Origin of the sequence: Chitinophaga sp. H8, from assembly GCF_040567655.1 — a bacterium.
GTDB lineage: Bacteria > Bacteroidota > Bacteroidia > Chitinophagales > Chitinophagaceae > Chitinophaga > Chitinophaga defluvii.
The window spans coordinates 2364529-2479871 of the sequence record NZ_JBEXAC010000002.1 but is presented as its reverse complement, the minus strand read 5'-3'; the positions used below and the strand labels follow the sequence as shown (position 1 = coordinate 2479871).

General features: G+C 45.1%; 70 protein-coding genes (2 of these 70 only partly in view). 21 read left to right on the top strand and 49 right to left on the bottom strand.

All coding sequences use genetic code 11. The annotated features are described in order from the left end of the window. From ABR189_RS23745 to ABR189_RS23730, 4 genes are all read right to left on the bottom strand, one after another. Positions 1–425: the 5' end (the start) of a RagB/SusD family nutrient uptake outer membrane protein gene (locus tag ABR189_RS23745; protein WP_354662985.1), read on the bottom strand. It extends 1225 nt beyond the left edge of the window; the window shows 425 of its 1650 coding nt (coding positions 1–425); its start codon is at positions 423–425; its stop codon lies off the left edge, out of view. Between the two features lie 23 nt (positions 426–448). Beyond that, complete coding sequence (locus ABR189_RS23740; RefSeq protein WP_354662984.1) at positions 449–3742, bottom strand: SusC/RagA family TonB-linked outer membrane protein; 3294 nt, start codon at positions 3740–3742, stop codon at positions 449–451. A gap of 197 nt (positions 3743–3939) precedes the next feature. Then, positions 3940–4923: a FecR family protein gene (locus tag ABR189_RS23735; RefSeq protein ID WP_354662983.1), complete on the bottom strand. Its 984-nt coding sequence runs from the start codon at positions 4921–4923 to the stop codon at positions 3940–3942. Positions 4924–5005: 82 nt separating this feature from the next. Next, entirely contained in the window at positions 5006–5584 is a 579-nt protein-coding gene (locus ABR189_RS23730; protein ID WP_354662982.1) for an RNA polymerase sigma factor, read from the bottom strand. Between the two features lie 170 nt (positions 5585–5754). On the opposite strand from ABR189_RS23730, the gene ABR189_RS23725 reads away from it, so the two are divergent. The 5 genes from ABR189_RS23725 (at position 5755) to ABR189_RS23705 (ending at position 12540) form a co-directional block, all read left to right on the top strand. Beyond that, positions 5755–6630, top strand: coding sequence for a LytTR family DNA-binding domain-containing protein (locus ABR189_RS23725; RefSeq protein ID WP_354662981.1), 876 nt, complete (start codon positions 5755–5757; stop codon positions 6628–6630). A gap of 145 nt (positions 6631–6775) precedes the next feature. After that, positions 6776–9526 (top strand): carboxypeptidase-like regulatory domain-containing protein, encoded by a 2751-nt coding sequence (locus ABR189_RS23720; protein ID WP_354662980.1) that lies wholly within the window; start codon positions 6776–6778, stop codon positions 9524–9526. A 23-nt stretch (positions 9527–9549) separates the two neighbouring features. After that, positions 9550–10830: a parallel beta-helix domain-containing protein gene (locus tag ABR189_RS23715; protein ID WP_354662979.1), complete on the top strand. Its 1281-nt coding sequence runs from the start codon at positions 9550–9552 to the stop codon at positions 10828–10830. Positions 10831–10854: 24 nt separating this feature from the next. Further along, on the top strand, positions 10855–11919 hold the full coding sequence (locus ABR189_RS23710; RefSeq protein ID WP_354662978.1) for an SO2930 family diheme c-type cytochrome: 1065 nt from the start codon (positions 10855–10857) through the stop codon (positions 11917–11919). 156 nt (positions 11920–12075) lie between these two features. Beyond that, the gene (locus ABR189_RS23705; RefSeq protein ID WP_354662977.1) at positions 12076–12540 is read left to right on the top strand and encodes a winged helix-turn-helix transcriptional regulator; all 465 of its coding nucleotides are present in this window, start codon (positions 12076–12078) and stop codon (positions 12538–12540) included. A gap of 81 nt (positions 12541–12621) precedes the next feature. Here ABR189_RS23705 and ABR189_RS23700 read toward each other — a convergent pair whose 3' ends face one another. The 5 genes from ABR189_RS23700 to ABR189_RS23680 all read right to left on the bottom strand — a co-directional run bounded on the left by ABR189_RS23700 (position 12622) and on the right by ABR189_RS23680 (position 21022). Next, a complete protein-coding gene (locus ABR189_RS23700; RefSeq protein ID WP_354662976.1) occupies positions 12622–13734 on the bottom strand; it encodes a DUF4838 domain-containing protein in 1113 nt (370 codons plus the stop codon). A 34-nt stretch (positions 13735–13768) separates the two neighbouring features. Continuing rightward, positions 13769–15499: a RagB/SusD family nutrient uptake outer membrane protein gene (locus ABR189_RS23695; RefSeq protein WP_354662975.1), complete on the bottom strand. Its 1731-nt coding sequence runs from the start codon at positions 15497–15499 to the stop codon at positions 13769–13771. A 10-nt stretch (positions 15500–15509) separates the two neighbouring features. Beyond that, positions 15510–18887, bottom strand: coding sequence for a TonB-dependent receptor (locus ABR189_RS23690; RefSeq protein WP_354662974.1), 3378 nt, complete (start codon positions 18885–18887; stop codon positions 15510–15512). Between the two features lie 209 nt (positions 18888–19096). Further along, positions 19097–20341, bottom strand: a complete 1245-nt coding sequence (locus tag ABR189_RS23685; RefSeq protein ID WP_354662973.1) for a FecR family protein — start codon at positions 20339–20341, stop codon at positions 19097–19099. A gap of 87 nt (positions 20342–20428) precedes the next feature. Further along, the gene (locus tag ABR189_RS23680; RefSeq protein WP_354662972.1) at positions 20429–21022 is read right to left on the bottom strand and encodes an RNA polymerase sigma-70 factor; all 594 of its coding nucleotides are present in this window, start codon (positions 21020–21022) and stop codon (positions 20429–20431) included. A gap of 295 nt (positions 21023–21317) precedes the next feature. Here ABR189_RS23680 and ABR189_RS23675 point away from each other — a divergent pair, with 295 nt between their 5' ends. From ABR189_RS23675 to ABR189_RS23655, 5 genes are all read left to right on the top strand, one after another. Beyond that, complete coding sequence (locus tag ABR189_RS23675) at positions 21318–24242, top strand: FAD-binding and (Fe-S)-binding domain-containing protein (RefSeq protein WP_354662971.1); 2925 nt, start codon at positions 21318–21320, stop codon at positions 24240–24242. 56 nt (positions 24243–24298) lie between these two features. After that, positions 24299–25153: a sugar phosphate isomerase/epimerase family protein gene (locus ABR189_RS23670; protein ID WP_354662970.1), complete on the top strand. Its 855-nt coding sequence runs from the start codon at positions 24299–24301 to the stop codon at positions 25151–25153. Positions 25154–25160: 7 nt separating this feature from the next. Beyond that, positions 25161–28022, top strand: a complete 2862-nt coding sequence (locus ABR189_RS23665; RefSeq protein WP_354662969.1) for a PVC-type heme-binding CxxCH protein — start codon at positions 25161–25163, stop codon at positions 28020–28022. 160 nt (positions 28023–28182) lie between these two features. Beyond that, a complete protein-coding gene (locus tag ABR189_RS23660; protein ID WP_354662968.1) occupies positions 28183–28959 on the top strand; it encodes a hypothetical protein in 777 nt (258 codons plus the stop codon). A gap of 98 nt (positions 28960–29057) precedes the next feature. Then, positions 29058–29963: a DMT family transporter gene (locus ABR189_RS23655; protein WP_354662967.1), complete on the top strand. Its 906-nt coding sequence runs from the start codon at positions 29058–29060 to the stop codon at positions 29961–29963. Positions 29964–29967: 4 nt separating this feature from the next. Here ABR189_RS23655 and ABR189_RS23650 read toward each other — a convergent pair whose 3' ends face one another. The 7 genes from ABR189_RS23650 to ABR189_RS23620 form a co-directional block, all read right to left on the bottom strand. Further along, positions 29968–31878: a glycoside hydrolase family 127 protein gene (locus ABR189_RS23650; RefSeq protein WP_354662966.1), complete on the bottom strand. Its 1911-nt coding sequence runs from the start codon at positions 31876–31878 to the stop codon at positions 29968–29970. Between the two features lie 23 nt (positions 31879–31901). Continuing rightward, on the bottom strand, positions 31902–33215 hold the full coding sequence (locus ABR189_RS23645; RefSeq protein WP_354662965.1) for a hypothetical protein: 1314 nt from the start codon (positions 33213–33215) through the stop codon (positions 31902–31904). Between the two features lie 36 nt (positions 33216–33251). Further along, positions 33252–34568: a hypothetical protein gene (locus ABR189_RS23640; RefSeq protein ID WP_354662964.1), complete on the bottom strand. Its 1317-nt coding sequence runs from the start codon at positions 34566–34568 to the stop codon at positions 33252–33254. A 73-nt stretch (positions 34569–34641) separates the two neighbouring features. Further along, the gene (locus ABR189_RS23635; RefSeq protein WP_354662963.1) at positions 34642–36387 is read right to left on the bottom strand and encodes a RagB/SusD family nutrient uptake outer membrane protein; all 1746 of its coding nucleotides are present in this window, start codon (positions 36385–36387) and stop codon (positions 34642–34644) included. Between the two features lie 20 nt (positions 36388–36407). Beyond that, a complete protein-coding gene (locus ABR189_RS23630) occupies positions 36408–39722 on the bottom strand; it encodes a TonB-dependent receptor (RefSeq protein WP_354662962.1) in 3315 nt (1104 codons plus the stop codon). A gap of 262 nt (positions 39723–39984) precedes the next feature. Further along, positions 39985–41190, bottom strand: coding sequence for a FecR domain-containing protein (locus ABR189_RS23625; RefSeq protein WP_354662961.1), 1206 nt, complete (start codon positions 41188–41190; stop codon positions 39985–39987). 96 nt (positions 41191–41286) lie between these two features. After that, complete coding sequence (locus ABR189_RS23620) at positions 41287–41883, bottom strand: RNA polymerase sigma factor (RefSeq protein ID WP_354662960.1); 597 nt, start codon at positions 41881–41883, stop codon at positions 41287–41289. A gap of 246 nt (positions 41884–42129) precedes the next feature. On the opposite strand from ABR189_RS23620, the gene ABR189_RS23615 reads away from it, so the two are divergent. Then, the gene (locus tag ABR189_RS23615; RefSeq protein WP_354662959.1) at positions 42130–44502 is read left to right on the top strand and encodes an ABC transporter permease; all 2373 of its coding nucleotides are present in this window, start codon (positions 42130–42132) and stop codon (positions 44500–44502) included. A gap of 81 nt (positions 44503–44583) precedes the next feature. On the opposite strand, the gene ABR189_RS23610 is transcribed toward ABR189_RS23615, so the two are convergent. From ABR189_RS23610 to ABR189_RS23580, 7 genes are all read right to left on the bottom strand, one after another. After that, entirely contained in the window at positions 44584–46749 is a 2166-nt protein-coding gene (locus ABR189_RS23610) for an alpha-galactosidase (protein ID WP_354662958.1), read from the bottom strand. 340 nt (positions 46750–47089) lie between these two features. Then, positions 47090–48217 (bottom strand): metallophosphoesterase family protein, encoded by a 1128-nt coding sequence (locus ABR189_RS23605; RefSeq protein ID WP_354662957.1) that lies wholly within the window; start codon positions 48215–48217, stop codon positions 47090–47092. A 19-nt stretch (positions 48218–48236) separates the two neighbouring features. Then, on the bottom strand, positions 48237–49292 hold the full coding sequence (locus ABR189_RS23600) for a glycoside hydrolase family 99-like domain-containing protein (RefSeq protein ID WP_354662956.1): 1056 nt from the start codon (positions 49290–49292) through the stop codon (positions 48237–48239). A gap of 20 nt (positions 49293–49312) precedes the next feature. Then, positions 49313–50914, bottom strand: coding sequence for a SusD/RagB family nutrient-binding outer membrane lipoprotein (locus ABR189_RS23595; RefSeq protein ID WP_354662955.1), 1602 nt, complete (start codon positions 50912–50914; stop codon positions 49313–49315). Positions 50915–50927: 13 nt separating this feature from the next. Continuing rightward, entirely contained in the window at positions 50928–54299 is a 3372-nt protein-coding gene (locus tag ABR189_RS23590) for a SusC/RagA family TonB-linked outer membrane protein (RefSeq protein ID WP_354662954.1), read from the bottom strand. Positions 54300–54457: 158 nt separating this feature from the next. Continuing rightward, on the bottom strand, positions 54458–55480 hold the full coding sequence (locus tag ABR189_RS23585) for a FecR family protein (protein WP_354662953.1): 1023 nt from the start codon (positions 55478–55480) through the stop codon (positions 54458–54460). 129 nt (positions 55481–55609) lie between these two features. Beyond that, complete coding sequence (locus ABR189_RS23580; protein WP_354662952.1) at positions 55610–56191, bottom strand: RNA polymerase sigma factor; 582 nt, start codon at positions 56189–56191, stop codon at positions 55610–55612. Between the two features lie 206 nt (positions 56192–56397). Between ABR189_RS23580 and ABR189_RS23575 the strand changes: the two genes are divergently transcribed. Continuing rightward, on the top strand, positions 56398–61281 hold the full coding sequence (locus ABR189_RS23575) for a translocation/assembly module TamB domain-containing protein (protein ID WP_354662951.1): 4884 nt from the start codon (positions 56398–56400) through the stop codon (positions 61279–61281). An 8-nt stretch (positions 61282–61289) separates the two neighbouring features. Then, entirely contained in the window at positions 61290–63665 is a 2376-nt protein-coding gene (gene tamL, locus ABR189_RS23570; protein ID WP_354662950.1) for a translocation and assembly module lipoprotein TamL, read from the top strand. A 6-nt stretch (positions 63666–63671) separates the two neighbouring features. Here the strand turns inward: tamL and ABR189_RS23565 are convergent, their stop codons facing one another. After that, entirely contained in the window at positions 63672–64094 is a 423-nt protein-coding gene (locus tag ABR189_RS23565) for a secondary thiamine-phosphate synthase enzyme YjbQ (RefSeq protein ID WP_435575333.1), read from the bottom strand. Between the two features lie 351 nt (positions 64095–64445). On the opposite strand from ABR189_RS23565, the gene ABR189_RS23560 reads away from it, so the two are divergent. The 5 genes from ABR189_RS23560 (at position 64446) to ABR189_RS23540 (ending at position 70977) form a co-directional block, all read left to right on the top strand. Continuing rightward, positions 64446–66842: a TonB-dependent receptor gene (locus ABR189_RS23560; RefSeq protein ID WP_354662949.1), complete on the top strand. Its 2397-nt coding sequence runs from the start codon at positions 64446–64448 to the stop codon at positions 66840–66842. A 41-nt stretch (positions 66843–66883) separates the two neighbouring features. Next, positions 66884–68131, top strand: coding sequence for a DUF4374 domain-containing protein (locus ABR189_RS23555; protein ID WP_354662948.1), 1248 nt, complete (start codon positions 66884–66886; stop codon positions 68129–68131). Positions 68132–68262: 131 nt separating this feature from the next. Beyond that, positions 68263–68628 carry a GntR family transcriptional regulator gene (locus tag ABR189_RS23550; protein WP_354662947.1) on the top strand — a complete coding sequence of 122 codons (366 nt, stop codon included), beginning with the start codon at positions 68263–68265 and terminating at the stop codon, positions 68626–68628. A gap of 4 nt (positions 68629–68632) precedes the next feature. After that, positions 68633–69562 carry a slipin family protein gene (locus ABR189_RS23545; RefSeq protein WP_354662946.1) on the top strand — a complete coding sequence of 310 codons (930 nt, stop codon included), beginning with the start codon at positions 68633–68635 and terminating at the stop codon, positions 69560–69562. Between the two features lie 113 nt (positions 69563–69675). Continuing rightward, positions 69676–70977 (top strand): carboxylesterase family protein, encoded by a 1302-nt coding sequence (locus tag ABR189_RS23540; protein ID WP_354662945.1) that lies wholly within the window; start codon positions 69676–69678, stop codon positions 70975–70977. A gap of 30 nt (positions 70978–71007) precedes the next feature. Here the strand turns inward: ABR189_RS23540 and ABR189_RS23535 are convergent, their stop codons facing one another. Genes ABR189_RS23535 through ABR189_RS23525 form a run of 3 tightly spaced genes read right to left on the bottom strand, consistent with a single transcriptional unit; the run spans position 71008 to position 74761 of the window. Continuing rightward, positions 71008–71805, bottom strand: a complete 798-nt coding sequence (locus ABR189_RS23535) for a penicillin-binding transpeptidase domain-containing protein (protein ID WP_354662944.1) — start codon at positions 71803–71805, stop codon at positions 71008–71010. 57 nt (positions 71806–71862) lie between these two features. Further along, a complete protein-coding gene (locus ABR189_RS23530; protein WP_354662943.1) occupies positions 71863–73386 on the bottom strand; it encodes a glycoside hydrolase family 32 protein in 1524 nt (507 codons plus the stop codon). A 28-nt stretch (positions 73387–73414) separates the two neighbouring features. Then, complete coding sequence (locus ABR189_RS23525) at positions 73415–74761, bottom strand: sugar porter family MFS transporter (protein ID WP_354662942.1); 1347 nt, start codon at positions 74759–74761, stop codon at positions 73415–73417. Positions 74762–75074: 313 nt separating this feature from the next. On the opposite strand from ABR189_RS23525, the gene ABR189_RS23520 reads away from it, so the two are divergent. Both ABR189_RS23520 and ABR189_RS23515 read left to right on the top strand, forming a co-directional pair. Further along, positions 75075–77852, top strand: a complete 2778-nt coding sequence (locus ABR189_RS23520) for a substrate-binding domain-containing protein (protein WP_354662941.1) — start codon at positions 75075–75077, stop codon at positions 77850–77852. 119 nt (positions 77853–77971) lie between these two features. Further along, the gene (locus tag ABR189_RS23515; protein WP_354662940.1) at positions 77972–78604 is read left to right on the top strand and encodes a hypothetical protein; all 633 of its coding nucleotides are present in this window, start codon (positions 77972–77974) and stop codon (positions 78602–78604) included. Positions 78605–78644: 40 nt separating this feature from the next. Here the strand turns inward: ABR189_RS23515 and ABR189_RS23510 are convergent, their stop codons facing one another. The 7 genes from ABR189_RS23510 to ABR189_RS23480 all read right to left on the bottom strand — a co-directional run bounded on the left by ABR189_RS23510 (position 78645) and on the right by ABR189_RS23480 (position 90036). Continuing rightward, a complete protein-coding gene (locus ABR189_RS23510) occupies positions 78645–79811 on the bottom strand; it encodes a DUF4855 domain-containing protein (RefSeq protein ID WP_354662939.1) in 1167 nt (388 codons plus the stop codon). Between the two features lie 56 nt (positions 79812–79867). Continuing rightward, positions 79868–81001 (bottom strand): DUF4855 domain-containing protein, encoded by a 1134-nt coding sequence (locus tag ABR189_RS23505; protein WP_354662938.1) that lies wholly within the window; start codon positions 80999–81001, stop codon positions 79868–79870. Between the two features lie 34 nt (positions 81002–81035). After that, complete coding sequence (locus tag ABR189_RS23500) at positions 81036–82754, bottom strand: DUF5018 domain-containing protein (RefSeq protein WP_354662937.1); 1719 nt, start codon at positions 82752–82754, stop codon at positions 81036–81038. A 31-nt stretch (positions 82755–82785) separates the two neighbouring features. Beyond that, positions 82786–84420 (bottom strand): RagB/SusD family nutrient uptake outer membrane protein, encoded by a 1635-nt coding sequence (locus ABR189_RS23495; RefSeq protein ID WP_354662936.1) that lies wholly within the window; start codon positions 84418–84420, stop codon positions 82786–82788. A gap of 11 nt (positions 84421–84431) precedes the next feature. Further along, positions 84432–87809, bottom strand: coding sequence for a SusC/RagA family TonB-linked outer membrane protein (locus ABR189_RS23490; RefSeq protein WP_354662935.1), 3378 nt, complete (start codon positions 87807–87809; stop codon positions 84432–84434). Between the two features lie 343 nt (positions 87810–88152). Then, a complete protein-coding gene (locus ABR189_RS23485) occupies positions 88153–89349 on the bottom strand; it encodes a FecR family protein (RefSeq protein ID WP_354662934.1) in 1197 nt (398 codons plus the stop codon). Positions 89350–89427: 78 nt separating this feature from the next. Further along, positions 89428–90036: an RNA polymerase sigma factor gene (locus tag ABR189_RS23480; protein ID WP_354662933.1), complete on the bottom strand. Its 609-nt coding sequence runs from the start codon at positions 90034–90036 to the stop codon at positions 89428–89430. Between the two features lie 131 nt (positions 90037–90167). Here ABR189_RS23480 and ABR189_RS23475 point away from each other — a divergent pair, with 131 nt between their 5' ends. After that, positions 90168–90380, top strand: coding sequence for a YwbE family protein (locus ABR189_RS23475; protein WP_354662932.1), 213 nt, complete (start codon positions 90168–90170; stop codon positions 90378–90380). Positions 90381–90541: 161 nt separating this feature from the next. Here the strand turns inward: ABR189_RS23475 and ABR189_RS23470 are convergent, their stop codons facing one another. The 15 genes from ABR189_RS23470 to ABR189_RS23400 form a co-directional block, all read right to left on the bottom strand. Next, positions 90542–91765 (bottom strand): glycosyltransferase WbsX family protein, encoded by a 1224-nt coding sequence (locus tag ABR189_RS23470; protein WP_354662931.1) that lies wholly within the window; start codon positions 91763–91765, stop codon positions 90542–90544. A gap of 45 nt (positions 91766–91810) precedes the next feature. Further along, positions 91811–93574, bottom strand: a complete 1764-nt coding sequence (locus ABR189_RS23465) for a RagB/SusD family nutrient uptake outer membrane protein (RefSeq protein WP_354662930.1) — start codon at positions 93572–93574, stop codon at positions 91811–91813. Positions 93575–93601: 27 nt separating this feature from the next. Continuing rightward, on the bottom strand, positions 93602–96976 hold the full coding sequence (locus tag ABR189_RS23460) for a TonB-dependent receptor (protein ID WP_354662929.1): 3375 nt from the start codon (positions 96974–96976) through the stop codon (positions 93602–93604). Positions 96977–97159: 183 nt separating this feature from the next. Then, positions 97160–98323 (bottom strand): FecR domain-containing protein, encoded by a 1164-nt coding sequence (locus ABR189_RS23455; protein WP_354662928.1) that lies wholly within the window; start codon positions 98321–98323, stop codon positions 97160–97162. Positions 98324–98376: 53 nt separating this feature from the next. Further along, positions 98377–98973 (bottom strand): RNA polymerase sigma factor, encoded by a 597-nt coding sequence (locus ABR189_RS23450; RefSeq protein ID WP_354662927.1) that lies wholly within the window; start codon positions 98971–98973, stop codon positions 98377–98379. Between the two features lie 237 nt (positions 98974–99210). Beyond that, positions 99211–100386 (bottom strand): redoxin domain-containing protein, encoded by a 1176-nt coding sequence (locus ABR189_RS23445; RefSeq protein WP_354662926.1) that lies wholly within the window; start codon positions 100384–100386, stop codon positions 99211–99213. A gap of 42 nt (positions 100387–100428) precedes the next feature. Then, positions 100429–101784, bottom strand: a complete 1356-nt coding sequence (locus ABR189_RS23440) for a RagB/SusD family nutrient uptake outer membrane protein (protein ID WP_354662925.1) — start codon at positions 101782–101784, stop codon at positions 100429–100431. 10 nt (positions 101785–101794) lie between these two features. Further along, on the bottom strand, positions 101795–105286 hold the full coding sequence (locus ABR189_RS23435; protein ID WP_354662924.1) for a SusC/RagA family TonB-linked outer membrane protein: 3492 nt from the start codon (positions 105284–105286) through the stop codon (positions 101795–101797). A 330-nt stretch (positions 105287–105616) separates the two neighbouring features. Next, positions 105617–106816 carry a FecR family protein gene (locus ABR189_RS23430; RefSeq protein ID WP_354662923.1) on the bottom strand — a complete coding sequence of 400 codons (1200 nt, stop codon included), beginning with the start codon at positions 106814–106816 and terminating at the stop codon, positions 105617–105619. 55 nt (positions 106817–106871) lie between these two features. Continuing rightward, positions 106872–107492 carry an RNA polymerase sigma factor gene (locus tag ABR189_RS23425; RefSeq protein ID WP_354662922.1) on the bottom strand — a complete coding sequence of 207 codons (621 nt, stop codon included), beginning with the start codon at positions 107490–107492 and terminating at the stop codon, positions 106872–106874. Between the two features lie 156 nt (positions 107493–107648). After that, on the bottom strand, positions 107649–108974 hold the full coding sequence (locus ABR189_RS23420; RefSeq protein WP_354662921.1) for a TlpA family protein disulfide reductase: 1326 nt from the start codon (positions 108972–108974) through the stop codon (positions 107649–107651). 47 nt (positions 108975–109021) lie between these two features. Then, positions 109022–110422, bottom strand: coding sequence for a RagB/SusD family nutrient uptake outer membrane protein (locus ABR189_RS23415; RefSeq protein WP_354662920.1), 1401 nt, complete (start codon positions 110420–110422; stop codon positions 109022–109024). 30 nt (positions 110423–110452) lie between these two features. After that, positions 110453–113665, bottom strand: a complete 3213-nt coding sequence (locus ABR189_RS23410; protein WP_354662919.1) for a SusC/RagA family TonB-linked outer membrane protein — start codon at positions 113663–113665, stop codon at positions 110453–110455. A 216-nt stretch (positions 113666–113881) separates the two neighbouring features. Next, positions 113882–115156 (bottom strand): FecR family protein, encoded by a 1275-nt coding sequence (locus ABR189_RS23405; protein ID WP_354662918.1) that lies wholly within the window; start codon positions 115154–115156, stop codon positions 113882–113884. 98 nt (positions 115157–115254) lie between these two features. After that, on the bottom strand, positions 115255–115343 hold the end of the coding sequence (locus tag ABR189_RS23400) for an RNA polymerase sigma factor (protein ID WP_354662917.1). 505 nt of this gene lie beyond the right edge of the window; 89 of the gene's 594 nt are visible here — the last part of the coding sequence; its start codon lies off the right edge, out of view — the gene reads right to left on this strand; the stop codon is at positions 115255–115257.

Here is a 115343-nt window from a genome sequence, read left to right as displayed (position 1 = left end):
TTTTTCCTGTTTCCTACACCCGTACCTACTTCTTCCGGTATCAGATCAAAATTTTTCAGGAAGATATTAATACGGCGGATCGCGCTGTAACAATCCGTGTATACGTTCTGTAAGGGGAAATTAGCCGGGTTCCAGTTGCCGGAATTAAAATCCCGGGCTGTTCTGGCATGAAACCACTGGTGCACCATTTCATCTGTACCTGCCCCAATATTATAATTACCACCATCGCTGGGATACAGCCAATCGGGCAATGCATTATATGCATTGTTGAGGAAAGCCTGTGCATTTTCTATATTACGGAACACCTCTTCTTCACTGATATAATCGCTGGGTGTTCTTTCCAGATAATCTTTCTTACAGCCAGACAGCCATAAAGCTGCCAGCGTCAGGACCATATAAACCGGATAAATAAATTGCTTCTTCATAACTGTTAGTTTATCAGCGCAGATCAGAATCTTAAGCTGGCGCCCACGTTCATAATTCTTTGTAATGGATAAGTTAAGCTTGCCGCTGTTTCGGGATCCCTGTCTTTCAACAGCAGTTTATCCCATACGGCCAGGTTCTGTCCATTTACATAGATCCGTAAATATTTCACCCTTACAGGCGCTAATATTTTTGCCGGAAATTCATAGCCTATTTCAGTATTACGCAGTTTGAGATAATCCGTTTTTTGCACCAGCAGGTCAGATAGTATACCGTTGTTGTCAGAACGGTGGGCTACCGGTATCCGAGTATTGGTGTTTTCAGGTGTCCAGCGTTGCAACTGCAACAGGCTGCCACTGTAATGCCAGAACGAGCTGGTACCACCCAATGCACCATTGAACAGCATACTGATATCAAGCCCTTTGTACGAAGCACCCAAAGAAAGCCCGCCCATATAGCGCGGAATATTCTGGATCTGGATGGGTACCCTATCAAATGCATTGATCACGCCATCATTATTCACGTCCAGGTATTTTACATCTCCCGGTATCAGCTTACTGCTGAAGTTTTGTTTAGCGCTGTTTTTGATTTCATCTTCACTCTGGAAAAGCCCCAGTGCCTTATATCCCAGCTGGTATCCCACTTCATATCCTTTCAGGTCCTGGTAGGGGAAAGCGGGCCGGGGCTGATCATTTTCCAGTACTTTGTTCCGGGCGTAGGTAAGTTGAACATTGGTGAAGACCCTGACCTTTCCGATGAGCTTATTAAAGCGCAGTTCAGTTTCAAAACCCTGGTTGTTGACAACACCACTGTTTCTGGGGGCCATATTAGTGATGGCCACAAAGCCCGGCACATCGCCCGGAGAGGTGAGGATGTTGGTACGCCTTTCCCGGAAAATGTCGAAGGTGAATTGAATGGCTTCATTTCTAAACAGGGAAACGTCGATCCCTATATTACTTTTGGCAGCACGTTCCCAGGTAACATACATATTCCCCACCTTGTTCTCATTATATCCACCTACCCCTGACGGTGATACGCCAAACTGGTATCCGCCACCCGGTGCATAGTCTGTAATAAACACCCATCTGGCATTGGTAAAGCTTTTATCATTTCCGGCAATACCGTGGGAGCCGCGGAGTTTCAGGTATTTTAGCCAGTCTGTCCCTTTCAGGAAGTTTTCTTCAGAGAGCACCCATCCTGCGGAGAAAGCCGGGAAAATACCATAGCGCCTTCCTTTCGCAAAATTTTCAGAACCATTATATCCGATGTTCACTTCCGCGAAGTAGCGTTGGTTGTAAGCGTAGGTAGCACGTCCGCTCACACCCTGATAGGCAAAGGGCAGTTCATCATTGATGGCACGCAAAGTCCTGTTGCCCAGTACTTGTGCAGTCACCGCACTTTTGCCCCAGTTACGGGTATAATTGATCCTGAAATCGAGATAATTATATCTTTCAATATTACTGGACCCTGAGGTGGAGAGCCTGGAAGCCACAGTATGTGGCTGATAGATAGGATCACCATCTTCGTCCAGCCCGCGGTACCAGTAAGAATCAAAATTCTGGGAACGGGAAGTAGACCTGTTGTTATTATTTTCAAAGCTGAAGAAGAGCTGCGCACTTAATCCCGGAGTAATAAAATCCAGTGTATGCCTGGCCGATAAGGTACCATACATTACATTGGTGTAGTTGGAATAATACCCGCTTTTGGTGATCATGCCGTAGGGGTTCTGGCGGTAAGGCAGTTCGGTAGCACTACCCGCCCCCAGAGTACCATCGGGATTAAATACGGGCTGTGCCATCTGGGATCTGCCGGCAATATCTTCAAAGATATAGGAGAATCCCGGGCCGGGGCCGGTCCTTTCCTCCAGGCGTCCGGCAAGGTCTACCTGTACTTTGAGCATAGAGGTAACATCCATATCCACATTAGACCTGAAGTTATATCTGCCGAATTTGCTTTTCACCCCATAGTTATCAAAGAACTGGTCCTGGTGCTGGAGCAATGTACCCTGGTTAATAAAACTTCCGGATACAAAATACCGGATCGCATTAGACCCGCCGGAGATATTCAGGTTATACTGGCTTTGGCTGGAATAATCTTTCAGGATGGTTTTAAACCAGTTAACGTTGGGATAGGCGTAAGGGTTACTCCCTTCTTTGATCACCTCCAATGCTTCCGGGCTAAACCGGGGTTGCAGATTGGAGTTGGCATCAAACTCATTATAGTAGAGCGCCTGATCGTAGGTTTCCATCATCTTAGGCAGCCGGATAGGTTGCTGTACCGCCTGCTGAACGGTAAAACTGATACTGGGTTTCTGGTTAGCATTACCGCGGCGGGTAGTCACAACGATTACGCCGTTGGCCCCCTGAATACCATATAATGCGGAGGAGGAAGCATCTTTCAGGATGGTCACGGATTCAATTTCATTAGCATCCAGCTGACTAAAGTTGGCCGCTGACCTGGGCAAGCCATCGATCACCACCAGCGGAGAGGAATTACCATAGGTACCGATCCCCCGGATATAGAGGCTCGCAGCATCCTGTCCGGGTTCACCGGTAGTTTGCACGGTAATCAATCCGGGCAGGCGGCCGGCCAGCGCATTGCTCAGGTTGGCCACCGGACTTTGTTTCAGCTCTTTGGTTTGTATGGTAGCAATGGCACCTGTAACTGATCTTTTGGATTGTTTATTATTCATCCCCACCACGATCACCTCATTGAGGGAGCTGGAAGCACCTTTGAGCTGTACATCAATCACCAGTTTATTATCAACAGGTATTTCCTGTGTAGTAAAACCGATCATGCTGAATACCAGTGTTCCTTTAGCATCGGGCACGCGCAGGGTATAGGTCCCTTTTTCATCCGTGATGGTAGCAGTGGTGGAGCCTTTGAGCAGTACTGTTACCCCAGGTACCGGCTGTTCATTTTCATCCTTTACCTTTCCCGTAATGGTCACCAGCTGCTGTACTGTTGACACAGGCTCCGTTGTACGTGGGCCGGGAGCAGCATCCGCCGTAACCAGGATAAAATTATCCTTTAACTGGTACCGGTATTTATTCCGGCCCAGTATATCATTCAGCACCAGCTGCAGCGTTTTTTGATTAGCGGTGTATGTTACAGGCAGCTGCCCGTTGATCTGGTCAGAATTGTACATAAACCTGAAAACAGACTGTGACTCAATAGCTGTAAAAGCGGCCTTCAAAGTGGCCCCTTCCAGCCGGAGCGTCACTTTTGTTTCGGCCAGCGACTGGCTGTGAACATGCCTGGCCTGCAAGCAGCATATGGAAGCAAACATGAGACCCAGCGTAAGCCCTGAAAGTTTCATAAAAAAACTGGTTTGGAATAGGTAAGCATACCGGGCACGGCCCAGTAAAAGGCATAGTTGCCTCATTACATAGAAATGCATAAATTTGGTTGAGTTTAATTTATTAACACTTACCGTCCTGCGGTAGCCGATGGATCAGATCAGCTATATTGGCAGGGCGGTTTTTTTTGATTGATAACAGGTTACCTGGTTTTTTATTAGTGGCACTCTTCTCCTGATAATATCACGCTATTGCCATCCTTTATTTCATAACGCACATGACTAATGGTACTGAATAGTTCTAACAGTTTTTCTAATGTTATATCATTGGGAAAATGTCCGGTGTAGTTGCAATATTTTAGTTGTGGATTTTTAAATTCAAACGTAACCCCGTACCAGCGTGACAATGCTGCTGTAATATTTTCCAGGGATTCTTCTTCAAAGCTGAGTTTACCTGCTACCCAGGGCATACCATCCATTGCCGGCACAGTTACCGGCTGCATCTTTTGAGTAGTGGTATTATATTTTATACCGCTGCCGGCTGTAAGTACAGCAGTACCCGCCTGCTCATTCCCTACTTTTACTTTGCCACTCAGCACTACTACCGACATGTCTGTTTCCTGCTGATAGGCTTTCATATTAAAAGAGGTGCCCAGCACTTCTGTCTGCAGTTTTCCTGCCAGCACACGGAATCCTGCATGTTCCTGTTTTGCAATATCAAAGAAGGCCTCCCCTGTCAGCTCCACCTGGCGTTGCTTACTGTCAAAAGTTGCAGGGTAGTGTAATTCACTCATCGCATTGAGCCATACCCGGGAACCATCCGGCAGCTGTACCGTTTTAATTTCCCCTTTCCCTGTTTTCACCACCACCATTTCAACCGCCTGGTAGAAAGTGGTGTACCATAATATGCCCAGTAAACTCACCAATACCAATACGGCCGCAGCAACTGCTATCCGTTTCCATACAGGTCTGGCATTAACAGGCACTACAGGTACTGTCCGGTCTTCCCCCAGCATGTGCTCCAGCCGGAGGCGCAGGCGTTCTTCCAGTTTGCCGGCCGCATCCGGCATATCCGCCGCTATTGTTACCTCCTCATCATTAAAAGCGTGGTACCATGCTTCCACCAAACGGGATTGTTCGGGAGTGGCAGTGCCATCCAGGTAGTTTGCTACCGCCTTTTTAAATTCATCTGAGAACGTCATACGGGTGATGTATATATAAGTAAGTGTCTTCACCTTCCCCTGGCACCTACGCCGTGGCAAAAAAAATTAAATAAAAGGGAACTTATGGTTGAAAGAACAGGAGCAGCAGGAGGAGGAACAGGCTTCTGAAAGAGGATTTGAGGTGGCGGAGCGCCTTATTCAGCTGGTTTTCCACTGTTTTGCCGGAGATATTGAACTTTTCAGCGATTTCTGCAGTAGTGAGTCCCTGTTCGCGGCTATCTTTAAATATCAGGCGGCATTTCTCCGGTAATTTTTCCACTTCTTCCCTTACCATCTGGAGAATACGTTTATGATGCAGTACCACATCGGGGTGAGGAGTGGTGGTTATTTCAGCAGTACTTTGCAGGATGTAATTGCGGGCAGACATTTTTTTTCTGAGATGTGCCAGGACGGAAAACTTTACCGCAGCTGCCAGGTATGCCGGGAGATTGTCCGGCGCCAGCTCCAACCGTTTCTGCCATACCAGCGTCAGCACATCATGTACAATATCTTCTGCGGTAGCCATATCTTTCAGACGGTTATAAGCGATCCCAAAAAGCATTTTCCAATACCTGGAATAGATTTCAGTAAAGGCTACTTCATCGTGCTCTCTTAACCTGCACATCAGTTCTTTTTCATCAAGTGCACTGTATCTTAACATAATAGAAAGTAATAGCCTTTTGAAAGATGGCAACGATGTTTAAAACTACAAATTAATTTCGTTTTGCCAAACCGGCAACCTACCCTGTCCTTTATTCCATAGGAGCACCAGCTCCGGCTATCAGATTCCGGCTTTTTTACTTATCTTAACTAATGAAAATCATCCACGACATGAAAAGCTTCCATACTTTCCCCATCATAAAGTATGCTGCCAGGTATCCCCGTTTTACGCTACTGGACCCCGTGGCCAACAGGATTACCCTGATCATTTTCTGCAGCGTGTTCAGCTTCCTGTTTATGTATATTTTTCTGCCCTTTAATATCAATATGTGGTATGAAGGGGAGCAATTTCCGCTGGCAGGTCTGTTTCTTATTTTTACTTTATGCGGAGTGGTGGTATTGACTATTACCCAGTTTCTGCTCATGCGGTTTAAATGGCGGCGCCGGCTCACCAATGCCACCTACCTGTTCTGGCTGATAGGAGAAATACTCCTGGTATCCCTGCTGGTTACCGTAGTAAATGTATCCATTACCACTACTTTCTATTTTACGTGGACAGAGTTCATCAATACCCTGCATTATACCGGGCTGATTTTACCCCTGCCTTATTTTATTGCCCTTTTATGGTTTTATACCCGGGAAAAATGTGCCCGGTTGAACAGCCTGGAAAAAGGGCAGGAAATAAAGGAGGTAACCGGTTGTTTATTGATCCGGGACGAACATGACAAACCTGTTTTAACCCTGCATGCCGGAAAATTGCTGATGATGAAGGCAGAGGATAACTATGTACATGTTTTTTATATTTCCGGCAACACCATCTGTAAGGAACTGGTCAGAACTTCCCTGAAGAAACTGGAAAGTTATCTGGCGCCGGACAGTTTTGTACGATCGCACCGATCGTATCTGATCAATATTACCAAAGTGGTACTTTTTAAGAAAAATACAAAAGGTCATTACCTGCAATTGGAAGGATTGGATGACATGAATATTCCGGTATCGGCCTCGTGCCTCCCCACCTTTCAGGAACGATTCGTCCCCGTGAGCTGAATTTTACCCCTAATAGCCCTTATTTCACCCCAAAGTGCCACCCCGCCGCACTTGCGCTACACGTATTTTAGTAATATCGCTGTATCACACAACCATTTGATAACCGTATAAGCACTATCAACCAAACCCACAAATTTCCTTGCCGATGTTAAGATCTATTATTTTAGGCATGGCTTGCCTGTTCCTGTTGGTCAGTAGTGCCCAGGCACAAAATGTAATAACGGGAAACATCCGTAACAGCAGTACCAAAGAAGTGATCCCTGCCGTGTCCGTTTCTATGCGGGAAGCCCCGAACGGAGACTATACCAATGACCAGGGCAATTTCAGATTCTCTACCCGTAAAAGCTATCCTATCGTCCTTATATTTTCCTCCGTTGGCTACGAAACAAAAGAAATCACCGTTTCCGGTCCTGGTGCACAGCGCATAGAACTTACGCCTGTATCCGTATTAGGAAAGGAAGTGGTGGTTTCGGCCAGCCTTTTTGTACAGAAAAAGATCGAGTCTCCCGTTACGATTGAAAGAATCAGCACCAAAGACATCATCAACTCTCCGCAGCCCAGTTATTACAATATCCTCCAGGGGCTGAAAGGGGTGGATGTCACCACTTCCAGTATGCTATTTACCACCGTTACCACCCGTGGTTTCAATACCAGTGGTAATACCAATTTCACGCAGATCGTAGACGGGATGGATAATCAGGCACCCGGCCTTAACTTTCCTTTGGGTGCCATTATCGGGTTAACAGAGCTGGATGTGGATAACCTGGAAGTACTTTCCGGAGCGTCTTCCGCATTATATGGCTCCCGGGGGCTGAATGGCACGCTGGTGATGACCGGCAAAGATCCATTCAAGTATCAGGGCTTAAGTGCCCAGATCACCCAGGGTGTGAACCATATTAAAAAAGGGAAGTCCAACGATCCTTTAGGCCCTTCCCCTTATTACGATTGGGTAGTGCGCTGGGGTAAAAAGGTGAACGACAAATTTGCTTTTAAAATGAATGTACAGTATACCCAGGCCAAAGAGTGGATCGCTTCAGACACCACCGATGCCAATGGCATTGGGGGGCCGCTGATCAACCCCAACTATAAAGGCGTGAACATGTATGGCGCCAGCACCAGCCTGGACCTCAACCAGTTCCTGGAAGGTGCTTTGGCAATGGAACCTGCGCTGGCCCCCATTATCAATCCTTTGCTGGAAAGTGGCAGCCACTACGTAGCCCGTACCGGGTATCCTGAATATGGGTACCTGAGCAGTGATGCCAAATTATTCAAAGCCAATGTAGAATTGCGGTACAAGATAAAGCCCAAGCTGGTAGCCATTCTTTCCGGCACTTACGGGCAGGGTAATGCAGTATATAGCAACGACACCCGTTATGCACTCACGGGGTTTCATCTGGGGCAATACCGGGCAGAGCTGAAAGCCGAGCATTGGTTTTTGCGGGCTTATACCAGCCGGGAAAACTCCGGCAATACCATTATTGCCATGCCTACTGCCCAGCTGATCAACGAAGCCTGGAAACCCAGTTATGATGGCAATACCGGTGATGGCTGGTATCCCCAATATACCGGCGCCCTGTTACAGGCCATGATGGAAGGTAAAAACTACCAGGAAGCCAGTGTAATAGCCAGGGCATTTGCCGATCAGGGTATGCCGGCTGCTGGTAGTCCGCAGTTCCTGCACCTGAAAGACAGTATTTCGAGTAAGCCCACTTCGCAGGGAGGCACTAAATTTACCGACAGGAGCAGGTTGTTCAATGCAGAAGCCCAGTACAATTTTTCCCACCTGGTAAAATTTGCGGAGCTGATTGCGGGACTGAACTACCGCCTGTACCGCCTGGATTCCAAAGGCACCCTTTTCCCGGATACAGAAGGTCCGATAGATGTAGCTGAATACAGTGCCTATGCGCACCTGACCAAAAAAGTAATCCATGACAAGCTGAGCCTGGCCGCCGCTTTCCGCTATGATAAGAATACCCTCTTTGCCAAACCCCGTATCACTACCCGGGCATCCGCAGTAATAGAGGTGAACAAAGAAAGCTTTATCCGCTTCTCCTATCAGAATGCCTATAGTTTTCCGTCCAATATACAGTCTCTCCAAAGCACCCCGGTGGACTATAACAGTTTTGCTTCCGGGGGCTCCGACCGCCTGCTCAACGGGGTATACCAGTTTGATAAATATCCCGCCTACACGTTGCAGAGCGTGGATTCTTTCCGGAAAACAAAAAACCCTGCTGATCTGAAAGAATTTGCCCTGAACGATATCAAGCCGCAGTCGGTAGATGCCTTTGAGCTGGGTTATTCTTCGCTGATCGCCAACTGTGTGCTGATCGATGTGCTGGGGTACTACTCTACCTGGAAAAACTTCATCGGTTATGTGAATGTGGCCAATACACCTGGTATCAATGATCCGGAAGCATTCCTGGACCGCAGCAAGTATATCCAGTATAACATTGCCTATAATGGCGCAGAAAAAGTAAATACCTATGGTTATGCTGCCAGTGTAAGTGTGGACCTGTCCCGTCATTTTCTGGCCAAGGTTAATTTCTCTTCCGATTTCCTGAAAAACCGGAATAACAGCCAGGTAAACAATTTTAATACCCCTAATTACCGTTTTAATATAGACTTTGGCAATACCGGCTTTGGCAAGAAGGAGCGATTCTCCTTTAACACCACTTTCCGTTATCGTCCGGCATATTTCTACCAGATAGGATTTGGCAGTGGTACCGTGCCAGCCTCCGCCGTGATAGATGCGCAGGTGAGCTATCGTTTACTGCAGGCACACTCCACGATCAAGCTGGGAGGGATTAACCTGACCAATGAGTATTACAGGAACGGATTTGGCAGCCCTGCCATTGGCGGGATGTACTACGTGAGCTTTGCGTACAATGTTTTCTAAACTATTAAAAAAACTATCAACATATGAAACGATCGCATTTTCATTTTCTCTTTGCAGCCCTGTTCCTCTCGCTCGCAGCTTGCCAGCCGATGGAGCAAAAAAAAGCTACCGGGTATAGTACGGAGCTGACTTTTGGGCCTGGCGAAGAAACAAAAATAGCAACCGCTTTCCTTTCTCTTAAAGATAGCAGCAGTATACAGTTAAAAGAAGGGGTGTATAAATTTGACAACCTGAGTATTGCACAGGCAAAACATATCCGGATACAGGGTGCCGGTGCAGACAAAACCATCCTTGATTTCTCTGCCCAAAGCCAGGGAGGAGAGGGTATCCGTGTCACAGATGTAATAGGTTTTACCATCGATGGTATGACCTTACGTGATTCCAAAGGTGACCTGATCAAGATCAACAAAAGCGAAAATGTGGTGATCACCAACCTGCATGCCATCTGGTCGGTAGCAGATTCTACCAGTGGCGGATATGCGATCTACCCGGTGCTATGTAAAAACGTGCTGGTAGAAAACTGTTATGCAGAAGGCGCATCTGACGCAGGCATTTATATTGGTCAGACAGACAGTGCCATTGTGCGCAAATGCAAGGCTTACAAAAACGTGGCCGGTTGTGAAATAGAAAACACTTCCCATGCGGAGGTATATGATAATGAATTTTATGGCAATACGGCTGGCTTCCTCATTTTTGACCTGCCGGATCTTTCCAAACGCGGTGGTTTTGTAAAGGCGTATAACAATTACCTGCATGATAACAATGAGCGGAACTTTGCCAAATCCGGCAGTTTCGGATCCACCTGGGGGGTGGGCAATGCTGCCCCTGGCAGTGGTATTGTGATCCTCGCAGCTTCAGATATTGAGCTGTATAATAACCGGATCATCAATAATAATTCCAGTGCGATCTCTGTTGTATCCGGTTTTTTTATTGATGAAAATGCCGGCGCTAAAATTAATGCCAACTATTTCCCTATACCTAAAAATGTGCATATCCACGACAATATCATGGAAGTGGGTAGTGCTTTTCCCTCAGCAGCCTACGAGCACCGTACCGGTAAAATGCTGGTGGGTATTGAGCAAAAGTTAAATGCACAAGACCCATCGCGTAAGAATGCCCGTTTACCTTTCATAACCTATGACGGCATCAGCACCAATCTGCTGACCAAGGGCACTGCTGCGAATCCGGATTCCATCTGTATTCAACAGCAGGGCCCTAATTTATTTGTCAACGTGGATGCGTTGCATATGGCCTCCCCCAACTGGCGGCCCAATACGGACATTACGCCCTTTGTTTGTAAATAAGTATGGATTAAATTTTTTCTGGAGATGCGGAAGCTTTGTTTAATTATTGTGAGTTTCATTTTATGGCTGGCCCTGGTACAGAGCTGCAAGCAAAAAACAGCCCCTGCCAGTGCTGCCGGTATATTTGAATTTAAAGATAAACTGTCGGGATATGGTTTCTTTACGGGTACACTAAAAGACCTGGTACCACGCAAAGGGGTGTTAAACTATGATTTAACCACCCCTTTGTTTACAGACTATTCGGTAAAAGACCGCTTTATTGTATTGCCGGAAGGAAAGACCATGCAGTATACCGAACATGGTGCACTGGATTTTCCTGACTCTACCTTTATCGTCAAAAACTTTGCCTACACCAATACCTCCCATCAGAAGATCATGCTGGAAACGCGGTTGTTGTTTAAAGATCCGGCAGATAAACAATGGAAGGTGATGAATTACCTGTGGGATCAGGGGCAGCAGGATGCAGACAAGTGGATTCTGGGAAAAAAGATCCCGATCACTTTCCTGGATGATCATCAGCAGGAGCGGTCTACCGTATATCAGATGCCTAATACCAATGATTGCAAGCGTTGTCATATTAACAATAGTGTGCTAACCCCTATTGGGCCCAAGGCGCGCAACCTGAATTTTACCCGGCAAGGGCAGGCACAGAACCAGCTGGCCCAGTGGGCCGCAGGCGGATATCTGAAAGGCTTTACTTCTCCTGAAGCAACACCCCGGCTACCTGACTGGAAAGACAGTGTGCACTTCACCGTTAGTGAGCGTGCCCGTGCTTACCTGGATGTAAACTGTGCACATTGTCATACCCGTGGCGGCGATGCTTTTAATACCGGTATGTTCCTGGAGTATGAGCAAACCAGTCCGGACCATCTCGGCATTATGAAATCGCCGGTTTCTGCCGGCGGTGGTGCAGGTGGGCTGGACTATGATATTATCCCCGGCGACGCGCAACATTCTATCCTGGCTTACCGGATGAATAGTGTGGAACCTGGCACCGCTATGCCGGAGCTGGCACGTACGGTAATCCATGAGGAAGGTGTGGCACTGATACGGCGATGGATCAATGAGATGAAAAAACCTGTCAGATGAGGTAAGCATCCATTGTTTGCCACGGCCCCTGTTTCCCCTATCCTTTTCCAACTCACTTGTCCCTCAGTAGCCCCTGGAGTTCCCTGCTGGCTTGATTTTAGAAATAAATCAATAATTTTGCCTATTTTAGAATAAATTCTAAACCACAGGACTCTGATGAGCCACAATTTAAATATCGACAAATTAGACATACAGATCATGTCTGAGATGTCCCGCAATGCAGGTATATCCTATGCTGAACTGGGGAAAAAGCTGTTTATTTCCGGGGGCACCATCCACGTCAGGATGAAAAAGCTGCAGAACATGGGGATTATCAAAGGCACTAAGTTAAGTGTGGACCTGCGGATGCTGGGCTATGAAATAACTGCCTTCATTGGCATTTTTACAGAGAAGAACAGTGTATATGAACATATTGTGAAGCAGTTATTAAAAATTCCGGGCGTAGTGCGCCTGAATAGTACTACCGGTGTATATAGTATGATCGCAGAACTTGTTTGCAAAAACAATACTGCATTGCGGGATATTCTGCATGCCGTACAACAGGTAAAAGGCATTGACAGAACGGATACCCTGATTTCGCTGGATGAGAGTTTTTCCCGTTCTATAGAACTGGAACTCTAAGCCACTTCCTGCCATTATCCGCTCATTCAAAGAATTAAAAAGGGTTGCCCATTGGCAACCCTTTTATGGCATGTCTATCCCTTACTTTTTCTTCGTCCCGTAAGTTTTCAGGATCTGACCATACTCCTTTACAAAACTGAGATCCTTATAACTTTCCTTATAGGCCCCATCTATATACACCGCAAAGGTGGTGATATGTTTTATACCAGCATCTGCGTAGGTCTGCACATCGCTGCTGCATACCTCCGGGTACCAGGCTACTTTCGTTGCCGGCTTTTTCCAGTGGCTTTGCAGGGATACATCCAGCCAGTATTCCAGTACCTGAGAAGTATCTGCCGGGAACACTTCCAGGTTTTCCTTCAGCAGTTGCATCGTTTGACCGTGGGTGAGCCTGCCACCCGCCCCCTGTTTGGCAGCAACAATTCCCGCAGCACTATCCGACAACGGTTTATCCCACTCCCGGTAGATAGGCGCAAATTCCAGGAAAATACCAGGCTCAGGTTTTACCTTTTTGGGTGGCGGCATGGTATTCACATATGCCAGGTGCGCCAGTGAAGCATTCGGATCTTTTTTGCGCAGGGCTTTTATCATCGCATTTTCAATGATCAGCGCCTGGTCGGAATCAGAAAAGTCTTTGCACAAAGGACATTTACACATCGGCACGGCATCATCAATCCAGTAAAAGTATCTGCCGGTAGTGGGCGTTAGGATGGCCGCATATTTCACTGCATTTTCCGCGATGATATCCAGTGCATCCTTTGAACTTACACAGCAATTATAATCCGGCACTCTCTCTCCATTTTCGTTCATCCGGAACATTTCCGGTTTTTGCTTAAACAGTTCCCGTGGTAATAAATCGTGCATGGAATGCAGTTCGTGTTCTACCTCGATCTTATACTTTTTACAATCCTCGAGGAAACGTTGTCCTTTGGGAGATTGAATAAAAGCAGACACCTGTGAAGGGGTGATATGAGTACCGATGGTGGTAAGTCCTGCCTGCTGTGCCAGCAGGGGCCAATCCAGTGTTTCCAGGTCTTCTACGGCCAACACTACGCCCCTTGTTTTTAGTCCCTGGGCTGCAGGGCTGCATGCAAAGATATTATTCAATAAACCCGGAATAAACAATGCCCCCAATGCCGGTGCCGTCCTGTTAAAAAATGCCCTTCTGTTCATAATATTTTTGTGGCTACTCATTACTGATTGTTTTAAGAATTGAATAGAATTACTTTTATTTTCTTGGCCAGCCAGGATTCTGGGCCAGCTTTTCATTAAGCGATAGTTCATAGGCAGGCAGCGGATTGAGATAATCCCTTTCCGGCTTAAAACCGTAGCCATTTGTCAGTGCCTGTTGATAAGGATCTATATAACCGCTGCCATCCAGTGGAATATCTGTATTGGGCGGGTAATCTCCTTTAATAAATTTTGCTCCCCTGGGGCGTTGATTGACGATCAGGTGATGTGCCCTCCAGCGCAACAGGTCGTTCAACCGGAATCCTTCACAGGCCAGTTCCACCCTTCTTTCCCGACGCACCTCATTGATGAGCCCGGATACTCCCGGAAATTCCCAGTTGGGATCATTTACAATACCAGCGATCACCAATGGCGGCATACCCGCTCTGCTCCGCAACAAATTAATACTCAGATCTACATCCGTTTGCGACAGTTCTCCCATTTCTGCTTTGGCCTCTGCGTAGTTCAGCAATACTTCGCCCAAACGGAAGATGATAGGCGCGGTAGTGGACATGAAGTCGCCCTGCTGCAATGTTTTATCCGGGTACGATCCTTTCCTGATCTGGTAGCCGGTCACATCCCTGGAATCTCCACCGAGATTTACCGCCGCCCGTACAAATTTCGACAACGTATCCCCCCCACCGTTATAGTCAATAGTAATGGGATCCCCAGGCACAAAGATGAGCTGGCGTAATCTGGCGTCACGGTTTTTCACTACGTTCAGCAAACCATTATCTCCCTGATACTTATCGCTCACTGCTATGGGCTTTCCATCCGTACAGAGATAACTCTGGATAAGCGCTTTGGAGATGCCTGTATTACCTGCCAGGATAGAGAGATACCGTTGTCCGTTGTGTGAAGCCACTCCCAGTTTATATTTCCGCCAGAAAATCACTTCACTGTTGCCCGAAAGATCTGACTGATTAAACAGCAACGAATAGTCCTTTTCCGGATGTCCTTCATTAAAGATGGCATACTTCTTTTCATCCATCAACATTTTAGCAGCGCTGGCAGCTTGTTTCAGGTATTTGGCCGGATCAGCCCCGGTGACTCCGAAAACAGTTCCCTGGTGGTATTTTTCCCAGGTTCCTTCATACAGGGCTACCCGTGATTTTAAAGCCAAAGCCACAGACCGGTTGATTCTGAAAAGCGGCGCACTTTCTTTATCCTTTAATTGGGCAATAGCCTGGTCCAGGTCTTTCAGGATATTATCTGCGATTACACTTCTTGACACCCGCTGATTATACAGCTCCGGCGAATTAGTAGCCAGGGGCTTATCGATCCAGGGCAAGTCGCCAAACTGCTGTAACAGATCAAAATAAAACCAGGCCCTGAAAAAATAGCCTTCGCCCAGGTAGTGGTCTTTTTCCGGGCCGCCATTTACTGCAGGAGCCTTTTCGAGAAACAGGTTGACCGACCTGATATTCCCCCAGTTCCACCCTCCACCGGTAACCGGCAAGGTGGCTAATCCCGCCAGGCGCATATTGTACAGGCCCGGCACCATATTATCGCTGTTATTATCCTTCCAGAAAGGCCCGGCATCATGCGATCCCCATTCCGGCAGCGCCGCATAAAAATTGTTCAGGTAGATTTCCAGATCGCTGGTAGTTTTCCAGAATTCCGGTTCGGAGATCTGGTTGAGCGGGCGTTTATCCAGGAAGCCTTTCTTGCAGGATGAAACCAGCAATACGGCGATGAAAAGTATATGATAAGTAAGTCTCAGTTTCATGACAGGCATTTTAGAGGTTAATGTTTACACCAAAAGACACGATGGTAGAAAGCGGATAAATTTTACCCTGGCCATAGGTACCGAAGATGCCTTCCGGATCAAACATGCCTTTGATCTTTGTAAAGGTGAGCAGATTTTCTCCGGTGAAGTATACCCTTGCCTTTTTCATGGAAATGGTACGGAGAAAACGTTCTGGTATATTGTATCCCAGCTGCAGGGATTTCAGCCGCAGGAATGCAGCATTCTGCAGGTACAGAGAAGATACTTCCCGGTTCTTGGCCCCTTCATTACTAAAGTAGGGACGTGGATAATAACCATTCGGATTGGTTTCGCTCCAGTAGTCAAGGTGTTCCTTGAAAGTACTGTTCTGCCATACATCGCCTAATTGTCCCCAGAATACATTTCCGTTGAACCACACATCTCTTTTGCCTACGCCCATCCAGAACATAGAGAGGTCTAAATTTTTCCAGGATAGTCCCATAAATACGGCGTAGGAATACCGGGGCAGTGAATTACCAATGATCTTCATATCGCCGTGATCATCCAGTGTTCTGTTGCCGTAATTGATCACCCCGTCATGATTCAGGTCTTCATACTTTACATCCCCCGGATGCCAGTTGGCATAAAAGAGGGATTGTTTAGCATGTTTGGACACCTCATCTTCCGATTGAAACAATCCGTTGGATTCCAGCCCCCAGATATCGCCCTCATACTGTCCTTCATAGTTGCTGGACAATGTTTTATTCGGGTTATTCCATTTGGTGATTTTCACCCGGTAGTCTGACAGGGTAAGACGTACATTATATTTTACTTCTCCAATACGATCGTTCCAGGCAATGGAAGTTTCCCATCCCGTATTTACTTTTTCCGCGTTGTTTTCCAGCGGTACTGTTGTTCCTAATACAGCAGGCAGCGGATAGGAAGTACCCAGCATATTAAACACCTTTCTTTTAAAATAGTCGAAGGTCACTTCCATGCGATTATTGAAGAGCGCACCATCGAATCCCACATCCAGTGTTTGCACGGTTTCCCAGGTAAGCCCTGCACTCACCAGTCCCGGCGCCCCTACCCCAATAGGGCGGGTTTCGCCTGCCACCCAGTTTACCTGTTGTGTAACCGGCATGATAGGCAGGTAGAGGTAATTAGCCACATTCTGGTTACCCAGTGAGCCATAAGAAGCACGCAGCTTAAAGTAATCGATCGTATTTTTTAGCGGTGTCCAGAAAGGTTCACTGGAAATGCGGTATCCCGCAGATACGGAAGGGAAAAAACCTTCCCGTTTCCCATCTTCAAACCTGGAAGTACCATTTTGGCGGGCGTTCAGTTCCAGCAGGTATTTTTCCTTATAGTCGTAGTTGATACGAAAGAAAGTACCATCGGTAGACCAGTGGTAGATATTATCCCGTACGTTCATATCTCCGGTAGCAGTGGTGAGAGAAGGCACATTGTCGGTGATCAGGCGGTTCCTTAATCCATAGAGACTGTTAAAATGCTGGTACTCGCGCTGAAAACCCAGGAGCGCCTTCACGTTATGATTGTTAAATTTCTTTTCGTAAGAAGTAGAGATATTATAGGTCCAGTAGTTGTCCGCATCACTTGTTTGTGCGTAATCATTAGGTGTTCTTGTATCAAAAGCCACATATTTTCCCCCATCAGGTCCGGTAGCTGTTACCAGTGCATGGTGGGCGGTGTTGGTCATGTTGGCATTTTTCCAGGAGTAATCCCCTTTGATCAGCCAGTTTTTAACAGGTTCCAGTTCTCCTTCCAGTCTTAGCCATAATTCATTGTTGAGGTAAATATCACGGCCACCATTTTCGTATACATTTACGCGTGACATTTCGCTATATTCCCCATTCGGATATTTAAGCGGATCGGTAGCATATCTGCGGGTAAGGTCGTGCCACATCACACTGCGCACCAATCCGTACCCATCATTCGGATAATCCGATTCCCCCCTGGCATATTTGGTCAGGAAGTTGACCTGCATCCATTTGGTGATTTTGGTATTGATCTTGGCATCAATGTTATAGCGTTTGTAGCTTTCATTACCGTACTTCATTTGTCCGCCGTGGTCATATAAACCTGCGGAGAGATAATAGGTAAGTCCGTCTTTACCACCATCTACGGTAAGATTATGTTTTTGTCTGAACGACCATTTTTTTACCAGTTCTTTGTACCAGTTGGTGCTGGCATTCGCATATTCATGTTTTCCCCATTTGCCAGGGTCCAGCGGGTCGGGCGCTGTACCAGGCGTATTTTTGGGGTCATTCATATACTGTTTGATCTTTTCAATGATTTCATTGGAGAAGAAAGGCGCCATGCCGGAGTTTTTGGTAGCATCATTCCAGGCGTTGGCAAACTCCAGACCGTTGGCCGGGTTGGGTAATAAAGTAGGCGTAGCCCATTCCATATTCGCGTTATAGCTCAGGTTGGGCCTGCCATCCGTAGAGCCACCTTTTTTGGTGGTCACCAGGATCACGCCATATGGCGCATAGGCCCCATAGATCGCAGCGGAAGAAGCATCTTTCAATACAGAGATGGATTCAATATCGCTGGGATTGAGCTGGTTGATATTCATGGGCATACCATCCACCAGTACAAAAGGAGATCCCATACCACGGATATTGAAGTTCATAGAAGCATCCGGTTCACCGCCGGTGTTATTAGTGGTGATATTAAGGCCGGGAGATACCCCTTGGAGCAGCTGGCCTACGTTGCCTTGGGGGCGGGCAGCAATTACCTTGCTGCTGATCGCTTCCACCGCACCGGTCAGGTTGGCTTTTTTCTGGGTAGCATATCCTGTTACCACCACATCATTCAAAGACACGTTTGCCTGGATGAGCACGATAGCACCCATATCTTTATTGGTACCAGCCGGTAGTTCGCGCGATTCGAAGCCCACAGAGGAAAATACGATGATGGATTTTCCATCGGGTACCTTCAGGGTAAAGCGACCCTGTGCATTGGTAGCAGTACCCTGGGAAGTACCTTTTATGGTCACGCTCACATTAGGCAGGGGTGTATTTTTTTCATCTGTCACAATCCCTGATATCTCCTGCGGAGGCCGGGGTGTATCTTCCTTTTCCGGAGGCGCTGTTCTTTGTTTGATCACTACGGTACGGCCTACGATGGCATACGTAAGCGACTGGTTGCTGAAACAGATATCCAGTGTTTTTTCCAACGTTTCGTTTTTGACATCCACCGTTACCTTACGGGCTTGTTGTAGCCAGGATTCATCAAAAAAGAAGGACATGCCCGTTTGTTTTTTAATGATGCTGAACACCTTTTGCAGGGAAACATCTTTTTCGGACATGGTGACTTTCTGTGCACTTACTTTTGCATGTACCTGCAGGCATAATGCAAGTAGCAGAAGGGCTGTTAACTTCATAACCAACAGCATTTTGGTTGACGCCCTACGGTTAAAATAGCAGGGCTTACAATAAAAAATTTGCATACTTTTACAGACATTTTGGGTGAATAAAACAGTTCCTAACAGCAATTGTAAACAGCCCAAATACCGCTATAAGCGGGTCCGCTCCGACTCTCACCCCGGAGCGGTTTTATTTTAGCTATTCCAATATTTTAAAGTGATATCACTTACGGTAATACAATTATTTTTCTTCCTTCTATTCTGAAGCGTACCCCGGTTTCTTCCATAATTTTCAGCACCTGGGAAGCGTTGTTGTCGCGTGAAATTTCCCCGCCAAATTTCCGTACAGGGATGGCTCCTTCATAGGAGATATCCACATCATACCAACGGCCTATCTGGCGCATCAGTGTAGCCAGGTCGGTTTGATCAAAAGAGAAGTAGCCATTTTTCCAGGCCATAACAGCGTCCGTATTTACTGCCTTCATAACGTGGATGGCCCCATTTTGTGCTACAGCAGATTGTTGCCCGGGCTGCAGCACAGCAGAATGCCCTGCCATCGTGCTCACTTTTACACTACCTTCCAGTAAGGTTGTTTTTACCGCAGGCTCATCATGGTAGGCATTGATATTAAAGTGGGTGCCCAGCACTTCTATTTCTTCCCCATGGCCTGCCGCATTGCTGACCTTTACAATAAAAGGCATCCGTGTTTCTCCGGCGCCATTGGCACGGTTGTTTTTCAATGTCTGGTGTGCTACTTCAAAATACACTTCTCCCGTTATCTCCACCTCGCGTTTGTTGCCGGTAAAGAGGGTAGGATACCGGATAGAGGAAGCCGCATTGAGCCATACTTTACTGCCATCCGCAAGGATGAGCTGGTATTGTCTTCCCTTAGGTGTGGTGATCGTGTTATATACTGCTTCAGTTTGGTTGCTGGCAGTTTCATCGTAGAAAATCTGGTTGTTGCGGCGAATAATTTTGGTGTTTCCCTGTATCGCCAGTACTCCGTTGTTTGCACTATCCAATACTATTTCCTGGCCATTGCTCAGTTTCAGGATAGCCCCCGGTGTGCCTGGTTTCAGGTCTGCCAGCTCGGTGGCAGGTGATGATATGGCAGGCGCTGGTGGTGCCGTTTTATTCCGTTCAGAGAAGTACCAGGTCCCCATGGCCACCAGCAGTAATACTGCTGCGGCGTAACGGAGCAGGCGTTTGCCTGTTGTCATCACCCGTTTTAATGGCGGATTATTCCGTTTCTCCTCCGCCATCATAGCCGCAAATTTTTCATTCCATGCGCGGGTGTCCGTTTGCCCCTGTTCCCTGGACACCTCCCAATGCCGGCGGAGCGCATCTGTAAATGATTCCGGCACCTCTCCTTCTTCTATTTTATGCAGCAGCAGCTCCATTTCTTCCGGAGAAATAGTGTTGTTGATGTACCGGTCTAAAAGAGATTGCCAGGCATGTTGATGCTGTTCCATAACATATGATTACAGGTGGCCAATATAACGGCGTCTATATATAAGACGATGGAAAAAACCGGAATAACTATTCCCTGCAAAAAAAACTTACACTATTTTAAAAAGTACGAGGAGTACAGCCAGGTCGGCGTGTTGGGAAAGGTAATGGCGGACAAAGCGCTGGGCTTCTCCGATATGGTTGTTGACAGTGGATCTGGATATTTGCAGCCGTTGGGCAATCTGTTCATGGGACAATTCTTCTTCCCGGCTCAGCAGGTATACTTCCCTCCTTTTGGGTGGTAATAATGCGATAGCTTCCCGGATCTTTTGTTCATATTCCAGCAGTAAAAGCCCGCTATCCGCCGGCACTTCTTCCGCCGTTTCCAGGCGATGGCAGAGGAGTGTTTTCAGGCGCTGATCTCTGGCAGCCGCGCGGAGAAAATCGACCGACTTATTATGCGCAATGCGGAACAGGAAAGCATCCAGGTCCCGGATCTGTGTGATCATCTCCCGGCCTACCCATAGCTTCATAAATACATCCATGACCAGCTCTTCCGCTACCTGGTCTGATTTTATAAAACCAGCGATATAGTGAAAAAGTCTTGCGTGGTAAATACTGAATAATTCCTTCATAGCCTTTTCGCTACCGCCGGAAATTTCCTCCAATAATGCATGCTCATTGTATGAATCAAGGCTTGCCAAAGATTTCGGTTTTGATGTTCACTGGGATTTAAAGGTAATAAAATTTATTACCTCCGGTAATACTAATTTCATGCAATTAATGGTCAATATCGTGTTATAAATTCCCGTGGCCATTTGTTATGTTACTCCCCGGAAAGTTAGTACAGTTCTTATTTTTCCATCATTCAAGTATACCATTCATTCTTCATAAAGAGTAAATTCTTTGATTATCTTTGTTTATCAGGGAAGTGAATGCAGTGACCGGAAAGCCAGATGTGACTGTACAACTCCTATTCTCTAAACACAAGAATGTTTTATGCAAAGCGATCTGTCTCTGCTCGCGGAAAAAATGGGTGGGCCTTTATATTATAATTCATCCCCTGAACATAACACGCAATTATTAGCGTATTCCACAGATGCGTCTGTTTACCAGGAAAAGCCGCTGGCAGTGGCCATACCTGAAAACACTGATGATATCAAGTTGCTGATCGGCTTTGCCCGGCAGCACCAAGTAACCCTGATTCCAAGAGCTGCGGGTACTTCCCTGGCAGGTCAGGTAGTAGGCAATGGTATCGTTGTAGATATTTCCCGTCATTTTAATGAGGTCATTGAAATCAATACAGCAGAGAAATGGGTAAGGGTACAACCGGGAGTAATCCGGGACGACCTGAACCGGAAGCTGGCCCCTCACGGACTGATGTTCGGTCCGGAAACCTCTACCGCCAACAGGGCCATGATAGGTGGCATGGTGGGCAACAATTCCTGTGGCTTGCACAGTATTGTATGGGGTGCCGTGCGGGATCACCTGCTGGAGGTAACTGCTATACTGAGTGATGGGTCTGATGCTGTTTTCAAAGAAGAGCCGGTGGATGCCAACCATTATACCGGATTGAAGAAAGACATCTATGCCGGCATTCAGCAGCTCCTGCGTGACGAAGCCCGACAGGCGCTGATCAAAAAACAGTTTCCCAAAGCGGCTGTAGTCAGGAGAAACACCGGTTATGCCCTGGACAGCATGGTATACAGGCAGCCTTTTACGGCTGGCGGAGCGCCTTTCAATCTTTGTCAGCTGATAGCCGGATCAGAAGGCACGCTATTGTTTATTACCGAAGTGAAGCTGCAATTGCTGGATCTGCCTCCCAAGGAAACAGCCCTGGTGTGTGTGCATTGTAATTCTCTGCAGGATTCACTGCGGGCCAATATTATCGCCCTGCAGCACCAACCGATGGCCTCTGAGCTGGTAGACCGGTACATCATGAATTTTACACGGGAGCATCCTGAATACCGGAAAAACTGCTTTTTTGTGGAGGGAGATCCCGCAGCCATCCTGATGGTTGAGTTTATGGCGGATAGTAAGGCCACCGTAACCCGGCAGGCGGAGCAACTGATTACCGATTTAAAGCAGCAGGGACATGGCTACGCCTATCCTGTTTTATATAATGAGGATACTAAATACGCCTGGGATGTGCGGAAAGCAGGCTTAGGCCTACTGCGTAATCTGCCCGGAGATACCCAGCCGGTAAACCTGATAGAAGATTGCGCTGTTTCCCCGCAGGAATTGCCGGAGTATGTTCACGACTTACAGGAAATGCTGCAAAAGCACCAGGTAAACGCCTCCTATTATGCGCATGCAGGCGCCGGAGAGCTGCACGTGGAGCCTATGATCAATTTAAAAACCAAAGAAGGGTTGGCATTATTCAGGAATATCCTGGCAGACACCGTGGTGATCGTAAAAAAATACAATGGTTCCCTTTCCGGTGAGCATGGCGATGGCAGGTTGCGCGGAGAATATATAGCCACTATCATAGGGCAGGAAACCTACGAGCTGTTTAAGCAGGTAAAACAGTTATTTGACCCGCACGCTATTTTTAACCGCGGGAAGATCACCGATACCCCGCCCATGGACAGTCATCTTAGGGTGCAGGTGAATCAACCCGCCTCTACGCTGGCCACCCACTTTGATTTTTCGGCACAGGGCAGTATGCTGCGGCTGGCAGAAAAATGTTCCGGCTCAGGAGATTGCCGGCGCAGTGAAATGGCCGGTGGTACCATGTGCCCCAGTTATATGGCCACCCGGAATGAAAAAGATACTACCCGCGCCAGGGCCAATGTATTAAGACAATTCCTCAGCAATACCGCAGATGCGGAGCCACTGAATCATAAAGAGATCAAAGAAGTGATGGACCTGTGCCTGAGTTGTAAAGGCTGCAAGTCGGATTGCCCGTCGGGGGTAGATATCACCAAGATGAAAGCTGAGTTTTTACAACAGTATTATGATAAAAACGGCGTTCCCTTCCGGTCAAAACTGATCGGCAATTTTGCAGCACAAATGAAGCTTGCCTCAATATTCCGGTGGGGATATAATCTCATATTCGGCACGCCCTTCCTTCGCAGGATAGCCAACCGTGCCGTAGGATTTCATCCGGAAAGGAGCATGCCATTATTGCCCGGCACTACCTTAAGGACCTGGTTTAACAGGCGGGTACCCACCCAACAAGGTGGTGATAAAGAAGTGATTTTCTTTTGCGATGAATTTACCAACTACTACGATGTGGAAATAGGTCAACGTGCGATCCTCCTGCTGGAAGCATTAGGCTACCGTGTGCGCATCCCTGCTCACCTGGAAAGCGGGCGCAGTTTCCTGTCGAAAGGCCTCGTAAAGAAAGCAGCGCTTATTGCCAATGAAAACATTTCCCGCTTGTCCGGGTTGGTATCTGAAGATATACCGGTAGTAGGACTGGAGCCATCCGCCATTCTAACGTTAAGGGACGAATATATTGATCTGGCCCGTCCGGAAAATAAAACCAACGCTTTACATCTGGCAAAGCATACTTATACCATTGAAGAATTTATTGCAGCAGCAGCGGAGAAAGGCCATATCTCCAAAGCAGCTTTTACCACAGAAAAACGTGCGATAGCCGTACATGGTCATTGTTATCAGAAAGTACTATCCTCCCAGCATGCCATCAGCACTATGCTGAGCTTACCGGAACATTATTCCGTGCAGGTGATCCCTTCCGGCTGTTGTGGCATGGCCGGATCCTTTGGTTATGAAGCGGAGCATTATGCCGTATCACAGCAGGTAGGTGAACTGATCCTGTTCCCTACGATCCGGAAGATGCAGCCGGATACGATCATCGCCGCCTCCGGTACTTCCTGCAGGCACCAGATCAAAGATGGTACCCACAAACATGCGAAGCATCCGGTGGAGATATTATGGGAAGCATTGATAAAAAATTGACGGGGAAATTTCTTATATTTCTATTCATTACTGCGTTTAAGCCCTAAAGCCACGTTATGATGCATAGAAGAGCAGTTATTAAAACCTTGTCTGTTCTGGCGGGTAGTTATTGTATCCCACTCCCCGCCTACGCCATGTTAAAAAAGCGTTTCAGGATAGGCGCCTGCGACTGGTCCATCGGCCGGGCCAATCAACCTGCTGCCATGCAAACGGCCAGGGAAATAGGGCTGGATGGCGTACAGGTAAGCCTGGGCAGCGCCGCCAACAATATGCATTTACGGGAACCTGCCGTACAAGCCCTTTATCAGCAGGCAGCCGCTGCCGCCGGCGTCAGCATTGCCGGACTGGCTATTGGCGAGTTGAACAATATTCCTTACAAATCTGATCCCCGCACGGAGCAATGGGTAAGCGACAGCATAGACGTTGCCAGCACCCTGGGGTGTAAAGTAGTGTTACTGGCTTTTTTTGGTAATGGTGACCTTAAAAATGATGCAGCCGGACAGCAGGAAGTAATCCATCGTTTACGGCAGGTAGCCCCTAAAGCAGAAAAGGCTGGGATCTACCTGGGTATTGAATCCTGGCTGAGTGCAGCGGAACATATGACCATCCTGGATGCAGTAGGCTCTTCGCATGTAAAAGTATATTACGATGTAGCTAATGCCCACAAAATGGGCTACGACATCTACCAAGAGATCCGCTGGCTGGGTAAAAACATCTGCGAGTTTCATGCAAAAGAATATGGGCAGTTACTGGGTAAAGGCCCGATCGACTTCCGGCAGGTACATCAGGCGATGGAGGACATTGGTTATAGAGGATGGCTGCAGATAGAAGATGCTGTACCTCCGGGCGCCACGATGCTGGAAAGTTATCAAGCCAACCAGGCCTTTTTAAGAACTGTATTTCCTGAATAACTACGCTATGAACAATAGTATGATATGCATGCTGTTATTGGCAGCAGCATCCCTTTCCCTCGACACCGGCCATCTGCCTGAAACAGCCCCGGCACTACCATCAGATACCCTGCACCTCCCGGAAGGGCTGGAAGCCACGGTATGGGCAGCATCGCCTATGCTCTTTAACCCTACCAATATGGACATTGATCATAAAGGCCGGATATGGGTAACAGAAGCCGTTAACTATCGCGATTTCAACAATCATGCAGCAGGTAAGCTGCGTCATCCGGCAGGCGACAGGATCATGATCCTGGAAGATACGGACCATGATGGCAAGGCAGACCGCTCGAAAGTTTTTGTAGAGGACACTTTATTACGTTCTCCATTAGGCATTGCCGTTATTGGCAACAAGGTGATTGTTTCCTGCTCACCCTCTGTTATTGTTTATACCGATGAAGACGGAGATGACCGGCCAGATAAGAGAGAAATATTCCTCACCGGCTTCGGGGGCCTGGATCATGATCACGGGTTACATGCCTTTACAGCCGGACCGGATGGCAGGTTTTACTTCAACACCGGCAATGCTGGTCCTCATAAGGTAACAGATAAAGCAGGCTGGCATTTACGGTCCGGCAGTCTGTATACCGGTGGCACGCCTTACAATACCACGAATGAGCCCGGATTAAAAAGCGATGATGGCCGGGTATGGACCGGGGGGCTTGCCTTACGCATACGCCCCGATGGCACGAGCTTGTCGGTAGTAGGACATAATTTCCGCAATGCATATGAGCTGGCGTTGGACTCTTATGGTAATATGTGGCAGAATGACAATGATGACCAGGTGGTTACCTGTCGTACTACCTGGCTGATGGAAGGCGGCAATGCCGGTTATTTCAGTAATGATGGTAGCCGTTTCTGGCAGGCAGACCATCGTCCCGGACAAAGTAACTTCACGGCACACTGGCACCAGGAAGATCCCGGTGTAATTCCCGCAGGAGATAATACCGGCGCCGGTGCCCCCACAGGTATTGTGGTATATGAATCGGATGCCCTGGGCCCGCAATTTGCAGGCATGCTCCTCAGCGCTGATGCAGGAAGGAATGTTATTTTTGGCTATCACACGACCCCACAGGGCGCCGGATATGCCATGTCCCGTTTTAATTTTGCCACCTCCGTCACCGCCTCTACGGAGGATTATAAATGGGATGCCCAGGAAACAGATGAGCGGAAATGGTTCCGGCCCAGCGATGTGGCAGTAGGTCCCGATGGCGCCATTTACATTGCCGACTGGTATGATCCTATTGTGGGGGGGCATGCCATGCATGACAGTACCGGCATAGGCCGCATTTACCGTATTGCCCCCAAAGATCACCCGCTAACGGTACCGGCTATAGATTTTCAGCATACAGCAGGGCAGATACAGGCCTTGTTAAGTCCTGCAGTAAATGTACGCTACAGCGGTTTTGCATTGCTGCAGGCAAAAGGTGCGGCGGTGCTTCCTGAAGTGACTGCCTTGCTGGATAGTCCCCATCCTTATCATCGTGCCAGGGCAATATGGTTGCTGGCACAGCTGGGGAATCAGGGAATACAAAAAACAGCCACGCTGCTGACCCATCCTGATAATATCGTACGTATTACCGCTTTCCGGGCACTGAAAGCAGTATCGGCAGATATACTGCCGTATGCCAGGCAGCTGGTCAATGACACTGCCGCCGCCGTGCGCAGGGAAGTAGCTATTGCCTTGCGGGATGTTCCGTTTGCACAAAGCAAACCACTTATCCTGACGCTGATAGCAGGTTATGACGGCCAGGACCGCTGGTATCTGGAAGCGCTGGGGATGGCGGCAGACGGAAAAGCGGCGCAAATATATCCTTTACTGTTAGCTAAATATGGGTACAATCCTTTGTTGTGGGACAACCGGATGGCCAACCTCGTATGGCGCCTGCATCCACCAGCAGCAGTAGCAGCATTAGAAAAGAGAGCTGGTAGCCGGCAGTTGAAGCCGGACCAGCAAAAAGCAGCTATGACCGCACTTGCCTTTATCACCAGTAAACGTGCTAATCAGGCCATGACCCGGCTCACCCTGCAAAAAGACACCGTAATAAAAGCCACTGCCACCTGGTGGTTGCAATTCCGTCAGAGTAACGATTGGGCTGCCTATAAGCCGGTTAAGGACACTCTGCAAAACGACAGTCAACTGGCATCTAAGATAAAAGCGCTGCGTGATAAAATGTTGAATAACACCCTTTCCGTAGCCAGCCGTCAGGCCGCCGCCACTTCCCTGGCCAAAGACAGCAGTGGTGGAAAGATGCTGATACAAATGGCGATCAGCAAACAATTACCTGAGTCACTTATTCCCACTATAGGCAATAGCATTTTTTCCAATCCGGACCAGTCTGTCCGGGTACTGGCAGGTGACTATTTTAAAAAACCTGGTGTTGCCAAAACCTATGCTATTTCACAGCTCAGCAAAATGAAGGGATATGCAGACAATGGCAAAAAAGTATTTACAGCAGTATGCGCTTCCTGTCATAAAGCAGCCGCACAAGGCAATGACGTAGGCCCGGAGCTTACCAGGATCAGGACAAAATTTGATAAGAACGGGTTGCTGGACGCCATCGTAAATCCTAATGCTGCCATCGTATTTGGATATGAACCCTGGCTCATCACTACCCGCCAGGGAAATACCGTATATGGTTTTCTTCAATCGGATGGTAAAAATGTGGTACTGAAAGATATAGCAGGCAAACGCATTATCATTCCCGCCGCGGATATTACCAGCCGGAAAAAAACCGGTACGCTGATGCCGGATCCCGCTACCCTTCATCTGACCGAGCAACAGCTTACGGACGTCACTGCTTATCTGATGTCGTTGAACGAAGAATAAGAAAGGATGTCCGTAAATGTTTTGAGGCATTTGCGAACATCCCGGGTACAAGTGTATCCGTATTAGTAAGCAGCTGTCAATCGGTTCGTTTCTCCATGGGAGTTACTGATCTGTATGCTACTCATTTCATATCTTTAATTTTTTACAACCCACAACTTTTATGAAAAGAATATTCTTAACCCATCTTTCTTTGTTACTATTCTTCTGCATAGCTTATGCACAAGAACCTGAAACACTTGGAACAGTAAGTAACAGAGGAAATATTGCCACCACTTCATTGATTATTGACCCACTTGCAGATGCTTTTCGCTCATTTATTGTAAAAAGACTGAATAGTACAACAACAACAACAAGCCAGGTCGCCATAGCCAATAATAAAACATATGGAGCCATTACCTGGCACCCTGATCTTTCCACTATCACGACTCAATACGCTCTAAACATTGGAGCCAATGTTCTTAATTACTATAACAATGGTACTACAGAAACGGTATGGCGCAGTGGTAATTTCAACCCTAGCAGTTATCTTGCATTAACAGGAGGAAACATTACAGGAGACATCACAATAGGTACTACTGCTCTACAAAAACAACTTAACGTAAATGGCAATATTAAGGCCAGAAAAGTAAAGGTAACCGTTACAGAATGGCCAGATTATGTATTTGAAACCAGCTATCCATTACCCCCATTGTCTTTTGTGGCCCAATTTATACAACAAAACAAACACCTTCCCGGTATGCCTGCCGCAACTACTGTAGCTAAAGAAGGAATTGACCTGGGCAGTAATCAGGTAGTTTTACTTAAGAAAATTGAAGAGCTGACCCTCTACATTATAGCGCAGGATAAAAAGCAGGAAATATTGGATAAAAAAAATATTGCTTTAGAAAACAGACTAGCGGAAATAGAAAACATCCTGGGAACACAGATTAACAGATAACCATCGGATAAATGGCTTTTAACATTGTTTAACCACTTTCATCAATTCCCATACAGGGCCTATATGGGAATTGTTTTTTTTGCCGTAGCTTTCGCCGCGTGAATAGGATTATCGCCAATAATAAATGGCTCACCGTTATTATGGCAGGTCTGTTATTTGCCATACTATGGGCATCTGCAGCTACTGCCACCAAAATAGGATTAAAGGCAGCGCAGCCTTTTGTGATCTGCATTTTCAGGTTTCTGATTTCCGGTGTAGTTATGCTGGTGATCTCTCATCTTTTTCTGCGTAATAAACTCCCGGAGAAACAACAATGGAAACAGCTGACTATATATGGCCTGCTGAACATTACAATTTACCTGGGCCTATATGTGCTGGCCATGCAAAATGTTTCTGCCGGACTGGGTGCGCTGGCCGTTTCTTCCAACCCGGTTTTCATCACGATCATTGCAGTGATATTCTTGAAGCAGCCAGTTTCCTTCCGCATGGTGCTTAGCCTGTTATTATGCACCGCAGGCGTGATCCTGGCTGCATTTCCCTCTATGGATAACAGTACGACTACCATTGGCGGTATCATCGTAATGTTTGCAAGTATGCTCTCCTATTCTGCCGGTGCCGTTTATTTCTCTGCCAGAAAATGGGATGGCCTTAATATTCTGACCATTAATGCCTGGCAAACAATCATAGGAGGATTGCTTTTGTTACCACTCACAATTGCTGTTTATCAACCAGCGCTCAATCTTTATAACAGTGACTTCTGGTGGTCTGTTACCTGGCTGGCCATACCTGTATCTATCATAGGCGTATTGTGCTGGCTGTTCCTGCTAAAAGAAAATCCGGTAAAAGCATCCTACTGGCTATTTCTATGTCCTATAGCAGGCTTTATTATTGCCAAACTCATGATGCAGGAACCCTTAAACAGCTTTACCGTTTATGGTATCTTACTGGTATTAACAGGATTGTTCCTGGTACTGAAAGATAAACCAGCTCCCAAGCCGGAGTAACTCATTACCCTCCCCAATCAGCACCTATCAGCTGAGGGAACCAGACTCTATAACGGGAAGCGGGTGAAAAGGTGCTCCCAGCAGAGGAGAAATCGCAGAAGGTCAGATTTACTGGTACTCCTTCCTCACCCAATCTCCAGGAGCCTACCATACAAGGAATGGTAACAGCTATCCAGGTATTGCTCTGCGTACCCTGTTTTATTATCTCCATAGGCACCGTACCATCACTTGCCAGGACAGGCGTAATTGTTTCATCCACATCTACATTACCTGCCAATCTCAGGTCTCTGGCAAGCACTATCGGTCCCCGCATAATAGCCAGGTTTAATGGCTGCTCTCCCACTTTTTCTATTCTTCCTCTCATATCCAGCACCAGTTCAATATTGTCTCCCGATGCCCATTTCCGGTTAACAGACACATATTCTCCTGCCTTCGCAACTGTTACCGGCTGACCATTGACCATTAAAGTAGTTTGTATGCTCCATGCAGGAATACGGACCTTGATGGCAAACTCTTGTGCAGCCGCCATCTTCAGCTGCAGGTTTACTTTCCCGCTTACCGGATAGTCAGTGTGTTGTATTATTTCCACCATTTGCTGACCAGGCGCTTTTACTTCATAATGCCCTTCCGCAAAAAAGTTAACTGCAATGCCGTTTTCTCCACTCATCACTGCTAAAGGTAACATGGCATACAAGCCTCTGGGACCATTGGCAACACAGCAATTAAGCCCCATATTGCATTGATTGCTCCCCAATGACCGGATCCCCATAGCAGGTGTGTACATGCCCCAGTTGGCCCCATCAGGAGTCATGGCCCCTAACAGTGCATTGTAATAGGTTTGCTCTATCGCATCGGCATATTTTGTTTCACCGGTCAGTTTTAGTAATTGTTCACTCAGCATTAACCAGGTTACGGTGACACAGGTTTCATTCGCATGTTTGGTTACAAACTGCTGCAGTTTTTTTCCATCATACCAGCATTCAGATGCAGCACCTGAGCCCAGTATATTAATTTCAGTATCCCGGATATTCTCCCAGGTTTTTTCAACGGCCGCTTTATATGCTTTGTTTCCTGTAATACGGTAAAGATCCAATAGGCCATCATAGCAGGACATCATCTCATAAGCCTTTTGTCCCTGTTTCACCCATTCCGCCTGTGCAGGAAAGGGCCAGCGTTTGCCCACATCTATACCTGCTTTTGTGATCAGTTGCGGGCCTACCGGTAATTCCCACTGCCTTACGATCTCTTCAGCAAAGTCGAGATATTTCTTTTCATTTGTTCTTGCATACAGCATGGTAACCGGCTTCAGTACAGAAGTGGTAGCCATCCCAAAATAGTTCCCCTGCTGAACAATTGATTTTTTACGTACCGCCAGTTCATTGATCAGGTAGTCTGCCATTTTACGCGCCGCCATCAGCGAGGCTTTATCTTGTGTTAAATCATAATACGCCAGCAAGCCCCACAGCGTATATTTCTGTCCCCAGATATCCCATTGCTCCAGGCGGCTTTTATCTGCATAGTTGCCTATGTATCCATCCGCCGTCTGGGTTTTTAATAACAGGGGCACGCTATTATCCAGCACCTTTTTTAACCGCGGTTCCGGGAGATAGTTGTATGCCAGCACCGCAGAAGTAAACCACTTTCCCCAGAACTCTGTTTGCCAGAGATGATCTTCTGTTCTGTTCCGGAAAGGGGTGATCAGACGGTCGTCATCCTGAGACAGGATACGGTTTTGGTAAGCCGCATCCAGTTTCATGCCCAGGTGTCCGCTGATATGGTCAGGTTGTCCTGCATGCAGCTGATCCTTCACTACAGGTTTTACCTTTACCTGCCCAAAAGCTGGCAAAATAAGTATGAGGTTGATCAAAAGAAGAAAGGCCGGAAATCTTATATTTTTGCTGTGATTGCTATACATAATCATTACACTTTGTACGAAGACTATTTTTTAATAACATAAAGTGCTCCCATTCCTGGTGCAAGCTTTACAGGAATTGAAACGGTATTGCGGGCTATTATACGGAAGGTACGTTGTGACTGGTCCAGTTCTGATACGCTGGCAGGCTTCCTTAGTTTCACCTCACCTGCTACCTCAGCCGAATGGCTTTTGTTGGTGATCAACACATACTTAGCATTACTACCATCACCAAAAACACCAATGACCAGGTTATCAGGCGCTGCTGCCAGCAGATCAGAAGTTTCTAAACTGTCCAGAAAGTACAGGGCTTTATTCTCTTGTCTGACACCTGTCTGATACAGCTTTTCGGAGCGCTTATTCAATAAAAAATCGCCCAGGTACCTGATGTCTGTGTTCAATGTTTTCAGCTCCTCATACATGGCTGTTTTGCCACCCTTTTCATCCAGCAGGGAGCCTGCCGAATTAAAATAGCTCAACCCTTTAACACCATATGCCAGGGCCGCATACATCTGTGCACGTATCCTGCTCACATCCATGATACTCTGCTGGTCTTTTTGCAGGGATACCGCCTGAAAATAAAACCACAGCGGTTTATTATGTTCCAGCGCCTTTTTGCGGATATAGCCAAAGTCCATCCAGATGTCATTGTTGATCAAATCGGTTGCTGCCTTATTATCGCGGAAAGGATAATAGTCGAAAGAAAAAATTTCCGGGTCTACTGTTTTCAGATAATTATCTACGTATCTGGGGTAGGAATTATCTGCCCATTCGTAGCTCCCCTTTTCCCAGGTATATACACCATAGCTGGGAAAAATAACAGAAAATGCTAACCGGTTGCCATCATACTTTTTCACCAGGTCGTGTAGTTCCCGTGTTTTGGAAAAATCTTTTTCATGTGGTTCATCCCATATATAATACCCTTCCAGCATTTTAAAACCTTTCAGCTGTTGTATCGTATTGCGGACCGTTTCCTCCTGAAAAGCAGGAAATTTATCCCCAACACCACTGATCGTGGACATATCTTCTGCCAGCACTTTCACCCCTACTTCCTCTGCTGCCCGCATACCTGCCATCACTTTATCGGGGCTCAAGAAAGTGAGTTCCACCAGGTTGATGCCACTTTCTTTGGTAGCTGTCAATACCTTTTTATAGATAGTAGTATCCCCTCCCACTGCATGGAAGGTGGACAGTATAAATTCCCGTTGCTGCCACCCCTGCTGTTTCGTATTGCCCTGTGTGGCGGCCTTCCGGCTGCAGCCACTGGTAAATAATGCAGCCAGCACCATGAAGTTTAACAACATGGTGCCGGAGCTATTCTGAAAATATTTTCCTTTCATCTGATCCTGTTTTGTTTAAAAAGCGTCGTGCTTTACTTATTCAATGATATATAATGCGGCTTCTCCCGGAGGGATTGAAATAGTAATGCTGGTAGTACTGGTAGACAATACCGAAGTAGTATTCGCGCTTTTATTAAACTCACTTACCTTCTTCGCGCTTTTAAGTGTGATAGTACCACTTTTGGCTGTTGAAAAATCCTTATTGGTGATCATCAGGTATTTCGTGGTACCCGCATCACCGAATACGCCAATGATCAGGTCATTGGGGGCTGTATTTATCAGCGCAGACGAACTCAGATTATCCAGGTAGTATCTGGTGCGGTTTGTGCTGGACACGCCCGTGTGATAAAGTTGTTCCGCCTGTTTACCAAATAAGTAATTTCCCACATTTTTCACGGCGGTATTCAGCGCTTTCAGATCGTTGAACATAGGCGTTTTATCATAGGTTCCATCTTCTATCAAAGCCTGGTGACTGGTATAATAACTTAATCCCTTTACCCCGTAGCTAAGCGCCGCATACATCTGTACCCGTATCCTTTCCAGGTTCATGATACTTATCTGTCCTGGCTGCATGCCTACCGCCTGAAAATAGAACCAGAGCGGTTTACTTGCCTGCAATGCCTTTTTACGAATATAACCAAAATCTTTCCAGAGATCATTGGTGATCAGTGTAGTGGAGGTCAGGTTTTCGCGGAAGGGGTAATAATCAAACGATACTACCTCCGGATCGATGGTGGATACATAACTATCCACGTATCTGGGGAAAGTACTATCTGACCATATGTATGGCCCATAGCTGGGCAGCATCACAGAAAAGGCCAGGCGGCTGGGGTCATGTGCTTTGAAATAATCACGCAGCGTTTTTGCCTGGGTAAGGGTGGTGGTAAAAGGTTCATCCCATACATAATAGCCTTCCAGCATATTGTAATTGTTTAGCCAGCTGACATTGTTAATCACGGTATCCTCTGTAAAAGAAGGTACAGTTGTCTGGAATCCGCTGAAGGAAGCCAGATCCTGTGCCAGTGTTTTAACACCTTGTGCCTCTGCCACATCCAGGGCCGGAATCAGGGCCAGCCTGCTCAGGAAGGTAAGCTCTACCAGGTTGATCCCCGCCTCTTTTGTTTGTGTGAGTATTTTCCTGTAGACAGCAGTATCTCCGCTACCTGGCAGCGCAAAAAAAGTAGAGAGCACAAATTCGCTTTGTGCCCAGACGGCATTACGTGCCTTAGGTGTATCTGTTTTATGAGGCGCAATAGGTTTCTCTGTCCGGAGGGGCAGTTCTTTTTTTTCACAGCCAGCAAATGTAATAGCAGCGGCAGTGAGGGCAATAAGCATCCTGTTATATGCACGCATATATTTACTTTTTAAGGTGAATAAATAAAAGTGAAAATGAGATAACGGGCCTGGACAGACCCGTTACCTGTTATTACCAACCGGGGTTTTGTGTAAACGCCGGCAATCTGTTCAGTTCATTTAAAGGGATGGGGAAGATCAGGTATTTATCCGCCCAGGCTACCCGTCTGCCAACTACGATACGCTGTCTGGTAAAAGAGCCATCCGGTTGTTTGGTCCAGGCCATGCCTGTAGTGAGGCGATCCGTTTTATCCAGGATTTTCCATCTGCGCACGTCCCAGAAACGATGTTCTTCGAACACCAGTTCCACGCGTCTTTCCCGACGTATCCTTTCTCTCATAGCCTCTTTAGATAAATCCTCCGGCAAATCAGGCATATGTACTCTTCTCCGCACCGTATTCACTGCTTCATATACTGCAGGCGTAGCACCAGAAGCTTCATTTTCAGCTTCTGCATAGTTCAGGTAAATTTCTGCCAACCGGAATTTTTTCCAGAGCGCATTACCTACATTACCGATCCTTAAATCCGGGTCATTGAATTTTCTCAGGTAGTATCCGTTATGCGTACGCTGCCGTAACTGTGCCAGGCCATCCTCTCCTCCCAGATAAGATGCCACGTAATGTTGTTTTCCATTGATCACACCATAGTATGCCTGGTTGTACCAGATACTCGCATAAAAGCGGGGGTCACGGTCTTTGTATGGCTGGTTATCATCATAACCAGCAGCGGTATTAATGACAGGTTTTAAATGATCTGCATCATTATACCCGGTAATAGGAATTTCACCATTGGCCATATCATAGCCATCCACTAATTCCTGGGAAGGAGCTGCACCGGCTAAAGCTGCTCCCACTGTAGGGATCCCATTAATAAAGAAAAGGATACCACCAAACGTTGCTTCTGCATTCTTGATCTCGAATATTGTTTCACGATCGTTGGTATTGCTGGAGTTACCCTGGAAGTATTTTTCATAATCCGCGTTCAGCACAAACCCATTCTGCACCAGCGCCTCTTTGGCTTCTTTTCCTGCGGCGGCCGCCAGTTGCCATTTGCCTGCATCATTGCCAGGGTTCCATAATGGGCTGGCGTTGTATAACAGTACCTGAGATTTGATTGCATAGGCCACTGACTTTGTAAAGCGGCCCCGCTCTCCCTCAATAGCGGTCCTGTATGGCAGATTAGGTTCTTTGATCGCATAGTCGCAGTCACTCACAATAAATGCCGCACACTCTTCAAAAGAATTCCGTTTTAATTCTTTGTAATCAAAATTGTCCGGGAATTGTTTATCCACAATAGGCAGTCCACCATACATCTTAATCAGTTCCAGGTAGAAAAAGGCCCTCAGCAATCTGACTTCGGCAGTAAGCCTGGCTTGTTTGTTGCGGTCTGCCATACTCACATTACCTATCCTTGAAAGAAAGATATTGGCTTTCCTGATCGCATCCCAGCCATCTTCATAATACTGGCCGTTCCACTTAATCCCTCCTTCCCGGTTGGTACCGGCATCCAGCGGATTGTAAGAGGGTGTCAGCATTCCACCATACCATTGCGAAACATTGGACCAGCTATCCTGCGGATCATCGCTGCCATGAGATTCATCAGAAAAAACAGACAGCATTACATTGGGGTAATAACGGGAACCGTATAACCGGATATAATTGTACACCGAGTTGGCATAAGCTTCGATCAGGATTTCATCTTTAAACACATCCTCAATGGTTATTCTACCATCCGGCGTAATATCCAGAGGATCTTTTTTGCAACCGGGAGCGATTACCAGGTGAAACAATACTAAAAATATTATAAGAAACTTCCTCATATCAAACGTAGTTGAATAAATTAAAAGGTGATATTAATACCGGAATTAAACACACGGTAAACGGGATAGGTATAAGAGTTGGATATCTCCGGATCGTAATCCTTTGTTTTCATTTTATCCCAGGTGAACAGGTTTACCCCATTTACATAAATGCGCACTAACTGTGCACCAATCTTACCGGAGATATTTTCAGGTAATGTATATCCGATCTCCACGTTTTTCAGGCGTACAAAGCTGGTATTTTCCAGGTAAAAGGTATTGACCAGGTTGCTGGCAGACAGGCCCGTGCTTAATGCAGGGTAAAGGATCTCCTCTCCTGCCGCAGCACGTTCCGGTGTCCAGGCATGTAACATACGCTCCCGGAAATCATAGGTTTCAAACACACCAATGTCAGATAAGAATTTAGAAACCCCTGCTACTCCCTGGAATAATGCAGAAACACTAATTCCCTTATAGTTGATCCCAAATGCTGCACCATACGTATATTGGGGCACTGCAGCATTGCCTACCGGAGCAATGTCACGCTCATCTATTATTTTATCGCCATTTACATCCTTGTATTTAAAATCTCCCGGGCGGGGTATCCTTCCGATATTATAGGCAGGATATCCGTTAATCTCTTCCTGATCTTTAAAATAGCCATCTACGATATAACCGAAGTTCTGTCCGATCATATAGCCTGTTTGGCGGTAACGGGCAGCAAAGTCGGCTGTTTTCTCAGCTTCATCCACAAACACTACTTTGTTCCTGGCATAGTTAAAGTTCAAATTAGAGAAGATGGTAAAGTCCTTTGCCACGCGCTTATTGTAATTCAGTTCAATTTCATAGCCCTGATTTTTTACAATACCAATATTGGCAGGAGGCCGTGCACCAGCAGATACCCCATTCAGCATCGGTACAGAACCACGGGCTATCAGGATATTATCGCGGCTTTCCTTAAACACATCCACTGTGATCTTCAGTTCATTGAACAATCCTATTTCCAGGCCAACGTTTGTTTTTTTGGCAATCTCCCACTGGATATCCGGGTTACCGATATAAGATTCACTGATGGTACCTCCTCTGCCTAAACTGGGACTGTATCCCCCGCCTGCACGTTGTATATCATCCAGGTACAGGAACCGTTTTCCTCCCAGCCTGTCATTACCTACACTTCCATAGGAAGCCCTCAGCTTCAGGAAATCCAGCAAAGTAACATTACTCATAAAAGGTTCGCTGCTGATCACCCATGCTCCTGAAACGGAGGGAAAGAAACCATAACGTTTTCCTTTAGCAAACTGTTCAGAACCATTAAATCCGGCATCAAACTCTGCATAATACTTATTCTTATAGCCGTAGGTGATACGGGATGAAAAACCTCTCAGGTTGTATGGTAGTGGATCACCGGGGCGGATTCTTTGTTCCTGTTGTCCCATTAACAGTCCTGTTACGGTATGTTTATTAGCGAAGGTGCGGTTATAATTTACCAGGAACTGGAAGTTGGTAAAAGACTCAAAAGAGGCACCGCTGGAAAGGCTCAGGGGAGTATTATCTCCACCGTTCTTTGTATAATACACACTATCTCTACCATCTACTGCTTTTAAATTCGGATCCATAATCTGCGTCCAGATCTCATAATTCCTGTTGGCTGCCAGGCGGTAAGCTGTTTTGGTATCAAAAGAAGCCATGAATTTTGCAGAGAGCCCTTCCGTAATAAAATGCAGGTCTTGCTGCAATCCCCAGGAAGCCGTAATATTATTGTTCGTACCCTGGGTATAGCCACTACGGTTAATCATAGCATAAGGGGAATTATTATATAGCCCTGAGCCAACGATCACTTCTCCATCTGGTGTCAGTGGACCCGGCAGGATACTTGGATGTTCGTTATTGATATAGCGGAATATTTCATTCTGGTAGGGCGAGTTGGTTTTTTCCAGGTAGCCGGCTACATTCAGGAATGTTTTGAGTGTTTTAGTTTTATTCAGAAAAGCATCAATATTTGACCGGAAGTTATACCGCTTCAGATAGGTAGATGGATCATAGTCTTTCTGCTCTACCTTCCACTGCCCAGCCTGGTTTAAATAACCCACATTTACAAAATACTGTACTTTATCACCTCCTCCTGAAATGCTCAGGTTATATCTTGTTTGTGGTACTACTTTGTACATCAGCATATCCCGCCAGTTATTATCTGGGTAACGAAGCGGGTCGTCCTGCAAACGATAACGCTCCAGCGCATAGTCTGAATAAGGTGGCCGGTTCACCGGATTATTGGGATCTGCATCCGGATTATTATTGTGCCAGGCTTCATTCTTTAATCTTGCCCAATCGTATGCCCCAAGAATGGAATTCCTTCTGGTAAAATCCTGGATACCTGTTTCAGCCGTAAAGCTGATCTGGGATTTTCCTTTTTCACCTCTTCTGGTGGTTACGAGAATCACCCCATTGGCACCACGTACACCAAACATAGCAGTAGAGGAAGCATCTTTCAGAATGGTTACACTTTCTACCTCGTTGGGATCGATATAAGACAATTCGCGTTCTACCCCATCCACCAGAATAACCGGGTTCTGACCATTGAGGGTACCCTGTCCGCGTAAATATAATGCGGTAGCATCCTTTCCGGGTTCACCACTACTTTGAATCACCGTTAATCCTGGTAATCTTCCCGCTAAGGTAACCGCCAGATTTGCAGCAGGACTTTGTTTGATTTCCTTGGTTTGTATAGAAGCAATTGCACCCGTAATGCTGGCTTTCTTCTGTTCACCATAAGCCACTACCACCACTTCATTCAGCCCGCCGGCACTTGCTTCCAGCGCAATCTGTATGCTGGTCTGATTATTTACCGCTACCACCTGGCGTTGATAGCCGATGTAGGTTATCTCCAGGGAATCTATAGGTTCTGCCTGTAAGGTAAACACGCCATTTTCATTTGTAATGGCTCCTGTTTCCTTTCCCACCACCCTTACTGTAACCCCTATCAATGGGCTACCCAGCTTATCCTTTACCACACCGGTAATCTTTATCGGCACAGGAACATTTGCTACAGGCGTGGCAGGCGGCGCTTTTCTTTTTACGATGATGGCTTTTTCCTTCATCATGTAAGTAAATGGCTGGCCTTTAAAACAGACATCCAGCACCTCATTGATAGGTGCATTTTCGATATCGATACTTATTTTCTTTGCCTGCTGCAACAAATTATCTGCATATACGAACTGGTACCCGGTTTGCTTATAGATTGCATTAAATACTTTCTCCAGGGAAGCATTCGTTTCTTTCAGCGTAATATGCTGAGCGTATGTATTCGCCCTTATTTGCAGGCAGGTAACGGTTAAAAGCAGGACCGTTAGTTTCATAACGAGGAAGCTTCTTTGGTTGATAAGACCTTTCCACCGAAAGGTTTTTCCATAATGGTTTAATTGCATAAATTGCAGTACTGTTTGGATTTTAAAAGAATCAGTTACCTGTAAGACGGAATATTGTTTCATGACAATCCATACACATCCACCAGGGGCGCGTCAACGTTCCTGGTTTTTTTATTTAGATCGCCGATTGTGGAATCAGGTATCGTTGTAATGCATAAAATGTTGTTTTTGGTGATAAATGGAATTTCTATTTTCAGGGCATTACCAGCACCTGACGGCCTTCTACCTTAAAATGAACCTCTCCGGTGGCTTCCAGCATATTAAGCACCTGGGATATATTATTATTCCGGCTGATGATGGCGCCAAATGAATAAGGTTTCAGGCCTTTTTCATAACGTACCTCCACATCATACCATCGGGATAATTGTTGCATGATACTTTGTATATCGGTTTTAACGAAGCGGAAATAGCCGTTCTTCCAGGCCACCGCCTGTTCTATATCAGCATCTGCCAGCAGATTCAGCCTTCCTCCTTCCTCCAGCTGCGCCTGCTGTCCTGGTTGCAACATCAACGTTTCACTGTTGCTGTTGAGCTTCACCTTGCCATTTATCAATGTAGTGGTTACTTTTGACTCATCAGGATAGGCCTGTACGTTAAATGCCGTGCCCAATACTTCTACCGTCATGTTATTCACCTTTACCCGGAAAGGCACCTTCTTGTTGCCTCCTGCCGCTAAAGCATTTGACAGCGGGCGTATCTCAAAATAGGCTTCCCCGGTCAGCTCCACCAAACGGCCGGTATCTGAAAATGCAGTAGGATATTTTAAAGTAGAGGCAGCGTTCAGCCATACCGTGCTCCCATCTGGCAAGCGCAGTTGGTACTGCCCTCCCCGGGGAGTAGTGAGCATATTAAGGCTGACAGCACCGGCACCATTTCCTGTTTCATACTGCAATTGCCCATGCCGCTGGTAGATCGCGGTACTTCCCTGGTGAATCACCTGATTGCCGGCGCTATCCAATGCTACCGTTGACCCATCCCCCAATGTCAGCATCGCCTTGCTCCCGCCAGGCAGTACATCCTGCGCCGGAACCACCACTACATTTATCACCGGCCGTTGTTGCCACCACAGGTAGCTCCCCAGCGCAATGACACCTAGTATCGCAGCAGCAGCCACCCAACGATACCGGCGAAGGACTGGTATTTTCCGTTCCACAGGCTTTCTTACAGTTTCCATTTTATCAGCAGCCAGTATGTTATTGGCAACCGTCATCCACTTTTCACGATCATACGGCTCCGGGTAGGCTGCAGGATCCTGTTGCAGCAATTGTTCTATTGCAGCAATAGCATGATCCGTATTATCCTTGCCTGCCAGATCAGCCAGCTCCGCTAATTCCTCATCAGTAGCGGTGTGTGCTACCAATTGCTCCAATAAATATTGTAAACGGGTTTGTTGTTCCACCGGACAGCATGATTTTGGTTTACAGGAAGGATCATCCCCCCATACTAAAGCAGACAATCTAATAAACCGATGGTACCGAAAAAAGACAATCTTTTTTTAGAGAAAAGTGCCAAAAAGCAATAATAAGTAGGTGTAGCCTGCTTTTTCAAGGTGTTGGCGGATATGTTTCAGGGCCATTACCAGGAGATTTTTAACGGTGCTGACTGCCAGGCCCATTTGCCCGGCAATGGCTGCTATAGAAAGCCCTTGTTCCCGGCTCAGCAGATAAGCCTGCTGTTGTTTTTCCGGTAATTGTCTGACAGCTTCACCTACCAGCAGGATCATCTGCCGGAACTCAGTAGCTTCCCCTGACGGATTTCCAGGCGCCTCCTGGTGTTGATGATAATCGATGTGTGCGATTACCTTGCTGTGGATATTCAGGCGGCGAACATGATTAAGTGCAAGAAAAAAGCCGATTTTGATGATCCAGGAATCCGGTTTGCTCACCAGCTCCAGCTGGTCTCTTGCTATCCATACCTTTAACAATGTTTCCTGGACCAGATCATCCGTTACCGTTGCCGACTTAGTAATACGATAAATTACGGCCTGCAGCCTGGGCACATATAAGTCAAAGAGATCCCGGAACGCCCCTTCATCTCCCGCCGCTACCCTGTCATAGCGTACCTCGCCGGTATGTAAAACATTGTTCGACAATATGCTGTCTTTAGATTGGTTAGTCAACACAATAATAACAATTCTAAAATTAGAAAGCAGGAGACATTTGAAGAAGTGCGCATGAGCCGCTTTTTCAGAGGAGCAGCCAGTTGTCCATAACTGGACGGCATTTGTGCTAAAAGCGGACAAAGTATTGAATCTTATTTGTATAATTAGTTATTAATAAAGCGATTATTAAATGGCATAATGTTTTCTGCACACGGTTGCCCAAATTGCTTCAGCCTTATGTTTTTCAACTATTTCAAAATAGCCTGGCGTAATCTTATCCGTAACAAAACCTTTTCAGCCATCAACATATCAGGGTTAACTGTGGGGCTGGCTTGCAGCCTGTTGATATTATTATGGGTACAGGATGAACGGAGTGTAGATAATTTTCATGCACAGGGTAACCAGCTTTACCTGGTGTACGAACGTCAGTATGCAGACAATAAGATATATGCCTGGTACAAAACGCCCGGCATGCTGGCAGCAGAGATGAAGCGTACCGTTCCTGAAATAGCCTATGCTTCCAACTTTGCCTGGATAGATGACAGTCCTGACCGGCTTACTTTTGAAGGAGCTGATAAGATCATCAAATTTGATGCATGTTATGCAGAGGTGGATTATTTTAAGATGATGAGTTATCCTTTACTGAAGGGCAATCCAGCCACTGCACTCAGTAACCCCGGAAGCCTTTGTATCTCAGAGAAAATGGCCAAAGCATTTTTTGGCAGTGCAGATGCCGCCATTGGTCAATCACTCCGCTATGATAACAGGAAGGACTTAACGATTACCGGGGTATTTAAAGATTTGCCTGAAAATATTTCCGCCAGGTTTGATTGCCTGATCGACTGGTCTACCTTCCTTACAGAAAATAACTGGGCCAAGGATTGGGGAAATGTAGGACCTAATACCCTGATCCTGTTGCGCAAAGATGCGGATCCACAGCTAGTGGCTACCAAGATCAAACATTTGCTGGCTAAGTATGATACGCCCACTCATCGCACAGAGCTGGATATACAACGTTTCGGCGACAGCTACCTGCATGGTAATTTTACCGCTGGGCATATTTCCGGTGGGCGCATCGCCTATGTTAAGCTCTTCAGTGTGGTAGCTATTTTCATTTTGTTGATTGCCTGTATCAATTTCATGAATCTCACGACAGCCCGTTCTACCAAGCGGGCCAAGGAAATTGGTATCCGTAAAGTAGCGGGAGCTGCGCGGCCAACACTCCTGTGGCAGTTTTTAAGCGAGGCTATGCTGATCACGGTATTGTCTGTTTCATTAGCATTGATACTGGTTTATGCGCTGCTGCCCCTTTTCAATCAGCTGAGCGGCAAACACATTATGTTCCCATATGCGAATATCTACTTCTGGATCAGCCTGCTCTGCCTGACGATGATCACGGGACTGGCTGCCGGGAGTTATCCAGCCATTTTACTCTCCTCTTTTCAACCAATAAAGATTTTAAAAGGATCATTGAAATCGGGTCACAACACCGTGAGATTGCGAAAGGGCTTGGTGGTTTTTCAGTTTGTGCTTTCTATCCTCTTCATTACCGGGACGATTGTTGTTTCCAGACAGGTCAATTACATTCAGCAAACCCATCTTGGTTATGACAGGGAAAACCTGATTTATGTACCGCTGGAGGGTAATCTTGCAGAAAAATACAGTGTATTTAAACAGGAAGCGATGAATACACCTGGCATTCAAATGGTATCCCGTATAGGAGAAACCCCTACGGCAATAGGCAGTAGCACCTATGGTGTGGAATGGGATAATAAAGTTCCCAACACCAGCCCTATGTTTACACAAACTGCTACCGGGTATGATTTTGTAAAAACGATGCATTTAAAGCTTGTAGCAGGGAGGGACCTTTCCCCCGCCTTTGCCTCAGACTCTTTCGGTTACCTGGTAAATGAGGCCGCCCTGAAAGTAATAGGTTATCAGGATCCTATCGGCAAATCTTTGACCGTATGGGGGAAAAAAGGGACGATCGTAGGTGTGCTCAAAGATTTTCATTTTTCTTCTTTACACCACCCTATCTTACCCCTTATCCTGAGAAATGGTGAAACAGAACAGTATGGACATATCCTTATCCGTACAGCAGCCGGCAAAACCCAACAAGCTGTGGCCAGTCTGGAAAAAATATGTAAAACATTAAACCCTAAATTTCCATTCACCTATTCTTTTTCTGATGACGCCTATCATAAATTATATCGAAGTGAAGCCATTGTAAGCAAGCTATCTGCCTGCTTTTCCGCGCTGGCCATATTCATATCCTGCCTGGGATTACTGGGCCTGGCCATGTTTACAGCAGAGCAGCGGACCAAAGAGATTGGCATACGGAAGGTATTGGGCGCAGGCATGCTCTCCTTGTTTTCACTATTATCCAGGGAGGTGGTTATGCTTGCCCTCATTGCTTTCCTTATCGCATCCCCGGTAGCCTGGTGGGCTATGAACGCCTGGCTGGAACAATTTGCTTACCGGATTGATATGGCATGGTGGATGTTACTGCTCGCTGTTTTGCTGATCATTTGCATCACAATGCTGACCATCAGCTACCAGAGTATTAAAGCTATACTGGTAAATCCAATAAAGAGCCTGAAAGGAGAATAAGGCATTGATACGCTATCCCGCAATAAAAAATCCGCAAACACTTTAGTAAAAGTATTTGCGGATTCTTTATTTATGCATTTCCTATTCAATCACCCACCAGTTATAACTTTCCGGCGCCAGTGTCACCGTCATCGTAATTTCGAAGCCACGGTTCAGCGGATAGGTTTTTATTGTTTTACCCTGTTCTTTTACTTTAGCCGTTGCAGTAAGCCCTGTGTAGTACAGCGGTACTGTAATAGTTCTGGTAATACTTGTTTTCAGGGGATTGTAAAGGATGAGGAATCCTTTTTCCTTCAGTTGGGAGTTGGCATGCAGGATACCATCCCAGTCGCGGCCATCTGCTCTGCGTAAGTGGATCACATCAGCATTCAGAATATCCCGGTATTGTTTATACCAGCTGATCATATCAGCCACTACTTTTTTCGTTGCTTCTGAATCATATAAACGTGGCCCCCGGTAGCAGGCCTGTATACCAGCCCCATAGTATTGAAACATCAGTTGTTTATAATCATCCAGGTGATCTTTTAATGGTTCCAGAATTGCTTCTGGTCCACCACCCTGGTAACGGGTAAGCGGTACAAATCCCCATCCCATAGAAGGTGTTTTTTCCCAGGTACCGTCAAAGATGTTCTGCCTGTTCAGTATTTTCTGTTGGTCGCGGGATAAAGAAAAATTCACCTCTTTGTAGCCAAGGCCAATTTTATGCGTGCCGTCCAGAAAATACCAGTCGGGCGCATTAATATATACCCCCTGTTCATTAAGCCATCTGTATAATTCTTTTTGTATTTCCATTTGGCGCCATTGGGAGTCTTCCAGTCCTTTGTGGCCAGGATGTGTAGTAGAAGCACAAACATCACCAGGATAAGGACCGTCATTTTCCCAGATATCAAAACCAGTACTTTTGATAAAGTATTTGATCTTATCGCGATAAGCCAATCCCCATTCACTGCCGAAGCAAGGCGCATTGCCGAAAAAGGCACCACCGGGCTTACCGGTTTCCGGGCTGATCACATCATCCTTATCACTGATACGGCGGGAACTGAATAAGGAATATCCTCCTATCATAATCCCCTTGCTGTGTGCATAGGCCGCATTTTTCTTCCAGCGTGCAATATTTGCTGCTGAAGTGTCTTCCATATCCACATGGCTTCCAAAGCTCAGGATCAGTGCTTCATAACCAGTGGCAGCACATTGGTCTATTGCTTCTTTTACCTGCTCATCATTTTTGCTTACCAGGTGCATGAAGATAGGGTTACCTGTAGTCCAGGGAGCAATCATCCTGTACATCTTTCTCACCGCAAGGCCCCTGCGCTCGCGGTCATAACTGTCCATCAGCAATTCATTGGTGCCTACAGAAGTAAATCCTTCTCCGGCTTTCAATATCACATCCGTTACTTTGGCCGGATATACTTCCAGCAAGCAAGGCGTAGTATTATTAAAATTTACCTGGGAGGTATAGGCTGAGTCCATTTTCCAATGTGTAGTCTGATCACTCACATTATATTGCATGGCATTATTAAACGCAAAGTTGGTTTCAAAATAAATGCCCTGTGGTTTCTTCAGTTGTTCAGGTGTACCAATAACTGCACTTTCTTCTTCTACCAGGGCCAGTGTTTCATTTACCACCCGGTTCACCGCAATTGCTTTGCCCGTATTGTTTTCAATAGTGAGCCATTTGGTGATCAATGGCATGCCATCATATATCGCGTAGTGCACCTTTACTGTAACTCCTTGTACGTCACCAGCACCCGCCTTGTAAAAGAAGGTAAGATGCTTTCCCGTAGCCTGCTTTTTATTTGCAGCCCAATAGGTAGCTTTCCATTTAATCCGGGGAGTGATGTCTGTAATTTCATGTTTATAGTACTGGAAATCATTACTGCCAGCAGTAAAGTTTTCCAGCCATGCAGGCAGGAGGTAGGCATTTTCTTTTTGTCCGTAAAGGCCGCCAACATTATACTCCTTTCCGTTCAGTCCCACTATTGCTTCTGGTTTTACTGCACGCAGTAACTGCTGGCCATTGCTCAGATTCTGGTAATCAAAACAGGCTACATTGGGCGAAATGCGGAAGGATCTTTTTACCAGACCATTAGATAAAGTAATATCCTTTCCATTGGCAGTGACCAGTACCGTAGCTTTGTCCTTAACCGGTGTAACCAGCCAGTCTTTTTTACCCTGTTGTTCACCCTGTGCAAAAGCCAGTTGTGTACTAAGGATTATTCCCAGCAACAGTTGCCATCTTTTATTCATACTGTATAATTTGTTTTATGTATCAGTTTAGGATTCTTCTTAACTCCTGATTGTGAGATTGCGGTCGCTTCACCCTCTTGTAAACATGCAGAAGCAACGCTACATCCCGATTTCCGGGCATTTCTTTTACTGTCTGATTTTTGGTACGTGGCACTCCGGGCAAAATACGGGCATTCTGAGGAAAAAAAAAGTTGAGCAGGGGAAGGATCCCCTAAAAACGGCTATATTTTAATTTCACATCATAAAAAAGCAAAATTGTATTGGCAGGAAAATAGGTGAACGCAAAAAGGGGCTGACCAAAAAATAATGGCCAACCCCATATATCACCTTTGCCGGGTTTTTAAGTCAATGCTGATAAGTGTATGGTATTCCATGGTGTTGTGTCCACGTTAGCGTACACAGCCATTGTCACCTCTTTCTCTTCCGTGACCCCAATGGTGGCATATCCACAAAAATCAGCGTATTCATAGTATTTTATAAATGGTTGCTCGTTTGTAAGATTGGTTCTTCTTTCCTCCAGGGAAGCAGGCGCAAAAGCCGGTTCCAGATTTACCAGGCCGGCATTATAAAACTCCACCCCTTTCAGATGATCTTTAATTTTAGCATCTGGTGCAGGAATGACACTTCCCAGGCATACCTGTACAAAATCACCTGCTGGTGTACTTCTTTTCAGGATGCATGTTTTATGCAAGTGCCCACAAAGTACAATTGCATGGTGTTTTCCAAGCAGCTGTAATAATTCCTCCCGTTGCGGCTGTTCAGATGGCTTTGCAAACACATGCCAGTTGGCCCGGGCATTGAATGGCACCACCGGCATATGGATACAAAAAAACAACAGGGATTCCTTATGTGTAGCCAGCACTTTTTTAAGCCACTGCAGGCTTTCATCTGGCGTATAACCATCAAACAGGATAAACCGGACACCTTTATGTACAAACGTAGCATTGGCAGTTGTATTTTTTTGTTTCAACACATTTGCCTGCCATGGCAAAACCGTTTTTACATATGTCTGCGGAGCCCCTTCCCCCGTTATATCATGATTTCCTTTTATAACAAAAAAAGGGCGGTCCAGTTGTTGCGCAGCTATAAAATCAATGAACTCTTTCGTTTGCTGTTGTGCCAATGCCTCCGTACCGCAAAGCCCCTCCACAAAGTCGCCCAGCTGCAGATAAAACGCAGCATTATCCCTGTTTCCCTGCTGTTTAATCACATTCATCAATAAGGGCAGGTTTTCACGGGTGATACGGGAATAATTCCTGATCTGGTTCCAATCTCCCGCATATTTAGCATTCACATACCCGGTATCGTGATGTTCCAGCTTATCAAAATGGAGGTCGCCCAGCAATACAAAATGAAACCCTTTACCACGGGAAGGCGTAAAGTTCAATGCAGCAGCCCCCAGTGGCAACATCGCTGCTAGCATTCCAAGAGAGGTTGCAAACTTTCTTCTGTTCATAGTATGACTCATCGTAATTCAGCTTTTACCGTTATAATACTTTTACTTTAAACTGGGCTTTGGTAACTCCCAGGTAGGTAGTTCCATATTCTTTTGCAGGCTCCAGACTGGTGCCTGCCTGGAAATTATTCCAGGAATTAATCAGTACGATTCTTTTACTGCCCATATTGTGTTTAGCCACGTTACAATAAGTTTCATAAAATGCAGCATTGCCACCAATGTTATACAATTTACTGGCAGGGGACATTGTTTTATCGTTGAAGCCGGGGAAAATGCATGGTACATAATCTACGTTCCAGTTTGTGGTAGAATCTTTCCAGTTTTTCCAATTAATGTCACTAAAAGCATTAAAGAATACAGACCTGTCGTATACATCGGTAGACCAATTACTAAGGCCTACTGCATCCATCGCCTTGATTGCCGGTGCATAACGGATGGGGGGTAACCATCCGGAAGTAATTTCTCCAATCACGTACAAGTCGATTCCTTCCTTTGACATTGCTTCTTTCAATACAGGCAATACAGCAGCATAGTCTATACTTGCCGCAGCATTCGCAGATAAATTAAGCGGAGAGATCAGTATCACGGGCCTGCCATCTATCTTATAATAATACGCCTGATTAAAATGTGCAGTTGCCAGTGTTTTAAACTCGTTCAGAAAAGTATTGAGTTTAGCTCCTGTTAATGGTGAATTATTCGTTGCCGACAGATGTGCCATATTAAAGTTGATCACCATCTTCACCTGGTTGTTTCTGCCGGTAATAAAACTTTTTAAAAGCGGATCACCTGTTGCCGCACCATTCCAGTTGAATATAAAGAAATCTACGCCTCCTTCATCTGCCCATTGACGATGTTGGGCCATTACAGCGGGATCCAGCGCGGAATATTCTCCTGCTACAGGAGTATTAGAATACTTCTTCGCCCAATCTGCAGCCGAGTAGTTATAATAATAAGCTCCCACGTTCACATTTTCCGTAATTGGTACGGGAGTTATTTCATGATTAAAATCTGGAGGAAGATTTGTTGCCTCCTTTTTACAGGACATCATCAAAAAACATACAACCGCTATATATAGTACTGTTCTCATCACTGGTAGTTTAAATGAAATTAGTAAGGTAAAAAAGGGTTTTTCTTATTAGGAAGCGCGAACCATAGTTTTGTAAAAAGGTCGTCTGCCCCTTCCAGCCAGGGAATAGCTTTTTGTACTTCCGCGGCATTAATCTGCAGTTCGGTAGACGGATATAAAAGCCTGTTGGGCAGATAAGCATACTCACCTTCATAGGTAGCAAACTGGGGTTGAAACTCCAGTACCCTGGTACGTCTGATGAGTGCCCAGGCATCAATTCCCTGTCCTGGCATGGCCAGCCATTGCTGCATTATTATCTGGCGGAGATGATCTCCGGCAGGTATAACACTGCTGCAAATCTGCAACCAGTCCTGAAAATCGGCCCCATGCCCTGTAGTATCCGAAGCGCTGCCCCATTGAATACCTGGTGTATTTTTATAGGCAGTAGCCTGGGCTGCTGACAGCCCATAACGGTTAAAAGAAGCATCTATACCATCATAATAAAGTTGCGAAGGCGTGCTGCCCCACCAGCCTTTTAGAGCCGCTTCCGCTTTCAGAAAACAAGCCTCTGCATAAGAAAGGAATACATATTCTGCATCCATTTTCAGGAAACGTTCTCCTATATAGGAATAATCGTCCTGCTTCAATCCAGTGTGAGGATTTACCAGGCCGGCGCCTGCATAAGCACCACCTCCTCCGTAAGAAATATTCTGGCCAAAATAGTTCCCTTTCTGTGGGCCCTGTTTGGCCGGTTGTGCGTATATACTCAATCGTGGATCATTATAAGGGGCCATATGATAAATGAGTGATTCATTTATTACGGGAATGGTGGCTTTATTGGCAGTGTAATTATAGATCACACGGTCGTACAATGGGCTCCAGGTATCGCTGGTAGTACCCCATTTAGCCGCCGCAGTTTCCTCCTGTGCTGTCATGGTGAAAGCCGCCTGCTCATATATCTCTGTTACCACTTTCTTTGCCAGTACGGGATCACCATTAGGAGCAGCATTAGAGATGCGCATGGCTATACGCAACCGTAAGGTGTTGGCAAACTTTTTCCATTTAAGCAGATCTCCACCGAATACCTTATCTGCATTGGCACTATATTTATCACCCGACAGATCAATACCATCTGCCAGTATTTTCAGGTCTTCCAGCAGTTTACGGTATACTTCCTGCTCCTTTGTATATGGTACTGCGGCTGTGCCTTCCAGGGCACCTGCCATAGGTATGCTTCCCCAGATAGATACGGTATTGGAATAAATAAAGCTTTTCCAGATACGCGCAATCAATACCCTGTTGGCATAAGCAGGATTGTTCGCATACTTTATTTCAATCTGGTTCACTGGTTGCAAACAATTAATGTAAGTTGTTTTCCAGTAAGTGTTATTATCATTTGCACTATAGGTATACCGTTGAAATTCTCCCTGGAAGCCTGAGTAATAATGGGTATAATTAAAAAACACGACCCTGTTCATGGCGCCGCCATAGAGGTTCATCGTTTCAAAAATGGCAGTTGTCAGTAAAAAGTCCGGCTCCACGATATCTGGATTGTTAGGATTTTTGTTGATAGTTCCTAAATCTTTCGTGCAGGCAGCAAAGCTTAAAATAAGTATGAATAAAAATCCGGTAATTGCTTTCATCTGTTGTAAGGCATTAAAGCGTAAGTTTAAAATTGAACCCGTAGATGGCATTGGGAGGCAGTGACCCATTTTCTATTCCTTGCCCATTACCCGCTGTAGAAGCCGCCTCCGGGTCAATTCCTTTCGGTGTTTTGCGATATAGTATAGCCAGATTACGGCCGGCAAGTGACAGCCTGGCTCCTTTTACGGGTGTGCCGGTGAACATTTTCTCCGGGAAATTATATCCCAGTGTTACCTCTCTGAGTTTGATAAACGAAGCATCATAAATGACGAACTCTGCATAATTGGGTCTGGCATATTCATAATTCTGAGGAGTAACAAATTTGGTATTAGGTGTACCATCTGCAAAGTAAGCATCCCATCTTGCGCCTCCACTCAGCTCATTATTGTTTTCGCCAAAAATAACGGAGTGTTTATAAAAGTCGTCCCGGCCATATAGCGTTTCTGCACTCACCCCATTCGTCAGCATCCGGGACATGGTACCGGAATACAGCACGCCTCCCATTTTGATATCGAATAAGCAACTGAAATCAAAGCGGTTCAGTTTAAAAGTATTGCTTATTCCCCCCAGCCAATCCGGTGAAGCGGTACCAAAAGCCATATCATTATCCTTTACCAGCAGGGAACCACCATTTTCAATCAGCATACGTCCTGCTTCATCCCTGGCCACCCCAAGCCCTCGCAGGTAACCATAAGGCTTACCCACCTGCGCATATACATAGAGATAACTGGAATTATTATTTAGCTGGAAGCGGTCTACACCTGCTATCAGTTCTTCTACCCGAGAGTTATTCCTTGCAAAGTTGAGCGCCACATCCCATTTAAACTTTTTCCGATCCATCACTTTTGCTGAAGCCATTGCTTCATATCCCCAGTTCCTGATTTTACCCGCATTATATATTCTCTGCTGATAACCGCTGGAGGCTGGTAGCTGGGCAGTAATGATCTGATTGGAGGTACCTGAATTATAGTAGGTAGCATCCAGGGATATCCTGTTATTAAATAATCTAGCATTTATGCCCCATTCATAAGAACTTGTCTTTTCCGGCTTCAGATCAGGATTATTCATTGTAGTAGATAAAGAGGCCAGTGTAGCCCCATCCAGGAAGCCATTAAATGAATAAGTCTGATCAAGGCGGTAAGGATCCGTATCACTTCCTACCAATGCAATAGAACCTCTTACTTTAAGAAAGCTCAATGCGTTGCTGCGAATACCCAGCAGATCGCTCACAATCAGGGAGCTTCCCACAGAAGGGTAGAAATAGGAATTATTGCCTTTGGGCAGCGTAGAAGACCAGTCATTCCGGCCAGTGATATCCAGAAATGCCAGGTTGCGGTAGCCGAGAGAAACGGATCCAAATAGTGCATTAATCTCCTTTCTTCTGATAAATTGCGTAGCAGTGGGGTATTCTTTTGCATTAGACAAGTTGATCAACCCTGGTTGCAACAGGGAATTAACCCTTTGTTCCCTTCTTTCAAAGCCTGATGTATAAATATTACCCCCAAAATTAGCCAGTATCGAGAACCGGTTTATATTTTTGTTGAAAGAAAACAGTCCCTCCAGGTTCATGTTCTGTTGCCGGGAGTTGAAAGTGCGCATAAAACCATTGGGGTTGCTGGCAACCACGGAACCAATATTGTTAAACTCAAAACCTTCCCACCAGAACACATCTGCACCAAAGCGGCCATTGAACTTTAACCATGGGGTAAACTTTACCGTTGAATTAAAAGAAGCAATCACCCGGTCCTTTACATCCTTATTAGGATTTTCATTGATCACCCAGTATGGATTACTGAAATTACGGTGTGTACCAATTTCCATCCCTGTAGCTTCATCCTTATAATCATACAGTTCAGATAAATCGGTACTCCTTGCCATATGGGTATAAAGGTTGGTAGGATTACGTCCATTACTATTGGAGTATTGACGGTTATTTACAATGTCCCGTATGTAGTTAATCTTTGAATCGAGGGATAACCATTTGGTAAAATTGTTTGCTAACCGGAAGTCAATGGAATGCTTCATCATATTATTGAATCCTTCCACTACACTGGTACCATTGTAATTGGTGTAGGCCAGCCGGTATATATTGGCTGCATTCCCTCCTTCTACAGATACTGAATTGGTAAATAACCGTGAGGTAGAATAAAAATTCTTCACATTGTCAGGATGAGGTAAATACGCTTTCTCTGTTCCATCCAGGGCAATATAGGGTTGCCCCATCATAGGTGATCCCCAGCTTCTGTAGTTCACATTTGCCTTAGGAATCCTGTTGGTATTATCAATCGCAAAAGAGGTTCCAACCCCATAAGCATTCTGGTATTCAGGGAACTCTGTCAGTTTCTGGAACATCATGCTGGAGGTAACAGTTACCTTAAACTTTGTGGAACCGGCTTTGGTGGTAATCAGGATCACCCCATTTGCCGCCCTTGATCCATACAATGCAGAAGCATTGGGGCCTTTTAATACCTGAATGCTCTCTATATCGTCGGAGTTGATATCAGCAGCATTACTTCCATAATCCAGGCTGCCGGCATCTCCGGGTTCATTGTCTATTGGCATTCCATCCACGACAAACAAAGGCTGATTATTGCCAGTGAGGGAATTATTGCCACGGATGATCACCCTGGTAGATCCTGTATTAAAACCTGAAGGTATCACTTGCAAACCTGCTACTTTTCCGGAAAGGGAATTGATCAGGTTCGTGCTTTTGGTTTCATTCAGGGCATCTACATCCACACCTTGTGTAGTATAGCTCAATGCTTTCACTTCTCTTTTGATTCCCAGCGCTGTTACCACTACCTGCCCTAGTTCCACATTCTTTCTGGCCAGCTGAACATCTATTATATTCCTGCCTCCAATCTGTTCCGTCAGCGGCTGAATACCCATATAACGGAATGTTATCTCCGTAGCATCTTCCGGCACTACAACAAAATAATTCCCCCTTTCATCCGAACTTGTATGAATAAGTTCACCGGCACCTGATTTAACAGTCACCCTTGCCCCGATGAGCAACTCACCGTTACTATCTTTTATATTTCCAGTAAGGGTATCCAGGCTACCCGTTTTCGATTGTTGGCGCGGTGTGGCAATGATCAGAATACTTTTCCCTTTTTGCAGGTAAGTAGTACCAGTACCAGCTAATAGTTTTTTGAGTACACTGCTGATTGTTTCATCAGCTGCAATAATACTGATATGCTTGTGCTGATCTAATACTTCATGGCGGAACCCGATGGTAAGCCCGGATTGTTTTTCAATTTCACGGAAAGCCTCTTTAATCGGGCGATCGTTCAAATGCAAAGTCACTTTTGTAATTTTCATATCCTGGGCAAGTAACTCCCTGGATGTAGCCAGGATACAAAATACCGTTAGTAATACACTCAAGATCCCGGGCATTTTTTTTCGAAACCTCACAAAAACTTTCTTGTTTCCTGCGATTGGTTGCATAAATTTGTTTTGCTTTTAGTCATTAATGATATTGATGGCTTATTCAGCCGTTCTGCTCCTAACAGGACGGCTTTTTCTTTATTTCCAGTTGTTGGCTAATGTTTATCCCGGAGTACGACAATACTGTCTTTTCGTTGAAATGTTAATGCTCCCAGCAGCCGAAGCTGGTCCAGTGATTCATCCAGTGTAAGCTGGTCAAATGTCAGGGAGTATTTATGCTGCCATACAACAGGGGTGGTAGTGGTAAATTTTACATTATAGTTCCTGGCAAGTGTATTACATATCTCTTCCAACGTTGCTTCCTCAAATACCAGTTTATTATCTTTCCAGCCAACCATCGCTGCAGCATCCACCTTACTCACCCGGAACAACGTATCCCTTGTCTGGTATCCCACATGCATTCCCTTTGTTAATATCACTGGTGTCAACTGCTTTTCATCCTTTCCTGTCTGCGCCACTTTCACTTTTCCATTTATCACTGTGATGTCAATACTTTTATCTTCCGGATAAGCTTTTACATTAAATGCCGTTCCCAATACGGTAGTTCTCACCAGATCAGACAGTACAATGAAAGGCTTGCGGGGGTCATGCTTTACTTCAAAATAGGCCTCGCCGGTAAGCTTTACACAACGTTCATTCCCCGCAAAATCTGTCTGAAAAGCCACCTGGCTACCAGCATTCAACAATACCTTTGAACTATCCGGGAGCATCATAGTACGCCGTTCCCCTTTGGCAGCTGCAAAGACAATCCATGTTTTATTTCCCGGTTTACTTTGCTTCCGGAACAAGCCCCAGCCCGCCAGTATTAACACAAACACCACCGCCACACGGGAAAGCCAATAGCTCATTTTTATGGTCCTGCCAGCTCTTGTTTTGTCCAGTCCTTCTCCTGTGACAGGCGTCTGCTTAAGTACGCTGGTAAGTATACGTTCCCTTACCCCCTCCGGCAATCTGTTGTCCTCAGTACCTGCCCATTCTCCATAAGGCAATAACAGGTCATCCATATCATGGCGCTCCTGTTCCAAATAGTTCAGCAACTGTTCACTCTCATCAGCTGTTGCAGTCCCTTTTAAAACTTTTCTAAAAAGTATTTTTATTTGTTCCGGTTCAAGTTTCATTATACTACAGGGTTATAGGATGAAATATTTATCTCCTGTTAGTATATACACAAAAAGAAATGGTACCACGTAGCGTGGTATGTTAACTTAATATTAACCCTTGGGGAGCGTGGAAAGAAAAATAGAAATTCAACGGAATATAAAAAGGAAGAGTATCAGGCAGGCATCCTTTAATTCTCCCCGTAGCACAGATAATGCATTGGATACATGTGTTTCTACTGTACGCACAGATATCCCCATTTTCTGTGCAATTTCTTTATTGGACAACTGGTGTTCCCGGCTTAGCACAAATACTTCCCGGCTTTTGGGGCCCAATTTTTCAAGAACATGGCGGTATTGCTGATATACCTGTTTATAATTTATCTTTTGGTGCACTTCTGCCATCACTGGTATATTTTCCTCCATTTCTGCCACTGTAGATACGGCAATAGCTGCTTTTTTTCTGGCGAAATTCAATATATGATTACGGGTTACCGTAAAAAGAAAAGCCTCAAAATTGGCTGCAACATCTATCTGTTGGCGGAATTGCCAGACCTTCAAAAAAACATCCTGCAGTAATTCTTCCGCATCTTCAGGATTCCCCACCATCTTCCGGCAATAATTAAATACCTTCTTCCCAAACAGATCGAAGACATCCTTCAGCGCCTGTTCAGACCCATTACACAGATCAGGTATTAATGATGGTGGAATATTAATTTGCTGATAACTCATGACCCCTAATATGGCCCTAAAAGTAATCTTCCAACATTAATTGAAAGTTAAACTTCAATATTTGCTGTCCATGTAACCAGGTAAGTGGCAATCTTAGCCTCCCAACTGAAGGTGCAACCTCAGCACCCAATTTAGGAGAGAAATTACGTCAATAAAAAGATATAAACTATATTCACAGCGATACCCCGCATCGCCAGGGGATAAATATGATCAGGAAGTGGACGAAGCGCATATTTAAATCGCTGGCAATAATAATACTGATCTTATTAGTATTGCTGGTAGTACTGCACATCAGATGGACCCAGAGTGCACTGACTCACTATGCAACCAAATACCTTCACCACAAATGGGGCACCCAGGTCAGCATAGGCCATATCCGGTTTACCCTTCCTTACCGGTTTGAAATAAATGATATTTACCTTGCTGACCAGCACCAGGATACATTACTATATGCGAAACAGCTACTGGTTTATCTGGATATGAAGTCTCTCTTCAATAAACAGGTGTGCATTAATACTGTACAGTTGAAAGCTGCCCGCGTCCATCTCTACCGGGATAGCACCGCAAAAGTGTTCAATTACGACTATATACTACCGGTTTCCTCGCCGGAAGCTGCGGGAAGCGTTAGCAAGCCACTCCGGTTAAAGGAACTATTACTGGAAAACGTACGTTTTGATTACCGAGATGATATCGCAGGTACCAGTGTCAGCATACAAAGTGGACATCTTTCGGCCACTTTATCCGATGCTGACTTGTTTAAATACAAGCTCCGCTTTGCTACCAGCAACTGGGAAAATACGAGTGTGTTGGTAAAATCCTACCGGGCAGCTACTTCTGCTTCCTTCAATAAAACGGTTGGTCCGGAAGATACGCTGGATATTATTCCAGGACATATCCATGTGCAGAACAGCCATGTTGAATTCAGAGATGAGGTTACCCGTTCCGGTACCAACGTACAGATAGGAACAGCCAAAGTGAATGCGGATGTATTCTCCCTGGATCAGGAGAGGATCTCTGCTGATTCGCTGTGGGCAGATAATGTACAGGTGCGGGTACACCTCGATGAACAATCCGCTGCTATTACCACACAGGACGACCCGGGATGGAAAATAAACATCGCACATGGACAAATCTCCAATAGCAGGTATAAAATGGATGATCCTTTAAGTACGCCGGTATTAAGAGGAATGGACTACAGACACCCCGATTTACAGCAGGTACAAATACTAATGGACAACTTCATATGGAGTGATACTTTGTCAGCGGCAGATATCCACCATCTCTCTTTTAAAGACAAAAGCGGCTTTCAACTGGATTCCCTTCAAACAGACCTGGCCTACCTCTCCACCACAGGAATAAAATTCTCCCATCTCTTGTTGAAAACCCCGCAAACCTATCTCTATGGTACTAGCCATGGGGTTAATACTGCAATTCGTCATTCGTATCTTAGTATACACGATCTGCTCCTGCTATTTCCAGTGTTGGAAAACTACCGGATTATCCAGCAATATCGCCGTACAGGATTATCGGTATCCGCTAACCTTGAAAACAGGCAAGGCCATTTCTATTTTACGTCCTGCAACCTGACAGGCCTGCACGGCTCCCTGATAAACATGCACGGCGATATACAAGGGTTGAGCAACGCAGATAATATCCGGTATCAATTACATATTACCGATGCACGTATTCCTGAAAAAGACCTGGCCATATTATTACCTGCTGCTTCATTAAAACAGTTACGCCTCCCCGCCTATGTCAGGATAAATGGATCATTCAGTGGTTCCGTTAATGAAGTGCGTACCAATTGCACAGCATTGACTAATAAAGGAAACATGACTCTATCCGGAAGTCTGAAGTTTCAGGATTTAAATGCTATTTCCTATAATGTATCTGCCAATACTACCGCATTGCAACTAGGCTACTTCCTCAAAAAAGATTCGCTGATAGGAGCAATCACCGGTACCCTTCATGCAGCAGGCAGTGGCTTTTCCCTTGAAAAAACGAATAGTATAATAGAAGGCTCTTTTAAAGAGGCCATTGTAAATAATTATGCCTATCAGGACATTCAACTTCACACAAATATCCACCATGGTACCCTGCACGGTGAATGGCAAATCAATGATCCCAACCTGAAGGTACAAGGCAACGCCATCCTGCAGGCGGATAATCGGCTTACCATCCGGATGAATGCCGATTCCGTGAGCCCGGCTGCATTACATATCTATAAGGATATCACAGGCGTAAAAGGAAAACTGGAGATGGAAATGGAGAATGTAAAAATGGCACGCCCACCTGGGTACTTTAGCCTGAATGATCTCACTGTAACTATGGATACTTCAAACTTTCATCTTGATAATATATCCGGTCATACTTCTTTACAGGGCAACCAAAGAAGTACCCGGTTCCAAAGTGACTTTGCTGCAATAACGGTTAATGGAAAAGATGATCATTTAAAAACAGCTAAACACTTCCTGACCCAATTGCAGGCTTATGTACACGATTCCATTACAACGGTAAAAGCGGCTCCTTTTACCTTGAAAGCCGTCATCCGGGAACATCCCCTGCTGACTAAATTATTTCCGGAGTATACGCTGTCCGATTCACTCCAGGTATCACTGGTATATGACTCGTCAACAGTAACGCCACTTCAGGGCAGTATCCTTGCATCCAGAATAAGCGCAGGAGCCCTGAAAATGGACAGTGTGAAAGTATGGTTGAATGGTACTGCTGATCAGCTTCAGTTTACCAGCGAGGCCAGACAGGTCATGTTTGGACAACAGCCACTCTATCAGGTCAATGCACAATTAAAAGCCGGACACAATCAGGCTGCATTAATCCTGGACAACAAACAACCAGGCCAGCAACAACCCTGGTTTCAAATAGGACTGACAGCAAGTGCGGAAAAAGGCAGGTATCGTTTTCACCTTACACCAAACAAACTCATCACAAATTACCTGCCTCTCACCATCAATGAAGATCATGCTATCTGGTATTCACCCAAAGGGCTTCAGGTAAATCATCTTCAGCTATCAAGTGATACAACGTCTGTTTACATCAACAGCGCTATACCTCAGGGAAATGCACCTTTACAGATAACCATCAGCCAGCTCCAACTGGCTACCTTAATGAAACATCTTGGCCAGGATACTGTTTTGGAGGGAACAATAAACGGACAAACGATCATCGATGGGCTCCAGGACAGCATCATTCATTACAAGGGCAACATTGCTATAAAAGATATACGCTTGCGGCAACAGCCTGTGGGTGATCTCCAACTTACAGTTGCAGCAGGGGAAGCCCATCAGCTGGATATCAAAGGCGCACTCACAGGTAATGGCACCAATATCAATGTTAAGGGTACCTATTCCTTAAACAACGCTACACACCCTCTTCAACTGGATGGCTCCCTCGACCCACTCCCCATGCGCTTATTGGAAACTTTCAGTAATGGTATGCTGGATAGTACCGGTGGGCAACTAACGGGAAAAATAGCGGTAAACGGCACCCTTATGCAACCTTTAGTGCAGGGGAAACTGGATTTTGATAAGGTTGCATTCAGAATTCCTGCCTCCAATATGCATTACCATATTGAGCAGCAAACACTGACTTTCGAAGATCAGCAAGCCAGCTTTCATGATTTCGAACTCAGAGATCCCAGGAATAAAACATTATACCTTAGCGGAACAGCCGGATTTCAAAACGGTCTGCTTCAGCCACAGTTAAACCTCCATGTTAAGGCAGATGATTTTCAATTGCTGGATGCCCCTGCTATTAATAATCCACTTGTTTTTGGAACAGCCTATGTCAATACAGCACTAAAAATAACCGGGAATGCCCGCAAACCTGTTATAAAAGGTGATATCCGTTTGAACAAAGATAGCAGGATCACTTACGTAAACCGGAAAGATACCCAGCTGGAAGATGAAACCAAACGTCTGGTCACCTTTAGGGATTTACGTGACCCTGTGGAAAAAACACGTATCCTAGCCGCCTTACGGCAAACACTTCCGCCGGATTCCCTCCAGCAGGAAACAGCCGGGGGCAGCAGTTATTTCTCAGAGATTGATATGAACATCACTACCGACTCCACTGCTGCCGTTACCATTGTGTTGGATGAAATATATGGTGACCAGCTTAGTCTGAAAGGAGATGCCCGCCTGCATACCAGCGTCCTGCCCAGCGGAAAGCTCAGGATGAGTGGAGTGTATTATGTAGGAGATGGTACTTATGATCTTACTTACCAGCAGATACTCCGGCGAAAATTTACGATAGACAAAGGCAGTACAATTACCTGGGCCGGAGATCCTTACAGGCCACAATTCGGTATACGTGCCAGATACGAAGTAAAAGCGCCTCCTCTTGGGCTGGTAGAAACATTGGTCACAGATGCGACTTCACTGGAAGCATACCGGCAACCACTCCCTTTTAATGTGCTACTCAAAATCGATGGTAACTTCTCCCGTCTTAATATTGGTTTCGATATTCAGGTGAAAGAAAGTGATGAACCCGTATCCAAAGAAGTACTTTCCAATGTAAATGCACAACTATCCCAGTTTCGCAGTGATACTTCTGTGATGACTAAACAGGCATTTGCGTTATTGCTGCTGAATCAGTTTATTTCTAATCGGGGACAAAACATGTTTGCTACCGTGCGCCCTGCCAATGCTGTACTTGGCAGCGTGAGCCAGCTATTGGCAGAAGAGTTGAACCTGCTGGCTGCCGGCGTACTCAAGCGTGCAAATATTTCTCTCAAAGTTAATCCCTATGCAAGCTATCTCTCTACCAGCGACAAACTACTGGCAGGCGTAAATGTGGCCCTGACCAAAAAGATGATCCAGGACAGACTGGAGATCAGCCTGGCTAAAAACTTTGATTTATCGGGTTATGCATCATCTTCGTCACAAATGCTGGATAACATAAATGCCAGCTACAAACTTACCAACGATGGCCGTTTCCGTATTAAGGTATATCGTAAAAATGCACAACAGGTGATGCTGGAAGGCCTTGTTGTTGAAACCGGTGTCAGCTTTATTATTACCATGGATTATCAGCGGTTCAGAGAACTGTTCCGCTCCTCAAAAAGCCAATAACATTTTTAATGAGCATAAGAATCATTACATATAGTTTACTGTTACTGCTGCTTTACAGCTGCAACATCTCCCGGCATATGCCAGCCGGAGAGAAACTCTATGGTGGTAATGAGATCATTATAGATAAAGCCGCCAGCGCCACTGCCCAGGAGGCTGTCTATGCAGAAAAGAAAGCTATTGCAGCCGTGGCGCAAAAAGAGAATAAAGCTACCCTCGGCTTCCCCTTTCCGGCTTACCTGTATTACAAACTTGGTGACCCTCTGAAAGATAAAGGGTTTCGCAAGTGGATGCGCAGGAGGTTCGCAGCCACCCCTATTACAGATAAAACCATTCATACTGCCTTAAGCGCCCAAATGCTGCAAAGCACCATGCAACAGGAAGGTTATTTTCAGACTACCGTTTCGGCAGATACTATCCACAAAAAATATAAAGCCATTGCGCGCTACACCATCCACCTGAAACCAAGATATTACCTTGACACGATCCACTTCAACACCGATAGCACCCAGCTTCGCCAGGAAGCAGCAAGGATATTAAAAATGCCGGAGTCCAATCTGCAAACGGGTGCTCCGTACCGCCTGGATGACTTTAAAGCAGAACGGGAACGTATCTCCTATAAAATGAAGCAGCAAGGGTATTTCTACCTGGATGCCGAACAATTTACTTCTATTGCAGATACCTTCTCCACCAAACATGGCGTAAACCTGGTGGTAGACCTGGCACAGCCACTGCAGGAAAAAGCCCGCCAACAATATTACATCCGCGACATCCGTATCTATCCCAATTATACGCTGAATAATCTGGAGAAAAATGATACTACCGCTGCCCAGCTATCTCCGGGCGGATTACAGATATTTGATAACAAGCACACATTTAAACTGGATATGTTCGATGACCTGATCACTTATCAGCCAGGAACATTATATAACATACAGGAAATGGAACGTACTTTCAACCGCCTGTACGGAGCAGGTGTATTCAGGTTTGTAACTTCCGCACCTGAGGCAGTTAACAAACCGGATACCCCCTTGCTGAACATCAGTTATTACCTGACTCCCTTGTCCCGGAAGGCAATACAGTTTGAAACAGGCGGCAATACAAAATCCAACAATTCCTATGGTGTTCAATTGGCTTTAAGCTGGAGCAACCGCAATACCTTTAAAAGAGGAGAACTTTTATATGTTCGCCTGAATGGCGGTGCAGATCTGCAATTCCTTGGCAGAGAGGCCAAAAGTTATAATTACAAGGGCGGTATTGAAACGGGTATCTCATTCCCTAAATTCCTGATCCCTTTTTTCCAGGGTAATTTCTCCAAAGCCTACAATATGAGGACCATTTTCAGTACAGGCTATGACATGCTGATACGTTCTTCCTTATATAATATCCATGCCTATAAACTTAATTACAGTTATGCCTGGAAGACTAATGTGAATACAGACTTAACACTTACACCTCTTAGCATCAACTACCTGCAGCATTACAATATCAAAGAAGCAGATCTTCTCGACCCTGCCAATGCAAGCTACAAAAACATCTTAAACACCTACCTTAGCAATGAATTGATCATTGGCTCCCAGTTCAATTATACCTATACCAATCATTCCGAAATTACACAGCGTAATTATTTTGCTTTCAGCGGCAACCTGGAATTGGCTGGCAACCTCCTGGGGTTAATTAAAAGGGCTGGCATGGATGGGGACTCCCTCCGCAAATTGATATTGAAAGTACCATTTGCCCAATATACAAAGGCGGATCTGGACTTTCGTTATTATCACAAGGTTTCTTCCCATGTGCAATGGGCCAACAGATTATTCCTCGGTATTGGTCTTCCTTATGGCAACAGTGGTTTTCTCCCATTAGTAAAACAATATTTTGCCGGCGGAAGTAACGGGTTAAGAGCTTTCCGTCCGCAAACCATTGGGCCGGGCGCATTTCATATACCCGACACATTAGATACGGAGATGCAGAATTTCTTCCGGAATACGCCCCAAAGCGGAGATATTAAAGTGGAACTGAGTACCGAACTAAGATTTCCCGTTTTGGGTAATCTGCAGGGAGCACTGTTTATAGACGCAGGCAATGTATGGGTAAAAAAAGTTAGTTTCTTCTATGACCTTGCAGAACAAGTGATTGATTCTACCCGTACTTCTTTTTCCAACAAAACCTTTTCCAGTACTTTTTATAAGGAACTGGGCGTTGGCGGAGGGCTGGGTCTACGGCTAAACTTTCCGTTCCTGATCATACGCGCTGATCTGGCCATGCCTTTCCGCAAGCCCTGGTTGCCGGAAGGGCAACGTTGGGTCTTTGATCAGATTGCGCTCTTTAGCCCTGAGTGGAGAAAAGAAAACCTGGTCCTGAATTTCGGAATTGGTTACCCTTTTTAGCAGTGCCTATATCCCCCAGGCAGTAATCACCACTTCCCTTTCGCCACCTGCATCCCGGTGCTCGCACAAATAAATACCCTGCCAGGTACCTAATGCAAGTTTCCCGTTATGCACCGGAATCAACACTGCACTACCCAACAGGGAAGATTTAAGATGTGCAGGCATATCGTCCGGCCCTTCATCATTATGCTCGTAATCCGGATCATTTTCGGGTACGATCTTGTTAAAGTAAGTTTCAAAATCCATTCTCACCGTTGGATCTGCATTTTCATTGATGGTGAGTGCAGCAGAAGTATGCCGGATAAATACCTGGCACATACCTGTTTTCAGCTCACTGAGCTCTGGTAATGCCCGGGTTATTTCGGTCGTAATCAGATGGAATCCCCGGCTCCTTTGCTTGAGGCGTAATGCCTGCTGATACATTTTCATTCGCCAATACTTTACTGTAAAAGTACACAATGATATGGCAGCAGCCTATTTCAAAAATTTTCCCATATTCGAAAACAATTTCTCCTGCACAACACGATCTTTGTGGTCTTATTTTAAATACAAATAAGGCTGCAGCAGTGGTTGCACATAGTGTAAGTAACAACCAGGACATTGTGTTTACCTTAAAAAAGTAGACGCAACGACAAATGAATGGGAGTAATTTTTCCCTTTTTGATCAATGAAACAGGATATACCTTCATCATTCGTATAATAAAAAAAGCCACACAGTTCTCACCTGTGTGGCTACCCTCCTTATGAGAGGGGCTTAAAACGTGGTAAACATTAAAAGCAATGCAAAATAAGCAAATTTTGTTGACGATAATGCTATGCCTTTTCTTTGGCCTGGCTAAGTCTCAATCTCCTGTAACCTATCAACTGGAAGGCGTTTTACAAGATGATCATAACGACGCAATTCAAGGTGTAATATTATTAGTACAAACAGGCAAGGGAACCAATACCTCAGAAAATGGCAGTTTCAGATTTCCCGGTCTTGCCGCAGGAAAATATACATTGGAAATCCGTGCCATGGGTTTCAAAAAAATAATAAAACAAGTACAACTACCTGCTGATAACGCCAGACCGTTAATCATAAAATTAAAGAAAGACAACCAGGGACTGTCAGCGGTAACCGTATGGGGCAAAACAGCGGCAGAAGCAGTACGCCAGCAGTCTTACAATGTAGTAGCAGTTGATGCAAAGAAACTATATAATACTACCATGGACGTGGGACAGGTGCTCAACCGTGTATCCGGTGTACGGGTAAGAGAATCCGGCGGCGTAGGTGCGGATATTAACTTCTCACTAAATGGTTTTACAGGACAGCAGGTAAAGTTCTTTGTAGATGGCATGCCCATGGACAATTTTGGCACTTCCTTTCAGCTTAATAACATCCCTATCAATTTTGCAGAGAGGATTGAAGTATACAAAGGGGTCGTACCCGTTTGGCTCGGTGGGGATGCCCTGGGAGGGGCAGTAAATATTGTTACAAATACAGCTCCCCGTACCTATCTGGATGTCTCTTACTCTTATGGTTCTTTCAATACACACAAGACGGCTATCAATGCAGGCATCATATCCAAAGCCGGGCTTACCCTCCAGGTAAATGCCTACCAGAATTACTCGGATAACAACTATAAAGTAGATGTAGATGTAGCCGACCTCGAAACAGGAGTCTATACACCTATGCGCGTACGTCGTTTCCATGATACCTACCATAATGAAGCGCTGGTCACCAATGTGGGAGTAGTAGGGAAAAAGTATGCCGACCAGTTGCTGATCGGAATTATGCTGGGAAAAAACCAGGCAGATATTCAAACTGGTAATCGTATGTATGATGTATACGGTGGCCGGACCCGCAGTGGCAATATTATCCAGCCTACCCTGAAATACACCAAGACCAATCTGTTTGTAAAAGGATTGAACCTTCGTATTTCCGGAATGTATAACCCCGGCGAAGAAAGGTCTGTGGATACCCTCTTCCGCATGTACAACTGGCTGGGGCAATGGCAATACAAAGATCCTAACAACCCTGAAACACCCGGTGGGGAATCCAGCAGGATGGACTACCGCTATAAGAACAACAACGGCATCGGTAATTTCAACTTGTCTTACCAGTTGAATGATCACCATTCCTTTGTATTAAGTAATGTAATCACCAGCTTTAACCGGACCGGCGTTAATAAGTTTGATCCGGACAATGAAGCAGATAAACAACCGAAGAAAACGCTCAAAAATATTGTGGGGCTGGGATATAAGTATGACTATAATGAAAGATGGAGTACCAGTGTTTTTGTGAAAAATTATCACCAGTCCAGCAAAACAAGTATACTCGCAGAAGGCGAATATTATCACAAAAATGGTAGTGTTGACCAATGGGGATATGGCCTTGCTTCTACCTACTTTATTTTACCTGCATTACAGGCCAAAGTTTCTTATGAAAAAGCCTACCGCCTGCCCAATAATGATGAGTTGTTTGGAGATGTAATTAACCTTACCGGGAATCCCGATCTGCGGCCGGAGAGTAGTGATAATATCAACGTTGGACTGAACTATAGCTTTACACTGAAACAGGATCATCATTTTGTACTGGATGGCAATTTCATATTCCGGAACGCGAAGGATTATATCCGGAATCAGCTGCAAGGTGTAAGTTTTACCGGCCGTACACTCATGGTACCGGTAAATACCCGTGATGTTACCAACAGGGGGATAGATGCTGATGTACGCTATACTTTCCGCGATTTTTTCACTGCCGGTGTCAATATTACCTATCAGAACCTACGGAATAATACCCGTATAGAACCAGGCACTACCATACAAAGCCCGGTGTATAGAGACCGTATCCCCAATATGCCCTATTTATTTGGGAATGCGAATGCTTCCTTTACTGTGCGGAATGTGGGCTGGAAAGACACCCGCCTGACTATAGGTTACAATATGTTGTTTGCAGAAAAATCTTATCTACGCTGGCCCAGCCAGGGTTCGGCAGATACCAAATATTTCGTACCCCGTCAGTTTTGTCACGATATAAATGCTGTGTATTCAATAAAAAACGGAAGGTATAATGTAGGGGCCGGCATATCTAATCTGTTCGACAAAGCGCTGTATGACAATTTCAGTTTGCAGAAACCGGGACGTGCATTCAATATCAAATTGCGGTATTTCTTCGTAAAGAACAAAATAAACTAAAAATAAATTTCATCATTTTTCATCATAAAAATTCTAATACAATGTTTAGTAAAAGGCAAGGTAGTCAGCTATTGGCAGGGCTTTGTATGACTGCTGTTTCTCTTTTCAGTATCAGTTGCAGTAAAGACAAGGATCCGGTAGATAATGGTCCCGGAAATGGCAATGGCAAATCAAAATTTGTTTTTGTGGTGTATACAGATGGCTCCGGAGGAGAAGCCGGCCGTTATATTGTACCTATTGATGATCCCACTAAAGGTACACTTTCCACTACCGGTATAGGTGTGGAAACAGAAGCCTATTCATTTATCCGTCAGAACAACAGGTTGTTCGGTATTGTATATGCTGCGCAAGGCCCTACCACTCCTTATAAACTAGATGCAACCGGCAAACTGGTGCAGGCTGCTGCTTCGATAAATACGGAGTTTACAGGTATTTACGGTGCGGTAAATAAAGATGCCTATGTAGGTGGATCCGTAAACCGCTCCAAAGAAAGTGCAGTAGCTACCTTATATCGTTTCGATGCGGTAGGGAATAAAGTGGCAGGCCGTAATACAGTAGATCTGGCTAAAATTACGGGTACCGATGAGATGGCTGTATGGACAGGGTTATCGCAGGTAGGCAATAAAGTGTACATCCCCTATTATTGCACCCCAGGCGTGAGCGGAGAAAATACCAAATACGTAGACAGTACCTGGATAGCAGTATTCTCTTATCCGGAGCTGGCCTTTCAGAAAGTGATCCGGGATGGCCGTACTGGTTTTATCGGTAACTGGTTTGGCATGCAGGGAGTACAGCAGATTGAAGATGGCGATGTATATGCATGGTCTACCGCCGGCCCATCAGGTCCATTAAAATCCACCAAACCCTCTGCCATTATCCGGATCAAAAAGGATACAGAAGTGTTTGACCAGAGTTATTTCTTTGATATTGAAGCAGCAACCGGTACCAAACTGGCGCGTGGAGAATACATTGGAGATGGCAAATTCCTGATGACTTTATACGCTACCACTGAAACCGGCGGCGTAAGCGGTGGACGCGTAAAACTGGCTATCGTAGATGTACTGAAGAAAACAGTTACCAATGTAAGCGGTGTGCCGGAGCATGCACAGATGAGTTATAACATGAAGGTGTATGTAGAAGCAGATAAAAAGACTGCTTATTATGTCATGAAAGAAGATAGTGGCAAATTATACCTGTACGTGATTGATGTAGCGACCGCTACAGGAAAACAGGGATTATATTTCCAGGGTATCAGTGATGTAACCTCTATCACAAAGCTTGATTATTAATCATTATTCCCCGCATAACACCAACCATGGGGCCTCATTCGTGAGGCCCTTTTTTTATAATTTCTTTTTACTGAGGAATTGAAAATTTGTTGTATACTTGTACTATATCTATAGTACAATAAGACACCTATATGATTGACTTTAAACTAGATCCCAAAACAGGCACCCCGTTTTACCGGCAAATCATCGACCAGATCAAGTTTGGCATTGCGGCGGGCAACCTGAAAACCGGGGAACAGTTGCCTACTGTACGGGCGCTGGCAGTGGATTTGAAAGTAAACCTGAATACGGTGGCTAAAGCATATAAGGAGTTGGAAATTCAACATATCCTGGAAACCCAGCAAGGCACCGGCACCTTCATCAGTGAAACAAAAGTCCAGATATCAGCTCAGGAGAAAAAGGGGAAATTAAAGGAGATCTGTGATGAGTTCACCACTATTGCATTTAGCTATGGATTTTCGATAGACGACATCATCAAACAACTAAAAAAACAATAATCCCATGAGTTCAAAAAAGAATGTAAAGCTAGGGTTTAACCCAATTGCAACAATGGTCTTTTTAGTGTTGGTTGGAGTTGCTATCGGATGCTTCTATTTAGGGTATATCAACGTATTTTTCCTGGTTCTTTCCCTGATCATTGCCATATTGGTAGCCAATTCCATTAATATCGCCGACCAATGGGAGAAAGCGGTTATTCTAAGGATGGGTAAATACATAGGCTTAAAGGGGCCCGGCATCTTTTTCATTATCCCTATTATTGATAAAATAGATAACTACATCGATCAGCGGGTAAGGGTAACTGAATTTAAAGCGGAACAAACGCTGACAAAAGACACCGTACCTGTAAATGTTGATGCCGTAGTGTATTGGACAGTCTGGGATGTAGAAAAGGCAGCATTGGAAGTACAGGACTATGAAACAGCTATTGCCTATATCGCCCAGACAGGATTAAGAGATATGATAGGCAAACATGAACTGGCTGATTTGTTGCAGGAAAGAGATAAGGTAGCGGAAGTATTGCAGAAAATCCTGGATGAACATACCGATCCATGGGGTATTACCTGCCAGAGTGTAGGCATAAAGGATATCGTTATTCCTCAAATATTAGCTGATGCAATGAGTAAGGAAGCACAAGCAGAAAGAGAGCGCCGGGCAAGGGTTATTCTGGGAACCGCTGAAACAGAGATTGCAGAAAAATTTGCAAAAGCCAGCGAGCAGTATATTAATAATCCGGTGGCACTGCACCTGAGGGGGATGAACATGCTGTTTGAAGGTTTGAAAGAAAAAGGATCCATGGTAATAGTACCCAGCTCAGCACTAGACTCTATGAATTTAGGGGCAATGGGTGGATTGATTTCATTGTCAAAAACAAATGAAGCAGCACAGACACCCACCGGTACAAAGTCCAATAATCCAGACTTCAAAGTATAAATATGCATAAAAGTCTTTATCTCCTTTTGCGCTTTCTTTTAGCCCTTATGGTGGCTGCTGGTTTATTGCAGGGTATGCTCCCCTACCCTGAAATTTTTTCACAGCAATCATTTATGCCATGGATCCTTGTAACGAATGCCATTGCGCTTATGGCAGCCATGCTGCTGCTGAAATACTACTATTATTACGGGTATAAGGCTACTTTCTCTGCCGCGTTAATTAGCACACTTGCCAACTTAATTTACGCAGTTGTCATATGCCTGATGCTGTTATCAAGGGGATGGGAAAGTTATTACCTGCCTATGTTATTATTCTCCCTGAGCGCCAATGCAATATATGCCCTGTGTCTTACATTTTCCACTACAGGAAAAAGATACTGGCTCAGGATCTCAGGTATTTTTATGCTGCTCATCAGTCTGCTTTTATTATCAGTAACTATCTGGTCCCTGTTCGTTCCAACTGTAACGGTGAATGGTACCGCAGGGAAATTATCGAGGTGGATTACTACAGCGGGAGCATTAACTCCCTTGCTATTTATTATGCATTTCCAAAGCGAAATCAGGCTATTAAAGACGGTAAACATCAATACGCCGCCGACGAAATGGATAGGGATCCTATCGGGAGTAGCAGGTCTGCTGGCTTTAATACTCACCTTCACCTTTGGCACAATGCTGACCTCCGAAAGCTACTCTTCCATATACTGGGAAAAACAGAATTTTGAAAAGACAAAAGCATTAGCACAATTATTTGAAGCCCACACTTTTGTCAATAACCAGGGAGACACCCTATACTACCGGCTGCTAAAACCCCTGGATTATGATCCCGGCAAACAGTACCCATTGGTCATATCCCTGCCTTATGGCGGCCAGCCCGGAACAGATCCCATAAGACAAATTCAGGGAGCTGCTGCTGCCGAAATGTTATCAACTGATATGAACAGGAAAAAGTATCCGGCATTCCTTTTTATTCCGCATTGTCCGCCAGGTTCTGGTTGGGGCGGTATTCCCAATTACCCGTCCATAGATTCACTGGTGTATGAAGCGATCCATTCATTAGATGAACAACTTTCCATTGATACAACCAGGCGCTACGTAACAGGTATTTCAAGGGGTGGTTATGGTACCTGGAATTTTATCTGTACGCATCCTGAAATGTTTGCTGCTGCTATACCGGTTTGTGGAGGAGGGGATCCAGCACTTGCAGCAAAGATCACACATGTGGCGGTGTGGGCTTTTCATGGCAAACACGATAAAAATGTCCCTGTTAGCGGCTCACGTGATATAATTAATGCCATCAAAAAAGCTGGTGGAACGCCCAGATACACCGAGTATCCTGATGAAGGGCATAATATCTGGTATCAGGTAAGTATTACTCCCGGACTGCTGGACTGGCTCTTTGCCCAGCGACGCGAATGAGGAAGTAATATTTCTGTATTTATCTTTTCATCACTCTATTGCTCCCATCGTCTTCAGGATATGCTTCGTAATTTCTTTTCTGCACTGGCCAAAATTGGTATTAACAACGCTCCTCGGCTTTATAATACGGGTGGCAAAAAAATAAACGTTATCTTTTCGTTCCACATATCCTACCCACCATCCCACATCCTCATTATTAGCCCTTGTCCAACCGGTTTTTGACCGTATAATATAGTTATCAGTAGTTTCTGTAATCATTACCCTCTTCAGAATTTCTATATTACGTTTGGAAAAGGGTAGGCTGCCTTTATATACTTTAATTAAAAAATCAACCTGGTTTTTAGGTGAAATTTCAAATTTCCCAAAGTTCCAAAAGTCAGTTCCAGCTTCATCCAGTTTTTGGTTACCATAATTGCAGGCCTTTAAATAATACCGGTATTGCGCTCTGCCAATCTTTTTCGCCAATTCTATAAAGACCCAACCTGCGGAAACTTCGAAAGCCTCTTTTACAGTCAGGTCTTTATAGATTTCCGGACGGTAACCATAAAGGGTGGTATCAGTAGTGCCCACCCATTTAATCACCTCATGCTCATCCCTGATCACCCCTGTTTGTAATGCAATGAGCAAATTCACTACTTTAAAAGTGGAAGCTGGCAAAGTAGCTGTCTTTGCATCTTCGGGATCAGAAAAAGTCCATTTTTTTGTTTTATAATTATATATCGTAGTACTACCCTTGATATGACATTCCTTAAAAGGTTGGGCCAGATCAACCTGTGCGGTTACGGATAGAGAAAAACAAATGGAGGCCACAAATATTAAAATACGCATCAGTAGTTACTTAAATAATTACTAACACGTAAGTTAATATATTGCTGCCATATCCCCTTACTTACCCAGATCCCATCCTTTCAGCGTATCTACCTGTACTGCTCCTTTGGCAAACAGCGTCAGGCCGGTAGCATTTTCGGCAGGAAACAGCAGCGTGGTCAGGACTTTCTCTCCCCCATTTACAAACACTTCAAGGGATGATTTATCAAACAGTACCTGTAATCTTACCTTACCATCTTCCGGCGATACGGCCATTTTCTCCGTATTCCCGGTTACGTTACCGTCCTTTATTTGGGTAATGTATAATTCCTGGCGCTGCGCATTATATCCTATCACCGTTTCAGCCACCACCTTATCACCATTTTTTTGCTGTGCAATGCGGAAACCAAATTCATCTGCACCTCCGGTAGCAAAAGTAGCATCCAGCCAATAAGCATTAGAATGGAAGCGCTTCGTATTATTCAGTGTCAACCCACCAGTGACGGTGAACTGTTTTTTAGATAGCCGCTTCGCAGCCGGCAGCTTTACCAGTGAGGAGGTAATCACAGCAGCAGGTTGCTGGTACAGGCGTACACCTTGCGGAGTATGCTTCAGCAACATATCCCGGGGAATGGACATTTGCCCCCGCCAGGGATGTGTAGGTGTTTCAAAAGGTACCAGCCATCCTATCATTGTCTGCTTATTCCCAGGCAGATGGTTAAAAGGAATCGCAGCATAGAATGTTTTGCCATAATCTATAAACAGCTTGCTTTCCGCAGGATTATCATTGATAAAACGGCGGCCGTCAAAATCACCTGTAAAATATTGCAGCCCCTGCTGTGCATCCGGATTGCCGGATGAAATCATCAGCACCCATTTCTTTTTGGCAGGGTCTCCGTCAACATACATAGGTGTAAGTGAAGGGCATTCCCATATTTTGCGGGTATCTCCCTGATTACTGAATTCACTGAGCAATTCCCATTCTTTCAGATTAGCAGAGCTGTAGAACAATATTTTATGTGCCCCAGGCTCCGCTACTGTCATCAGCCATTTACGCTGGTCCTCCAGCCATATCACACTAGGATCGCGGAAGTCGCCCTTATTGATATCTACTACCGGATTACCCGTGTAATTAGTATAGGTGAGCCCTCCGTCATTACTATAGGCTATAAACTGCGATTCCTTCCCTTGCTTGGGTTGATGCCCGGTATAAATAGCAACGATAGCACCTTTACCATGTTTCCCGAACCCGCTGGTGTTATGCTCATCCCAAACAGCCGAGCCGGAGAATATCATAGTGGTAGTATCCTTTGTTTCTATTTCCGGGATGGCAACCGGAAGATGCTGCCAATGCAACAGATCCCTGCTGGTAGCATGGCCCCAGCTCATGTGCCCCCATTTGTTCTCAAAAGGATTATGCTGGTAATACATATGGTATACACCGTTCAGGTAGATAAGCCCATTAGGATCATTGAGCCAGTTTTTTTCTGCTGTAAAATGATACACGGGCCTCCACTGCGGTGTAGGTACCGGCTGTTCCTGTGCTTGCAGCAACATGGGCATAAGCGCCGCTATCGTCAGTTGGAAAAGTTGCTTTCTCATATTTATCTATATTAATCAATTTTTAAGTTTAATGCATCATCATGCCCACCTCTATTTCTTCCAAAGTTTTTCCTTTTGTTTCCGGCATCCATCGCAATACGAACAGCAGCTGTATCACCATCATCAAACAAAAGAAACTGAATATATGCCCCCCACCGATACCGGCGGCCAGGTAAGGAAAGGTAAAAGCGATAACAGCGGCCATGATCCAATGTGTGAAGCTGCCCAGTGTTTGCCCCTTAGCCCTCACCTGATTAGGAAATATTTCTGCTATAAATACCCAGATCACAGCACCCTGCGAAAAAGCAAAGAAAGCAATGTACACCAGCAAGCTCACCACCACGAGCATACCGCTGGTATGTTGATAAAAGGAATAAGCGACCAGGCCCAGCGTAACAATCAAGCCCAGGGTACCAATAAGCATGAGCCGCCGGCGCCCAATCCGGTCAATGAAACGTATGGCCACCAACGTAGAAAGGAAATTCACCACACCAATACCTACGGTAGACAACAGGGAGGCACCCGCCGCCAGGCCAGCCATTTCAAAAATACGGGGAGCATAATATATAATGGCATTAATGCCGGATACCTGGTTAAACAGCGCAAACAATACCGCCAGCATTACAGGGGTACGGTACTTGGCGGTAAACAACCTTTCTCCGGATGTACGGCTGTCAGATTGCTGTCCCGCAACAGCATTCAACTGTGCCTGCCGGATCACTGCTATATCATCTGCATAACCCAGCGGATTCATCACTTTCAAGGTAGCCACAGCCTCCGCTTCTCTTTTGCCCTGCAGCAAAAGCCAGCGCGGACTTTCTGGCACCCAACGCAACAACACCAGAAACAGCACAGACGGTACCGCTTGTATGCCCAACATGAGCCGCCAGGCACCTTCTCCACTCAGGCCTATCAGGTAGTTCGATAAATAGGATACAAGGATGCCGAATACCACATTAAACTGAAAAAGGGCTACCATACGCCCCCGGTACTTCGCCGGGGCTACTTCGGAGATGTATACCGGGGCTGTTACAGAAGAGGCTCCTACCCCCAGCCCACCCACAAAACGGCATAACAGGAAAAAATACCAGTTAGTGGCCAACGCTGTACCTGCAGCCGACAATAAAAATACCAACGCTACCAGTATCAGGGTGGCTTTTCGCCCCAGCCTGTCTGATGGGATACTGCCTCCCAGTGCTCCAAAGACGGTTCCTATTAAAGCTATGGATACAGTTAAACCATGCTCCATCGGTGTTAAATGCCAATATTGTTGTATAAATTGTTCCGCTCCGGAGATAACTGCGGTATCAAACCCAAAAAGAAAACCGCCCAATGCTACTACAAAAGCCCAGAAAAAAATGATCCTGTGATGCATCCCTTAATAATTTTGTATCGTTAAAACCTTCGGATGAAACCATGTGTTGAGGTACCTGTTTTAAGAAAATACAGCCTACCAGGTTTCATAACGCGAATTTGTTTTCATGCCAAACCTACTTCACCATCAGGCGATTCACTTATTGTATAGCATCTATTTATTCTAAAATTGTAACATACAGGAATAAACGATTAAACACTTTTGATACAACTAATTACATATTACCCAAAAGATATTACCAAGAGGTTATTTTCAATTTTGTATCATTGTCTTTAGAAATAGGATCATCCTGATAGCTTAAAAAATTGCCACGTTGCTTTCCAGATCATTTATATATTTCATATGCTGTTGCCTGACCATTGCCATTCTTTCGCCGGGTTGCCGGCAGGTGGATAAGCCCCGATACCGTATCGGCTTTTCCCAATGCACCGGTAATGACGACTGGCGGAAGAATATGCTGGTAGAAATGAAGCGCGAGCTGTTTTATCATCCGGACATGCAGCTGTTGTACAAGGATGCTGCAGATGACAGTAAACGGCAAATAAGCCAGATCCAGGAACTGCTGGCCGAAAACATAGATATCCTGCTGGTATCCCCCAATGAAGCCATCCCTTTGGCTCCTGTCATAACAGCGGTATATCGTAAAGGAATCCCCGTGATCATACTTGACCGGAAAGCGGCTACAGATTCATTTACCGCCTATATAGGAGGGGATAATTATAACATAGGCAAACTGGCAGGGGAATATATTGCAGGCCTCCTTGGTACCAAAGGCCGTGTGGTGGAAGTGACCGGTCTGAAAGGCTCCTCTCCCACAATAGAAAGAAGCCAGGGACTACATGATGCGCTCAGCCAGCACCCCGGACTACAACTTACTGCCAGCCTCGAAGGGAACTGGGTAGCCGGTAAAACACAGGAAGTGGCTGCCCGTAACAAGGCCCTCCTGCAACAGGCCGATGTCGTATTTGCCCAGAACGATGTAATGGCGTATGGTATGTACCGTTACTGTCAGGCAAATGCACTTCCTCATATCCGCTTCATTGGCGTAGATGCCAGCCCGTACCCCGACGCAGGCATTGACCTGGTTGCCCGGGGGATACTCAGTGCATCATTACTATATCCCAGCGGAGGCAAGGAAGCCATCAGCATGGCGGCAGATATCCTGTCAGGCAAAAAAGTACCCCGCAATACCCTGTTGCAAACAGTGCTGATAGATAGCAGCAATGTAAAACTGATGCGCCTGCAGATAGATAAGATACAAGTGCAGCACCAGGAAATTGAACAACAACAGTCACTGCTCCAGGAGCAACGCAGGCAGTACCAGGATCAACAACACCTCCTGCGCATTGTAGTCACCACGCTTTGTGTTGCATTCCTGCTAGGTATTATATTGATCTTCATACTACGCACCAACCGCCGTATTAACCGCCAACTGAAACAGCAACGCGACGAAATACAACAACAACGTGACCAACTCGTGGAAATGACGGCCAAAGCACAGGAAGCTACTGAAGCCAAATTCACTTTCTTTACCAACCTTTCTCATGAATTCCGTACCCCGCTAACACTTATTCAGGCTCCGCTCGACAATCTCCTGACCAGCAGACAACTATCATCTCCGCAAAAACAACAGCTGGAACTGATGCGCAGAAACGTGATACGGCTTATGCGGCTGGTAAACCAACTGCTGGAATTCCGGCGTATAGAAAGCGGTAAACTACAACTGCAAGTATCCGAAAACGAACTGTCTGTTTTCGTGACCGAGATCATGGAGGCCTTTAAAGCCATAGCCATTAAGAAACATATCGATTTCCGGCTTATCAACCGGCAGCCAGGTATTAAAGCATGGTTCGACCAGCGTTTATTTGACAGGGTATTATACAACCTCCTATCCAATGCCTTCAAATTCACCAGCGATCACGGCAAAGTGCACATCTGTCTTGAACAACCGGAACATAGTCAGGATGTTTTGATACACATTGAAGACGATGGGGCAGGCATGGACGAAACAACCCTGGCGCACGCCTTTGAACTATTCTACCAAAGCCGGGAAAGTGAACATAAAGGCACCGGTATCGGACTCGCACTCACCCGCGAAATTATTTCCCTGCATCATGGCAGTATCCGCGTGGAAAGCAGCAAAAATGCCGGTACCACCTTCACCATTACCTTACCCGCGAAAAACAATGCCTTTGCACCGGAAGAAATACAGCAGGAGCAGGAAAGTATAAACATTTTCCATCAGCAACTGAATTGTTATGTGGAAGAACTGGAGCAAACGATCCCTGCCACTTCCGGTGCAAGTACCGTAAAAGAACATACCCATTCATTGCTGATTATAGAAGACCATCCCGATCTCAACAACTTCCTGGTGGGTTACCTCAGCGAACAATACGAAACATTTCATGCCACCAATGGCGACGAGGGCCTGCAACTGGCCTTCCGGCATATACCAGACCTGATCCTTTGCGATATCATGCTGCCCGGCGCCAATGGTATACAGGTACTCCGCACCCTTAAAAATGATATCCGTACCTCCCACATTCCTGTGATACTTCTCAGTGCCAACAGCAGTGAGGAACAACGCATAGAAGGCATGCAACACAATGCAGACGCTTATATCAGCAAACCATTTAATCTCAAATACCTAGAACAAAATATTACGAGTATGCTCAATAACCGGGCAAGACTCAAAGATCATTATATCGCAGAGCCGGAAACACGGGTGCATACCATACAGTCCGATAAAACAGAACGCCGGTTCATAAACGATTTTACTGCCGTGGTGGAAGAACATCTCAGCAATGACCAGTTCTGCGTGGAAGATATCTGTCAGCAACTTTCTATCTCAAAAATGCAGCTATACCGTAAGGTAAAACAGCTGTTCGACTGCAATGTAAATGATTACATCCTGGAAGCCAGGGTAAAGAAAGCCCGTTACCTGCTGGCCAACTCCAGACAGTCTGTTTCAGAAATTGCCTATGCCTGCGGATTTTCATCGCCCGCCTATTTCTCTACTGTATTTAAAACAAGAAACGGTCAAACTCCCAAAGCATTCAGAGAACAGATAAATAAAAAAACGGGCTCCTGAGCCTTCTGTAATACCTACATTCTTATCTACTGCAAATCTCCACTTTAGCATCTCAAATAATTAAGTACTTTAATATCCGGATTATCTTTTCAATCAATCATTTTAACCTGTATCAAACTATGTTCAGGATTATATTATTGCTGTCTATCATCATCCTGAGTAACGGTCATGTAATGGGGCAGTCTTCCAAAAAAGAAGCAATTCAGCACTTTCGGGATATAACCCGTCTGGACACCTCCGCTATAAAAATGGGCAAACACCTTGAATATGCACAGCCCTATTCTGTAAAACAGTATGTGGAATATCATGCTAAATATGGTACCACAGACATCTCCAAAAAATGGGGCACAACAATTATTGAACAGCTATACCAGGACTCCACCTATACCTATTTTGGCCGAAAAGCAATGTATGGCTTGATCAACTTTTTCCGTGTTAGTACTGATGAACTGAAAGGCCTGAATTACCAGGAATTTGACGGAAACTTTCTGAGAGAAAAATTCATTGCGGAGATAGTACCTGAAAGCGATAAACAAAAAGTAGAGCGAAACAAAGATTACAGTGTAGGATTTTATACTGTAGACTTCAAATACAATTATCTGCCTGAAACAAAATCACTTGAGGTCACTTACAGATGGAAAATCCGCCACGACTATGTGGTATCAGTCATCAATAAAACCTATAAGGCGGTATACGACCTGAATGCGAAACAATTTGTACAGGTATCCCCTCCACATAACAAGAAAGGCTAGTCTGAAGACCAGCCTTTCTTGTTACATTTCTCCCCTCCGGTTAATACGGAGGATTTACCACTTTCTGCCGGGCAGTAACAATCTCGCAAAACTTCCTGTATAATGAATCCAATGTCGGGTGATAATCTTTTTGTGTGAATAGCTTCAAGATGGTACTTTGAGACTGATAATAGGTCAGCTTCATGGAAGAATACACATTATTAGTACCAAAAACATCCAGGTATTCATACATTTTATTCCGGTATGCGGCATAATACAACACATTGTCATCAAACTCTGCTTCCAGATAGGTACCATTCGCATATGCTGCATTGCAGGCATCCTGCAGACGGCTATATGGTACATTGCTGTAGAAGTAATAATTAGGCTGAAGATAAGTATCAGAAAAACCGAATACCTGCGGGTTATTGTATCCCGGGGATTGCCACCAGGGAATCCAGGTAAAACTGTAATTCTTTGTGCCCAGATAATTACTTACATCCAATGTCACGTTCTGCGCATCACCCACATCTTCTCCAATCCAATAAAATCCATCCAGCACCAGGTGCCTGAAATTTGCACTGCTGAAACGTGTCACTACCTCGTCGATAAACCATTTACAGGCTGCCGTCCGGTGCGCATCATTTTGAAAATTAAGCCATACACCATCTACCATTCCCCAATTCATTCCTACAGACTTCAACGGCTCCGGTATCCCGATCACAATCTTCCGCTTCGTTGGTGGCTGGCCCGCACTCCAGGTAGCATCATCTATTGCCTGGTCAAGTGCGTGTAACGACCGCCCTGTTGTAAAGTATTTATCAAGGAGCGTATTCCAGTTGGCCTTTTGTGCAGGCTTATTGGGATCACCATGCCCAACGGTAAATGAATAATCCCACTGATCCTTTAATTCAAGCAGTAAAAACCCGTCGAACATCCAATCATACTGGTTTTGCGCATTCTTGTATACTACATAAGGATGAAAAGCGTAATAGTCCCACTGCTGACCAATATTATCAGTTCCCGCACCATAGATAAGCACCATATCGCGTGCTTTTGTCTTAGGTGGAGTAACATTAGTAGTAAACGTCGCCTTTTTTAAATCGCTCCCCAAAGCACTATCCTGTTCAAGATCACGGTATCCTTTTTTGCAGGAAGCAATGCTCCCTATAAATAATAGGCCCAGGCCCCAGTAAAACAGCTTAGATGTGATGTTAAGACAATTCATAGTTGATCAGTTTAGTGTACTAAAAAATCATTCCTATCAGGTCAATATAATCCAACTCAATTCCCTATATAAGCAGGTTTATCTACTTTCTGCCGTTTTGTTACAATCTCACTGAACCGCTGATACAGTGCTTTATCCATAGCATTTGACGACTGGTATAATTTCAAAATGGTATTCTCTGACTGATAATATGCCAGTTTCTTGTTTTCATAAACATTATTCTGTTCAAATACCTCCAGGTAATCGTACAGCTTCTGCCCTTTTCCGCCCAACACCCGCTCATCAAACTCCACCTCCAGGTTGATCTTGTATTTACTGGCCTCATTACAGGCTTCCTGCAAACGAGAGTAAGGAACATCATTACTGAAAAAATAGTTAGGCTGCAGATATACATCGCTGAATCCATAAGGCTTGTAATTATCATACCCAGGGGATTTCCACCATGGAATCCACAGGAAAGAATTTTTCGCCTTTTCCAGGTGGCTGCCTATAGCAGAAATGATAGGAGCAGTATTTTCCACTTCTTCCGCTATCCAGTAAAACCCTTCCAGTTCAATATTGGCATAACCAGCAGCAGCAAATTTCTCCTTTACCTGGTCTATGAACCAGTTACACGCGGTAATCCGGTCTTCGTCTTTGGAAAAATCCAGCATCTTCCCATTCAACTCACCCCATTGCGTAGCACCTTTCATTGGTTCGGGAATCCCTACTATGACTTTACGTTTGCGGGCAGGTGCTCCTGTTTTTACAATCACATCAGTAATACACTGATCAAGGGCGTCAAACGAATGATCCTTGCTGAAGTATTTATCCATCAGCGATTCCCATTGCGGCTTAAGGGCAGGTTCAGGAGAGTGCCCTGTAGTATAAGCATGCCCCTTACCATCTTTCAGCTCAAGGAACAAAAACCCGTCAAACATCCAGTCGAAAGCACTGTTGTTTTCATATACTACATAAGGGTAGAAAGCATCTTTTGCCCACACCTGCGGGCCATCGGCTCCACCACCATAAATAAGCACCAGGTCCCGGATATTTGTTTTCGTTACATTCCCTTCCGGACCTTCAGGTTCAGTTTTGGTCGTATCTTTTTTCTCATTCCCGTCATAGTTGGGATACATATATTGCTTATTACAGGATATCGCAGACAGCGACACCAGCATTAGCACGAGGAAAAACGTATTCCTTCTCATATTTAAAGTCGTTTGATGTGATTGATTGTTGTTGCTATTCTACCTGGTATTCCATCCTTAATTTCCTGACACCTGCATTTCCTGCTGCCTGGGAAGAAACCGCAGTAGTACCTACATAGATATCCGCATTGAGGCCATTCACAGTTACGTGTACATCTCCGGAGCTCAGATCCGTTGTCATACCAAGCGGAGCTGATTCAAACAGCTTGAGATTTACATATCCCGGATCTCCGGGCGCCAGTGCCAGCTTGCTCATGTCTGTAATATCATACACCAGTATTCTGGATTCACTGTTGCTCTTCAGCCCCTGCGCCAGCATCGCTACAAACCTATCGCCGTTTACAGAAAACACATCATAGGCAAGTATTTTGTAAGGATGGTTAACAGGATTCAACCGGTGATATACGCCCCCCTCATCCAGTATTTCAAAGCGGCTGCCTTTCCCATCTGTTTCAGTAGCACCTTCATTATACCAGCTGAAATACATGTCTGATTTTGTATCAGCAGTGCCACGTTTAACAGAAGCAATGTCCCAGGTACCTCCTGTTTTGGCTGGATCAAATTTGGTCACAACAGGCCTGGGTGAAGGTGATGCGCCATTTGTCAGCTCCCAGGAATAATACTGCCCGTTTGACATCGTGGTATACATATAGGCTTTACCAGATTTTGTATCACCGGTAATATTTACCTTGTTAATACCCAGCTGTGCAGGAATAAACTGGGGATCATCCCATGAAACCAGGTTCAGTATCTGCTCCGGATTACTTTGTAAATCATTATATCGATAAAGAATAAACCCTTTTCCGGACTCGTTCCAGGTACTTACCAGGAAGCGGCCCTGATTATCTGTTGCTACACGATAAGAGAAAGTAGTAGGTGGGTCTATTTTTTTCACCAGCCGCCCATCAGCAGCATTGAATACATGCAATTTCCCATCAGAGTTCCAATCCTCAAACTCAGGAATAAAGAAGTATTCATTCGAAACTGCCAGGCTCTTGATATTAGCACGGGTAAGTCCCAGTTCTTCTACAGATCTGAACCACAATTCCCTGAACCTGGCTTTGGTAAAGTTGGCTGGTCTTATAGCAATGTAGTGTGTGCGCAAAGTACCCATCCCATCAGTAACCTTTATCTCCAATGGTTTGGTAAAATCAACCGGCACATCTTCTTTGAGTTCAGGCGTCATGGTACAGGTAGGTTCCAGCTTTACATTCACCAGCAACCGGGTCTGGTCCAAAGGATCCTTAGGCGTATTGGGAATGTCAATATACAAGGTATCTCCATTGTTATAGGGCGCCGCCTGGCTGGACTGATATACCTTCGTTTGTCCTTCTTTCTTCACCGTAAACTCCAGTAACCCTTTGGTATAGTTCATGCCTGTTTTCCGGGCACTGAGTTTATATTTTTGTTGCGTGCCATTAGCCGCAGTTACCGTAATTTCTATCGGGCTGGTCAGGTCTTTGATACCTACCAGACCTGGGGTGATAGTAGCGCCTACCGGAATAGATGCCACAATTTCCATTTTTGAAATATCGGTTTCCACCAGCGGATCCGTACCTGCCTGGTAAATAGGCACGTCAAAAGACACCGTACCTTTACTAACTACACCAGGATACTGCTTGTCAGTGCCGGCAAATTTCACGTAGATAGATCTTATTTCGTTATCACTCCCATTAAACAGTGCATCCGGTTTGTGGCACGCTGCTGCAGCCAGCAAACAGGCAATGCCCGCTATATATCTGAACAGTTTCATTGATTATTACTTTAGAGCGGTAATTGTTAAATTATTGCCATGCAGGATCCTGTCTGCATTCCAGATTGTTCTTCGTCTCAAAATCAGGAATAGGCACCGTGTAATAGCGGTCAGGGAAAAAGCGGTCCGCTTTATCACAGTCTACTATATTATACTGATAAGTATCTCCTGTTTTTGTGATCTCCACACCGTGCATCCGGACACCATTCAATACTGTTCCTGCTTTCTTCCATCTTCTCAGGTCCCAATAACGATGCCCTTCAAATGCAAACTCACACATCTTCTCCTTTTGCAGATCCTGGAGGTAGTCTTCCTGTTTGTACTTTACAACAAGACCTGGCAGCCCTACTCCCGGACGCTCTCTCAGCATATTCAGATATCTGTAGGCAGTAATAAAATCACCTTTTCCACGACCATATGCTTCCGACAGAATAGTCAATACCTCTGCATATCGCAGCTCTATCCAATACTGATCCCCTTTCTCTGCAACAAAATCCTTTGTCTTGTTTTCCAGAAATTTCCGGATAAAGTATCCCGTTACGGTCCTGTTCCTGGCATTACCATCGAAGTATTCAATATAACTATCCGTACCGCCTACATAAGTTTCTATATTCCGGCCCTTCCAGGGAGCACCATTATATAGAATAGTAGCATAAAACCGGGGATCCCTGTTCACATAAGGGTTAGCACTATGATCAGGATTTGCCCAACTAAATGGCTCCCATTTATTCCCCGTCTTGATATCGTATTGAACCACCAGCTCCTCCGTAGGAGAGGCATATCCGCCATAACGTTCTATATCGCCAGTGGGGGCAAAATACTTATCGAAATCATTGGTGAGGTCCGGCCGCTTATAATAAGCTGCCAGTATCAGTTCCTTATTATGAGGTGTATAAAATACATCGCTGAAACTGTCCATCAGCCCATATCGTCCACTATTTGCAATAGATTCCACTTTCCGGCCGGCTACAATAGCATCATCCCACTTCTCTGCATATAGGGCCGATCTGGCCAGCAATGCGTAGGCGGCTCCTTTTGTAATACGTCCCCAATTGTTGTTGCTCCATTGCTCAGGAAGCTGCTCCGCTATAGCTTTCAACTCTGTCATCACCCATTGCCAGCATTCTGCGGTAGTGGAACGCTTTTTATTTTTCTGCTCGGGACCATCCAGCACTTCATTATCCACCCGCAACACCACACCTCCATGCCGGATAATCAGTTTACTGTAAATAAATGCCCGTAGGAAACGGATTTCTGCCAGGCGCATAGCCAGCTCATCACCACTGATATTTCCGCCGTATTTATGTGCGTCGATAATAAACTCGTTCAGCTTTTTGATATTACCATAGGTAGCCGACCAGGGACTCAATGCCTCAGCGGTATTGGGCGACAAAAAAGCAGGCGACAGGCAAACCCTGTTATGATACGTGTCCATGTAAGTCTGCGAATATTTCAGGATATCTGAATATCCATCACTCAGGTTAGGACCGCCTACCTCCGCAAATTGATACAACGCGCCATACAGGCTGTTTATATAGAGGTCAAGGCTATTGACATTTTTCCAGACCACATTGTTCGAATACTTATCACGCGGCTCAACATCCAGCGTATTGGTGCAAGACAACGTGCAGGATACCAGCAGAATTATATAGAATACCTTTCTCATGTTTCAGTGAATTAAAAAGTCAGGTTCGCACCAAAACTGTAAGTCCGTTGTTGTGGGTAATACCCGTTGTTAACACTGGGACTCTCAGGATCGATGTATTTAAACCCGGATAAAGTGAACAGATTGGTGCCGGCCAGATAAAACCTGAGCCCCTTAATATTGATAGCACGGAGCACGGTAGCTGGCAGCGTATACCCCACCACCGTATTCTTAAGGCGCAGGTAACCTCCCCGCTCTACCCACCAGGTAGCATCCAGTGAATTGCCTCCACTGGGAATCAATGACAAACGTGGATAACGTGCATTCGTGTTTTCAGGTGTCCAGGAGTTTTCCAGCAAATAACGGGGGCTGTTATATCCATTACCGTAAAAAGGCTTGGTAAAGATGGTATTGTCCGGTATACCGTTATCATACATTCCGCTTAACAGGATATCATTCAACGCAGCTCCCTGAAACATCATGGAAAAATCAAAATTGCCATACCTGAGATCAATATTAAAGGCGTACATCAGTGGTGGTATGCCCGGCCGCGTAGCGATGGCCATATCCTCTTCCCGGGTCAGTTTGCCATCTCCGTTCATGTCCTTGTACATGATATCTCCCAGCCTTTTATAACCACCACCGGGAGGAGCCGGACTGTTCTTTAATTGCTCTTCTGTCTGAAACAAACCTGTTGCCACATACGCCAGCCGCTGTCCGATAGACTTTCCGATCATGTTCTGCCAGGGATGTACATTCTCTGTTTGGATAATAGACAGGATCCGGTTCTTCGAATAGCTGAAATTACCGGACAAAGTATACTGCAGTTTACCTATACGGTTCCGGTGGGATAACTGGAGCTCAATACCCTTTACATCTACCGAACCACTGTTTTCTATTTCCGGGAAGTTGCCTCCCAGAGAAGAAGGATATACATTACCGGTATTTTGGAGAATGTCATAAGTGTACTTATAAAAAACATCTACTTCAGCACTCAGCAATCCCTTCCACATCGTAAGCTCTGCACCCAGGTTGTAGGTTTGTGTTTTTTCCCAGGTAAGATGTGTACTTGGATAGGAAGTGGAAGAGCTCAATCCATACAGCGTGTTAAGTTTATCTCCCAATGCTATAACCGGTGTTTTGGTAAGATTAAAATATTGTTCATATAAAAATGGATTAACATTATCCCTGCCCAGGATACCTGCAGAACCGCGCAATTTCAGCAGTTCTACATTCCGGAAACGGTCTTTGAAAAATGACTCTTCAGAGATCACCCATCCTGCGGAAACGGAAGGGAAAAATCCCCAACGGGAATTTTTAGGGAACTTGTAAGAAGCATCATATCTGAAGGCTACTTCCATCAGGTATTTGCTGGCATAGGAATAGTTCAGCCGTCCTACATATCCTGCCTGTACGGTCTGGGCAGATCCACCGGAATTGGGTACTGGGGGAAATAGTTGCCCGAATGATAACTCAGGAATGTCTTTCATGGGATAACCCCAGCGAGAAGCATACATATTATTGCTGTTTCCTTTTTGCCACTCATACAGGAACAAGCCGCCTACATGATGTTTTCCGATCTCGCGCTCATACTCCAGCGAGGGACGGAATACGGTATAGTCAAAATTATCCGCCGTCTGCAGCAGGCTACCGGTTGCCATATAACCATCAGAAAGTGTTTTGCCATATTGACCTGTTTCTGACAGGAAGGTGTTAACATAATATGGCGTGGCAAATGTTTTGGCGTCTGAATACTTCCGGTCATAACTTCCGAACAATGATGCTTTCAATCCATTGATAAAAGAAGGTGCGTACGTGATACGGGTAGAAGTTTCTACCATAGTGTTCGCACTCTTCTGGAACCCACTGAGCTCTGCCACTGCAAAAGGATTCAGCGTCATATAAGATGAGCCGGTAGGCAGCCCTTTATATTCAAAAGGCAGGAAGGGATACATATAGAGTGCCTGGGAAATAGGACTGAAAAGCGATTGCTTCTCGTAGGAAGCAGCACCGGGCGTGTTCAATTTTTCCACCCGGCCGGCCAGGTTCAGAGAAATAGTCCAGTGTTTGTTCGGATTCATGTCCAGGTTTGCACGGGCATTGTAGCGTTCCAGCTTCATATCCTTTACGATCCCACCTTGCTGCATGGTACCAATACTGGTAAAGTACCGGATATTATCTGCTCCTCCGCTTACCGACAAGTTATGCTGGTTTACAAAAGCAGGTTTGCCAAGGAATTCCTTTTGCCAATTGGTGTTTTCAAGTCCGTCGGAAGGATCACCATTACTCATTGCCGCTATCTGTTCTTTAGAAAACCATTGCCGGTTACCATCCATCTCATTGGCCTTGTTATGCCAGTTGGCATATTCCGTACCTGTAAGGAAATCAGGCAATAAGGTATTGTGAGAAACAGTAGTAGACCCGGTATAGGAAAACAGTGGTTTGCCACCCGCCTTTCCTCTTTTGGTAGTAATGAGGATAACACCATGTGCACCCTTTACACCATATACGGCAGAAGAAGCGGCATCTTTCAGTACTGTCACACTTTCAATGTCGTTCGGATCTATACGGCCAAAGGCGCGTTCCACACCATCTACCAGCATCAGTGGGGAAGAATTATTAAAAGTGCCGGAGCCCCGTACCAGCATGGTAGCATCGTCATAGCCCGGTTGGCCGCTTGGTTGCTGAAATACGACGCCGGGGAGTTTTCCTGTCAGCATCTGGCTTACATTGGTCATAGGAGCTTTAACCAGGTCTGCCGCAGATACCTGGGCTACCGATCCGGTAACATCAATTTTTTTCTGTGTGCTATAGCCCACTACTACCACCTCACCCAGTTCGCCCCTGGTTACTCTGAGCGTCACGTTGATACGGCTCCGTGATTGCACGGCTACTTCCTGTGCTTCAAATCCGATCAGCTTGAACTCCAGTACTGCTTCACTATCTGCTTCCAGGCGGAAGTTCCCTTTTTCATCGGTGATAGCTCCCCGTGCTGTGCCCCGGATCTGTATCGTCACCCCTGGCAAAGGAGCTCCGGTAGTATCTGTCACCGTCCCTGTTACGGTAACAGGCGGGACAGGCAGCGCATTGTCTATGGCCTGTCGGGCCGACTCATTTTTTCCGGCAGTGATGAATACATTTTTGTCTGCGATACGGTAGTCCAGATTCAGTCCTTTAAAGCACTGATCAAGGACCGCATTGATAGCGGCGTTCTTCACCTTGATACTCACCTGCAAACCGTGCAGCCGGTCATCATTATAGAAGAACACATAACCGGTCTGCTCCTTGATATGCTGCAATACGGTTACTACAGGCGTATTCTTTTCGTCCAGACTGATTTGCCCATATCCTTTGGCGCTTATCTGCACCAGCGCCAGGCAAAACAGTAAGACCGTCAAACTCATCCGCATAATAAGTTGTTTTGTAAAAAGGCGGTGTAGCACCAGACCGCTGCCAACACAGGCATAACCTGTTCGGGGCTGGTAAGCTGACCTCCGGGTACAGGGATATAAAACATCCCCAGATGTTGTTGAATTCATTAACTTTAGCATGTTTGGGCTGAAACTGTTTTAAACTGTCAATCTGTTTATCTTCTCTTAAGAGAACGGCAAAGCCTGAATCCAGCCGGAAAGTGCCGCAAACACTTCCGGCTTTTCAGTATTTACCGGCGTTACAACTGGTGTTCAGGAGATGTTTTTTTCATAACTGTTTTTATTATTGGTTGATATATAAAATGACGATGCCTGCTGACCCCTACGGCTTTACAATAATACTTTTGCCGGCGGGTCCGTTTTGCATTTCAAAATGGAATCCTACAAAACCCAGCATTTCCAGGGCTTTTGAAAGACCAAGATTCCGGTAGATATCTCCGGAAAAAGTTTGGGAAGGGATATTTCCTTCGTATATAACGTCTACATTATACCAACGGCTCAACTGACGCATCACTTCCTGGATACCAGCTTTTTCAAAACTGAAAAGCCCGTTTTTCCATGCAATGGCAGTGGCGGTATTAACTTGCTTTACCTGTATATGACCGGTTTGAAGATCGTAAGAGGTTTGTTGACCTGGTTTGGGCAGTATTGCTTTGCCTGTGGTAACAGCAGGAGTTACTTTGATGGCCCCTTCCAGTAAGGTAGTATTAATGGCCCCTTCATCGTGGTATGCATTGATATTAAAATGCGTGCCTAATACTTCAATCCGTTGCCGGCCGGTTTTTACCAGAAATGGTTGTTGTGCATTCCGGGCTACTTCAAAATATACTTCTCCGCTTGTTTCCACGCTTCTTTCCCTGCCATTGAAAGCTGTAGGATAAGTAATGGAGGAGGCCGCATTCAGCCAGGCTACTGTTCCATCAGGCAATACCAGGCGATATTGTCCGCCACGGGGGGTGGCCAGGGTGTTATACACCAGCCTCCCATCCGCTACACCACCCTTATAAACAAGGCTGCCACTGTCAGGTTTCATCACAGTAGCTCCAGGTTGCTTGGCCAGCTCACCATTACCGGCATCATCCAACGTAATTTTACTACCATCCGCCAATGTCAGCACTGCTTTATGACTGCCCGGCATCACATCTCCTGTTGTCACCACCATCATATCAATCACCTGCTTTTCCGGTTGAATAAAATACCGGATACCAGTTATCACCAAGCCTGCCAGCACTGCCGCGGCTGCCACCCATCCCCATCTACGCAGGGGATGAACTTGCCTGGAAAGTGTCGTGGTCCTGTTCTTCGTAATTTCCAACAGCATGGCTTCTTTCTGGGACATGGAAAAAAAACTGCTGGTGACTTCCATTCCTTCATAGGTTGCCTGCATCAGACGTTCTATATCGTCTTTGTACCTGTCATCAGCCAGCAATTGGTTCAGCGCATGCCTTTCTGCTTCCGTAGCCTGACCGGAAAATACCTGTTGCCATAAATATTGAATCTGCTCTTGATCTGTAGCCATATGAGTAGTTGCTACACTAAAGACCCCAAAAAAGAGGTCGGGGGGTATCAAAACCGGAACATCCTAAAAATAATTTTTCTAATAGCGGGAGATATATAAGAATAATACCAACAATACTGCGGAGGGCACCTTACTCCGCACGTATTCCCGTATGGCCTGCAGGGCTAGTTTCATGTACTTTTTTACCGTTTCGGCAGAAATACCCATATCCTCCGCTATCTGGCGGTGGGATAATCCCTGCTTTCTGGCCATCTCAAATACTTTTCTTTGTTGAGGTGGTAACTGATCCACTGCCTGATCGATAACCGGCAGGTAATGCGCCATGCCACCTTCTTCATAAAAAACAGTAGCTACCTCCTCCCGGTTCTCCATATCACGGAGCCATTGCTGGTATTTTACCGCTACACGCGCCTGGTCTCTGATATAATTATAGGTAAGATTGCGAGCCAGAATAAACAAGTATTGCCCGAAACGGTCAATCGCAGGCAGGGCGCCACGCTTGTTCCACACCTTTATAAAGGTGTCCTGTACAATTTCCTGGGCAATTTCTCTTGAGGCTGTGATCTTATACACAAAAGCCCCCAGGTGGTCACTATAGGCATACAGCAGTTCGCCAAAAGCCGTTTCATCGCCTTCCGCAACCCTCAGCAATAGCTGCTCCTCATTATTTAAACGCTGTAATGACAATCTCGCAAACCTCCTTTCAGTTCGCTAAATTTAGAATAAAATATCAGTATTGTAGCTAAACCTGTATTTGTTACAAATTTTCGTAATAATACTTTCCTTCAATAACTTTGCAGCTGGTAAACAGAAAGTATATGGATGGTCAATACAGAAAAGATATTTACCCGGGACAGGAAGTGGCTATTATCCTGAAAAAAGACCAGCGAAGCGGCAGGTTGACCTATGGTATTGTTAAAGATCTGCTTACCTCAGCAGCTTATCATTCAAGAGGGATTAAAGTACGACTGGAAGATGGGCAGGTAGGCCGGGTGGCAGAGATCAATGTGGTGGATCCCGATGGGGACTAAAGATAATATAGGGCGCTAAGGAAAGAAGAATGCATACAGCATTTACATCAACTCAATACTTTGGGGCCGCGCTTATCATACTTCCTTTGGGATATTACAAAAAATCAGCATGCCGCTTAACAAAACAATATAGTTTGCCTTGCTAAGCAGCATGCTGGTTATTATTTCCTTGAATATTTATCATATTCTCCGGACATTACTTTTTTTACCTGCTGCAGATATTGAAATCCATTTTTCAAATCCGGTAAAAGATAACTACCCTCTACCCATTCATTCCACGAAAATACTGTTATCAGTTTGGGTTGATCGGGATGCGCATCACAATAGTCTTTGGCCTTCTGTAAAAAAGCGCCAAAGCTCTCCGGGGTGTTATGATAGTTTACTACCTCTTTTTTGCCGCTGGCAGGGAATCTGGGTGTATCATCATAACCAATAGAGACATTGGGGAAATAAGGTACCTCCAGCTTTTGGTCCAGTAACTTTCTTTTTTCCATCGACTCCTTGCCAAGCGCCAGGTAATCTTCCTTTTGTCCCCATCCATATTTTGTAACACTGTTTATTCCCAAAAAGTCTACCACGCCATTGATATCCTTACCCTCGCTCAAAGAAGCATGGAGTATACCTGGTTCCATCTCCCCGCCTGCCCTTACCTGAAAATGTAAATCAGGAAAACCCGCCTTCTTCACCTCATCACGGAAATAATTCAAGGCTTCTTTCGTTTGTTGCAAGCCCCCCAACCCCTTTACCAGATTATTTAAATCAAAAACATAGAAAACAGGGGCGCCATTGATCTTAAAATAGTTATCCTTTTTGAAATACTTGCTGATCACCCGCTTCACAATATTGTTGAACTCCGGGCGCCCAACTGGTCCATGCCACAGAATGGATTCATCTTTCGAAAATTTATGCACATTCCAATAATTACGTTTCACATCATGGTTGGCCCACATCAGATAAAACTTCATCTTGTTATTGTTCTTTGCCTTAAGAAACCCATCATTAAGTGAGCTTTCCAGGAAAGGGCCGTCATCAAACCAATACCAATCGAAAATAAAAACATTAACATGATGATCGGTGGCCGCATCAATCCATTTTTCCATCACTGCCGGGTCATTATCCATTTCATATCCCCACAACGGTTGTTTGGGTTGATAATGTCCTTCAAACCTGGGGGTCCCTTTTTTGATCACTTCCCACTCCCCTTGTCCTTCCGGCCATAGCATATTTCCAAATCGCTGATCATGATGACAGGAAGGCCAGATATAAGCAGCCAGGTAGTATTCACTACCGGCTGCTTTCTTTTTCGTTCCTGTTTTAATTTGACTATATCCGTTAAAGCCAGACAGGAGAAATATTAGGAATAAATGAACAAATGTATTCTTCACGATATAGTATTTTAAAATTGGCTTTATAAATTAATCGCTGCAACCCTACCAACCTGGATTTTGGGTCATACCGCGCATCTTAACCGTTTCTGCTACCGGTATAGGGAAAAGTAAAAACCTGTCCTGCCAGGAATTTCTGCGTATTGTTACAATCCTCCGGTTTGCCAAAGAACCATCATCATTCTTCACCCATTCCATACCGGTGGTGATCTTACCTACTTTATCTAATATTTTCCAGCGTTTTACATCATAGAAACGGTTTTCTTCCAAGGCAAATTCTACCCTGCGCTCATTTCTGATCCGCTCTCTGAGCTTTTCTTTAGATAAATCTTTTAAATCAGGCATCCCCGCTCTTCTTCTTACCGTATTTACTGCATTATAGGCTTTTTCAGTAGGACCATTCGCTTCGTTTTCAGCTTCCGCCAGATTAAGATACAATTCTGCCAGCCGGAATTGCTTGTAGGTAGTAGTGCCCGCAGCGGCCGACCGTACCTCAGGATCTATAAATTTACGCATGTAATATCCTGTTGGCGTGCGCTGTTTGATCCCTGAAATACCATGCCTTCCACCTACATATGATTCAATATAAGTGTCCCGTCCGTTGATAATTCCATAGTGCGCACCATTATACCAGACCGTTGCATAAAAGCGGGGGTCGCGGTCTTTATAAGGATTACTTTCATCATATCCGGAAGCCGGATTAATGATCGGGCGTAAATGATCATCATCTGTATAACCTAAAATAGGCACTTCTCCACTTTTCATTTCATAACTATCTACCAGCTCCTGTGTAGGACAGTTGCCTGCTTTTTCAGGACCAAAATCCGGTATCATATGCATCAGGAACAGAATGTTTCCAAAGCGGCGGTAGTCCTGCCCAGAATACCCCCAGTTGTTATTTTCAAACAACGTTTCTTTATCATTAGGGTTATTAGACAAGTCGGGCTTTGAGATAAAATAATCCTCATATTTCGGGAACAACTGAAACCCTTTGGCTGTAAGGTCCTTTAACCCTTCTTCTGCCGCATTGGCCGCCATCAGCCACTTATCCTTATCACTTCCGGCATTCCATTGCGGGCTGGCATTAAATAAAGTTATCTGAGATTTGATAGCATATGCCACTGCTTTTGTCATACGTCCGCGTTCTGCTTCAGAGGTAACCCTGTATGGCAAATTCGGTTCTGCCAGCGCTTCATCACAATCTTTTGCGATGAATTCAGTACATTCCGCATAAGTAGGACGTTTGATATCTGAATAATCAGTTTGCAGTGTAATATCCTTGGTAATAATAGGCATAGGCCCGTAATTGATCAATAGATCCAGGTAGAACAGCGCACGTAACAATTTGGCCTCAGCAATCAACCTTCCCCTCAACCTCGCATCAGGTGCGTTCACTTCATTTACATTTGCCAGAAATACGTTAGCCCTTCTGATCCCTACCCATGCACGCTCATACCAGAGCATATCATTGTAAGACAGCGTAGCATCTCCTCCTCCATCAAACGGATTGTAGGAAGAACTGATATTCCCCATAATATACTGACCTACTACATAGTATGCCTGACTGGGATAATTGCTTTCATGCGCATCATCCCCAAAAGCAGATAAAAAGGTATAGTAAAGAATATTGCACCCATGTTTACGAATTCTTTCATAAGTGGTATTCAGGTAAGCTTCTGTTAATTCCTGGTCTTTAAAAACATCTCCCAATGTAATACGTCCACTTGGTGTAATATCAAGCGGATCTTTCTTACAGGAAACAACGAGGAGAAAAAAAGCTATAAAAAGAGATATCTTGGAATATTTCATAATTCTTTTTCTAAAATTGTTAATCAACTAAAACATGGCAGTAATACCGAAATTAACCACGCGGTAAACCGGGTAAGCAGACTTATTGTTCAATTCAGGATCCCAGTCTTTCTGCACCATCTTATCCCATGTGAACAAATTCAATCCATTGGCATAAATCCGCACCGATCTTATACTCAATTTGTTTATCAGACTTGCTGGCAAATTGTACCCGATCTCTGCATTCTTTAACCGTATAAAAGATTTATTCTCATTGAAAAAAGTATTGCTGGTTTGTGAAGAAGATGGCCTCAAACTCAGCGCAGGATATAATATTTCATAACCAGACTCGGCTCTTTCCGGCGTCCAGGCATGTAAATGCCGTTCTCTGAAATCATCTAGCTCCCAGGGGTTAAATTGCCCCGTTGCCTTGAAGGCCCCCTGGAATAAAAATGAAACATCCAGGTTCCCGTAAGTAATACTTACCGCACCACCCCAGTTGTATTTAGGCAATGTGGAAGATCCAATGGGCATCATATCCCTGTTATCAATAATACCATCTGCATTCAGGTCAGCATAGATAAAATCTCCAGGGCGTGGATATTGCCCCTGATAGGTTAATCCGGATTTATCAATTTCTTCCTGGTCCTTAAAGAAACCTGTTACCTGATATCCCCATTGCTGACCAATTTGGTAGCCGGTATTACGATACCGGTATGCATAGTCTTCATTTAATTGTATTTCATCATTGAAAAGGATCAGGTTGTCTGCATAGTTCAGGTTCAATTTGGTGATGATGGACAACTTCTTTGTGATCGCTTTATTATAATTCAGTTCTATCTCATAGCCTTTGTTTTCGACCACGCCAATATTGGCAGGTGCCAGTGTACTTGCAGACACACCAATTAAGGTCGGTACGGTACCTCGGTAGATGAGCACATTATCCCTTCTCTCCTTGAATATATCCACCCCCATTGTCAGTTGATTAAATAAACCTAACTCCAACCCAACGTTACCTTTCTTGGCTACTTCCCATTTGATGTTGGGATTTCCGAAGAAAGACTCATTGATCCTGGCTCCACGCCCAAGGTTGGCTGAATAGCTTCCACCACCGCGCTGGATATCATCGAGGTACAAAAACCGGCGGTTACCTAATTGATCTCCCCCTACCATGCCGTAAGATCCTCTGATCTTCAGCAGGCTAACAGTCTTAACAAGATTTCCGAAAAATGCTTCGTGATGAACATTCCATCCGGCTGAGAATGAAGGAAAGAAACCATAGCGTTTTCCTTTGGCAAATTGCTCGGAGCCATTAAACCCTGCATTAAATTCAGCAAGATATTTATTGTCATAAGCATACGTGAGACGGGTTGCTAAACCACGAACGTTGAAAGGCAGCGCATCTGCAGGCTTTATCAACGATTGTTGCTGTGCTAACAGCAAGCCTGTTACTTCATGTTTGTCCTTAAACCGGCGGTTGTAATTAATATGCCATTGCATTTCATAGAACGACTGGAAATTGGACGAAGATGCCGTGCTTAAAGGGGTATTGTCAAAGTCAGTACGTGTACGCTGGTAAGTTACCACATCCCTGCCATCAGGTGTCTGGGAATTCGGATCTATTACCTGTACCCAATACTGATATTGTTTGGTTCCATTTAAATAATACAGGGAACGGGTATCAAAAGAGAACATTACCCTGGTGGAAAGACCTTTGGTCAGGAAACCTAAGTCTTGCTCTAACCCCCAGCTGGCAGTAAGGTTACTCCGGCTTTCCTGCCGGTAGCCCGTTCTGTTGATATAAGCCCATGGCGATTCACTTAAATTACCACTTCCTACCAGTACCTGGCCGTCTGGCGTTAATGGCCCTGGCTGAACCGTTGGCCAGTAGGACAACATACGGTCCACAATTTCAGGGGAACTTGCGTTTGGTCCATTTACTTTTTCCAGATATCCGGATGCATTTAAGAAGGTCTTTAATGTCTTGGATTTATTCAACGTAGCATCAATATTAGACCGGAAATTATACCGCTTCATAAACTGCGTTGGGTCATAATCCGTTACGCTGGGATCTATTTTCCACTGCCCTCTTTGATCCAGGAAACCCACGTTTACGAAGTACGCAACATTGCCCCCCTTACCGTTCAGGTTTAAGTTGTACCTGGTTTGTGGCACCCAGGTATTCATTAATTTATCTCTCCAGTTATTGTTGGGATACACTTCCGGCCAGTCCTGTAAGCGGAATCGTTCCAGTGCATAATCAGAGTACGGTGGAGCGTCATTGACTTCCGGATGAGGGTTATCATTTTTCCATGCCTGATTTTTTAGCGTAGCCCAGTTGTAGCCATCTACCTGTGAAGGCCATCTTGTAAAGGTCTGAAAACCGGTTTCTGCAGTAAAGCTAATGGTCGGCGTTGTTTCGGTACCACGTTTGGTAGTCACGAGAATAACCCCATTGGCACCTCTTACTCCAAACAAGGCCGTAGACGAAGCATCTTTTAAGATGGATACCGTTTCTACCTCATTAGGATCAATCGAAGTTAACTCCCTTTCCACACCATCCACCAGGATGATTGGTGCGGCACTGTTAAGGGTGCCCCTTCCTCGCATAAAAAGATAGGTCGCATCCCGGCCCGGTTCTCCGGAAGTTTGCTGGGCAAAAAGCCCGGGAAGACGCCCCGCCAGCGTTACAGCCAGGTTGGCTGCGGGGCTTTGTTTAATTTCTTTGGTCTTAATGGTAGCCACTGCACCTGTTAAGGTTACCTTTTTCTGGGTACCATAAGCCACTACCACCACTTCGTTCATCTGCCCCTGATCCAATGTCATCGACACCTTCAGCGGTGCATCAGACATGACCGTTATTTCTTGCTTTTGATAGCCTATAAAAGAGATCTCCAGTACATTACCTTTTTCTACATTTAGTTTAAACATTCCTTTTTCATCGGTGGCCACTCCCTTACTGGAACCTTTTACACGAATGGTGACCCCAGGCATGGGGGTGCCTTTTTCATCCGTTATTTGTCCGGTAACGTCAATAGGAACGGCATTGCTGATTTTTTCCATCAGCATTTTCCTCGTTACAAAAATGTTTTTCCCTTTTATAACATACTCTACCGGCTGATCTTTAAAACAGATAGCCAGCACCTGTTGTAAGGATGCCTTTTTCACATCAATATCAACGGTCTTATCCAGGGCCAGGGCGTCTGATTCAAAGAACACCACATGGTGCGTTTGTTCTTTGATAACAGAAAAAACCTTTTCCAGCCGGACATTCCTGCCCAAAAAGGTGATTTCCTGGGAAAGGCCTTTGGCCGAGATGTGTAATGACGCAACGAGCATGAACAGCGTTACCAACTTCATAATGCGCAGCAATTTTCGGAATACGGGCATAGCAAGGGCTTGCCCGGATACACGTGGAATCATATCTTTGTGTTGTTTCGGATTAAAAAATGTGTGGAACTAGACTCTTTGGTTTCTTGCACAACGGTCCGGACGCACCGGGAATAGGCTCAATTATTCCCGGTTTTTTTATGGATAACGTTGGCCTGTATAACAGTAGTTATCTCTTCATGCGGTAGCGCTTTTAATGGTGAACAGGATGGTTGATCAATGGTTTACTATAGTAATGACATTTCCTTCTTTTCTGAATTGCACCTTTGCTTTCTGTAAAAACTCCAGTACATCCGCCAATGGCGTATTTCGTCCGATTTCACCGCTAAACCGGTGTACCGGGATATTTCCTTCATATTTTACCGTAATATCATACCAGCGCTCCAACTGACGCATCACCGCCGGCAGATCATCTTCATCAAACCTGAAATAGCCGTCTTTCCACGCCGTTACTGCATTCACATCCACAGTAGTAATGATACAATTACCCATTGCTGTAACGGTAGCCATCTTCCCTGGCTGCAATACCTGTTCTTCCCTGACCGTTTTTACACTGATGGCGCCCGATACCAGGGTCGTCTTCAGATGTCGCTCTTCAGGATAAGCATTGATATTAAAGGTGGTGCCCAGCACCTGTACAGCAGTATTGCCTGCATCTACAATAAATGGCTGGTCTGCCCGTGGAGCAATATCAAAGTATGCCTCTCCGGTCAATTGCACACGGCGTTCTGTTCCTGTAAAAGCCAATGGATACCGCAAAGTACTGGCTGCATTCAGCCATACACTGGATCCATCGGGGAGATTTACCCGGTATTGCACCCCACGGGGAATGCTCAGCTTATTCCAGGCAGCTACTCCCAGCGTATTGCCGGCAATGTATTGCAGTTGCCCTTTCAACATTTTTACCGTGGTATTACCCTGCTGGAGGGCACCATTACCTGCACTGTCCAGCGATATCACCGAACCGTCCGACAGCGTAAGCAGCACCTTATTGCCCCCAGCCGGTGACAATGCTGCTACCTGTGGTAGTGATTCCGCAGGTCGCTGCCCGCCAGCCCCCTTAAAAAAGAAGTAACTGCCTGTAGCCAGCAAGAATACCGCAGCGGCAGCCCACCACCATTGCATCCGGTAGCTGCGGCCAACCGGCTGGACAGGCTGATCGGGAATGGCTTCATCCAGCCGCTGCCAGATCCTTTCCCTGGAATGGTACAACTGACGCACCCCATCCCGGAGCCGGGCTTCATCCAGAAACTCCTCCACTGCCTGTGCATTGGCAGGGGAAGCCCGTATCCAATCCTGCAGCAACTGCGCCGACTGCTCATCCAGACGGCCCTCCAGATGCAGTATTACCCATTCTTTGATTTGTTCAATGGTAGACATACGCAGGTAAAACACCGGAAGGTGTCATTTGTACTCATCGTAAAACAAAAAAATTAAAGGGATTTTATTTTAAGGCATAAAAGTAGCAGCCCGAAAAGATCCCAGCTTTCAGAAGCCAGGCGTAACTGCTTTAATGCACGGGATTTGTCGTTGCGGACAGATTGGTTGTTGATGCCCAGTTCGGCGGCAATCGCTTCATTAGACAAGCCTCCTATGTAGGCCATTTTAAACACCCTTTTCAGTTGGGGCGGTAATTTCTCAATCTCTTCATATAAATAGCGGTAAATGGCTGCCATTAGCTGCTGATTAGCAATCCCCTCACTGCTATCCTGCTCCAGCAAGTAACTGAGCTCCTGATATTGAGCGCTGGCGCGCTTCTCTGAGCGCAAATAATTCAGACAGGCGTTTTTAATGCTTACAAATAAAAAAGAGCGCATAGCCGGGAGGCTATCGAAATTACTCAACCGCTCCCATAGCTTGAGAAAGACTTCTGTAGTAAGATCCTCCGCTGCCTGAATATCAGCAACAAAACGCTGTGCCGTATAAAGCACCGTAATATATTCCTGATGGTAAAATATTTCAAAGGCAGCCTTATCCCCTTTCCGCAGTTTTTTTAACAGATGCTCCCCCGTATCTCGTTGTTCTTGCATGCGCTGCAGCAGTATTCATTTATACAAATTCAGTTGACAATCGCCCCCAATGTATGAAAAAGAACCAGGAATAAAAAAGGGTAAACGTTATTGCAGGATATATAGGAAAAAACTAATTAAATAGCCAATGCTGGCATACATGGGTTGAGTTCCGCCATATTAACTTCGTAATCCTTCACAAAAAAGGGAACAATACCTTGTAGTATTGCTCCCTTTTTCAATAACCGGGGATGATTATCAGAATAAATCTGCCAGCTTACCGTGCAAATCAGCCCCCCGGAGATTCTCCGAAATAATCTTCCCATCAGGATCTATCAGGTAATTCTGCGGTATGGATTCGATATCATATAACAGCGCTGGTGCCGACTTCCAGCCTTTCAGGTCACTTACATGGCGCCATTTGCCTGTGCCATCTTCCCGTATCGCCTCCAGCCATTCCTTTCTGCCGCTATACTTATAGCGTTCATCATTCAATGACACACTCAGGATATCGAACCCTTTTTTATGATATTTTTCAAATGCACTTTTCAGATGTGGTGCTTCTGCACGACAACCGCCGCAATTGGTGCTCCAGAATTCCAGCAATACATATTTCCCCCGGTAATCTGCCAGGCTTACAGCTCTCCCACTGGTGTCATTCAATTGAAATACCGGCGCTTTTGCACCTATCTGTACCCTGCTTTTTGCGGCAATACGTTTGCCTATTGCACTTCCCGGCTCCGATTGCTTCAGCATTTTGCCAAGCCCATTATAAAGCCGGACCACTTCGGGAGAGATAATGTTCTGCCCTCCCTGCCCCAGCCTCAAACGCAAGGCATATAAACTGATCCAGGAATATGGATAGTTTTGAATAAAGTATTCGTATGCAGCCATACGCTCCTTTTCTGCCTGCTGCTGGCGCATACGATTGAATTTCTGATAATCGCGGGATTCCCGGATGGCCTGAGGAACCATCATAGCCTCTTCCCTGATACTGCGCTCATTCGCAATTATTTTTTGCGTCGCGGGCTGTACCATCTCCTGTAATACCACATATTCATAGTTGACAGGAGAGTTAAAAATCCTTACATTCTTAAGAGAATCACCTGTGAGGATAATAATGGAATCATTCGTCAGGAAAAAGCGTGTTTCACCGTAGTAGATTTTTCCTTTCCCCCCTTCCTTCTCCTTCATCTGTATCAACTTCGCATATCCCGGTAAGGGCCCCGGCTTGAAATCAAAATGAAACTGCCCATTAACAATCTCTGCCGAATCAATCTTCATACCCTGGCTATCATAGCCCATTATATCCGGGTACTGATATAAAAAGATTTTATCAGTACTCACACTACCCTCAAACTTTCCTTCAATAGTTTGCGACATCGCAACATGCATTGCCAAACTGGCATATAAATACAAAAACAATTTTTTCATGACTTTACTTAAGTGGTTGTATTAAATTTTTTACGCTTCCGGCTACCGTTTATTCTGCGGCATCCCGGTAAGATCAATAATATCCTCAGGAATGGCTATAGCGTAGCGTGGGTCGTTGGGAGGCAGTGTATAGGTTTGTCCTTCCACCGTCCTGCTAAGCGTAATATTGGCACCATCCCGGTTCAAACGCTTCAGATCCGGCCAGCGCAGGCCACGGAACAATAATTCTTTTCTTCTTTCTTTCAGGATAATATCCAACGCCTTTTCTTTACTGGCAGCAGTCAGGTTGGAATACATACCGGCTTTCCACCGGGTCTTTAACAGTTTATTCAATATATCCATTGCCTTGGCCACCTCGTTTTGCCGTGCATAACACTCCGCAGCCATTAAATACATTTCATCAGTTGTTATCCCCGTTATATAAATACCGCGCTGATCATAATAATTCCCCCTGAACATAATATCACCACCAACACCTGTCTTGAAGAACAATGTTTTCCGGAGATCATTGTCATCATAGGAATTATAAAATGCCGGCGCTATTTTAGGCCTGTCCGAATAGAGATGATCGGCTATACGCATAGTGGCTAAAAAGCCTATTTCGATATTGGTACGTTTTATCGGATAGGCATCTCCGGGGTTCAGATTATTGAAATCCATCAGACCATCATTCAACGCCAGGCTTTCCAACACCTGCTGCAGCGCCAGTTCATAATTACCCATAAACAGATAAGCTCTTGCAAGCAAGCCATAAGCAGCCCATTTTGTAGGCCGGCCAACCCCAATTTCCCGCACCCGCAGCAGAGGGATCGCTTCCCTCAGGTCTTTTATCACCTGATCGTAAGTTTGCTGTACCGTAGCCCGTTTGGAGGGAATATTCATATCCGGATCCAGGCGAAGCGGCAGCCCTAAATCAGTAGCTGCGGTGGTACTGCTGTAGGCAGGTGCCCACACCTGAAGTGCATCCAGGTATCGCGCAGCACGCCAATGCAATGCCTGCCCCCGGATATAATCTGTACCCGGCATTTTCTTTGCTTCCAGATCATGCAATACAGCATTGGAAACATAAATAGCCTTATAACATTTATTCCAGTCGTTCCCGAAAGAGCCGCTTTCAGATACGTAATCTGGCTGCCACGTGTATAATCGCTTGTCCGCATCAGCATCCAGGTTGTTATAATCTGCATCAGCGATCGTATAATCATCGGCACTAACCTCCCCACTACAGGTAAACTCTCCAATTACAGGATAGTAGGCATCCATCAGCGCCTGGAAGTCATCCACTGTTTCAGGTGTCGCAAGTTGTTTGTCTGATTTTTCATCGAGATACTTTTTACAGCTGCACAAATGCAGGGCCATTAATAAAAACAGTATGCGGAGAAAATTATATCTGATCATGGTAATAGCATTAAATTTTAGCCTTAAATCCAAACGTATAGCTCGCCCGTGGTACCAACGTATTACCGCCCAGGTTATAATCGGGGTCAATGCTACTTTTATTAGCTTTCCAGACAACACCAATATTGTTTACATTAAAATATAAGTGGAGATGCTGGAAAGGAAGCCCTTTCCATTGGTCCCTTCCAAATTCGTAGTCCAGGTTAATATATTGTAAACGGATATGATCTCCTTTCTCCACCAATGCACTGGAGCCATTATAAAAGGCATCCCTGGAACTGTTCGCCTTATATAAATTGGAAGGCACATTGGTATACAGTTCATCTCCTGGTTGTTGCCATCGCTTACTATAATCACTATGGCCTCTCCAGTTTGAGAAAAGGGAGCTATAATCTATAGAAGTTCTTCTGAACCAGTAGCCGAACTTGTACATCAGGCTGAGATTGAGGCTGAATCTTTTATAGGAAAACGAGTTAATAAAAGAGCCATACGTGGTAGGGATAGCAGAGCCGAAAAATTGCAGGTCTTCTATTTTTTTATTACCGGAGGTAAGATTCACATAGTCTTTGCTGGGTTTGTTATCAATGTACCCTTGCGGATCACCGGTTTCGGGGTCAAGCCCAGCCCATTTATATGCGAAGATCGAATAAACCGGCCTGCCTTCCAGTCCGGCAATAGGGACTGCCTGTCCCGGAGTTCCTATAAATGTATATCCCGACGTGCTGGAGAGGTAATACTTTGTTACTTTGTCCCGGTACAGACTCAGATTCAAGATAGTGCTCCATTTAAAGGCCCGGTCAATATTCAGTGTTTTCAGTTCTATATCCATACCTTTTCCGGTCATATTAGCTACGTTCATTACCGTTGAGGTAGGAATACCAGTAGTATAGTCAATCGGGGCAACGCCAAACATCCGTATCCCTTTTTTACTGAAATATTCTATTGCACCTGAAATCCGTTGATTGCGGGAGGCAAAATCCAGCCCCAGGTTAAACATTCCTATGGTTTCCCACTTTAGCTCAGGGTTGTAGTAGTTATTAAAAGTAGCCGTTGAGGTCCCGGTAAATTCGGATTTAATGCTCGAATACTTGATGGTGCTGACCGCCACCATGGCAGGATTAATATTACCATTAAATCCATAGGTAGCCCTTAATCTCAGATAGGGAAGAGCATCCACCGCATAAAACTTCTCCCTGGAAATGTCCCAGGCGAAACCGGTAGAATAGAAAGGGTTCCACTGATCGTTGGTATTTAAGCCAAACAGATTGCTGGCATCCTTACGAACACTGGCAGATATCGTGTACTTATTGTTATAAGTATAGGCCGCATTTGCAAAAAGGGAGGCAAATCGTGTGGTACGGTCAGATATGAACTGGCCGTTCTGTATATAACCGGCGCCACCACCAATAAACGTTGGAACTGGCGTGGCATAATCAATACTTGCAAAAGAAAGATTATTGGTATTAAAACCATAAAACCGGTTTTGATCGTACCTGTTATTGGAAGATCTTGCCTCAAATCCTGCGATCCCATCTACACTGTGTTTTGCCCATTTGCGGCTATAACTTAGTTGTCCGCGAAAGTTACTGGCCTGCAACAGTGAATGAAACCGGTCCAATACTGCGCCTTTAGGTACGTTAAACTTAATGCTCCCATCTGGCTGGTATTGCGCATACCTGTTTGCAAAATCACGTGCATAGATGCTTTGTTCATCAAACAACCCTTCTGAGCTAGTCATTTGCCGTTGATACTGGTAACGCAGATTGGCCGACAATCCGTTTATGATCGTATATCCAACCGCTGCGGTGGCCAATATATCTGAGCTATTATTTTTGCTGATATTATGTTCCCAATCGGTAAGGGGATAATAATTCCAGTCCTGCAGCCGCCCGTTACCTGCCGTATCTTTATAGGCCTGATTAATGTTATAGGGTAGTACGGCCGGATTACCATTTTCATCTGCCAGCTCCATATAAGGTACCGTACTGTTTCCCTTCATGCTGATAGTGCCATACCCGCTCCGTCCGCTCCGGGTAGCAGACTGTGTATAGTAAATGCCAGTGGTAACAGACAGCCTTTTTATCGGGCGATATGTATTTTCAAAACGAAAGTTTAGTCTTTGATACTTTTCCGCCAGGTTACCGGTATTATTATCATAGCCAATACTGGAGATCCAGGAATAATTATCTGTACCGCCATATAAGTTCAGGAAGTACTGCTGGTTCACCATTGGCGTATACATATAACGGCGGTACTGATCACGTACGTCTATTGACTTTAGCCTGTTAAGCTCCCGCGTCACTTCTTCTCCGGTAACAAGTCCATTTCTCTCTTTGTCCAGCAAGGCCACAACGGGGGAAATAACAGGATAGCTGGTTGACTTAAGATCTGCGTCATAAAAGCCACGCGTAAAACGTCCCTGTTCCATGTCAATGAAATCAGCAGCGCTCATCTGTCGTATATAACCTAAATCAGGCTTACCAGCAACGGTAACATTGGCGGTAAAATCAACCCCCAGCGCTTGACCGAACTGCCCTTTTTTTGTTGTAATGACTACTACGCCGTTCGCTGCCCGCGCACCCCAGATACTGGCAGCCGCAGCATCTTTCAGCAGTGTGATATTCTCTACTATATTAGGGTTAATATTATTGATATCTCCTTCGTACGGGAAATTATCTACCACTATCAAGGGGGCTTTGGGGCCCTTGATAGTACTCAATCCCCGTATCATTATTTGCTCATTGCCTGCTAATGTTCCCTTATCAACAGTTACCCCATTTGCAATGGCAGGCAAACGCTCGAGGATATTAGTGGTCACCTGCTGGTTAAACAATCTGTTGCCAACAGTAGCAAACGAACCTGTTGCACGTTCCTTAGGAATAGACTGAAATCCTGTGGATACAACATCAATGGTATTTAAAGCGGTAGAAAGAGGCTGTAACGCAATGATAAGATGGCCACCCTGATTACTAGCAACTGCGATCTCTTTTTGCTCATAGCCCAGAAAGGTCACCACAATACTGGTAGCCGCTGAATGTAGCTCCAGGAAAAAGTTACCGTCCGCATCTGTAGTCGTGCCAATATGCGTATTTTTCGCTTTTACAGTTGCACCTGGTAATGGTCCCCTGCTGTCTGCAGCAATCACCCGCCCAGATACCGCAATAGTTGTATCCTTGATAGCGGATTCCACCGGTTCCAATGCAGCGGGTTGTTTTCGTCGAATAAAGATTGTTTTTCGTTTGATAGAAAAATCCAGCTTTTGCTCCAGCAGCACCTGGTTTAAAAATGCCTGTAATGGCAGGTCCCTGGCAGCAATCGTTACCGGTTTACTGTCTTTCAGCAATGCATTATCATAAAACACCCCGTACCCCGTCTGTTCTTTGACGGCGGAAAAAATCTTTTCCAGCGAAACATCTTTGCCGGAAAACGTGACCGTTTGAGCAGCTGCATGAGCCGCAACTTGTAAAACAGCCACCGTACATAAAATAAACGTTAGCTTCATAACTAACAGCGTTTGGTTGAATAACCGGTCCTTTACAACGGTCCGGTTGCAAAAAGCCTTTAATTGCATACATTTGCATTGTTTGGTGAATTGAAAAGCAGTCTTGGTGGACTTTTTTAAAAATTGTACCAAACGCCGGCCAGAGATGTTGACGCATTTCTGGCTTTTGTTTGAGATACAGTACAATAAGTAGCCGTTGAATACGGCAACATGTGCTAAAAAGATAAAAAGATTGCAGCCTGATCCACCTGTAGGGGTGTCAGCCACTGTTATTACATCCTAATAGATTTGGTATTTTACCTCATATCCACATAATTTGCATTCCCCCGCTTATGGCATAATTCGAAGCTTTTTGGCTGATATTGTAAAATGGAGCCCTATGTCCTGCAGCCCTTCCAAAACTTCTGAAAGGTTCAGCTCCCGTTGTATCTCACCACTGAATTTTCTGGTAGCCATATCCCCCTGATACTCTACCTCCACATCATACCAGCGGGCCAGCTGTCGCATCACCTCCTGCAATGGCACCTGGTCAAAATTGAACCAACCATTTTTCCACGCCATCACCACATCCAGGTTCGCTTTGTCGTTAATTTTCAAGTGATTGTCCCCGGCAATTACCTGCTGCCCTGGCTTCAGCAACAGACTTTGCGCATGTTGTGTTAACTGTACGGCCCCCTCCAACAGTGTTATCTTCATATCCTGTTCATCATCATAAGCGTTCACATTGAAACGGGTGCCTAATACCTTTATATCCAGCGCTGCCTTTGTAACATAAAACGGCTTACTGGCATCATGCTTCACTTCAAAATAAGCTTCTCCATTCACCGTCACCTTCCTGTCCTGTCCAACAAAGGCTACCGGATACGTCAGGGAAGAACCTGCATTAAGCCACACCCGCGAACCATCGGACAACGTTACATCTACCACCCGGCTACCATATGGATTATTCAAAGTATTATATGACACATGCTCCTGTAGCTTACCGGATGTAGCATCCTGATAAGCAATTTGCCCATCTTCCAGCTTCACAAGCTTTATATCACCTTGCTGTGCTAGTACCCCTTTAGCCAGGCTATCCAATGAAAGTGTCCTGCCATCTGCCATTTTGATAGTGGCGCGGTTTGCTGTAGGTGCAGTTACATCCGTTGTTGGTCGTTGTTCAACGATGACAGCACTTTGTTTCCGGCCCAAAGTGATGGTTACTCCCACCGCAATACCGATGACTAAAACAGCAGCCGCCCACCACCAGTTACGGATTACACGGTAAATGCCCTTGTTTCCTCTCTGGCTGGTTTCCAGTGTCAAAAGCTGTTCCCGGATACGCAGGTCAGTGGACGCCTGCATGTGGGCAGATGATGCTTCTGCCATTTCTTCCAACAATACCAGCATATCCGGTTCATTCATCAACGCTGCATACAAGTCCGGCTCCTGTTGGATCCAGGCATACAACTCCTTTACCTCCTCCGGGGTAATGCGCTCCTGGATAAAACCAGATAATAGCTCCTTATAATATGCCTGTGATTGCTGCATAATCTGTCTAAAGACTTTAAAACTGGAAAAAGGACTATTGCTTTTCCAGGATTTTTTAAAAATTTTTGTGCAGGAGGATAAGAATTACCGAAATCCCTGCATGCTGGCTAACATATTTACGAAGCAGGGCAAGAGTTTGAGAGACATGTGCCTTAACCGTATTAGGAGAGATTTCCAGTTCGCGCGCTACTTCTTCATAGCTCTTTTTTTCTTTCTTACACATATCAAACACCTTTCGGCGCTGTGGGGTAAGGGTACTCAGTGCTTCTTCCACCAACTCATCATACCGCTGCAGCTCCTCCTGGGTAAAAGACAATTCAGTATCTGTTGCAATCTGGTAGTGATATACCAATTGGTCTACCAGGTGGTGTTTAGAGGCGATTTCTTTGTTTATATCAATAGCGCGGTTATGACAGATGCGAAAAAGATAGCTACGGAACGACTGCTTGATCTCTAACCGCTGCCTGATTTCCCATATTTTAACAAACACATCCTGTACCAGGTCCTCAGCAATCTCAGGGATCTTTACCAGCGTAAGGGCATAACGATATACCTCCTGACGATACCGGTCGTATATTTCCCCCAAAGCCCGCATCTCACCACGCTCAAGAAGTTGAAGTAGTTCAATGTCACTGTATGATGAAAAGTCCTGAATGATAAATGATTTTGCAATCAAAAATAATTATTTTCCTGAAAATTGAATGCCCTCCAATCGCATAGACTGGAGGGCATTCAATTTTTCATAGGGTACGAAGTTCGCTAAATAGCTACCTCCTGACAGGTGGTGCCGGCGAGAAATATTATTGTCAAGCCCCCGAAACAAGGACCTTCTTCAAATATTGCTTAGCACTAAAATATCAAGTGCTCTTTCTTCCGCTTTCATTATGATGCCATATCGGGCCAATTCTTTTTTTAGTTTTGGAATGTCTTTTAAATTACAATTCAACTGCATATCAACATTCCCTTTGATGCCGGTTTCATCCACTACAGGAAAGCCGGTATCACTTAATTTACTGTTTAAAACCCTGGAAAAATAGACAAATGATGAATTAATCACTTTATACATCGAATCATTAATTATAGTAGCCCCCCTCTCTCCTTTAGATACCATTAAACTGGTATCTTTAAACGTCGTCAGCACCCAACATTTGGTTTTACGCTTTTCCACTCTGCCGTTAACTTTAAAAAGCGCACCCAAATAGCTGTTGATATCTTTCTCCATTAAGGCAGGCATTGCATCTGTAAGCTCGGGAGCCACTTTCATCTCATAACAGAAAAGATATTTCTCATCCCACGCATCCCAAAGATTACGATCAGCCGGCCGCAGGAAAACTGCAGTATCTTTTACCTCCACCACAAACCTGTTCTTATCCCTGAATATGCTTTCTCCAAGCGTACCTTTCTGGCCAGCGTATTTCAACCCAAAAACATACTGGTATAATGCCAATACAGGATAATTAATAAAATACCTTCTGTTCACTTTTGCCGTTGCACTATCCTTTCGCAAACCAATTCCACCACGAATTTCCGGTGCATGTCTCATAAAGGCCGAATAAACCTGTATTTTTTCTGACAAGCCTCTGAAAGAGGCGACGATGCCATTATTCTCCCAATCAGTATTTCTGGGATCTACCTTCGCCGCCATATGAAGGGCTTTACCATCAAGGGCAGCCTCTATATGCTCCACAGTCGCATTATACCCATGTGTAATGGATAACACTTTACCGGTAGCATCGATCCATACATGATGAGGCACTGTGATGTATGGGAAATAATATCTAAGCAATGAATCCCCTGTTACTGATGGCAAATCCGGGAAAACAATTTTTCTTTTCGTCAATACTTCCCGTTCCCTGATCTTTGCTTCCGTTTCATGGGTATTTACAAGAATAATCTGTATGCTTTCACCAAATGTTTTTTGCAGTTTTTCCATTTTCGGAAAAGCTGCAATACAGGAAGGGCAACCTGTACTCCAGAAATCCAGGATCACCAGCTTGCCTTTGAAATCAGAAAGTTTTGCAGAAGAAGATGTATAATTAGAGATATTTTTGAAAACGAGGTCAGGAACCGTCTCACCAACTGGCACAGGTGTAGGAAGTTGCGCCTTTACAGCAGACAGCATACCCAAAAAAAATATTAATAACAATGCTTTTTTCATTGAGCTTCATTTTTAGTTTAACAATATGGGCTATCAGATGGGTAGTGCTATTCGTAGCCGGGACTCTGCTTCAGGAAAGGATTAGCATCGATCTCCGCCTGTGGCACAGGATAAATTACCGCAGTAGACCGCCAGTTGGGCTTAATAAGTGACAGCACTTCATCTGCTCTCGTTTTTCCAGATACGTCTATGGCAGGTGTTCTTTTAAGATCAAACCAGCGATGCCCCCATTCAAACATAAATTCAATTCTTCTCTCCCGTTCAATTGCCGCCAGTAAACCTGCCTGGCCCGCAGCTGTAATACCGGAGAGTCCTGCCCGCTTACGTATTGCATTAACATCCTCACGCGATCCATCGTACTGTCCGAGGTGTGCCCTTGCTTCGGCCCTGATAAGATATTGCTCAGCTAAACGAAACACCGTATAGTATTCCTTAATTTCACCAACGGTACGATTCACTTTATATTTATAAGGGTACGCATAGTCTTTTCCTTCAACCGTTTTAATTCCTATCCACGATTTTCTGCGGATATCTTCTTCTTCAAATGATTCGAGCAATTCTTCCTTTATGACAAAAAAGGGAAGTGCTGATGGTGAAACAGCAGGAATAAAATCAACTCCTTCCCGCGTGTTGATAGAGGAATTGGTTGGCATCAGCTGCCAGATCGCCTCTTTACTATTTTTAAGAAAAACCGAATCAGGATGTGATAATGGAAGATACAAGCCTGATTGAATCACCTCATTTGCCGCTATACCCGCTTTTTCCCAATCCTGCATATATAAATATACCCTGGCAAGCAGCGCAGCAGCTGACCAGCTATTGGCTCTTACCTTTTCACCAGTTACATAACCAGAACTTAAAAGCGCCTTGGCATCCTTCAGGTCAGTCACTATATATTCATAAACTTTCTGCTCGGCTGTTTTAGGCTGAATAGCATTCTGCTCAAAGTCAGTTCCGGTAATAAGCGGCACCTCCCCAAAAAAATTAACCAGGTAGAAATAACAAAATGCCCGTAGAAATTTGGCCTCTCCTAATAACTGCTGTTTAACGCCAGCGGTAATCGTGCCTGATTTTTCAATACCTGCAATACACGCTGAACTTTGGTAGATGTATTTATAACAAGGTGACCACAAAAGTGATAGGTAAGCATTTCTCGGCATTAAAGCGTTATTTTCATATTCTTCATAGTCCTGGTCGCTGACAGTATAATCCAGTTCATCAGCCGATAGGGAAACATATTTTGTTGTGGCGCCAGCAGCAAATTCATACGGGTTGTCCACCATCTGGTTATAGATGCCTACTACCGCTGCAGTGGCTGATTCATCCGTAGTAAAAACCAGTTTATCCAGCAATTGATCTTTTGGTGCATTAAGCTCCAGGTATTTTTTGCAGGAAGAAGCAACAATACATAATGGAAGGATAAAAAGTATATATCTGAATATTTTCATAACAATTTATTGTATTTCAATTATCGAACATTACAAACTAAGCTGAAAGCCAGTGGTTATCACTTTCAATGGCGGCGTCCTCAAATAACTCGCCACTTCGGGATCATTGCCTATATAATTTGTTATCGTCAAAAGATTTTGCGCCTGCACGTATATATTACATTTCTTCATTTTAAGCACTCTACCCCAGCGCTCGGGTATAGAATAATAAAGAGAGATGTTTTTCAGACGTACATAAGAGGCATCTGTAAGCTTGGCCGTTGAGTTGTAGATCAGGTTAGTCGCATTATAGGCAGGTGTGCCGGATGTTGTAGAAAACATTTGATATGGGGCAACATCTCCCGGCTGCTGCCATCTGTCCAGCGTCATTACAGGAAGATTCCCTATTGCTCCATTATTGGAAGAGCGGCTGTATATAGGATGACTTCCCAACTGCTTAACAAACTGAAAAAGAAAATCCAGCTGAAAACCTTTGAACGTAATAGTATTATTTACGCCGCCATAATATTTGGGATCAGCACTTCCAAGAACGATATAATCCAGTGAATTATACTTACCATCATGATTCAGATCTTCAAACTCATAAACGCCGGTTTGAGGATTAACACCCAGAAAACGGTAGCCTTGCTCAACCGAAAGGGGTTGCCCTATTATATAGCGGGTGGCGTAACTGGTGTTTTCAAGACCCGGGAATTCAACAAGTTTATTCCTGTAGAAAGTAATATTGACACCCGTTGTCCAGGAAAAGTTCTTTTTTGCAACGTTTGTTGTGCGCAACTCCATTTCCAATCCTGCATTTTGAATAACAGCAGGGAAATTTCTAAGCACAGTTTTAAAACCTGTTTGCGAGGGCAGGTTGAAATTGATCAATTGGTTGCTACTTCTATTATGGAAATAGGCGGCATTAAAAAACAGGCGGTTATCCAACAATCCCAATTCAATGGCTGTTTCAAATTTCTTATTGAGTTCCCACCGGTAATCCGGATTAAACAAACGCGCTGGTAAAAGGCCATTTGTTCCATTATAGGGCTTTGTTGTTCCAGACCAGGTATTTAAGAATTGATAGTTAATGATCTGGTCGTTGCCAGTGATGCCATAACTTGCTCTCAATTTACCAAAGTTCAGGAACCGCAAATTATTTTCTGCGAAACGCTCTTTGGAGAATATCCAGGCGGCACCCACTGCTCCAAAATTTGAATACCTCCTGCCCGGACCAAAGCGGGACGACCCATCTCTCCTTCCCGATAAATTGATAATATACTTATCGGATAAATTATAATTAATTCTTCCAAAGAACGCCTGGTATCTATATTCATTAAAAGTATTACCCGACGAGAGCTGGGTACCGGCAGCATTAGAGTAAATCAATGCATCGTCTTTGATACCACTTATAGTAAGCATATTCGATACCGTTGTATTTTGTTGCCAGCTGGCTCCAAACAGCGTTTCCAGTGTACCTTTCCATAACGCCCTGTTATAAATAATCTGCGGCTCTCCTATCCAGGAATTTGTTTTGTACATTCCTTTATTTCTGGAACCTAATGGATTAAGGTAAGGTGCCTGACTAATGATTGGGGTAATATTCTCTTCGTCAAAGAGTACCGAATTATAACCAATGCTGGTTTTAATATCCAGTCCCTTTGCAATCGTATATTTTAGTACAGTATTAAAACTCGCATTATCGGTAACTCCTTTAAACTCCCTATAGATAGCTGCATACTTGCTCACACTGCTAAGCTGACTCGACGCCGGCCAGTTCAATTTACCTTCTTCATTAAAAACAGGTGGTGCATTGGGGGGTAAGGCTATGCTCTCAAAAAAATCCTGGTTAGCCAGGTTGGTGACGTTGGAGGAGTATCTGGCAGATATTGTTGCCATAAATTTATTGGACGGAGATGTATGGATAATATTCAGATCGCCGGATCCCCGCTGCACATTTTGATCGCCCGGCGAAATGGTGCCCTCCTTCCTGTATCCCAGTCCTAAAGTGAATTTTGTTGCACTACCGCCTCCGTATAACCGGACCTGCGCATCACTGGTACCCGCTGCTTTTTTCAGAAATACATCTTTCCAATTCTCATAGCGGTCCTGTGGCCAAAGGAGGAGATCATATGCATTACTATTATTAGGAGTGATGCCGTCGTTTGCAAACGCCTCTTTACGCATTTCAAGATACTGTTCAGTATTCATGAAATCCATCGTATGCCCAAGAAAGCTTACACCGTGACTCAGGTTTACATCTAGCCTCGTACCCTCCGACATTTTACTCCTTTTCGTAGTAATCAGCACAACCCCATTCGCACCCCGCGAACCATAAATAGCTGTTGCATCGGCATCTTTCAGTATTTCAATGCTTTCAATATCCGCATTATTGATCGTGTTCAACGGATGACTCACATTCAAATGCGCCCGTTGCGCCAGGTTGTCGGTGGGAAAAGGAACACCATCCACAATATACAAAGGCTCTTTACCCTGGGTGAGGGAATTGACCCCTCTTATCTGCACTGTAAAATTTGAGCCCGGCAGACCATTCGTTTGTGTAAGAAATAATCCCGGCACCCTTCCCTGTAAAGCCCCAAGTGGGTTATGCACAGGTTGTTTTTCAATAACGGCCGAACTTACTTTCGCTACTGAGCCGGTATTGAGCCGTTGGGAAGTGGAATAATATCCTTTGAAAACTATCTCGTCCAGTTTTGAAGCAGCTTGTTTCAATACAATCATTATTGGAGTACCAGCCTCCTTAACTGTGATAGTTTGGGGAGTATAGCCTATGTAGGTAACAACGATCACATCCCCTGCGGAAACGTGTAAACTCAGCTGACCATCAACGTCTGCCGTCCCTGATTTACCGGTAGTTTTATTAAAGATCGAAGCCCCTGTCAGGGGATTGCCCAGGCTGTCTGTCACGCGAATCCTTAAAGGAGGCGCCTGCTCGGACGCTACCGGTTTATAGGACAGTACAATAGTTTTGGTAGCATCGTTAATGCGATATTGTATGGACTGATGGTGCAGTGTTGTTTCGAGTACTTCTTTTATGCTGCCGTTTTTGATCGCTATCGTAACAGGCGAAGCTTTACTCAGCAACTCCTTTTTACCAAATACAACATACCCGGTTTGTTGCTCTATGGCTTTAAATACCTGCCGGAGTGTAAGGTCTTTACCCGAAAGGGTGATGCCCTGCGCAATGCCTATGGCATTTGCGCCAAAAACAGAAAAAACGATCAGCAAAACAGTCAGCTTCATCAATAACAGGAATTTTAGCACTTCTCTTTTTAAGCCTCCGCGGGTTGTAAAAAAAGGGAGGTTATGCATTTTTTTTTGCATATATTTGTTTCCCCGACATACCTGCCGGGATAGGTTTGGTTGTTAAAAAAAAGAGTTACAATCCTCGATTTTGGCACAGCTAACTATTCGCCGGGAGTGCTTCGACCCACTTCCGGCTTTGTTTTAAAAGCTGGCTCAGGGCATTACAATCAACTGGCGTTTGTTTTCAATCCTGAAATGCACATCTGATTCCTGTAATGCGGTGATGATATCATTAAGCGTATTTTGTTTACTGATCTTACCAAAAAAAGGCGTTTGCAGGTTTACCCCCTTTTCATATACCACTTCAATATCATACCAACGCCCCAATTGTCGCATCACTTCTTCGAGCGGTGTGTCCTCGAAATTAAACACCCCGTTTTTCCAGGCAATTACCTGTTCTATGTTCGGCCGGTCGTTAACAATAAGTTGTTCATGGCGAACAACAGCCTGTTCACCAGGCTTTAAAATGTGAGGCTTGAAATTGGGAGTTCGATGATTCTTCGCCTCTCCACCAGTTGGTTGATCTGGTTGAGTTGGAGATACTCTAACGGCTCCTTCCAACAGTGTAATTTTCGTCTCCAGTTCATCATGATAAGCATTTACATTAAAGTGGGTCCCCAGCACTTCGGTGACAGTACCATTGGCAGCTACAATAAAGGGCAGCTTTCCCCCATCATGCTGCGCGTGGCCTTCTCCCGAAAAGGATATTTTTGCCACTTCAAAATACCCTTCGCCCTTCAGTGTTACACTACGCGCGTTACCCACAAAGGCTACCGGATAAGTAATAGCACTACCGGCATTCAGCCATACACGGCTCCCATCTGACAATTGCATATCGATGACCTGACTCCCCCGCGGGTTGGTAAGCGTATTGAATTGTAATTCGCTGGCCACCTGTCCATCAGCAGTTTGATAAGCGATCTGGCCATTAGCCAGCTTTACGAGCTTTACTGTACCTTGTTGCACCAGTTGGCCGTTGCGCATACTATCTAAAAACACCTGGCTGCCATTTGCCAGTGTAATGGTGGCGCGACTGCCTTGCGGTGCAGGAATATCCCCCACCTGCGGCAGTTCTGTTATTTTAGCTTTATCAGGCTGTGATTGATGCCAGCTAAACCAACCCAAACCTATAATAACGATAACTACAGCGGCAGCAGCCCATCTGCTGCCAATCCTCCACAACGTTTTCCTTGGTTGGATGAGCCGTACCTTATCCTCATCGAATATTGCCGCCAGTATTTGCCCAGCATCTTCTTCCTCCAGCTGCACACTACCATTATTCTCTTCAACAAGGCGTAAAAGAAATGCCCTGGCTTCCTGTTCATTGTCCGGACGCTGCAACCAGGCGAATAATGCTTTCCGCTCATCATCCGATAAGGCCCCACTCAGGCATTTTTCCAATAATTGTTCCTTCCTTTTTACATCCATCGTTTAAAATACAGATTGAGTGACAGCAATGGCTACCTACCTCTTCCTTAAAGAAAGACGGTTGATCAGTTAAGTTGGGGGTAAGCAAAGGGAATTTTTTATAGGAAAATAACAACAAGCGCTATGAGCAGCTCCCAGTCCAATTCTTTTTGGCAATAAGCCCGGATCCTGCGAACCGCTATATCAA

Coding starts and splice junctions, on each gene's coding strand:
- ABR189_RS23740 (WP_354662984.1), bottom strand. CDS start 3,742: ATGAAACTTTCAGGGCTTACGCTGGGTCTCATGTTTGCTTCCATATGC.
- ABR189_RS23735 (WP_354662983.1), bottom strand. CDS start 4,923: ATGACGTTCTCAGATGAATTTAAAAAGGCGGTAGCAAACTACCTGGAT.
- ABR189_RS23730 (WP_354662982.1), bottom strand. CDS start 5,584: ATGTTAAGATACAGTGCACTTGATGAAAAAGAACTGATGTGCAGGTTA.
- ABR189_RS23725 (WP_354662981.1), top strand. CDS start 5,755: ATGAAAAGCTTCCATACTTTCCCCATCATAAAGTATGCTGCCAGGTAT.
- ABR189_RS23720 (WP_354662980.1), top strand. CDS start 6,776: ATGTTAAGATCTATTATTTTAGGCATGGCTTGCCTGTTCCTGTTGGTC.
- ABR189_RS23715 (WP_354662979.1), top strand. CDS start 9,550: ATGAAACGATCGCATTTTCATTTTCTCTTTGCAGCCCTGTTCCTCTCG.
- ABR189_RS23710 (WP_354662978.1), top strand. CDS start 10,855: ATGCGGAAGCTTTGTTTAATTATTGTGAGTTTCATTTTATGGCTGGCC.
- ABR189_RS23705 (WP_354662977.1), top strand. CDS start 12,076: ATGAGCCACAATTTAAATATCGACAAATTAGACATACAGATCATGTCT.
- ABR189_RS23700 (WP_354662976.1), bottom strand. CDS start 13,734: ATGAGTAGCCACAAAAATATTATGAACAGAAGGGCATTTTTTAACAGG.
- ABR189_RS23695 (WP_354662975.1), bottom strand. CDS start 15,499: ATGAAACTGAGACTTACTTATCATATACTTTTCATCGCCGTATTGCTG.
- ABR189_RS23690 (WP_354662974.1), bottom strand. CDS start 18,887: ATGAAGTTAACAGCCCTTCTGCTACTTGCATTATGCCTGCAGGTACAT.
- ABR189_RS23685 (WP_354662973.1), bottom strand. CDS start 20,341: ATGGAACAGCATCAACATGCCTGGCAATCTCTTTTAGACCGGTACATC.
- ABR189_RS23675 (WP_354662971.1), top strand. CDS start 21,318: ATGCAAAGCGATCTGTCTCTGCTCGCGGAAAAAATGGGTGGGCCTTTA.
- ABR189_RS23670 (WP_354662970.1), top strand. CDS start 24,299: ATGATGCATAGAAGAGCAGTTATTAAAACCTTGTCTGTTCTGGCGGGT.
- ABR189_RS23665 (WP_354662969.1), top strand. CDS start 25,161: ATGAACAATAGTATGATATGCATGCTGTTATTGGCAGCAGCATCCCTT.
- ABR189_RS23660 (WP_354662968.1), top strand. CDS start 28,183: ATGAAAAGAATATTCTTAACCCATCTTTCTTTGTTACTATTCTTCTGC.
- ABR189_RS23650 (WP_354662966.1), bottom strand. CDS start 31,878: ATGTATAGCAATCACAGCAAAAATATAAGATTTCCGGCCTTTCTTCTT.
- ABR189_RS23645 (WP_354662965.1), bottom strand. CDS start 33,215: ATGAAAGGAAAATATTTTCAGAATAGCTCCGGCACCATGTTGTTAAAC.
- ABR189_RS23640 (WP_354662964.1), bottom strand. CDS start 34,568: ATGCGTGCATATAACAGGATGCTTATTGCCCTCACTGCCGCTGCTATT.
- ABR189_RS23635 (WP_354662963.1), bottom strand. CDS start 36,387: ATGAGGAAGTTTCTTATAATATTTTTAGTATTGTTTCACCTGGTAATC.
- ABR189_RS23630 (WP_354662962.1), bottom strand. CDS start 39,722: ATGAAACTAACGGTCCTGCTTTTAACCGTTACCTGCCTGCAAATAAGG.
- ABR189_RS23615 (WP_354662959.1), top strand. CDS start 42,130: ATGTTTTTCAACTATTTCAAAATAGCCTGGCGTAATCTTATCCGTAAC.
- ABR189_RS23610 (WP_354662958.1), bottom strand. CDS start 46,749: ATGAATAAAAGATGGCAACTGTTGCTGGGAATAATCCTTAGTACACAA.
- ABR189_RS23605 (WP_354662957.1), bottom strand. CDS start 48,217: ATGAGTCATACTATGAACAGAAGAAAGTTTGCAACCTCTCTTGGAATG.
- ABR189_RS23600 (WP_354662956.1), bottom strand. CDS start 49,292: ATGAGAACAGTACTATATATAGCGGTTGTATGTTTTTTGATGATGTCC.
- ABR189_RS23595 (WP_354662955.1), bottom strand. CDS start 50,914: ATGAAAGCAATTACCGGATTTTTATTCATACTTATTTTAAGCTTTGCT.
- ABR189_RS23585 (WP_354662953.1), bottom strand. CDS start 55,480: ATGAAACTTGAACCGGAACAAATAAAAATACTTTTTAGAAAAGTTTTA.
- ABR189_RS23580 (WP_354662952.1), bottom strand. CDS start 56,191: ATGAGTTATCAGCAAATTAATATTCCACCATCATTAATACCTGATCTG.
- ABR189_RS23575 (WP_354662951.1), top strand. CDS start 56,398: ATGATCAGGAAGTGGACGAAGCGCATATTTAAATCGCTGGCAATAATA.
- tamL (WP_354662950.1), top strand. CDS start 61,290: ATGAGCATAAGAATCATTACATATAGTTTACTGTTACTGCTGCTTTAC.
- ABR189_RS23565 (WP_435575333.1), bottom strand. CDS start 64,094: ATGAAAATGTATCAGCAGGCATTACGCCTCAAGCAAAGGAGCCGGGGA.
- ABR189_RS23560 (WP_354662949.1), top strand. CDS start 64,446: ATGCAAAATAAGCAAATTTTGTTGACGATAATGCTATGCCTTTTCTTT.
- ABR189_RS23555 (WP_354662948.1), top strand. CDS start 66,884: ATGTTTAGTAAAAGGCAAGGTAGTCAGCTATTGGCAGGGCTTTGTATG.
- ABR189_RS23550 (WP_354662947.1), top strand. CDS start 68,263: ATGATTGACTTTAAACTAGATCCCAAAACAGGCACCCCGTTTTACCGG.
- ABR189_RS23545 (WP_354662946.1), top strand. CDS start 68,633: ATGAGTTCAAAAAAGAATGTAAAGCTAGGGTTTAACCCAATTGCAACA.
- ABR189_RS23540 (WP_354662945.1), top strand. CDS start 69,676: ATGCCATGGATCCTTGTAACGAATGCCATTGCGCTTATGGCAGCCATG.
- ABR189_RS23535 (WP_354662944.1), bottom strand. CDS start 71,805: ATGCGTATTTTAATATTTGTGGCCTCCATTTGTTTTTCTCTATCCGTA.
- ABR189_RS23530 (WP_354662943.1), bottom strand. CDS start 73,386: ATGAGAAAGCAACTTTTCCAACTGACGATAGCGGCGCTTATGCCCATG.
- ABR189_RS23525 (WP_354662942.1), bottom strand. CDS start 74,761: ATGCATCACAGGATCATTTTTTTCTGGGCTTTTGTAGTAGCATTGGGC.
- ABR189_RS23515 (WP_354662940.1), top strand. CDS start 77,972: ATGTTCAGGATTATATTATTGCTGTCTATCATCATCCTGAGTAACGGT.
- ABR189_RS23510 (WP_354662939.1), bottom strand. CDS start 79,811: ATGAATTGTCTTAACATCACATCTAAGCTGTTTTACTGGGGCCTGGGC.
- ABR189_RS23505 (WP_354662938.1), bottom strand. CDS start 81,001: ATGAGAAGGAATACGTTTTTCCTCGTGCTAATGCTGGTGTCGCTGTCT.
- ABR189_RS23500 (WP_354662937.1), bottom strand. CDS start 82,754: ATGAAACTGTTCAGATATATAGCGGGCATTGCCTGTTTGCTGGCTGCA.
- ABR189_RS23495 (WP_354662936.1), bottom strand. CDS start 84,420: ATGAGAAAGGTATTCTATATAATTCTGCTGGTATCCTGCACGTTGTCT.
- ABR189_RS23490 (WP_354662935.1), bottom strand. CDS start 87,809: ATGCGGATGAGTTTGACGGTCTTACTGTTTTGCCTGGCGCTGGTGCAG.
- ABR189_RS23485 (WP_354662934.1), bottom strand. CDS start 89,349: ATGGCTACAGATCAAGAGCAGATTCAATATTTATGGCAACAGGTATTT.
- ABR189_RS23475 (WP_354662932.1), top strand. CDS start 90,168: ATGGATGGTCAATACAGAAAAGATATTTACCCGGGACAGGAAGTGGCT.
- ABR189_RS23465 (WP_354662930.1), bottom strand. CDS start 93,574: ATGAAATATTCCAAGATATCTCTTTTTATAGCTTTTTTTCTCCTCGTT.
- ABR189_RS23460 (WP_354662929.1), bottom strand. CDS start 96,976: ATGATTCCACGTGTATCCGGGCAAGCCCTTGCTATGCCCGTATTCCGA.
- ABR189_RS23455 (WP_354662928.1), bottom strand. CDS start 98,323: ATGTCTACCATTGAACAAATCAAAGAATGGGTAATACTGCATCTGGAG.
- ABR189_RS23450 (WP_354662927.1), bottom strand. CDS start 98,973: ATGCAAGAACAACGAGATACGGGGGAGCATCTGTTAAAAAAACTGCGG.
- ABR189_RS23445 (WP_354662926.1), bottom strand. CDS start 100,386: ATGAAAAAATTGTTTTTGTATTTATATGCCAGTTTGGCAATGCATGTT.
- ABR189_RS23440 (WP_354662925.1), bottom strand. CDS start 101,784: ATGATCAGATATAATTTTCTCCGCATACTGTTTTTATTAATGGCCCTG.
- ABR189_RS23435 (WP_354662924.1), bottom strand. CDS start 105,286: ATGAAGCTAACGTTTATTTTATGTACGGTGGCTGTTTTACAAGTTGCG.
- ABR189_RS23430 (WP_354662923.1), bottom strand. CDS start 106,816: ATGCAGCAATCACAGGCATATTATAAGGAGCTATTATCTGGTTTTATC.
- ABR189_RS23420 (WP_354662921.1), bottom strand. CDS start 108,974: ATGAAAAAAGCATTGTTATTAATATTTTTTTTGGGTATGCTGTCTGCT.
- ABR189_RS23415 (WP_354662920.1), bottom strand. CDS start 110,422: ATGAAAATATTCAGATATATACTTTTTATCCTTCCATTATGTATTGTT.
- ABR189_RS23410 (WP_354662919.1), bottom strand. CDS start 113,665: ATGAAGCTGACTGTTTTGCTGATCGTTTTTTCTGTTTTTGGCGCAAAT.
- ABR189_RS23405 (WP_354662918.1), bottom strand. CDS start 115,156: ATGGATGTAAAAAGGAAGGAACAATTATTGGAAAAATGCCTGAGTGGG.